Source organism: Pseudovibrio japonicus, assembly GCF_014651595.1.
In the GTDB taxonomy this organism is placed as follows: domain Bacteria; phylum Pseudomonadota; class Alphaproteobacteria; order Rhizobiales; family Stappiaceae; genus Pseudovibrio; species Pseudovibrio japonicus.
The window spans coordinates 1-115,343 of the sequence record NZ_BMXE01000001.1 but is presented as its reverse complement, the minus strand read 5'-3'; the positions used below and the strand labels follow the sequence as shown (position 1 = coordinate 115,343).

The following is a 115,343-nucleotide window of genomic DNA, read 5'->3' as shown; positions in this document are numbered from 1 at the left end:
ACCACCATGCTCAATCCGTTTGTGAAGATTTCAAATGACGGAACAGTCACCGCCATTATCAAGCACTTTGAAAGCGGGCAGGGTCCGGCAACCGGCCTGACCACACTGATCGCAGAAGAGCTTGGCATCAGTATGGATGCCATTGACTACGAGTTCGCGCCGGTCAACCCGCAGCTGTACGCCAATACCGCGTTTGGCGGTATGACACAGGGTACGGGTGGCTCCAGTTCCATGTACGACAGCTACCCCCAGTATCGTCTAGCCGGAGCTGCCGCCCGTGAGGTTCTGCTTCAGGCCGCCTCTCAGGAATGGGGAGTACCAGTTACGCAGCTCACAATTGAAGATGGTACCATTTCAGGCGGTGGAAACTCAGCCTCATTGGGTGAGTTTGTCGAGGCGGCCAGTCAGCTACAGGCCCCTCAGGACCCGCAGTTGAAAGACCCCTCCCAGTTCAAGCTGATTGGCAATGCCAGCGTGCACCGCAAGGACACACCGCCAAAGGTCAATGGCACCGCCCAATACGCCATGGACATTCATCACGACAATCAGATGGTTGTCGCTATCAAGCGCACGCCCCGCCTCGGCGGGACTGTCGCTTCATTTGACGACAGCGGCGCAAGCGACATCAACGGTTTTATCAGGGCCGCTGTACTTCCCAACAAAGCGGGTGTGGCGGTTTACGCCGATGATACATGGGCAGCCTTTCAGGCTCGCGATGCGCTGGATGTGACCTGGGACAATTCTGCAGCTGAAAGCCGCAGTTCTGATCAGGTCTTTGATGAACTTATGGCCGCCGTCAACGAAGCTCCAAAATACAACGTGTCCGAGACCGATCAAAGTGAGGTTGCCACTGCCATTGATCAGGCAAATCATGTGGTGGAAGAAACCTTCTACTTCCCGCTTCTGGCCCATGCCCCCATGGAGCCGCTCACCTGTACCTTGGAAGCTACCGATGACGGCGGAGTGGTGCTCTATGATGGCTGTCAGACACCAACCGGCCCACAGGGAGCCATCGCGCAGATTTTGGATCTGCCGTCAGAAAAGGTCCAGATCGAGACCATGTTCGCAGGCGGCTCCTTTGGCCGCCGCTCAACGTCAAACTCCGATTATCAGTCAGAGGCAGCATATGCCTTCGGCATGACAGATCGCTCGCGACCCGTAAAACTGGTGTGGTCCCGAGAAGATGACATCACCGGCGGCTTCTACCGTCCAGCATTTGCCCACAAAGTCCGTGTTGGTCTGGATGCCAATGGCAACATTATCGGTTGGGACCATCGCATCGCCGGTCAGTCCATTGCCAAGGGCATTGACGTCAACGATGCAGCGGCTCCAAATGGAATCGATCATGCCTCTGTAGAAGGGGTGTTTCCAACGCCCTATACCATCCCGGGCATGTTCGTCGGCCTCACCGATATCAAACCGGCCACAACCGTGTCGTGGTGGCGCTCCGTTGGCAACACCCATACAGGGTATGTCATGGAAAGCATGATGGACCTTGCTGCAAAAGCAGCTGGCCGTGACCCGGTTGCGTTCCGTCTGGATCACCTTACTGAAGACACGCTGGAGCAACAGCGCATGGCCGCCGCGCTCCAGATGGTTGCGGAAAAAGGCAACTGGGGGAATGCCCCGGAAGGTCACGCTCAGGGCATCGCTGTCCATATGTCTTTCCGCAGCTACGTGGCTGAAGTTGTCGAGATCTCAGGTGACGTGGATAACGGCATCAAGATCGAAAAAGTCACCTGCGCTGTGGACTGCGGCCTCGCTGTCAATCCGGATGTGGTCAAGGCGCAAATGCAAAGTGGAATCGGCTACGGCATCGGTCATGCCATGCGTGATGAAATCACACTGGAGGACGGCGTCGTACAGCAGAGCAACTTCTCTGACTACGAACCGCTCCGCATCACGGATATTGGTGCAATCGAAGTCCACATTATTCCCTCCACTGAAGTCCCGACTGGAGTCGGCGAACCGGGCACACCGCCATCTGCTCCCGCACTTGCAAATGCTATCGCGGTAAGCGGCCCACGGGTGACCAGACTACCAATGAACAAAGCTGGCGTGACCTTCGCTTAAAGCCTAAGCCAAAGCGCAAGAGGCAGGTTGACCAAGTGTCAGCCTGCCTTTTGTTGTTTCAACAAAAAAACGTTGGTTTTGCGTAATCAACGCAAACCAACGCACAAAACAACGATGATTTTTCATTTCACACATCCTGCCGTATGATTTGCGCATCTAAGTCTCTGAAAAAACGAATTAATTCAACGGTTGTGAAATTTGTGAAGAACAAATACTCCGTCTACATGAAACCTTTTCAACTCATTTTGTGAACCGTTAATTGTCGCAAATTGAAGCGACAGCACCCCCTATGTTCCCCTTAAAAGCGCGGAGCATTGCTCCCGAATTCTGTCTTTATCCCCCTTGATGGAATTGGCTTCCGGGAGCTGAGCAATGTACTTTGAACAACAAATCTGCAAAAGCCTCTATCTGGCGCCAAACTCTGGCGACAATGCCGGCGGTTTTGCATTTGTTGTCAGCAAGATAGCCGCAAGAAAAGCCAAACTTCCGCAGCAAATCTCACTCAAAGAAGCACTCACCAACAAAACCTTATCCGGCTCATTCATCTACTGCCCGGACCCGCTGGACTGTGGCAACAAGGAAGACGCCCAGGAAAATCTCGTTTCCGGCCTCCACGCCTACCTTGAAAATATGAGTGTCCTGCGCGGGTTCATGTGGTTGCCCAATGACTTAACGCCTCTTCCCGTGCCCCGTGACTATGACGGGCAACGACCGGCCTTCTTCTCCATCAACGCCGCTGGTACGGAGACAACCAGCAGTCTGTCCTACCTGTTGGCGCCAGAACTCACCATCGAATTCTATTCAAGCGCCTACATCAATGTCACGGAGGATGAAGAGAACCTCCAGCTCACGGAATCTGCCATTCAGCTGGGGGGATATTTGAGCCCGGACACCGGCTCGGTCAGTAAGGCAGACATCCGCTGTTCTGGCCCGGATAGGGGCGCGATCGTCTTTGATGCAGGCTTTGATCGGGCCGCCCTCCATGATCAATGGGATCTGGGGTTTCAATGGGTTACAACAGATCAGGATGCCAGAACAGGCGTCAACGGACAGCGCTTTGCCTTGGGAACAGGAGATGACGGAACCCGTAATCCTTTGCCCATGCAGCTGGTGGTGGACGTCACCGATGTGTTTAACAACTACCCGACGCACAACCGAAGCGATCCCAACCGTTGCGCCTTTTACTTTCGCTCAGAAGGAGAAAACGGGCAGGGCCCAAGCGTAAACAGCTTCTACCGCACCACCTACGGAGCCCCCTTTGCGCTGACAGCAATTACCGCGGAGACCTCGCTCACGGACGCCCAGCCAGCTGGAATTATCCTCACTCCCAGCTACGAGGATGCCTCGTCTCTTCATAGCTTTATCGCAAGCCCGATTGGAGATTTCCTCGTCAGCGCTCCGGCAGGAAAGGGGGAGGCAAGAGCCCGCTTCATGTGCGGCATAGGCGGCACAGAGTTTCTGGAGGTCCCCAGTGTTTCAAAGCATGAGATTCAGCAGGGCGCACGACTGCGGTTTGTGCCGGACCAGCCAGCCTATGCACCTGTCTTCCCCTTGCCGTTGTCCTCTCCCGTTGGTCCGCCGGCACCCAAGGGGAACCCACTTAAGAGCAACTACAAGACCTCCTACGTAAAGGTGTTTCCGCCTGAGAGCAGAGGTAAAAGTTCGCCCGATCCCATCACCTATGTCGCCCAGCCGCACGGCAGCGCTCTGCATGGATATGATGATGAAATCTGGAAGGAAAACAAAAGCCTATTGGGAACAGTCAGCCCGGCCTATACGCTGCCTTTGATGGAGGACAGCGCCTTTCCCATGTTTCCTTACAGCGGCACGGATGAAGGTGATCCCGCCTATTCGCAAAGCCAGATAGCACTGTTTGAAAAGAGCATCATTGCCCCAACACGCCGAAAGGTGATCGCAGCACTTACCAACACCCAATCCAACACAAGCGCCGATGAATCCCAGAGCGAGGCAGAAGACGCGACCCTGACAACACCACTGGGCGTCATCGCCACGCTGCAATCTCCCACTGACGCAAGCCATTGGAAGGAAGTGAAGCTCGCGCAGATCAAAGTACCAACAAGTTCGGAGTTTGCCTTCAAAAACTTATTCCCCCAACTCATCGAGGCCTTCCAGACCAACCAGCTGTTTCTGATCGCCGCAAACAACACAGAACTGGGAGAAGCAGGCACAAATTTCCTCAACACACTGAACATCGAGGACTGGCAGATTGAAGCTGATGTCGGTAACTCGCCGGACTTCGGTGACTATGCCAACATATTGATAATAAAAGGAATTCGAGGTCCACTTTATGACCCGAAGGGGGAGGAGGATGACAACCTGATCTCCAATCCGCAAAAATGGACCCAGAAGGAAAACTTCGCAGCCCCCACCACACAGCACGAATCGACCCCTGACCAATCCCAGCTGGTCAACCTCTCTTCGTGGCTTCAGGACTACTTCAAAGCAGCGCAGGATAATCCCGCAACCGAGTATTTCGACAACTTCAACCAAATCGCCGCTGATCCCAACTGGACCGGTGTGCTTATGCTACGTGCGCGTATCAAATCACCTCCCGAGCAGTTGGCAGGTATTGTTGCTGGGGTGCGCGACCCTGCAAAGTTTTATGCCCATCACCTTGCCGTCCGCATCAATCAGATCAAGGCGGGAGCGAGCGGCGAGAAGATTGCAATTAGAAAACAAAGCTCGGTCTATGGACTGATTTACTATGAAGACGACGAGCTTGTGGTGCCCAAGGGAGCGACAAGTCCTGAACCCGTTGTCCCCTCTGCAACGCGCACATACGACTTCATTCTCCTATCCCTAAAGGTGCTTTTTGAGAACTCCGCGATCAAGAAGTTCTCCTCCTTCGCACAGCTGTCTCTCAGCAAAGTGTTTGAAAGCGATGCGATCAGCTCGCAGCCCATTATCCCCGCAGGCCAACCCCAACCCAAGGGCAGCCAGTACAAATCCCTGATCATGAAAGCCAGCTATCAGGACAACAACAACCACCCCTCCTACACCATGGCCGCCCCGCAACCATACCTGTTCAAGATCGACAACAACATCCTGCAACAAACCGAGTTCATCTCCGCGCAGATGAATACGATCACCAACGATCAACCCCAGTCCGAAAGCCAAAGTGAACCTCTGATCCGCTTCGCTTTTACGGGTTTCCTAGACTTTTCCATCCTCAGTGAAGGCAAAAACGAACCAGTTGATCTGTTCTCCTACGGAAGTGAACCAGGCCAGCAGATGAGCCAAAGCGGTCTGGGCTTTGCAAACCTTGGCCTGCAAATGACCTTCTCAGCCGATGATCCTTATGGAAGCCAGAGTATAGTCTGGGACAGCAATCAATTAACGTTCGACACCAAAAACAGCACGCCCCGCACAGACAGCCTGATCGCAACCATGCCGTTGCAATTGAAAGGCTTTCTAAGCTCAGGCGGCACGCAGAAAACTCCGTCCTCTATGGGGTATCTGGATGTTATCACCAGCGTCACCCAGCAGGGCTTGTCACAGGATTGGAACGCTCTGCAGTTTGAACTCAACCTGGGTACAGCAGGCGACCTTGCCGGTAAACTGGGCCTCACAGCCGAGGTGCTCCTGGCATGGTCGCCAGATTCCAAAGGTGAGACCTACAAGTCCCAAACGGCGATCCACATGCCTGGATCGTCCAACGGCGCTTCGCTCATCAGCTTGCAAAACGTCCTGTCCATGTCCTACGGCCCGATCCAACTGCTCTACACGGGTACCCCCAATAGCACGAATGGGGGCAATCAATACATGTTTGTTCTCAATGAGATCGCGATCAAATTCCTGGGGCTGGCGAAGATCCCGCCAACCGGAGCCACGTCCTTCTACCTATTCTCCGACCCCGAGACAGACAGCGGAAATCCTGGTGAGACCACAGGCCTTGCTTGGTACGCGGTCTACAACAACGAGCCCTCCCAAACGCAATAGACCAGCCCTTCAATCAGCCCCGGTGCAGCAAGATGAACGAGCACAGTCCAATTGAACCATTTGAACGTGTCGCTACACCGGAAGAGGAGAACCTGTCTTCTGAGCTCTCTAATCTTGTGCAACTGTTTGCATCTGCAGCGCAGGACCTGAATGGAGCGCTCTCCAGCGGGATCATCGGACGGCTTACTGATTTCCTGCGTGGCAAGAAGCTGCGCTATTTTGCCTACGATGTGCAAGGCTCGGGAAGTCTTGCCAACACGGTCAACCTCATTCGGCGCATGATTTCCCTTGGGTTCCAACTGGATGTGGAGCTGATTTACAACAGCTCCCAAAAAACACTGCTGCAGAACCTTGCACAGCTCTTACCCGGTTTTGATCCAGCTAAGCGAGCTCCTTACAAACTAAACGGCGTAACAATAACCTTCTTCGCCTATGAGGAAACCACGGTAGGTGGAACAACCCACCGCTCGGTGCAAGGCCTGTCAGGTCAAATGCCGCTCTGCCTGTGCGGTGGCGGGGATATTCCCAACAGCGGCAACACCAGCATGGCAACCGCAGTGAAGTGCGATTACTTCGTCTTGCTGCAACCTTATCTCTGGACGGCAGAAAAATGCACTCCGGATAAAAAGACCTGTCCTGCTAACTCGTTAGTTATCCTGCCCGGCCTCAATAAGACAATAAACCTTGATGATCAGCTGGCGTTGCAAGGAGATCAATTTGCCTACCGCAGTTTCAAACAGGATCTGCCGGAGAAGTTCAATTGGACGGATCTGAGAAAGATACCTAATGTAAACACAAAAGCCATCAGCGCCGCGCAAAACATCAGCCAAGCCCTTGGCAAAACAACGAAACCGGGCATCGAGTTCTTTCCGGTCGCAAACCTGCCCAGCTCGTCTACCGACAAGACAGCTCTGACCGGAAGTGCAGATGGAATCGCGTTTGAACTGATTGCGGCAGCGGCCCTGCTGCAAAAGCAAAAGGGATTCACCAAAAAGCCCGTTGTCATTGCACTTCTTGGAGACCTTTCCAGTTCCACATGGCAAACATTGGAACGCTACTTTCCGGCAAACAACGAAGAACAACAGGTTGCACAAAGCGGCCTTGATGCACTGACCAAAAATGTTCAGGCGTATTGTAAAAGCAAGCAGCTGTTCCGCAACACGACGGGATCGGGCACTGGCATCTATCTGAACAAGGACCTCTCAGGAACTGCGGGAGCAGCCTTTTTGAGCAAGCTCAAGCCCGGTGCGACGGTTGTCACCACCATCTCGGGCCTGCCACCCGCAGCCGCTGATTATTTGTATGATGCAGCCACGTTGCCGGGAGTTCTGGAGGGAACCGAAAGTGCAAATTTGGCCGTCAATCTGGGCAAGCCCTTCTTCAAGCTTGGGAATTTTGCCACCAACCCCTATCCCAGCACGTTCGCAAACGGGAGAGGCAAGGCCGCAGGCAGCACCACGCCAACAACAGCGGCGCTGCTCAATACCTCCAAGAACCAGATCGCACTTGGAATCTCTGCGTTTCAGGAGGGTTACAAATCCTCCATGCCGCCCAACGAGCTTGCGCAGATCATGGCAGAAATCACCATGCAGTTTCGCGAAGGCAAGGGCGAGTACTTTGATTACTACAGCGGCCTCAAAACTTATTACACCGCCCCGCAAAACGACAAGCTCCTACAGGCACTCGGCTTTCTGGCGGCCAGATTTGCACTGGTGTCTGTTGCAAACGGGGTGGCGGGCAGTATCTTCTCCGATCTGCAAACGCTGCTGACCACGCTGGAAGACAACGTCAGCAATGGAGCACTCCAGTTCCTGCCAAACGTGCTGAAGGAAGGCCCTCTATACACATTCCTGCAGACCGTTCTGGGGGCAGGAGGGCTTACCATTGGCTCGGCAAAAGACCCGGTCACCATTAAACCGGTTGATACCGCAAAGAGGCTTACCAAGGTCATTGTGACCGGCAAGACCTCAGATTTACTCGGCACGGAGCTTGATGTAACGCTGAGTGTATCAGGTGTTGGTCGAGCCACGAAAAAGGCAGGCAAGAACTATCAGGTCCGCTTTGCAGTGGACTTGAAAAAGCTTTCCTTGCCAGGCGTTGAGTGGTTTGCGTTGGAAAACACCAGCCTGTTTGCGCAGTTCTCAAGTGCGGGAGCGCGGCTCACGGGAGGCCTGCAAACCTCCATTGAGGTCGGCGATACGCTGCTTCCGTTCCAGATGAATTTTCCAAGTTCTGCCAGCAACAAGATGGTGGTTGAGGGAGACTTTGCAGCAGAAGCAACACCCTCGCTGAACTCGGTGTTTGCCCTCATTGGAGGCATGAACTTTGCTAACACCATCCCCACGGAATTTGCGGGGCTGAACGAACTCAGCGTTGATGGTCTCCGCTTCAATTATAACTCGGCAACCAAATCCATCGAGAGCTTCCAGGTTTCGCTGAAAGACAGCAAACAGTGGAACCTGTTTGGTGGTCTGAGCGTGAAGGACCTCAGCTTCGAGATCACAGCCTCTGAGCCAACCGGTAACCGCCAGATAAGCTGGGTGGCGTCAACACAGGCGCTGATCGGCGAGGGTGATAACCCGGCACGCCTCGATATCTCGGTGACCTACCCGCAAACCACACTCACCGCAACCCTCAACCCGGACGGACCAAGTCTGCCGCTCTCTGATCTGGTGGAGGCGTTGCTCCCGAAAGGATATCACCTCAATATCGGGGCGGATATCGCCAACCTACAGCTTGAATATTCTCCGGCCAAAAGCAGGAGTGTGCAGGCCTACTCTGTTGAAGCTGGAGTGGATTTAGAAAACTGGCAGATCACGCTACCACCGGCAAAGTTCGAGCTTAATGACATCTACTTTGACGTAAAAGGCGAGGGGACCAATTCCTCCGGCTCCATCAGGGCCGCCACAACGCTGTTTGATAATTTGTCAGGTGTAGAGCCCGTACCTGTCAATGTAAGTGCCACATACAACACCAAAGATAAGCTCTGGGCGTTCCGCGGAGAGCAGGGCGCAGCGCCCATTAAAGTAAGCCAGATCATAAAAGCCTATATCGGAAGTGATTGGGCAACAGGTGGTCTCGACGTCGATGTGTCCGATCTGAATGTCACCTTCTCAACGGGGAATGGAAAGTCCGTCGCCAGCTATGAGTTTGGCGGATCTGTCAGCCTGAAAGGCCAAGCCCCAAGCTGGCTCCCGGCCCAGGCCACCTTCACTGCGAAAATCGGTAACACCGGTGGAAGCGAACTGTTGCTGCCTGGCGGCAACGCACGTATCCCCATACTTGATCATCGCGACGAAATCGTTTTGATCGAACCAGCTAAATCGCTGGTGCGTTATGAAACCACGAAAAATGATGGCAAATACGCACTGCTGACAGCCGATATCCGCTGGAATAACATCGAGCTACAGGCGTTCTATGAATACGCCAAAAGCCACTCACATTTCGGCATCATGTGGGGCCCGTTCTCAGCCGAGGTTGATGAGAACCAGACGGCAACAATCAAATTTACCGATACGACCACGCTCGGCGCTATGGTTGAGACCTTTGTGGAATGGATGACAGGTGCACGGTTCGGACTTGCCGCACCGTTTGACGTACTCAACCACGTCAATCTCTCTGACTTTGAACTCACCTGGAACTTCAAGGAGGATACGGTCAGCTTTACCGTTGAAATAGGCCCCATCGATATTCTTATCGCCAAGGTGACCGGTATCACGCTGACCTACCACAAAAGCGCTGGTGTCTATGTAAAGCTTGACGGCAGCTTCTTCTGGCTTTCCGGAGCTTCGGAAGCCGAGGGCCTGCCGCCATGGCGCGCCGATCAACCTTCCTCAACACCAAGCCCGGGCGGGTTGGGCAACAAGTATCTGGACTTACGCCTGCTGGCAGGCGGTCAGCATGTGGACGTCAAAGGTCTTCAGGATGTCACCGAGGTACAACAGGCCGTCGACATTCTGGCCAGGCTCCCAAAACCCACAGTTGGCAAGGTGCCGGATATTGGCTTTGATGGTAATATTAACTGGCTGTTCGCCACCGATTTTGGCGTTCTACGCATCGATGCAAGCAAGGAACTTGGGCAGGAACATCAAGGTGAGCTGGCAAAGGGCGGCGCGCAATACGCCTTCACTTTGCAGGTTGTCCTCACCGATCCATCGCTCTACGCGCTGCGTATAGCCTGTCAGGGCAAGGCTGCCAAAGTCTTCTCGGGGCTGGACTTCCAGGTCATCTACAAGAAGGTCTCTCCGGGCCTTGGCAAGTTTTCAGCCTCCATCCAACTGCCGGAAGTCATGCGCCGTATCGACGTTGGCGCTGTCTCCATCACGCTGCCCACATTTGGCGTTGAGGTCTACACCAACGGAGATTTCCAGTTTGACATCGGTTTCCCCTGGAATAACAACTTCTCCCATTCCTTTTCCATCGAGGCCATCGTGCCGCCGGGTATTCCGCTCAAAGGCGGCGGTGGGTTCTATTTCGGCAAGTTGCCCGCAGCGTCAGTAAAAGGGCTGCCCACGTCCACGCTCGGGTTCTTCAATCCAAACCTTGTGTTCGGGGTTGGACTGCAACTGGGGCTCGGCAAATCCATCCAAAAGGGCATTCTGAAAGCAGGCTTCAGCCTGACCGCCTTCGGTATTCTGCAAGGCATTCTCGCCAAATGGAACGCCTACGATGATGCGCACACAGACAGCGGCAATGCGCTGGCGTTACAAGGCGAATACTTCTTCTCGCTCACCGGCACCATTGGCATCATCGGAAAGCTTTATGGCTCCATCGATTTTGCCATCATCAAGGCTGCGTTCAAAGTCAGGATCGAAGTCAGCGCCCAGATTAAGCTTGCCTCCTACGAACCAATCCCGCTGACCATCTCCGCAAAGGTGGATGTCAGTGCAACTGCGAAGATCGACCTTGGCCTGTTCACCATCAAGGTAAGTTTCAGCTTCTCCGCACACGTCCACACCACCTTCACGCTCGGCGCACTCCAGAACCCCAATGATGCCCCATGGCTGGAGCACTCAGAAGCTGAGGAAGGGTTGCTCGCCGTGCCAATGGCGCAGCGCCTTGCTCTTTACAGCCGGCTCCCCATGCTGATGGAAGCCCTTGAGAGCGCACCCATCACCTTTAACTGGAGGAACCTAACACCTGCCGCTGATCCCTCCCAGAACCCCTTGGAGATCCATCTGGGCTATGGCCTGACGCTGGCAAAGCAGGAAGACTGGCCGGACTCGAATGAAGGACGGCCACCACAGGTTCCGTGTTATGTGGCAAACCTGTTCATCGCAGCCCCGCCGCCAGCAACGCAGGGTGATAATGAGCTCTTCGAAAAAGCAGCTGGCGAGCAGGACGATACCGGCTTTGAAGCGCTGGCCAAGATGGTAACCCGGTGGGCCATCGCCGCCACCATGGGCACCGGTCCTCAAAGTGCAGAACAAGTCGACAGTCACGTGATCAGCGCAGTAGACATCAACGCACTGCTGGATGGGCTGAACACGCTGGAAAGCTCACCGGACGCTCTGACACAAGATGACATCTCCACATTTCTGCAGCAGCAGTTCCAGCTCGATATCGCTGTCCCGGCACGGCAGGGCGACGCGCAGGCGACCTATTTCCCCATGGTGCCCGCGCTGAGTCTGGCGCTGGAGCAGGACAGCAAATCCGCACTCTCTTACACCTTTGAGGCCTATAATAAAATCAGCGATAACTACCGGGAGAACCTCACAAAATACTTTAACCAGCTCAGCGTGATGGTGGAGAACGAAGATAAGAAAAATCCCTCTGAAGCCGAAATTGCGAATAGTAAAAATTCAATAGCATCATATATTTACGAAAATTACTTCATGCTTATCATGAAGCAGATGATCGAAAACCTCTTAAACGGTCTTCGCGATTTCAACTACGCGCTTTCAGATGGTGATACGCCAAGCGGCATCGTCAGTTGGGTCAATGAAAAAGGCGCCTTAAGCGCTCCGAAGTTCACCCTCACAGATCTCTTCAAATCCAACGATACCCATCGGCTGACGGCGGGCGCCGCACTCACCATCCCTACAGCCCCGCTTGTGATCCCCGCCGACAGCTCCTTCGAGGGACTGGCCACCGATAACTTGTATAAAGCAGCTGTCGCCCCAGGCGATCTTGTCTGCAGCAACAGTCAGGTTTCCGGCCTGCTTTGTACTGGTGCTACGATCTCCCATACTCAGACAGATGGGAAGGTGACCAAATACACGATTTCTGGTGAGGAGACCGTCAGCGCAGTGGCCACAGCTCTAGGCGTCACGCTGGAGGAGCTGATCAACGTCAGCACGCTTCTAACCGAGACTGACCTACTGGTTGTCGGCGCCACATTGCAGCTGCCAAAATTCACCTATCAGACCAAAGCGACCGATACCCTTACATCAATCGCACAGCAGTTCGAGATCAATTTTTCAGCGCTTGCCACCACGGAGAACAGTGAGATCGCAAACCTGTTCGCCAGTACCTCTGGCAACAAGACGGGCCCCAATACAGACAGTCTCAGCATTGTTCATCTACCACAGTTTCAGGTTGGTGAACTGATCAGAGAGGTCCAGCGCACTGGTGGCATCACCCACCTGTCCGGCATGGCATCGCGCTACTACTTCCACGGCATGCGCCTGCCAACAGATGGCATCACGCCACTTGAGCAAGGCATGTGGACGCAAAAGGATGAGGCGGGCCAACTGACACTGCCTAAGCAAGCCGGTCTCTTCGCCTTGTCCGGTCAGCAAATCCCCATCCCGACCCCGCTCACCAGCAGTTTCACAATGCAACTTGGTAAGCCAAAAGATGCGGACTGGATTATTCTGGGCAACGACCAAAACCCATTGAAGTACACGGTTGAGGTTCCAGCAAAAGACGCAACGCCAAGCAAGGACTATCAGCGCATCCAATCCATAACCAACTATGGAACGGCGGGGTATCTGCCAGCCGGACCCGATGAACTGTCATTGCTGGCACAGGTAGAACAGCAACCAAGCACCTTCCCAGTTTCGCACTTCGTCAAATGGCAAAGCGCCGAACCGATCAATGTGCCCACGAGCGACGAAGACAAGCCCTCGCAACTCCCATATCTGCGGCTGTGGACTCTTTCTGGTGCGTTGACAGCGCTGGGGGCGAGCACCGCGGAAAGCACCGATATGATGCCGCCGCAGCTAATTGTGGAACAGGTCTCCATGGATGCGGCAACTGGTACGCTGACCAAAACCCCGCTAGTGAATTTTGGCTGGACCTCCACAATCGAATTTTCCATCAAGAAACTGCCACCACAAAAGTCCGGTGCAAGCGGGGCAACCGATGCCGCCCTGAAAACCACCTATGAGCTGAATGGCATCAACGCCGCAGGTGTGGTGATCCTGGAACGCTTGCTGCAAGCGCTACCAGAAGATCACAGCTTCCCGTCACTCACCCTCGGTTACACCACAGGGTCACAAAGCAGCGGCACATTTTTTGTCGGAGAAGGCGGCAGCAACGTCACCTTTGGCATATCGCAGACGAACCTTTCCACCGTAACCAACCCCGGCGCAGAGCTGTTCTTTGAGCAAAGCCAGAGTGCACAAGGCAATGGTCCCACACTGCTCAACACCCCCATGGCCCTCATCAAACTGCTCTGGGAAGCGGGAATAACTAATTCGGGCGGGTTTTACCTCTATTACACCGCAGATGACGGAGTGACGGGCTTCCCTGCTGGTATCTTCAACGAAAAGGGCGAGGCGACCTTGTCTCTCGTGATCATTCACGAAGATCAGGCTTACATGCACCCGTATGTCAACGGGCTGGCAACTGCCCAACCACTCGCAAGCTCCGGCGCCTCCCTGTCTGCTGCTGCCAAGGGAGAACTGGTTGAACACACGTCAGGCCAAAGTGACACGCTGCAGCGTGTCGCCACGCGCTACCACTCCAATTTAAATTCACTCATCACCCAAACACTGACGCCCGATGCAGCCGATATCATGCTCACACCGGGGAAGACCATCACCATCGAGCAGGGCACCTATCTGGTCCCCTTTGGGACTAGTGCGCCGGGAGCATCCTTCGCCAGCATCGCGCTGCGTTTTGGCACCAGCACGGATGCCCTGAAGAAAACGAACCCACGCCTGACAGGCGAAATAGTGCCCGCAGGCACCCCGCTGCGTTTGCCCGTGATTGATCTGGTCATAGGCTCCAAAGCCCTCAGCAACGACCTGACAAACCGCACTGGCCTAAAACAGATCGCCGATTACTTTGGAACCGAACCCATTGTCCTGGCCGTGGCCAATGCAAAGACCGACCGACTACTCGTACCCGGCCAGACGCTTACGCTGCGCGCTGGTCCGCTCTCTGTCCAACCCGGAGAACACCCCGGCGTTCAGTCCCTCAACGCAAAGCGCGCGCAGCCGCCACAAATACCCAGCGGTGGAACCGGTCAGGACTACGCAGAAGATCTGCTCCTTCATAACTACAGCCTGCTGGCCTATACAATCACCGAAAATCAGGATTTTAACGCCAGCAATATGGGCCTGCCCATCGGTGCTTCTGGACAATCAACCTCACTGAATGAGAGCAAGATCCGCTATGTGCTGGAGGCGGCCACGGGTGACATGGAGGACTATCAGGGGTCGATCTCCTATCTCGGCCTGATGAAACCGGAAAAAACAGCGGAATCCGCCAAGATCAACCCCTACAGCGCAAATGGACTGCTTCTACAAACCCAGCTCGGCTGGAATGATTATTATGGCAATACGATCCTTTCCACGCTGGATGAACGTACCGATCCAGCCGGGAAGCTGAGCAATAAACCAGCATTACAAGGCTATACCGATCAGATCATCCCGCTCTCCCAATGGCCATCCACCTCGGCGAATTGGACAGTGGCGACAGGGCAGACAAACGCTTCGGAAGGAGAAGCTGCACCGGAAAGCTTCACACTTGAAATCACCTTCAGCTTCGACAGCGGCCCCTTCATCCCGCAAAAGGGGCAGGACCCGACCACCGCGCAGCAAAGAGCAGCTGCCGCGCTGCTGGTTGTTGAAGAGATGCTGGCCCAGTTCAACGATCCCAATGGCTTTGAGATCGATGTGAGTTCAACGCTGTCGTTGGAGACCTACCAGCTCACCCAAACGGAGTTCCAAGGCCTTATCAGCTGGTGGCAGGAGATCGAGGCGTTCCTGCACAAGCAAAGCAAAGCCGCAGAAGCTGGAGCTGCACAAACTATCCCAGCACTCCCGGTCCATGTGACCGTTCCGATGACCAGCCTCACGCAAGAGCCTCTGTTTGAGCTTGTCACACAGCTCATCTTCAAACGACCCAACGGCATCGCTGTGGGAGGTTATGCGGCAGACCCGCTGACAAGATCTGTTGCCAACACGGTGACCATCCAAACCTCAGTTACAGGCGCGTCGAAACAGTCAGGCACAGATAAGCCCACAAAACCCACTTCAGACCTGCTGGCCGGGTTTGCGCAGCGTGTCGCACAAGCGATCTATGGCGATGATTTCCGGTTGATGGTGGCCTCTGGTGTCAACCGGTACGCACCGTCTGCAGGAATGTCCTCCAACGCCACGTGGGCCGTCAGGGTCGGGGTCAATCAGGGTGATCCGATTTCCTTCCACATCACCGACGAGAGTGCGCCGGAGGTCTTCGCACCACTCCCGGTCAGCAACATGCTGATTTCCCGCAGCGCCTCCGTCTACCCTTATGAAACTCTGGATGATTTTGATCCGCAAACCGGAAAGTTTACAAGTACACCAGTGCCCAGCACCTTCTCCAATGTAGAGATGGATGTCTGGCTCAAGCAGTACTTCCAATTCTTTGATGCACTGCTGTCGCCGAAATACTCCTCTTCAATCCTGTTCGTCGATAAACTCGCCGCAGACAAGCCAGACCATATCGCCTGCAGTGAAGGCGAACCCAAACCTGTGAGCGGGTACATGGAGGCATTGGCAGAACAAAAGAAAAGCCTCGCGCAGATCACCACGCGCATGCTTGCACCTATCTATCAGGACGGGTCCCACACTCGCCTCAGCTCTGCACAGGAAACCTTCAGGCAAACACTGCTTGAGGAGCTCTCCAACCTGTACACCACACAGGCGGTCATTTCATTTGGTGCCCAAGTTGCTGCCGATATTCCCTTAAAAGCTGGAGAGGAAACGCCTCAGCTTTTCGGCAACATTAACCTGAACAGCGTGGCGGACTGCCCGCCGGAAACCGGAGAAAAAGACCAGCCGCCAACAAGCGCCAAATCCCTTTCAAGTCTGTTCTCCTTAACCTCGCCAAAACTTCTGCTGCAGCAAGGCGAGGAACAACCGCTCACTTTCCTGCTGCAGGCCTCGGAACAGCTCGGCGAAACCTCCGAATGTCTCAAGCTGGACCTCAGCCACAAAGTCAGCGCGCTGGAACACCAGATCAGTCCCGTTGAAGGCATCAAGGACTACAAAGCCTCCAGCTGGCTCTCCCCGATTGAAGCGGAAGGCACGCCGGTTCTGGAGAAGCCATTGGGTTCTTTCAACGTGCCTATCCTGCTGCGCAGCTTCCCCGAAACTCCGCGCATGGTGGAGCAGGCAGGTCCTGCGTTTGACAAAAAGGCGCAAAAACTCTCAAAGATCACCAAATGGGATTATGAGTACACCTACGGCCTCAACTTCCACTACCTTCAGGATGAAGCCCACGGCGAGATCCAGTTTAACCTGAAGGATAAACCCGCTGCAGAGTTTACTGGCTTTCTGGACGCCTTTGCAGAGCTGGCCCAGTTCATCTCGGTTCAGGAGAACCTCTCCAAGATCCTCGACCAGTATGTTCCGGTCATCAACGCAGCCAACCAAACACCAGAAGCCATCAAGAACGCGTCAAAGATTTTGGCCGCCATCATCAAAATCAACGAGGACATCATCTGCAAGGCCCAAAGCAGCGGAAGCCTTGCCATGTTTGCCGCAGCTCCGCAAAAGGACGCCGGTGAAACCTATCAATTCAGCATTTTGGAAGAAAACCAGATCTACCGCACCAACGGTGAGGCAACGCAGTCCCGTTGGGTCGTCAAACTCATCCTTGAGGACTGTGTGCCGCTGGCAGGCCTGACTGGAGACCCGTCCATCGAGATACCGAAGTGGACCAGCCATCTGGCGTCCAGTGCGTGCGAGGATGGAAAGCAGACCTACACGTACTACTACACGCAAAAAACCAAAGGTAAGCTGGCCTACCTGATGCAGGACACGGCCCAGACGCTCAGCGAACGGCAGGTCATCTTGCCGGGGATGCAAGTGCTTGCGCGTCAGGACGCAATCGCTTCTATGTATATGATCCGTAACAGCTATATCCACGGCAAGATCACTGATGGGTTTGTGTTCAGAACGCCAACAGCGACATTCAAGAACCCGTTCCACCCGACTCTGTCCAGCAACGCAAAGCTCAACATCGCCTTCCTGGATAATCCGACAAAAAAGCCACTTCAACAAAGCTTGGAAGATCATCTAAGCCATCTGTTTTCCGCGTTATTTGACGGAGAATATGCGGGCGATATTACCCTCCAGCTCAACATCGGCTACACCTACCACTTGTCAGAAGGCCTCACACAGGAACCGATCGACTTGCCCATAGCTCTTCTGCCGCCGACACCCATCACCATTGAGGAGGATGGCAAACCAGCAGGTGATTTCCTGAAAAAACTTGCCAATTCCATCATCGCATGGGCGCAAGAGCATAAGCCATCCTGCATTGAAGCTGAGCTTCATTTTGCTATGAACATCATGTCCAACCTGACAGAAAACCCCATGCCGCTCCTCAACCTGCAAAACCTCTACCTGTGCACCGCAGATATCGTCCCTCCGCTTCCGTCCTATCAGGGGGAAAAGGAAGATCAGTAATCTGCGTGAAGAGTACGTGTAGACTGGTCGATCAGACTGAGAAATAATCCCCAATAAAATATGAATGTGACCCTCCAGTTAGTGCTCCAGCAAGGAAGAGGCTGAAAAAGCCCCTTAGTCTGGCACCAAACACAAAAATCGGCTGGAAGGGTGTAATGGACGAGCTTTACCAGAATCAAGAAGAAGGGGCGCAGCGGGTCTACCAAGAGCCTGTCTCTCCCTGGGCATTAGAAAACTTACCCGGCGATCCCATGATGTGGATTCTGATCGTCAGTGAAATCCTCGTGTTCGGCGGAGCGCTATGGGCCTTTGCGGGCAACGAACTGCTGAACGTAGAGATCTATCGCGAGGCACGCACGCATCTGAATGTCCCGCTCGCCACCATCAACACCATCATCTTGCTCACCTCCGGCTTGTTTGCCGCCTTCGCAGTGCGCTTTGGCAAGTTCAAACAAACTGGCAAGGCGCGTCTCTCCTTGTTGGGTGCTGGCATTTTGGGCGTGGCTTTCATGGCGCTCAAGATTTACGAGTACAAAGAGAAGCTTGCTCTGGGTCTCGATGTGGAGACCAACACGTTCTACACCCTCTATTATCTCGTCACGGGCTTCCATCTCGCCCATGTGATTTTCGGGCTCATCATACTGGGCATCATTGCCCTGTGGCCCACGGAGGACAATCTGGAATCGGGTACTGCCTTTTGGCACATGGTCGATCTCATATGGGTGATTATCTTCCCCATCTTCTATCTCATGGGGCAGGGGCTGTAATCATGGAATACAACAGAACAGAACCACGCCGCATCCCACTGAACGACCTGCTCAAAGCTTGGGTGTTTCTGGTTGTGCTGACGGTGCTGGGCTACGTCCTTAGCATGATCCACAGCCCCGCGCTCGTCTATGTGGGACCACTGATCATCGCAGCACTGATCCTCTTCAAGGCTCGTATCATTCTGAAGAGTTATCTCGGTTTGACCCGCTGTCCCGCATGGCTGTCCATGCTTACCAGCATGATCATTGCCATAACCGCAATCTGCGCAGGCCTGCTTACATACGTCGCCGCTGGATTCCTCTAGGAACAGCACACAAAGCAATAGAGAGTGCGCTGTGATGGGCACCAGCGTTGCCCCTCGTAATAACCTACAGGTCTTCACGAAATCACCCGCTCAGTTTCTTGAGCGGGTGATTTTTGATCGTTTGTACTAGGCTTGAATAGATGCCCGGTTCACACCTTCTCTCCGTGCTCAGGATCAGCACGCATAACCATTCCAAAAAGATCACGAGGATCATCCGGGTCCGCCAGCATATCAAGGTCCTGATAGAGCCCTGTCCCTTTCAGGTGATCACGAACATAGCGAAGCGCGGAAAAGTCTTCTGTTGCAAACCCGACACCATCAAACAGGGTAATCTGGCGCTCGCTGGTGCGACCCTCTGCCTTGCCAGTGATCACTTTCCAGATCTCGGTGACCGGGAAGTCCTCCGGCAACTGCTGGATTTCACCTTCAATACGGGTTTGTGGGGGATATTCAACAAACACATCCGAGCGCTTGAGGATCCCGCTGGCAAGTTCCGTCTTGCCCGGGCAATCACCGCCGATGGCGTTAATGTGCACACCGGTGCCAACCATATTATCAGAAAGAACAGTCGCGTTCTGCTTGTCTGCGGTGCAGGTGGTGATGATCTGCGCGCCCAGCGCGGCTTCCTCCGCACTCTTGCAAGGCTGCAGCGTCAGACCGCGACCTTCAAGATTGCGCATGATCTTCGCAGTTGCCTTCGGATCAGTGTCATAAAGCCGAAGCGTCTTGATCCCGCAAATCTCTTTCATCGCCAGAGCCTGAAACTCCGACTGCGCGCCATTGCCGATCATCGCCATGGTGTGGCTACCTTTAGGTGCAAGATACTTTGCCACCACAGCAGAAGTTGCAGCAGTACGCAGAGCGGTCAGCACCGTCATCTCGGTCAAAAGCACTGGATAGCCCGTATAAACTTCCGCCAGAAGGCCAAAGGCTGTCACGGTCTGCAGGCCTTCCTTGGTGTTCTTCGGATGACCATTCACGTACTTGAAACCGTAGGTCTCGCCATCAGACGTTGGCATCAGCTCAATAACACCTTCTTTGGAGTGCGACGCCACTCGCGGCGTCTTATCAAACAGCTCCCACCGACGGAAATCTTCTTCAACGTATTCGGCAATGCCAGAAAGCATGGTCTCGACGCCAATGTGATGAACAAGGTTCATCATGTTGTCGACACTGACAAAGGGAACATACGCGCGTTCTGACGGAATGGGGGATGCCATAAGCTTTCCTCAATTGATTACTGCATGCTTAGTATTAACTGTACAAATTGTGATATACATATCAATCCTGACGAGTATCGGAGATTGTTTTTGACAGTTTGCTAAGTGGTTTTTATAAATTTGCTAAATCTTTGGGTTGTGGGGGACCATGAAGCAAATCCAGACTGCGAAGCACATTTACGATGATCTCGACAAGCAATTGATCAGTTTGCTGCGCGAAGATGGCCGCGCTCCGGTATCAAAACTCTCCCAAATCCTAGGGGTGTCCCGCGCAACGGTTCAGGCACGTATGGACCGCCTGCTGGAATCGGGTGCATTGCTCGGATTTACTGCCCGAGTGCGCGAAGATTATGACAGTGGGGAGATTAGGGCGGTCATGATGATTGAGGTCATGGGAAGGAACACCTCACACGTCATACGTCGGCTACGTGGTCTGCCGGAACTACAAGTCCTGCACACCACAAGCGGCAAGTGGGACCTGATCACAGATATCCGCGTTGAGAACCTGTCTGAGTTCGACCGCGTCCTGCGCGAAGTCCGCTTGATTGAGGGTGTCATGAACAGCGAAACTAGCATTCTGCTGTCGAGTGTCTGACACGCCGTTCGAACCGGCGAGGAGCACTGGAGGATCTTGAAGCCGCAAGAACTTATGTATCCTGCGGCTGCTCACAATAAGATCAGTCAGCTCTGACCGAGAGATTGCTTGAACCCATTCACTCGCACTGCAAATTCTCTTGCATTTGCTGAATGGTTGACCAGTTTGGAAAGAAGCACAGTGCAAGCTTCACAGCGAGCACGCAATGCCTTGTCTTCGTCGCTCAGCTCATAGCCATCAAGTTTTTCGTTTTCTTCCAGCGTGGAAACCGCATGCTGTGTGCGGGCAATTGCTTGCGCCAAAACCTTGTCCAACACCACTTGCGCGCGGCCTTCAAACTCATCTCTCTCTGTCAGATTGGAGAGGTGAGGGCGCATGAACGTGATGTCTTCAGCAATGGCGCTCTTCATGGAAAAGGAAACCCGCTTGAGTGCCTTGGACACGACCGGAGGCATCCGGCCAAGGGAAATATCATAGCCAGCCGTCAGCAGGGAATTAGGTAGGTTCTCCAAGTACTGCATCAGCGCAAGGTAAAAGAAACCGGAGCACTGAAACAGATCAATAGCTGCACCTTGTACCGCTTCGCTCTTCTCTTCTTCAGCGTTGAGCAACGCTGTCAGCCCGCAAAGCGCATTAAAACGCTCTTCGATGAGTTTTTGCGCTTCTTCCAGCCCATTGGCAAACGCCCTTGGCGACCCACTGGCCGTCGGAAAGAGTGGTCCGGAAGTGTCAAACAGATCAGCCAGTTCCCTAGCCGCTGTCTCAATGTGTTCAGACAAGGTGCATCCCCTGATCAAAATTAGCCAAGCGTTCCGCTTCCTATATCACCAACAAGCAAAGGCGCAATGCTATGAACTCAATCTGAGGGGGACATTATGAATTATCGCGATCAACCTCGCCGTTTTGGGATGCATCCTTGCTCATGATGAGACCCTAGAAGGAACAGGGAGCTTCAACTGCGCGGCTTCAGGTTTTCCGGGTCATACAGCGGCGCGTACCCCACGCCTGCAACCTCAACCGGATAGGCCTCGTCAAAGTATGAGACCTCCAGCTTGCGCCCTGCCTCACAATACTCACGGGGCAGGTAGGCCAGCGCGATGTTTTTGCCGATGCTGGGGCCATAGGCGATGGAGGTGGTGTAAGACCTGCGCCCCAGATCATCCACCAGTGTCTCCCCCGTTTCCGGATGCATGATAGGCAGGTTCCCGACCGGATAGCGGGCGACACCCTCCTTGTCCGTATTGTCCGTCATCACAAGCGTGCACAACATGGCAGGCTGTTGTTCGCGGGCACGATACTCAACATGCTTTTCCTTGCCACGAAAATCTGCCGCCTTCACCTTTGGCCGCGCCAGATCCGCTTCAAACAGATTGTACTGCGTGTGCAGATCTGCGTTTTGCAGTCGCAGTGATTTCTCCAGTCGCCGCGAATTGGCATAGGTCTCCACGCCTACCGCGATGATGCCAATGGCACGCAGCGCATCCCAGACAGCCAACCCGTCTTCGTAACGCATATGTAGCTCCCAGCCTTGCTCCCCCACGTAGGAGATGCGGAAAGCAGAAACCGTTTTTCCTGCAATAGTAATCTCTCGAATGGCTGCAAACGGGAAGTTTTCAGGTGTGAGATCCTCTGGGTCGTCAACCACCTTGCCTAGGTTTGCCCGCGCATTTGGCCCCCAGATGCCGATGGTCGTGTAGTCCTCGCTCACATCCGCGATGGAGACGTCCCAACCGTTGTCATCAGCAACACGCTGCATATAAACAAGATCGCGAGGTCCGGCATCGGCCCCGTTCACTAAGCGGCACCGGTCCTCCATGCGAAACACGGTAAAGTCAGCACGCACATGGCCGTCATCATCCAGCATGTGCGTGTAAATGCCTTTGCCTACGTTGGTGTCACCGCCGATTTTTGCCGCGCACAGCCACTCCATCAGCGCAACATGATCTGGCCCGGAAATATCCGTCATGTGGAAGTGCGATAGATTGATGATGCCGCAATCCTCGCTCATCTCTAGATGCTCAGCATTGGAGACCCGCCAGAAGTGCCGGTTGTCCCACTCGTTCTCACGCTCAGGCACCCTGTTGCCATGTTTGTTCAGCAAATGCTCATTGGCGGCATAGCCATGGGCGCGCTCCCAGCCGCCAAGCTCCATAAAGTAGCCGCCTAGCTCAACCTCCCGCTCATAAAACGGCGAGCGCCGGATACCACGTCCCTTGGAAAAGGGCTCACGCGGGTGGACGGGCGGATTGTAGATCTTCTTGGCAGTCTCCCAGCAGCGGTCGTGAATGTATTGCTCTTTGAGCTGGAAATCATTGAAGCGGGCATAATCCACCGAGTTATGGTCCACAGGCGTTTTGCCATAGGTCATCCAGTCCGCGATCAGCTTGCCCATGCCCGGACCATCTTTGATCCAGATCCCGACCGCATACCAAAGCCCGCGCAGCTTCCGGCTTTCGCCCATGGATGGCCCGCCGTCGATGGAGGTCTGCAACAGCCCGTTGAAGGAGTGGCTTTCATTGAACCCGAGCTCAGACAAAACCGGCGTCAGCTCCATCGCACGCCCCAACGGCTCAATCACATCCTCAAGCACCAGATCACGTTGCGACGGCGAAAGCCTAGCCTGCTCTTTTTCTAAGATATCGCGCGGATGAACGAGCCGAGGGTTCTCCTCATAGTAATAGCCCCATTCAATCTGACCACCTTCAGTGCTTTTCGGATCACCCGTATCGCGCATATAGGCAGAGTTGCCCTGATCGCGCAGCAGCGGCAGACCAATCTCCGCGCCCGTGCCTTCAAATGCGGTGTAAGGACCGAAGAAGGTGAGGGGGTGATCCACCGGCATGACCGGCAAATCCTCACCCGCCATCCCCGCAATGAGCCTCCCCCAAAGACCTGCACACACAACCACATGCTCCGCATGGATCGTCCCGCGTTCCGTCTTCACCCCTTTGATGCGGCCATCTTCTGTAATCAGCTCAAGCGCCGATGTATTGGCAAAGATCTGAAACTTGCCACTCTCAACACCCTGATCAATCAGCTTGCCTGCAACGGTTTGCGAGCGCGGCACCACGAGCCCCGCATCCGGGTCCCACATAGCGCCCTGAATCTGATCCTCTTCCAACAGAGGGAATTTCTCTTTTGCCTCCGCCGCGCTGATCATCTTCGCATTGGTGCCAAAGGCCTTGCCGGAATCCACACGGCGCTTGAGTTCCGCCATGCGCTCATCATCGCCCACACGCGCAACTTCCAGCCCGCCAACGCGAGCGTAATGGCCCATTCTCTCGTAAAAATCCATGGAGTACATGGTGGTCCAGCACATCAGAAGATCGTGGCTGGTGGCATAACAGAAATCTGAGGCGTGGGCGGTGGATCCAATGTCTGTAGGAATGCCGGACTTATCAATGCCGACAATGTCTTCCCAGCCATTTTCGATGAGATGGTGAATGACCGAGGCTCCAACAATACCGCCAGCGCCAACAATCACTACTTTTGCTTTGCTTGGAAATGCGGACATGTTTTCAATCCTTTAGCTCAATAAACTCTCAATGTCATCGGCAACTCATCAGGGCAGTCCAGGGCAGTTGCTAGACCGATAGGCTCACGAACACGCACAGCACAAGTAAAGTGAAGCATAAAGGAGGTATCACTCACTGAAACGGCGCTCTCCATGCCAGTTGGCCAAATGAAACAGGGCGCTTTGCTGCACACAATATCTTTTCATCTGAGTAATCTGCAGAGGTTTTGCTCGCAAAAATAGGAGATATGCGTCAGATCAAAATTATGCCTACGACATTTCAGTCAGCACCCCTAATTCTCACAGCATTGGTCAATTTCTGCGTGTGCTCCGATGGGATACATAGTCAAGCTAATCAAAAATAAGTATATATACTGAATGGTGTTTGCGTGCGCGGCAAAGCCGATGAGCCGTTTTGCAGTTTGTGCAATCAGATTTGTAAAAGAGCATCTTGTATGACACAGGTGACATCACATCAGACAAATGCCCCGCGGACCCCGGTTTCCATGCGGGAAAAGCCGAGGCTTTCTGTTGGCTTCATTCTGGCAAAGCGCTTTACGCTTTGCGCGTTCGCCAACTTTGTCGATGTTCTGCGCCTCGCTGCTGATGAGGGTGATCGTAGTCGCCCGATCCTGTGTAACTGGACGGTCTTGTCAGACACTATGGATCCCATAGCCTCAAGTAGCGGCATCTCTGTGCACCCCAAAGAGCGGCTGGGAGACCCAAGGGCGTACAACTATATCGTTGTTGTCGGCGGTTTGATTGAAGAAAGCGAAGATTTCAGCCCGGCCTACCAGAGCTTCCTGAAGGAAGCCGCCGCCGCCGGAGTGCCTCTTGTCGGCGTGTGTACTGGCGCTTTCCTGCTGCACCGCGCCGGATTGCTGGATGGTTATCGTAGCTGCGTCAGCTGGTTCTGCCACGACGCGTTCAAAGAGCAGTTCGACGGGCTTGACCCGGTCACAGATCAGATCTTTGTGGTTGATCGGGACCGGCTTACTTGTGCAGGCGGCGTAAGTTCCGCGCACCTTGCTGCCTATCTTGTCGATAAGCACGTTGGCCGCGCACAGGCCAATAAAAGCCTGCACATCATGATCATTGATGACGCCCAGAACGCTGAAAAACCCCAGCCCGGTATTCCGCTTGAGCTGAAAACACAAAACCCTTTGGTTCAACGCGCCTTGCATATCATGCAGCAAAACATAGATACCCCGATTTCCATTCAGGAAATTGCGCAGCGCATGGGCAAAAGCAAGCGCCAGCTGGAACGATACTTCCGTTTATCTCTGGAAACCTCACCGCAAGTCGCATTCCTCAACATCCGGCTCGATTTTGCACGCCACCTGATCGAGAGAAACCAGAAATCAATCGCTCAAATCGCAGTGGATTGTGGTTTCTGCGACTCCTCCCATCTCAGCCGAATGTTCAGACGCCGATACGGCTGCACACCACAAGCCCTGCGCCGCATGCCAGACACAGAAGAGCATGTTGCCTGATGAAATACCCGCCCAAGTCATCGGAAAATCATTGGTAAAAGTGTGCATTATCAGTTGAGTATAGAGATTTACTAAAGCTCAACTTCAATATCCGACATGGGTGTTGTGCAGCAAATCAGGATCTTGCCCTGATCAATCTCCCGCTTGCGAATGCCGCCACCGTGCTGCATGTCAGTTACTCCTGAAACGAGCTGGGACTTGCATGTTCCGCAAATACCGCGTTGACACGATGCCAGAGGCAGGATGCCAGCTTCCCGAGCTGCCGACAGGATGGTCATGCCCGGACCACACTCAACCACATGCCCGGTTTTTGTAAAGCTGATGCGGTAGGTCTGGTTACTGATTTCAGGCGCTGCAATCGTATCTTCAAAGGAACCAGCGGTCTCAGCCCCAAAGTCAAAGCTCTCTTCATGGTACATTTCCATGGGAAAGCCGACCCCCTGCAACATGGTGCGCACCCCCTCCATAAAGCGGGCGGGCCCACAGCACAGGATCTTGCGCTGTTTGAAGTCCGGCGACATGAGCGAGAGCATCTGAAGGGTCAGTCGGCCCTCATATCCCATCCAGCTGTTGTGCGCAGATGTTGTGCTGCACGTAAACGCAAGCTTGAGTGCAGGGTTCTGCGCAGCAAGCAGCTCCAACTCATTGCGGAAAATAATATCTGCTGGCGTGCGGGCCGCATGGATGAAATGCAGATCCGTCGGCCCGGCAAGATCACAGGCTGTACGCACCATGGACATCATCGGCGTAATGCCGCTGCCAGCGGAGATGAACAACAGTTTCTCGTCCTGCGTAGCGTCGGTGGTATATTCACCGGTTGGACCTGAAACACTCACCTCCTTGCCCGGCATCATGTTGTCCAACATCCAGTTGGAACCCGGACCTCCCGGCACACGCTTGACTGTAATCTCGATCCGGTATGGCCGAGCGGCGGAGGAGGAGATTGTATAGCTGCGCGTGATCATGCCTTCAACGGGCAGCTCAAACGTCATGTGTTGTCCCGGATAAAACCGGAAAACACGCGGCTCTCGGGCTGAGAACAGGAAGGTTTTTACATCGTGGGTTTCTTGCCTCACCTGCCGGCATACCAGAACATCATCAACCTCCGGATCCCACATGGGGATCCGCGTTGCCTCAGTAAAATGCTCTTCTTCGTAGGAAGGACCTGCTTTCAGCCCATCTGGCGTCGCATTCTGTTTCATGTCGCTGCCAACTTTGGTTCATCGTTAGCGATATGCGCTTTCTGGCGCTCAATGTACCAATCGCAAAACGCTTCCACGTGAGGTTCCGTATGCTCGGAATAGGGGCCTGGCTCATAGGCCGTATCTTCGCTACCCAGCTGAGCAAGACGCACCAGATCCGCATCCTGCTGGTTGGTCATCATCCAGACCTGCTTCATGTTGTCGACGTTATAGTCCTCACCCTCAATCGCATCCTTATGCACGAGCCACGTTGTGCGCACCAATGTCCGGTTGGGCGACAAAGGCATGGCTGCAAAGGTCACAATATGATCACTCATAAAATGGTGCCAGGAGTTGGGATTATGCCAGAAGCTCAAGCTGCCGAGCTTTGCATCGCTGAACTTTCCAAGTAGTTTTTTGCAGGCAACTTTTGTGTCCAGCGTATGGGACTCACCTTCACCCATCAAAGGGAGTCGGATACAGCGAAAGCTTGTGGTGCTTGCCAGCCTGTCCATTTCGGCAGAAGACAAACCTGCGGCCTCCCAGCGTTGGTGCTCACGCTCAAGCAATTCCAGATACTTGTTCACATCATCGGTTCGCCGCTCATCCATTTCATCGGGCGAAAAGCCAAAACCAAATTCCGAAAGAGGCACAGAGAGCTGAGGGTGGCTGCCTTCACAATGATAACACTCACGATTGTTTTCAACCGTAAGCTTCCAGTTGCCTTCTTCAATCAGATCGGAAGTGAAGGCAACCTTGCAGTTCGCCAGGTCATGCGGTGCAAGATAAGGCTCCATAATCTGGGCCATCTCGTCGAAATCTTCCGGCGGATTTTCCGCAAGGCAAATAAAAATCAGCCCGGCGACGGACCGCACATGAATGGTCTTCAAACCGTGACAGCTCTTATCAAAGTCAGCCCCCATGTGCTCGGCAAGGATCAGCTCCCCATCTTCATTGTAAGTCCAGCCATGGTAGCGGCACACAATGTTACCGATGGTCGCTTCTGCCTCGTCAACCAACCGTGCACCGCGGTGACGGCAGATATTGTGAAATCCGCGGATGTACATGTCATCTCCGCGCAGCAGGAGTACCGAGGTCTTACCAATCTCCAGCGTGATGCAATCTCCCGGTTCCGGAAGCTGAGGTTCGGCAGCTACGTAAATCCAGTGCTTGCGGAAGAAGACCTCCATATCAAGTTCAAGGATTTCGGGATCACTATAAAAGAGCGCATGAAGGCTTTTGCCTTTTTCGCGATGAGCTATGAGATCTTTAATGTAAGACGGAGCGCTCATGTTCAGATACCTCGGCTAAAATGCTGCCTGATGTCATGTTGGTTGAGGTTGAATTATTGAAGCCACAAAGCGGCTTAGTAACTGAAGTTAAAGAGAGATATGAGAGAAAGTCGACTGCACCATTCGGCTTAGTCAAGTGACAACAAACATCACGGGAACACACAGGCGTAGGTGCATAACGACGACCCGCAGGCACCGCGCGGCTGCAAGAAGGCTTTAGCTTTGAACAAGCACTGGAAAATGCAATACCGTGCACTTCAAGCCTCCCTCTCCAAGTGTGGCAGGTGTTTACAAATCGCGCGCACAACTCAAGTGCACCCTGCCTGCGCAAATCCAGAGTAATCAGGAAATCTAGTGCATATTATTAATTGGGTGGCAGAAAGTTTGAGCCACTTTACCAGTAAAAATGCGACAGCCCTGCGTTGTAGATGCCTGAAATCGAAGCAATTCAACTGTGCAGTGCCTTGTAACCACTGGACCCAAAAGGTGGCGCGCAGGCATAAATAAAGCAAATTCAACCATTTATATCGCCAAAAGTGCCAGTTTAATACTTTGGGTTATGATCAGAAGACCTGCAATAAATGACGTGAAAGCACGGCCTCACAGGCCGCTTTCAAACTCGGCACAAGCAACAGCGAGCAAACCCAGCACATGGGGCGCAAACGAGCGCCACACATCAAGCCGAAACTGCCTGTCACCTTCCCGCATCAGGACCACCTGAACACTATCAAATATAGTCCGCACCCCGCAGCCCGTGCTCAGCTTTGCCAGATTACGGGGACAAGAGGTCGAGAGCAGCTCTTCAGCCTGATCGCCAGAAACGCGAATGCTGATTTCGCGGCTGGAGATATCTGTCAAACTATGAACCGCCTCTGGATAGACGTCCGTTAAGGACTGCCTGATCGTCGCGCGCTCTTCCATCGGGCAGGTCAGTAGCCACTCATCCGGTCCCAGCTTGAGAGCTGATTGGGTGCCTGAACGCGCTGCCTCGCCAATGGAGGACGGCAGGTCAAATCCGAGTGATTTCGACAAAGCAACGGTGTTCTCGCGTTTACAACGCAAATTATAACGGCCCATGGTTGGCAGAGTTTCAACGGTTGTCGTGAAGGTCATTTGCTCCGCCCCTTACATATTTATCCGCTCGCCATCCGGATCGTAAAAAACGGTCCCGGTGACGGTGGCACGGTGGGTTTTTTCAGGCATTGGAATGTCAATGGACGTCCCATTTCGCTCAAAACCGCCTTCAAGCAATGCCATAGCGATAGAGCGGCCCAGCGTCTCACTCCAATAGGAGGAAGTCACATGACCCAGCATCTTTGCCGGAATTGCAGTATCTCCCGCCTCAACTATCTGTGCACCTTCCTCCAGCACCACATTCGGGTCTTCAGTAAGAAGACCAACCAACTGCTTGCGGGTTGGCAGCAACATGTCAGGACGCTTCAAAGAACGCTTGCCTACAAAGTCCGGCTTCTTCTTACCAATCGCCCAGGACAGTCCGGCATCAACTGGTGTTACGGTTCCATCCGTGTCCTGCCCAACAATGATGTATCCTTTCTCCGCACGTAAAACATGCATGGTTTCAGTACCATAGACACACATATCGTGCTTTTTGCCTTCTTCATAAAGTATCTCCCAAAGCGCCCGTCCATGTTCAGAAGGAACGTTCACTTCAAACCCAAGTTCTCCGGTAAAGCTGACGCGAAACAGCCGTGCTTCAAACCCGCCAACCGTGCATTCACGCAGGGCCATATGAGGAAACGCCTCTGCTGAAAGGTCAGCCCCTTCCATGAATGGTTCCAATATCTTGCGCGCATTCGGTCCGTTCAACGCAATCGTGGACCATTGCTCGGTGGTAGAGGTAAGCCAAACATCAAGATCCGACCATTCGGTTTGCAAAAAGTGTTCCATCATGGTCAAAACACGAGCTGCACCACCAGTCGTGGTGGTCACATGGAAACGGTCGTTACTAATGCGCCCGATCACCCCATCATCGCGGATGAACCCATCTTCGCCCAGCAGTAAACCATAGCGGCACCGCCCCGGCGCCAGCTTACTCCAGGGATTGGTATACATGCGGTTCAGGAACTCGGCAGCATCAGGCCCAACCACCTCGATCTTGCCAAGTGTAGAGGCATCAAACATCCCCACAGACGCCCGGGTTTGCCGGCATTCGCGCGCAACAGCGCCGTGCATGCCTTCGCCCGTCTTGGGAAAGTACCGCGCACGGCGCCACAAGGAGACCGGCTCAAAAACCGCACCGTTTTCCTCCGCCCAACTGTCTATGTTGGTCTTGCGTGTAACCTCAAACAACGCGTCCTTGTGATACCCGGCAAACGTCCCGAAGCTGGTTGGCGTATAAGGCGGACGGAATGTGGTCAGACCCACTTTCGGGGCAGGGCGTCCAAGTTCGTCAGCGGCGATTTTCAGACCATTCATGTTGGACATCTTGCCCTGATCCGTCGCCATGCCGTTGGTCGTAAACCGCTTTACATGCTCAATGGAGAGCATACCTTCGCGCACCGCAAGGCGTATGTCTTTTGCTGTCACATCATTTTGAAAATCAACAAAAGCCCGACGCGCAAACTTGTCATCGTTGCTCGGCAGTTCTTCCATAATGATGCCGGAGCCTGTGCGATCACCGTCAACATCAATCGAAAGAGCAGGGGCGCTCTGCCCACGAGAGGCCAAAGCTTGCTGGGCAGCATGCACACCATCATCAAAGGCCGCCTGCTGGCTCCATAGTCCTCGACCACCGCCAGCAATATGACAGCGTTCGGTTTTTTCGCCGGGCAGAAATACCTCGTTCTCGGCATCCCAATGCAAGCTACCCTTGGTGTGGGAAAAGAGATGCAAAGACGGTGTCCAGCCACCACACATCAAAAGAGTATCACAGGAAACAGTCCCGATACCGGAGACGTTTCCGTCCTCAGAAACCTTGCCAAGTTTCACGCGAGAAACCCGCTTCTTTCCGAGAACCGTCGTGACTGTATGCTCGAGTTTGATCGAAATATCTCGCTTACGTGCTTCTGCCTGTAGATGTTCACTCACACTGGCACGCACATCGACGATGGCGGCGATATTCACCCCTGCATCCGCCAGATCAAACGCCGCATACCAAGCTGAATCGTGAGAGGTCACCACCACGGCTGCATTGCCCACCTTTACGCCAAACCGGTTGAGATAGGTCTGCGCGGCACTGGCCATCATCACGCCGGGACGATCATTGCCGTCAAACACCAGCGGACGTTCCAAGGCACCCTGTGCAAGAATGACCTCCTGCGCACGAATGCGCCACATGCGTTCACGGGGTGCTGTAGCAGGCGGCTCCGCCAGATGGTCGGTCAGTTTCTCCGCAACGCCCACCATATTCTCATGGTAATACCCGATGGCCGTGGCACGCGTCATGACACGCAGGTTTGGATAAGCGTTAAGCTCGGCAACGGTCTCAGCAAGCCAACTCTCGGCACTCTTGCCATCAATCGCGGTAGGCGCCTCAGAAAGTAGGGAGCCACCCAGCTCGCGGTGCTCGTCAACAAGAACCACATCCACGCCGCTGCGAGCAGCAGTCAATGCCGCCGCAAGCCCTGAAGGACCCGCCCCAACAATCAGCAGATCGGTGTGTAGATAGCGTGAAGCGTAGGTATCTGCATCTGGCTCGGCTGGCGACACTCCCAAGCCAGCAGAGGCGCGGATGACGGGCTCGTAAACCTTGTCCCAGAAGCTCTTCGGCCACATGAAGGTCTTATAGTAAAATCCCGCTGCAAACAGTTTGTGAAGCTTATCGTTCACCGCGCCGACATCAAAATTGAGGCTCGGCCATTTGTTCTGGCTGACGGTCGTTAACCCCTCATAGATTTCCTGAACCGTAGCGCGTGTATTGGGCTCAAACCGGCCAGAACCGCCCCGAGACGTTCCAATCAGCGCATTTGGTTCTTCAGAGCCAGCGGTGACGGGGCCGCGCGGTCGATGATATTTGAATGAGCGCCCCATAAGGTGCACGCCATTTGCCAAAAGCGCAGAGGCAACCGTATCGCCCTCAAACCCTTCAAATGAAACACCATCAAAAGTGAAGCGAACACGCTTATCCCGATTGATGCGGCCTTTTCCGTCAACTCTCCAATTGTTCATCGCGCTCTTCACCTTCTTTAGTGACAGTTGGACGCGGCTGTCCGATCTCATAGGTGGCAATGAACTTGTCACTCACTGTGTTGCGCACGGCGTTGAAATAACGCCCGCATCCGTGCGTATGACGCCATTGCTCTGCGTGATCACCGCGCACATTGGAGCGAATGAACAGATAGTCCCGCCACTCGGCATCGCTTTGCTCGGCAGGGTGCTCAGGCCGCGCAATATGGGCTTGGCCTGCATACTCAAACTCCAACTCGGGCAGCTTTTCCTTGCAATAAGGACAGTCAATCAAAAGCATGTGTCTGTCTCCTTAGTGCGTATCTCCGAAAAGTTGCCGCCGGTTCTCGGAGTAAAATACGCGAAACAAAAAATAAAGCAGGGCAACGGCTTTAGTGCGCTACAGCAGCAGCTGCTGCTTCATCAATCAGGCGGCCGGTTTCAAACCGAGAGAGCGTGAACGGCGCATTGATGGGGTGGGGCTCATCCTTGGCAATGGTATGCGCAAAAACGTGAGCCGAGCCCGGCGTCGCCTTAAACCCGCCGGTGCCCCATCCGCAGTTCAGATAAAGTCCTTGTACCGGTGTCTTACCCAGTATCGGTGAGCGATCCGGTGTCACATCAACCACACCGCCCCACTTGCGCAGCATGCGCATGCGTCGGAAGATCGGAAAAACCTCACAAATGGAAGCGATTGTGTGCTCAATCAGCGGAAGTCCGCCGCGCTGCGAATATGAAACGTACTGATCCGTTCCGGAGCCAATCACCAGCTCCCCCTTGTCAGACTGGCTGATATAGGCATGCACAGTGTTAGACATCACCACCTGCGGGAAGATGGGTTTCACCGGCTCGGACACAAGTGCCTGTAATGGATAGCTCTCCAGCGGCAGACGAACCCCTGCCGTATCCATAACCACCGAGGTGCCACCTGCCGCCGAAACCGCGATCTTCTTTGCCTTTACAAATCCGCGTGGGGTTTGAAGGCCAGCCACGGCTCCATTTGGCCCGCGCTCAATGGAAAGCACGGGGCAGTTCTGGATGATATCCACCCCACGTGCCGCCGCAGCGCGCGCATAGCCCCACGCCACCGCATCATGACGCGCCGTGCCGGCGCGCTGTTGAAACGCCGCACCCATCACCGGATAGCGGGCAGTGGGAGAGATGTTGAGCGGAGGACACTTCTCCTTGGCCTGCTCAGGCGTCAGCCACACATTGTCAACGCCGTTCAGCCTGTTGGCATGGATATGCCGCTTGAAGCTTTGCACGTCATGAACGTTATGTGCCAGCATCATCACACCGCGCTGTGAGAACATGACGTTGTAGTTCAGCTCCTGACTAAGTCCATCCCACAAGTCCACCGCATGGTCGTAAAGCCGTGCACTTTCATCATAAAGATAGTTTGAGCGGATGATGGTGGTGTTGCGGCCCGTATTGCCGCCACCAAGCCAGCCCTTGTCAATCACTGCCACATTGGTGATGCCATGTTCTTTTGCCAGATAATAGGCAGCCCCGAGCCCGTGCCCACCAGCGCCCACGATGATCACATCATATTCGCTTTTTAGCTCGGCATCCGGCCATTGCGGCTCAACATTCTTATAGCCAGTGAGCGCCCCTTTCAGGAGCGTCAGTGCGGAAAATTTCGACAAGGCGACCTCCTTGGTATGCAAGTGAGTTTGCCTGCTGAGTGAAAATCTGTATGGTATCAGAGCGAAGCATATCAGGTACTATCGCGCAAAGGGCATAGATGGAAACCATGGCAAGTCCCAATCGTCAGACACGCCCGGCGCTCAATGTGGGCTTCATTCTGGCCAACCGCTTCACACTTTCTGCGTTTGCCAGCTTCATTGATATGCTGCGCCTGTCAGCTGACGAGGGTGACAATAGCCGCCCCATCCTGTGCAGCTGGAGCGTCATCTCACTGGACATGAAACCCATCAGCGCCAGTTGCGGAGTGCGCATTCATCCCGACACAAACCTGATCGATCCGGCGAGCTTCGATTATCTGGTGGTTGTCGGCGGCTTGATTGACCACATTGAGAGTCTGGACCGGCACTATGTGGACTACCTTCAGACCGCCGTTGCAAAGAATGTCCCTCTGATCGGACTGTGTACGGGAAGTTTTATCCTCCACCGTGCAGGCTTGATGAACGGCTATAAATGCTGCGTCAGCTGGTTCCACCGCACTGATTTTCTGGAACAGTTTGACGGTCTGGAACCTGTGTCCGACCGTATTTTTGTGGTGGATCGGGACAGGATCTCCTGCTCGGGCGGCACCAGCGCAGTGCATGTGGCAGCCCACTTGGTCAAGCGTCATGTGGGGCTTCGCCAGGCCCGGAAAAGTCTGCATATCCTCATGGTGGACGAAGCTTTGGACGACAGTAAAGCCCAGCCGTTCCTACCCACATCGCTCAAAGCAAAGGATAATCTGGTCCAGCGTGCCGTGCTGATGATGCAGCAGGAAACCGAAAACCTGCGCTCCATTGAACAGCTCTGCAAAATGTTGGGTGTCGGCAGACGAAGCCTCGAAATGAGGTTTAAGACGAACCTCAATAAATCCCCAGCAGAAGCGCTTAGTCACATTCGGGTGGAAGAGGCGCAGCGCCTTCTAGGCGAGACATCAGCAACTATCACGGAGGTCGCACATCGCGCCGGCTTCTTTGATGCCTCTCACTTTAACAAGGTATTTCGCAGGCATACCGGCCAGACAGCCAGCGCCTATCGTCAGTCCTTGTCAGGCTGAGTGGTCAATTTCTGTAACGCTGCACCGACAAGACCGAATAGGACTGCCCAGATCACTGCAGACACAAATGTCAAGAAACCACGCAGCAAGCCGGTCATTGCACCAAGCGGAAGCTCAAGCCACCAACTCGCCACGATAAAGGGGAACAGGAGCACATTCGCAAGCATCGACGAAACTTGCAGACCTATGAAAAAGCCCAAAGGAATAGCAATCAGCCCGAAAGCAGCGCCAAATATGATGAAAATATAGGTCATGTCTTCATTGATGCTTGCCCATAAAACTGTTGCCAAGATTTCTGTCAGGTTATCTGCGTGCTGTAAACAACAATTCCCACGACAACGTTAAGTACCTAGCAGATTGTTGCATTAAGCTTTGACCCGTGATCCTGTGGGATCATAAAGGGGTGCAAGATGTACCTCACAGGGCACCCGCTTCGTTGCAACTTCCAGCTCGTATTCCCCGCTAAGTACGTAGTCACGATCAACACCATCACTGTTGCGCACATACCCCAGACCAATTGATTTGCCGAGCGTATACCCGTAGCCACCAGACGACAGCCATCCCACACGAACACCGTTGCGGTAGATCGTTTCCCGGCCTGAGAGAACGACATCGCCATTTGCAACGAAGGTTGCGAGCGTCTTCTTAACCCCGTGACGTCGCTGATGTTCTATAGCCTCACGGCCTTTAAATGGCCTGTCGGTCTTCATCTTAACGGCCCACCCAAGACCAGCTTCCTCCGGTGTATGATCCGGCCCGATGTCGCTGCCCCAGGCTCTGTAACCTTTTTCCAGCCGAAGTGTTTCAATGGCCCTGTAGCCAGCATTGCGCAAACCAAGCACATTGCCTGCCTCGTGCAAAGCAGCGTAAACGCTAGTGGCATATTCCACTGGCACATGCAGCTCCCAGCCGAGCTCTCCTACATACGTCACCCGCAACGCATGGACGGGACACCCCGCAATTCCAACCCTGCGGGACTGCCCAAACGGGAAATGCGCGTTGTCGACGGGATCACGGGTAACGCACTGCAAAATCTTGCGGGATTTCGGCCCCATGAGAGAAAGAACAGCGTAAGCCGAGGTTACATCAACCAGCTGTGCATTCATGCCCTCCGGAATATTTCGTGAAATCCAATCAAAGTCATGCGTCGCAAAACCGGTGCCTGTAACAATGTAATACTCATCATAAGCGGAGCGTACGCAGGTCAGGTCACATTCAATCCCGCCATGATCATTCAGCATCTGCGTGTAGATCAACGTCCCGATTGGTTTATCGACATCATTAGCTGCAATCCAGCTAAGAGCGTTAACTGCATCAGGCCCTTTCAAAGTGAATTTAGCAAAGGAGGTCTGGTCAAATAGCACAGCGGACGAACGGGCAGCTGCATGCTCGCGACCAACAGGCTCATGCCAATTGGGCCGGATAAAACTGTAGATGTCTTTGGGCTCCTCACCATGTGCTGTATCTGCGTACCAATTAGGGCGCTCCCAGCCAAGTTTCTCTCCAAAAACCGCTCCGTCGGCCTTCAGATACTCATAGAGTGGAGACTTGCGGCACGGACGTCCACTCTCGTGCTCCTCATTCGGCCACGCCATCTTGTAATGCTTGGCATAAGCCTCCCGTGTTCGTGTCCGGATCCAGTCACTGTCAAAGTGTGGGCGCCCAAACCGGCGAATATCGACCGGCCACAGGTCAAAAGGTGGTTCGCCTTTCGCAATCCATTCTGCCAAAGCCATGCCAGCCCCGCCGCCAGCGGCAATGCCAAACGCATTAAAACCAGCGTTGACATAAAAATTCTTCAGTTCGGGAGCTTCCCCCATGATGAAGTTACCATCGGGCGTGAAACTTTCAGGGCCGTTGAGGAGTTCCTTGATCCCGGCGGTCTCCAACGCCGGGACGCGGCCTAGAGAAAGCTCCATAAGCGGTTCAAAATGCGCAAAGTCACTGTCGAGCAACGTATAGTGAAAGCCCTCTGGTATCCCGTCCTGTGCCCATGAACGCGGGTTAGCCTCATAGCCCCCCATCACCAGCCCGCTTACTTCCTCTTTGTAGTAGGTCAGACGATCAGGATCGCGCAGCGTAGGCAGATCCTTCGGAATGCCGGGAATAGGTTCTGTTACAAGGTACTGATGCTGCATGGAAACCAGCGGAACATTGACACCAACGCGGCGGGCAAACTCGCGGGTCCACTGACCGCAACAGGCAACCACCACCGCACACTCAATCCGGCCTCGAGTGGTCTCAACGCCTTTGATGACGCCTTTTTCAACATCAACACTGAGAACCTTAGTGTCCTCAAAAATTTGCGCCCCAGCCATACGGGCACCCTTTGCAAGGGACATAGTAATGTCAGAAGGATTAGCTTGCCCATCACTCGGTAAAAATGCTGCACCAACAACATCATCTACCCGCATCAAAGGCCAGAGACCTTGCGCCTCCTGTGGCGTCAACAATTGCATATCCAATCCAAAGGAATGCGCGGTGGTCGCTTGTCGTTGCACCTCCGTCCATCTCTCATGATTGCACGCAAGGCGCAGGCCACCATTCATCTTCCAGCCCGTGGCCTGTCCCGTTTCCTCTTCAAGGCGCTTATAAAGCTCAACGGAGTAACCAAGAAGCTGTGTGACGTTCGCATTGGAACGCAACTGCCCCACCAATCCAGCCGCGTGAAATGTTGTGCCGGACGTTAGCTTTTTGCGTTCCAGCAGAACAACATCCCACCCAAGTTTGGCAAGATGATAAGCCGTAGAGCAGCCCACAATGCCGCCACCAACGATCACAGCCTTCACAGCTTTTGGAAAGTCGCTCATCTCAACCTCACCGTAACGCAAGCTCAGCGTAGGCTTGTTCAAACTGGAGCAGGTTCTCTGCAGTATAACTGGCATAATCGAACTGAATTTGTGAGGTTTGCTCCGAAACCATGCTCCACATGCTCTCGCGGAGTAGGGAGGCACACTTCATGGCGTTGTATCTGGCCCATAGGTCATCGGAAACTGGCGCGTCATAGTAGACCTCCAGAAGAAACTTTTGCAGCTCCTCAGAAAGATTGGCGTTTGTTGCCAGCCCACCCAGATCAAACAGCGGGGAGTTCATCCCGGCATACTCCCAATCCACCAGCCATATGCGACCTTTCTCACTCAGGATATTCGCGGGCAGCAAATCGTTGTGACACAAAGCCAGTTCAACAGGACCAACAGCAGATTCCAACCTTTCTGCCCGCTGCATCAGGTCATTGAGCTTGCCAACATGGGCAGAATCCATCAGGCGCAATGTTTCGGCATAATCACGCAGGATGTGAAACACCCAAAACGCCAGAACCGGCCCGCGGATCAGCCGCGAGGCCTCGGTATGCACCTGGATCAAAACCTGTGCAATCGATGCAAGAGTATGCCTGTCCTGAATCTCACCTGCGCTCAGCGGCACGGCATCAATGTAATCCTGAACCAACGCGCCTTCTTCGTAGTAGCGTACAGCCGGACCTATCCCCGCCGCATGCGCAGCGCGGCAGGCCGAAAGCTCGTTGAACCGCATCACTCCGTGTTCCGTGATGTCGTGCCCAAGGCGAACTACATAAGTGTGGCCCTCATCAGTGACTTTCACATTGAAGTTAGTGATCCCGCCGACCAGAATTTCGGCGTCGCTGGGTGCTTTCCAAAACGACAGTTCCAGAGCTTTTGTGACTGCTAATTCCTTTGTCAATGTCTCGGTCATGGCACCAGTCCCGATCTTGCATGAGAGGATGTAGCGAGCGTCGACAAACTGTAGCGCAATAACAACCCTAGGCGCCATAGCGGGCATGCCATAACGATTTCACACCACTTAAATGGTGGGGCCTTAAATCCCTACGACCCAGCGCCAGATGTCACTTTTGGCCCGTCATTGCACCCATAATTTAACGGAGTTGGCAAGACCCCCCAAACAATTACTCTGGACCCTGACACCTAAACAAAAATAGGTCTAGCAACGATACCGGGGTTCCTTCAATGACAGACGCCAGAATTGCGCATGAGAACGACAGCAGCCCCATGAACGAGACCGTAAAGCGCAAACGCAGAACCAAGATACTGCTCAAGAAAATTTTCCCCTACAAACTCGTGAAACGTCCGCCCTCCAGAAAAGAGCGAGAAGCTGCGAAAGAGGCAAAGCGCCGGGCTCACCTACCTGATATTCCAGAGGAATTTGCTGAATTGCCTCGCGGGCAGTATGGCTTGCACAAGCTGATCAAGGACTATGATTTTAAGAGTGTTCTGGATGTTGGCTCCGGTTCAGGTGAACATGCGGCCCTTCTTCACAAGCACAACAAAGACGTGACCGCGTTGGATTTTGGAGTTTCGCTCTACGCGAACGAAGGCATTGATGAAAGCTCCTGGACCAAAATTACAGGTAATTTTTATGACTTTGAGTTCCCGGAAAAGTTCGACTGCATCTGGGCCTCTCATGTTTTGGAACACCAGCCAGACCCCGGTGTTTTTATACGAAGATGCCGCGAGTTGGTGAAAAAAGACGGCTACATCGCAATTACTGTTCCACCCCTGAAACATGTAATTGTTGGCGGGCATCTAACCCTATGGAATGCGGGGCTCTTGCTCTACCAGCTCGTTTTTAACGGCATCGACTGCAAGGATGCCGCTATTTTGACTTACGACTACAACATCACCATCATCGTTCAAAACAAAGCGCGCGCAGAGATGCATCTGGATTGGGATTACGGAGACATCAAACGCCTAAAACCATACTTTCCAGATTTCATAGACGAACCATTTGAGGGCCAAATAAACCGCTGGAACTGGTGAGCCATTTGTAAGGCCCCTGAGCTTTAATTTGGAAAAACTCGATATCTTGACCCTCCGGTTGAGTGACGCGAAAAAAGAGCCAAAGCTGATTTGTGCGGCCCCGAAACGTAATAAGCCAGACCGCGCCTGACAGACGTCATCGGTGGTCTTGCTTTTCTCATAGGGCCGATGAGGACAATGATCTGTAGTGGCACAAGCACAAGCTCCTCATTTCGGCATCAGTCGATTTCGTAACAGCGACGAAGGATCTGCTTGGTGCGCGAGTTACGTCCACGGTATGTAGAAACAGATTTGCCTCGGATCCGAGAAAAACTCGCCCCATCTTATCAAAGCGCACGTCTCTCCAGCTTTACTGCACCCCGGCCACAAACTTTTTTTTCAGCCAGAGCAGCTCATCGATTGCTTGCAGATGGTGGCAACGCTGGCCAGTTGATGGACTCAGATAAAGCATGTTTTGCAAGTAAAGTGCATAAACGAGTTCGTCTGCAGTAAGACGCCGATTTGTGGGTAGGTTTATGCAGCGATCATCACTCAGTCCATAGCCAGCGTAAACCGGATTTCCAAACACAACGGCTCGTTTCCCGCGAAGGATCGCCTCTAGCCCAACGGTGGATGAAAAGGTGTAAACTGTGCGTGATGCTGCAAGTAGCATCATGATATCCGTATCGTCTGCAAACAGAACCACCTTGTCCTTGTACTCATCTGGCACCGGGTACAGATAAGTCCTTCGGTGTTTAAACTCTGGATGAAGTTTGACTGCAATCTTGCTTCCCGGGTTTTCTTCGATGGCAGCCTCCAGCATATGGCGGAAGATGCCGTCCTCGCCGCCCTGCAAGTACACCGACAAGTCGTTATAAGCCTGATCAACAACAAGCACATAATCATCACCATCAGGCCGATCACCTTGAACAAAGTTGTACTTGCTGATGTTCTTCTCGATGAGAAGCAAACGGAGATCACGTCCCTTTACTCGTTGCTCCTCAGTAAATTCATGTTCCTTTAGAAAACGTCGGATACCAACGTTGGATCTGGGTAAAAAATGCGGACCAACACTATCCAGCCTATAGGAAATGTTGTTGGCATAGGTCCGTAGATCAGGGCTCCGCTGAGCATAGATCTCGGGCAAAACGCTTCGGACAAACCCTTCCTCGAAACAAATCGGAGAAGCTTGAAGGAAAAGGAGCCTCTGCAACATTTCCGTTCGCCCCTGAGCAAACCCCACGATCCCCTGAAAGTTCGCCAATGACCATCGCGGGTCCTTCAATCCGAAGACGGCGCGACCCTCAAATGCACAGGATAACCTCCTGAATATATCAGTGTCTTTTTCAAGCCCAAGGGAGATGGAGCCATCTGACTGTAGCATATGCTGAACTGTGGCTTCATTGGTATCCGCCGTAGAATCCATCAGTCGGAAAAAGATGTCCGAGTGTGCGTTAAAGGTAATCGGGTCATACTCAATAGACAGTTTCTCAGACCTATCTTGTCTTCGTTTCCTGCGTCTTTTCAGCAGTGATTTAAACATTAGTACCACCAAGCGTAATGAACCAACACACATTCTACATCGCTAAAGCTGACTGATCCTAGGCCTCACAATGATCCTCTTCTTCTCTGAATGATTGGGCTGCAGCGAGCTTATCGAAGGGACGGCTCTCCTTAGAATGGCTGTGACGCGGTAAAACCAACTCTGGTCCCAGCAAAGCAAGAGTGTCTTCCAAATTTGCAGTCCGTACCACGTGCCCATCAAAGAAGACTTTGGGCTCCCCTAAAATTGGCGCCTCACTAAAGTCTGCAAATAATCCCTTTTCCAATGCATCGCCGAGAAAGTCATGAGCCAGACCATGATATCGTCCCCAAATTCTCCGCTGCACACGCTCGCGTCTGAACTGTATACCAAGCCTTAACAGTAATCGCCGAACCGCAGTTTTCATGCGCTTTATATAACGCTGGCGGGGCCTGGTGGCAGGCTTTGGGAGCGTTATCTGCAATTGCTTAAAAAGCAAGGCAAAATAGCTGAGATAAACCTGCTGATAGGAATAAAAATCACCATTCCATGGCTTGAGGGGCGCCGTGAAGTGAACAACGACCGGCTTGAACTCATGTTCAAAGCCATAGTCAAATAGGGATGTCTGAAAGTTCCAGCGTGGGCTCAGTTCCGTCCAATCGTTTTTGAAGGTATAATTCAGAAAATCCTGATCAAACATGGTGACGCGATGACCAAACTGATCAAAGTACTTTGAAAGAAGACGCTGGATCTCAAGTTGGCTCCATCGCTCAGTATTTATCAGAAGAACACCTGAGTTAAAGTAACGGCACCCTTCCAGGCCGATGCCTCCCAACCACTCGTCTGTGGTGTATTCCACGCCAGGAAAAGGGACAATCGTCTCGCCCAAAATACCATAGTCGTGAACAGCGGCGATTGTGGTGGGTATGTCAATATCAAACAGCACAGTCGGATCGTCAGCAATCGCGATATCGGCGTCCAAATATACTAATCGTGAATAGTTCTTCAGAAGGTCAGGCACAAACAGGCGTAGGTAAACGATGCTCGGCCATTTCTGACTCTCCGGCAATCCCTCGGGTAGAAAACATTCCAACTTATCAAGGTGGTAGAAAATGCGCTCTGACTTGAGAATTTGGTCGGGGACCAGGTCTTCAAGACGAATGCCCTTGTTGTTGCGCTCCACGAAAACGTGAACATCAAACTTGTTAAAACCTGCCAGAATATAGGCCTGCGCCGCTGCCATCGGGAGGTAGTTCTCATCGACGACGAAGTAAAAGGCATTCTCCATTATTGCCTCATCGGTTGGGCATAAAGCCAGGTCATAGGGCCCTCGCGAAATTCGCAGGACAAAATGAGCCCCTCAATTGCAGGCTTCTGTAAGGTCTCAGGGTAATCCTTCGTATTGCGCGGCGCTTCTTCGATGAGCGTCACCTCATGTGTCTGACTTAAAAAATCAGATAGTCGCTTCTCGATTCCTGGGATCATGAACTCATGCAGTTCGATTAAGAATGTAGACTTGCCTAAGACCTCGGATGGGATGGTCTCGACACCAACCTCACAGCCTTCACAGTCAATGATGAACGCAAGGCTGTCATACGCCTCAAAGGCCGCCATCTCAGAAAAGCTAAAATCCTTCAGGTTCTCAACAGACACACCATTTGCATCGGCGCAGGCCTTCAAAACATCTCTGGAATTCTCGTCAATGTCATAAGCATACACACGCGTGTCCGGCAAGAGACGCTTCATACCAAGCGCGTAGAAACCATCAGACGCACCAATATTCAACATTGCAGACGGGTGCGCCTCAACGATCTTGATAATGTAGGGGTGAAGCTCCTGTTCATATGAACCGATGACCTTGGTCAGAACGTCTCCATCGTTCCACGCGCCGCTCGTCGCTAACTTTAGCCCTTCAAATGGGCCGCGCCTGACAATGGCTTCATGCTCGAGCAGGTGCGCCTCAATCAGGCGCTCCCTGTACTTTAAAATGTTGGCAATCATGAACCCTTTAGAGCCAACTTCCTCACTTCGAAAAGCTGTAAATCCAAGAGGTTTGATGAGGTAATTGAGAACTTTCTTTCGGGCCATACCACAACAACTTTCGACTTGCGCAGATCTCAAAGTCTTACTGTGAAATATGGCAAGGCTACCCAATTCGCAGTATGCCGGATATTCCAATATATTAGGGTGACAGACCAAGAAACGCTGCGTTCCAAAAAAGTTGCCAACGGGTTTGTAACGGGCGAATTAGCTGCAGTTCACTCCGTTCGTTGCCAAGCAAGCTAAACGGAACTGGCGAAAACCTCAGAGATATCATAGGAGTTTACGTTCAGATTGATTAGTTGGGGGAATAAGTAATGTGCATTGAAACTGCTAGTTTCATTGAGGAATGGGGCAACACAGATTGGGGCGGAACACAAGCACCTTGGAAAGCAACCCAAAATATCGAGACTTTGATAAATCGGTTCATCGAACGCTGTGGTAGCGGCTATTCTGTAGACTCTGGAATTGCCATCCACGAGGACGCAGTTGTCGAGGACGGTGCGATCCTGAAGGCGCCGGTTGTGCTGGAAAAGAACGTCTTTGTTGCCAGCAATTCCTATCTTCGCGGAGGAGTTTACCTAGGGGAGGATTGTATCGTCGGTCCTTCATGTGAGCTCAAGTCGACGTTTATGTTCTCCGGTTCGAAAGTGGCCCACTTGAGCTTTGTTGGGGACTCAATTCTTGGTTCAAAAGTGAATATTGAAGCAGGAGCAGTTGTTGCCAACTATCGAAACGAACTAGAAGACCCAACAATATCATTTCAGTACGAGCAAAAAAGAATAGAGACCGGGGTAGATAAGTTTGGCGCTCTGATCGGCGACGGCTCCAAAATCGGTGCAAACAGTGTTATCGCTCCGGGCGCTATCCTTCCAAAGAACACAATTGTAAAGCGCCTCAGCTTGGTGGACCAACGGTCATAGTGTTGTAACGCATAACTTGCAGCATTTGGTTTGGAGCGATCACGTCAAAGCAGCCCCAATTGGTTGGGCCGAGTTAAGCGAGCGGCGCGTCTCACGTGTCATCGCGGTATGTGAACTCACCATTGAGAATGGTGCAGACAACAACCGCATCGTCAATCATGTCCTCACCGCACGCCAGTCGGAGAAGGGCTCAGAGCCTTCAAAGGACGGCTCTGTAAGGGGCATGGCCTGCTGGAAAAGATATGCTGGATAGGCTCGTTGACTGGGCGCGGCAGGAGGGTCGCCTGCAAGGGAAAGTTTGTCATAAAGCTGCGCCAGCTCACTGTATTGACCATGCGTTTCACGAGCAAACTCAGGCTCCATAACCTTGAACAGCTCAACCCCTTTCCGGCTGCTTGTCCAGCTCATTGTAAAACATTGGCGTCGCATTGATCGGGATATTGTGTTGCACCACTCTGTTGTGGGTCTCGACATCCACTGCGGTGATATGGTCCATCCAATTTCGTGCATTGGGATAGTTTTTTGCGCTTCGATGAGTATGTCTGTCAGTCGCATGACGAACTGAGAACGGTCCGCATAAGTGATGACGTCCCGACCGTTCATATTGGTGGGATTGAGCACTTCAAATAACCTGTCAGGCGCCTCACTGTTACCTACTTAGATGATCCTGCCGTCGTGTATTGAAAACGCCTCGGCCTTCGGTTAGTCCGCCTTCTTTCCCATAGCAGATGATGCGGCTAGTAAAGCAACTGAGAGTGTAAGGGGAAAAATCGTTCTCATACTCAACTCTCCTGGGTCTCGCTAACTTGGAAACCTGAAGTATTGAAAATTGTGCGAACTAATATTTTCAAGTTAATAGGAGAGTAACTATCAACCAGATAATAGAAATCAGAATATATAGAGAGTGAAACCGTATGATGTGTTATTTGTACTAGGATTTGGCTAATTCTGCAAGCAAGGCGACCTTTTCGTAAGCACTGATACTCGCTGTATTCGTCCGCTATAAGCCGCTTTCTCACCAATGGGTTCGGTTCTGGAGCCAGCTGGGTTTTCGGTGTCGCATAGTGCTCGGTTTTCCCAGTTAACAGCGCATTTTATGGGTCTGTGCTGCTCAAAAGGCATAGTATTCAACTTTAGCGTCTGGTCGCCGTTTTCTTCAACACAGAGCTTATGGTATGGGCGCGCAACTGGGAAAGTCTACATCCGATGGGGAGCTAAATTCTCTCTTCTTATAAGTATTAAAAATTCTCTCAAAGTTAAAATATCCATAGTGCCAATGTTATTGACGCGATTATTGACACGTAAATAAATCATCACTATGGCTTTCCTTTGGAACCAACAAGAATAAAGGAAAGTTCCAATGACTAAGTTGCATCTTCTAAAGACAATCCCAGTTTTCGTGCTGCTGATTTTGGCTGGTTGCTCGTCAAGTAACTGGGAAAATGACCTCGGGTCTGCCCAAGGTGAGCCAAATGAACCAGGCAACCAGTATGAAGTTCCAATTCATCCTGGGAATGCTCCAGTTAATCAGCCACCACCAGCAAATCAGCCATAATTAGATGAGCAAAGAACAGGCCTGACGACCTATCCCCATTGGTCAAAGGGAGGCCCCTGTTCTCTTCGTTTTCTTTTAGCTGGTTATACTTTGGCTGAGTGTGGTGAGGGTTCTCCGATAAGAACCCGAACCAGCACCACCTGTGCCAGTATAACTGGGGAATGACTGTGAAGCTCCAATCTACTGGAGCTTATACGATTAAAGGAAAGTCCCGATGACGAAGCACATGTCAATGATAGTTCCTGTATTCCTCCTGTTGTTTTTGGCGGGTTGTATGTCAGAAAGCAATGACGTCGACCAAGGAGGGTCAAACGAACCAGGTAATCAAACTGAAGCTCCAGCTCAACAGCCCCCAGGTACTCAGCCGGAAGTTCCAGTTCAACAGCCCCCAGGTAATCAGCCGGAAGGCGATTAAAGGACAGGCCCTATGACAACAAAACACATGCCAAAGATGGCTCCCGTTCTCTTCTTGCTGTTTTTGGCAGGGTGTATGACGGGTGGTCAGGATCAACTAAACGATCCTGCTCAGCTGGCTACAGCTGAAGAGTTGAATACACGTCAGGTCACAGCCACGACGGTCTCTGGTGCAACGTGCACTGGTATAAGCGGGACGCTGACGTGTTCTGACGGCTCTACTGGCACATACACGGCTGCGGCTGGTTCTGTCACCGGAGTTACATCAAGGGGTGAACCCTTCTCCGGGACGTATTGAGGCTGAACGTCACCTCAAAACGTAAAAGAGCTACCACTGTAATCGTGGCCTGCTCCGCAGTTAAAAAGGATCGATGCAAAGCGTTAGCGTGATTGCATCGGCCCTTATTTGAGTTGGTTTGGGCGGCAGATATAGCCCTGAGCATGGCAGCAATGCCTTACCTCAAAGCACAGGGTCACTAATCTGTGGTGGAGGGCAATAGTGTGTGTCGTTGAAATGCGGAGAAACTACGCTTTGTGTCTAAGTAGTGAAGATCTTATAGAACTTATTCGGAAATGGAAGCTTCAGTGATTAGATACGGAATTCTGAAGATATTCTCTGTTCTCTCCATGATAGTGCTGGCGGGATGCGTCGCAAATACTACGCATGGAGTGCCATCCGGTGATGTTTCTCAGTCATCTGATGATCTGTCCTCAAACGATGATTGGGTCAACACTCCGGTTACAGTGACAACATCCTCAGGTGCAATTTGCAATGGTGTCGGCGGTGCAGTGTCTTGTTCTGATGGTTCGACAGGAAGTTACATAGGCGGGTCCGGGGTCTTAACCGGGACAACAACAAACGGCGACACCTTATTCAGGACATATTAAGTTTTAGCCTGCCCATTCAACCAATGAGAGTTACAACGCAAGCTTCGTCTGGCTTTTGTTTGCCTTTGACCATGCTAACGCTCACACCCCAGGTCCTAACGTCTGCGGTACTGGCAGCCTTAGCCTGAACAGGCTCTTCGGACGCGCCCACAAACCAACACAATAATAAACAAGGGTATGTCCGTTTTCATCCCAGCCACGTTTTCATTGGCTCTGGGATCAAACAGATCCAGCATGTGGTCATGTCTTCGGAAACATCCCTGATCTCAACCAGTTGATATGTAGGGCAATAAACCTTGTTCAAACTGAGCAGATCTGGAGAAAGGCAAGTAACTTATGGCAGCCAGCATTATTATGAGCGTAACGGCTGGAGGGTCACGCAAGACCGCAGCAACTGACCCAAAAACGATCGCTGTGATCACCCCGTATTTTGCCCAGCCGGGAACCCAATTGTACATATCAGGGCTAAAGGAGGCCGCAACGCAATTGGGATGGCAGCTTGATATTGTTGATACCGCGGGGGATATTGACGCCATTAACGACGCTATAGAACGTGCTGTCGCCGACAAGGCTGACGCTGTAGTCATCAATGTGGATCCCGACCTGATCTCAAGAGGGATGGCAGCAGCAGCCAACGCAAACCTGCCGGTCGTTGGTATGGATAGCGGGGCTCACCCATTACTTGTCTCCAATGTCACATCAAATGGTTTCGCCATGGCGGCGGAAACCGCAGCCTATGTCGCCAATCGCATCAAGGGGGAGGGCAAGGTGATCATGCTTGTTTATGACCACTTTCCTCCAGTTCAGAAAAGAGCGGCCATCGCAGATGCAGTCTTCGCAAATTACCAGTCAATCGAAGTTATAGAGCGCATTACACCAGACATAACTGACGGTGGTGTTGCTGACACCAAAGCCCAAATCTCCAAAATCCTTGAGGCAAATCCGGAGCCGGGCAGTATCTCAGCAATCTGGGCCGGCTGGGACCAACCCGCACTCGGCGCTCTGCAGGCAATTGAAGCCGCTGGACGTACGGGGGAAGGTATCGTGATTGTGGGAATGGATGGCACAGCTGAAGCATTGCAGGCGATTCAGTCAGGCAGCAATCTGGAAGCGACCATCACGCAGGACTTTCAAGGCATCGGCCACACCACTGCGGCAGTTGTTGCGCGTGTTCTCTCCGGTAAAGAAGTTGTCGAAATCGAAATCTACCTCCCAACCCGGCTTTCAACCAGAGCCAGCCTCTCTGAAGACTAGACTGGCTTATGACCGCTTGCCTGCCGATCTTTGAGCTCTTGCACTTTCTGGGCGTGCGGCAAAACAAGATCAGCAACCGTTTGCTTAGTCAACTCAGCGCGAAAGAACGCGCTTGCATGGTCCAGAGCGCTATCGATCGCTTTGTTGGCCGACTGCTCAAGCAGGCAGGTGGATGTGACGTTTGACAGGCCCAGCGCAAACAATCCTGGAGACCCAAGTGCCTCATAAACATCCAAGAGGGTTATCTGCGTAAGCGGTTTGGCAAGACACCAGCCACCACCGTGTCCCTTCACTGACGTCACGATCCCAGCTTTCCTAAGTCCACCCATAGTCCGGCGCACCAGCGACGGGTTGGTCGCAAGCATTTGTCCAATTTGCTCAGATGTGATTGGGTCTTTGGCTTGCTCAAGGTGCAACAGCACATGGAGCATGCGCGCTAGGCGGCTGTCGGTTCTCAAAGTCACTCTCCGTTTCTTCCCAACCTATACACAAACGGCTTTCGTTACAAACGAACATACAAGATATTGACATTTCACATTTGTAACTTAAAAAGTTACGATATGATCAAGAAACCTCCACCTGTCACCCCATGACAGCTGAGGGGAGCGCGGCAACCGGCACTGCATTGGCGCCTCACAGGGAAATACAGCGCGATTGTATTCGCATACGTTACTTTAAAAGTATCAAATAGAGGAAGATTGATGACACCAAACAGTTTACACCTGAAGGGCAGGGCGCGTGGCAGACCTCTTGCTGTTGCTGCCCTGTTTCTGGCCGCTTTTATGAACCTGCTTGATGTGACCATCGTAAATCTCGCCCTACCGGTTATCCAAAGCGAATTGAGGGCCACCCCCACCCAGCTGGAATGGGTTCTGGTGATTTATGTTCTGGCTTTCGGGGCCGGTTTGCTGCCATTTGGCCGGTTTGGAGATGCCTTTGGCCGGATGAAGCTCTTCAGTTGGGGTATCATCTTCTTCATCTCAAGCTCTTTGATCTGCGGGCTTGCGCAAAACGTTGAAACTCTGATCGCAGCACGGGGCTTTCAGGGCGTGACGGCTGCAATGATGGTGCCGCAGGTGCTTGCTATCGTGCACGTGCTCTTTGAGCCGGAGGAACGCGGTAAAATCATCGGAATTTTCGCAACAGTAAATGGCTTTGGCGCAGTCGCGGGACCCATCCTCGGCGGAGCCATCGTTTCCGCCGATCTGGCTGACTTAAGTTGGCGGCCGATCTTTCTAATCAACCTGCCATTGGGCTTGCTCTCCTTACTTGGCGCACTGGTCTTCCTGCCCAAGATGCCCCCAGCACACAAACAGTCACCAGATTGGATCGGAGCCTGCACATTTGTCAGCATCATCCTCGGCATTACCTACCCGTTAGTGGAGGGACGGGCTTTGGGTTGGCCGGTCTGGTGCTTTGCCCTAATCGCAGTATCGGGGATTCTGGCAGTATTCTTCGTAGGCTCACAGTTAAAGCGCGCCCAGAAAAACCTGCTCCAACTCATCCCGGCAAGCTTGCTACGCGACAAAGCCTTCCTGAGCGGGCTTGTCGTGATCTCGCTGTTTTTCTCTGGAGTTTCCGGCGTTATGTTCATTCTGGCAATCTTCCTGCAGTGGGGTCATGGTTTCTCGCCGCTTGATGCAGGCTTGGCCTCTGCCTTTCATCCTGTGGGCGTCATGATTGCCTCTTCATTGACAGTCCGACTAGGCGCACGTTTTCTGGCTCCGCGACTTGCCGCCGGTGCTGGACTGCTGCTGATCGGTATGACATCCCTTCAGCTGGTGATCCTAATGTCCTCTGGTCCCTTCAGCGTGTTGGACTTCATTGCCCCACTATTGCTCATTGGGGTAGGAATGGGAACGGCGATCTCAGCCATGTTTCAAAGTGTCCTGTTGCGTGTCTCCGGGCCTGATGCGGGCGCAGGCTCAGGTATTTTGCAAACCTTTCAGCAACTCGGCATTGCCATAGGGATCACCATTGTTGGCCAGATCTTCTTCAGCGCTCTCGGTCAGGCAAGCGATCCCGAAACCTTTAACAGCGCCGCCAGCCATGCCCTGTTGTATTCAATCGGCGTCTACCTGCTCCTCACACTCATTCATTTAGCCAGTCTCCTGAAAAGCAAGAAAATGAGCACTGCCTGAAACGAACAGGGCTGATGTCCCGTCAAAGTGTCTCCCAACAAATAGATGGTCCCATGCAGTTGCTGGGGCCATTTCACAAGATGTGTTCAGGCTTGCTACAGGCCAGAATAAGCAGAAGCCTGTTCCAAATTTCCGATCCCGCTCTCTCTTGCCTCGCAAATGCTTGGGTAAGCCATGAGATAGACTTCTTCGTATCTAATGTTACGCCAAGAAGACGCTCCATAAACACACGCAAGTCTTCAAAATAGAATTCTGTCCATCTTCCTATGACGACGCATGGAGCAGGATTATTGTCAGAATTACTTGAGAGAGCAGGTAATTGGATGATGTTTTTACGTTTGGATATCTTCGCCCTGATGCTGGCGACATCAGTTCAATTTGCTCTACCAGCCGCCGCGGATGATGAGCTGCTGTGGCAACACGGATTGTCCATGTACGGCGAACCGGCACTTCCCGAAGATTTCACGCATCTTCCCTATGCGAACCCCGACGCGCCAAAAGGAGGGCGTCTAACGCTTGGTGTTCAAGGCACTTTCGATAGCCTCAACCAATTTGCACTAAAAGGGGCTTTTACTTCGACCCGCGGCATGCAGGAGCGGGTCATGGGAAGCAATATTTTTGAAAGTCTTCTACTGCAATCCAGTGACGAACCTTGGTCTGTTTATGCTCACCTCGCAGAAGCTGTTCGAATGCCCGAGGAACGGGACTGGATCGAGTTTCGCCTGAACCCGGCTGCAAAGTTTTCTGACGGAACACCGCTTACTATAGATGATGTGATATTTTCAATTGAGATCATTCGCGATAAGGGCCGCCTGCCTTACTCAGAATGGTACGGTAAGGTAACTCAGTTTGAGAAGACGGGCGAAAGATCGGTCAAGTTCCACTTTGCTGATGGAAGTGATCGCAAACTTCCCTTTCTCATTGCAACAGCTCCCATCTTTTCCAAAGCAGCCACAGATGTGGAGACATTTGGCCAAAGTACCTTGGTTCCTCCAGTTGCCTCGGGTCCCTATACTTTTTCGGTAATCGAACCTGGGCGCAGGGTTATCTACAAAAAGAACCCTGACTATTGGGGTGAAGATCTGCCGGTGAAAGTCGGCTTTAGCAATTTTGATGAAGTGGTAATTGACTATTACCGCGATCACAACGCGCTCGTCGAAGCGTTCAAGAAGGGGGATGTAGATGCGCTCGCATTTGACAACCCAACACAATGGGAAACCGGATTTGACTTCCCAGCCTTTAACGAAGGCAAAGTAGTAAAAGAGACTTTCGAAAAGAATACGCCTGTTTCTATGGTTGGAATTGCTTTTAATACGCGCCAGCCACAATTTCAGGACAAAAGAGTGCGCAAAGCCCTAGGCACACTACTCGATTTCAACTTCATAAATCGCAATATTTTTCGCGGCCAATACGTGAGAACCGCTGGATACTGGGATAACTCGGATTTGTCCTCCATCGGCAACCCGGCCTCCGAGAAAGAGCTGGAACTCCTAAAACCTTTTAGTGGCGTTGTTGAGGAAGATGTTCTCAATGGCACATGGCGCCCTGCAGAAACGGATGGTTCCGGGCGCAATCGTGACAACTTAGTTACGGCACTCCAACTCCTAAACGAAGCCGGATATGAGCTGGACGGGAATAAACTGATCAATCAGCAAACGGGCGAGCAATTGAGCTTTGAACTCATGGTTCGTAGCCAAAATGAAGAGCGTGTCGCCTTGGCTTTGCAACGGTCGATGAATTTGATTGGTATTGAAATGACTATTCGCATTGTGGATGCCGCCCAGTTTGAAGAACGGCGCTTTAATTTTGATTTCGACACGCTCTTTAACGGTTGGGGCGCTGGATTGACACCGGGAGCAGAACAGACCTCCCGCTGGTCTTCAGCAGCAGCTGATATCAAAGAATCGCGAAACATCGTTGGCGCCAAAGAACCTGCAATAGACTCCCTGATCGCAACGATAATCGCAGCACGCACGCGGGAAGATCTCATTACCGCAGTTCGCGCTTATGATCGCGTGCTGATATCAGGCTTTTATGTAATTCCGCTTTATCACGCACCAACTCAACAACTTGCATACTGGACACGAGTACGCCGTCCGGACGCAATCCCCCTGTTTGGATACCAGTTCGACAATTGGTGGGCGGTGGATTAGAGGCGTGACTACGACAACCTGCGCCTAACATAAGTTAGGGGCAGGCCGTTGTAACCTCGATCTTGTTCGTATGAGGGAAGCTTGCCGCTCCCACGCCAACTATCAAGCGATTTCGCGGTCGTGATTCTCCCAAAACTTCTCGCGAAGTTTGTTCTTCAAAACCTTGTTCATGGCAGAAAGAGGAAGCTCATCAACCAGAGAGATTGAGCGCGGGCATTTATAGCCAGCAATGCGCCCTTTCACATGACTTCGGATATCTTCGAATGTTGGCGCGGTTCCTTCACGCGGCACAATCACTGCATGAACGGCTTCACCGTAGGTTTCATCAGGAATGCCTATCACTGCCACCATAGCAACATCCGGGTGGAGCGAAATCGCGCTTTCCACTTCGGCTGTGTAAACATTCTCGCCCCCTGTAATGATCATGTCCTTCAAACGGTCTTTGAGGAACAGGACACCAAATTCATCCTTCAGACCCACATCACCGGTCCGGTAGCCACCGTTGCGGATTGCTGCTGCCGTTTGCTCAGGTGCGTTGTAATAGCGGCTCATAATGGATGGGGTGTAAAACACTAGTTCCCCAACACAATTGGGCGGTAATTCATTGCCTTCCTCATCCTCGACACGCACGTCAAGCAAGGGAGAACTGGCCTGCCCAGCTGCGCTGATGCGGGCATACTCACCTGAATGAAACTGAGGCCACAAGAACACACCTGCACCGGCCTCCGTCATGCCATAGGCCTGCGTCAGGCCAGTCTTCGGGAAGCTTTCTTGCACCAGTTTCAAGAGCGCTTCAGAAATAGGTGAGGCTCCATAGGAGATCTGAGTTACATCCTCGAAATCTTCAGAGTTAAACTCAGGTGCATTGATGAGCATCTGGAACATAACCGGCGCCATGAAGAATGACGTAACGTCGAAGGTTTTGACCGCTGCGACGATCAGGTCCGGCCGGAACATGGGCACGATCACGAGTGGCCTGTTTTGCAGCAAGCGGGATAAAATCGGTCCATAGCCTGAGAGGTGGAACAATGGCATGACAATCATAGCAGCACCCGGCAAAGTCGGGGTACCGTTGATAGCCAGAATATTGGCGCAGGACAACATGGACTGGTGGGTGTGAACTACGCCTTTTGGGAACCCAGTTGTTCCGCCGGTGTAACTCATGAAACACTCGGTATTCACATCCCGGCCAAGCTGAAGTTCGCACGGTTCCTCAAGCAAGCTCTCATAGCGCGAAACACCTTCATCTACATCGCTTTGCCCGATGTGAATGAAGTGTTTAAGCGATCCGGCCTGTTCTTTGATTGCATTCACCATAGGCGCGAAAGTATCGTCATAAACAATGGTGTTCATCTGCGAATGGTCGATAGCGTATAGCAACTCTTGGGCTGACCAACGAATATTAAGGGGAACGAAAATCATGTCGGCAAGAATTGCCCCGACCATAGCTTCTGCGTATTCAAAGGAGTTAAGGCTTAGCAACGCAACCCGACTTCCCTTTTCCACGCCTAGCGTTTCTAAGCCCTTTGCAAACTGCCGCGCACGCATGGCAAATTGCTTGCTGGTGAGCGTGCGGCCACTGAGGTCGTTCAATAACGGTCTGCCCATCTCAACGCTGCCAAGATAATTGACGAGCTTGTCAAAGTTCATTCCCCCGGACTGCGCCGAGTTTTGATTTACAACCATATTACCCTCCCAAATTATAGGTCGCTCAGCGCAGGCTATGCGCTGCTATAGTCAAATTCTAATTGCCTGCTCTCCCATTCGTGCCAATGATGGCATGCCTTTCATATCGAACGCCCCATGGACCTGTCGCGCTTCAGAAAACCGCCTGTATTTTCTTAGTGAAATGGTGCCTGCTTTACAGTCTCTCCAAGCAATGCAAGATCTGCCATGCCGGTGCTATTCTTAAAATTCACCAATTGAATACCGCCCTTATCGAAAATCGAAACCAATGTAACCAGAAGCTCGCGCTCTGCCTCTTTCCGCCGTTGCTCCTGCCTCTAACTTGCTCCCAAACCAGCTTACTATTGCGAAAAATCAGCTGGACATTCATTAGATATATCAGAAGGTGTAGATGACGTACACGTCACTTTTCCAAAATGCTGGATCGTTGAGCATACTTCGCGTCGTTAGCCCTAAGACTATGACTTTCATAGGAAATTGAAGCCTACAGCAAAACCACGGAAGCTCTAATAAGCGTTGCAATGATCGAGCATATGGTTCGAGGAACTACTCCAGATTGTAATTCTTGAACAGAATCTTAAGCGCTCCGAACTCGCTCCCTAAAAAAGAGCACTACCTAGAGTTTAGCTCATGCTCGTCTTGTAAAAATAACTTGTGCTCTTTAAACTTTGCCAAAGTATCCTGCACGGAAGTGCTTGAGGATGGGCGTAACCTGCTTTTCGATAGAGTAGCAGATACACGAGGGCCTTGGAGCCTGTCCGCTGTACTGGCTCCGTCAGGGCCAGCCGCTCGACTGTTTTAATGAGCGAACAAGCAGCTGCTCAACTGAGGCCTGTCGTCGACCGAACAGGAGCCCCCATGCCTGATCCTCAATCTCCGATGAAAGCATCTGATCGTTTTGTTGCTGCGCTAGAAGCAGAAGGCGTCGAACATGTCTTTGCTCTTACGGGTGAAGAGAACCTTGATCTATTAGAATCCCTGCGCACCTCCAGTATTGAGGTGGTGCAGAACCGGCACGAACAGGGATCCGGGTTCATGGCTGCCACCTATGGGCGTCTGACCGGCAAGGCAGGCGTTTGCATAGCAACGCTGGGGCCGGGGGCCACCAACCTCACCACACCAGCGGCATTTGCTTTTCTTGGCGGGATGCCCCTGGTCATGATCACCGGTCAAAAACCGATCAAGAAATCCAGACAAGGGCAGTTTCAGATTGTCGATATCGTTGGCCTGTTTGAGCCAATCTGTAAGATGTCCAAACAAATTGTCCATGGCGACACCATTCCGGCAATTGTGCAAGAGGCCTTCCGCCTGGCACAAGAAGAACGCCCGGGTTCTGTCCTGCTGGAGCTTCCTGAAGATATTGCGCCTGAAGATACATATGAACCTGTTTTAAAGCCTCATCCGCGCTATTACGCGGTTGCAGGTGATACGGTGCTGAATGAAGCGGCAAATATGATCCGCAGTGCGAAAATGCCGTTGTTGCTCCTAGGCGCGGGTGCAAATCGAAAGGACGTGCACTCCGTTGCCAGCGGATTTGCAGAGTTGACGCAGATACCGTTCTTCAACACGCAGATGGGTAAGGGCGTTATTGATGAACGTTCAGACCTGTTTCTTGGTACCGCTGCCCTTTCCGAAGGGGACTATGTGCACTGTGCCATTGACCGAGCTGATCTCATCATCAATGTGGGTCACGATGTGGTAGAAAAACCGCCGTTCCTAATGGAGCACGGCGGCACCAAAGTCATCCATATGAATTACAAGGCGGCGAAGGTCGATCAGGTCTACTTCCCTCAGGTGGAAGTGGTTGGCGATCTTGCATGTTCGCTGATGCGCCTTGGTGATGTCCTAGGTGGTCCGCTGGATTTTGATCGCAGCTATTACAAACGCGTAAAGAAAGAGATCGACGAGCATATCTCTGAAGGAAGCGATGAGCCGCGTTTTCCGGTTATCCCGCAGCGGCTGGTTGCCGACACCCGCAAGGTGATGGGGGATTCTGATATCATCGCGCTCGATAACGGCATGTACAAGATCTGGTACGCCCGCAATTACAAGGCGCATAAACCTAATACGGTCCTGCTGGACAACGCATTGGCAACAATGGGAGCTGGCCTGCCATCCGCCATGATGGCAGCAAAACTCTATCCGGACCGTAGGGTAATGGCCATTTGTGGTGATGGCGGCTTCATGATGAACAGTCAGGAGCTGGAAACTGCCATTCGCATGAAGCTCAATCTGGTAGTAACGGTGTTGAATGACAGCGCCTACGGCATGATCCGCTGGAAGCAGGCCCTTGCTGGATTTGAGGATTGGGGCCTGCAGTTTGGTAACCCGGATTTTGTTGAATACGCAAAGAGTTTTGGAGCGACTGGCCACAGGATCACCCGTACAGAAGACCTGGTGCCAACGTTCGAGGCTGCCTTTGCTGCCGGCGGGGTCCATGTTGTCGATGTGCCGATTGATTACAGCGAAAACCAGCGTGTTCTGATCGATGAGCTTGCAGCGAGGGTGTGCCTGATATGAGTAAGACACTGGATGTTGTAAACCCGTTTTCTCTGGAAGTGATCGGCAGTGTTCAGACCAGCGACTGGGATCAGATTGATGCCATGATGGAGAAGGCGTATCGCCTCTTTAATAACCGTGATGCGTGGCTTCCCGCCTATCAGCGCATGGATATCCTGAAGAAGACCTCAAGGTTGATGGAGACGCGCTTTGATGAGCTGGCCTTCCAGATCGCCAACGAAGGCGGCAAGCCTCTGGTTGATGCCAGGGTTGAGGTTGCCCGCGCTATTGACGGTGTAGAGCTTTGCGTGCGCGAGATTTCTCAGATGACGGGCCGGGAGATCCCGATGGATCTGACGGAGGCCGGAGCAGGGCGCATTGCCTTTACCCATCGCGAGCCAATCGGCGTAGTGATCGCGGCCAGTGCCTTCAACCACCCGCTGAACCTGATTGTGCACCAGGTGGGTCCAGCGGTGGCCACGGGGTGCCCAGTGATCATCAAGCCAGCCCCGGATACACCACTGTCGTGTATGTCTTTTGTTGAGATGCTCTATGAGGCCGGGCTGCCAAAGGATTGGTGCCAACCGGTTGTTTGTTCCAACGATGTTGCCGAGCAGATGATTACCGACCCGCGGGTGGCCTTCCTGTCCTTCATAGGCTCTGCCCGGATCGGCTGGATGTTGCGCTCAAAGCTGGCCCCCGGTGCACGCTGTGCTCTGGAACATGGTGGAGCTGCACCTGTGATCGTCAGCGAAGATGCCGATATCGACAAAATGATCCCACTACTGACCAAAGGTGGTTATTACCATTCTGGACAGGTGTGTGTCTCAGTCCAGCGGGTCTTCGCGCCGCCCACTAAGGCTGAGGAGATTGCAAAAAAGTTGGCAGCAGCTGCCGCTGCGCTGAAAGTTGGTAATGCGACGGACCCAACAACGGATTGCGGCCCGCTGATCCGCCCACCTGAGGTGGACCGCGTTGAGGAGTGGGTCAGAGAGGCAGTTGATGGAGGTGCCAAGCTGATGACGGGTGGTAAGCGTTTAGGGGAAACGACCTATGCGCCAACGGTTCTACTGGACCCACCGGCAGACGCCCGCGTTTCCAGTCAGGAAATCTTTGGCCCAGTGATCTGTGTCTATAGCTCCAAGACAACGGCTGAGGCGATCCAGGCAGCCAACGGTCTGCCCTTTGCATTCCAGGCCTCGGTCTTCACAAAAAGTCTGGAGACAGCACTGCAAACGGTTTCAAGGCTTGATGCCAACGCGGTGATGGTCAACGATCACACTGCCTTTCGAGTAGATTGGATGCCCTTCGCAGGCCGCCGCCAGTCCGGCTACAACATCGGCGGCATCGGCTACACCATGCATGACATGACCCAGGACAAAATGGCAGTGATACGGCTGTAGCCTCTGTAAAGCCAGGTGGGCACAAACACCAGCTCACCTGCCGAGAATGCTGCAATCCTATGCCTGCCAAAGGCCTGCTCCGAAGCGCCGAGAATGTTGATCGTCGCACTTTTTGGTGGTGCGGCTGTAATTTCAAAAGAAACTGGTGGCTCAAAGAAGTAGATCGGGGATGCAATGTCGACACGCGAAACTGTGGGTGTCGATGATCTAGTGTTATCTAAGTAATTCCTAATTAACGATAATGAGTTGCGAGCTGAGTTGACAAAAGTTGGGCGTAGAAGGACCGAGAAATATTTTGATATCAAATATAGAGCGTGTGACGGAATAAACTTATGCCTCATTTGATACCCAATATGTGAAATCAATGAGTGGAACCGTAGAATATGCAGTTTGACAAAGATAGTGCACAGCGTTTCGTCATAGACATCGTACTTGTTAGTTATAATAGCCAAGATGTATTGGCAGGTGCCCTGACGGGCCTTCCTAAGTGGGCCAATAAAATTGTCGTCGACAATGCCAGCAGTGATGCAAGCACCGAAATAGCAAAGGAAAACGGTGCTGAAGTCATTATTTTAGAGAAGAATCTAGGTTTTGGAACTGCCTGCAATATTGGCGCACATTCTGGAAAAAGCCCATTTATATTGTTTCTCAACCCTGATGCAACAATAGCTCCTGCAGCTCTTAAGGCGCTTTTAGATCGGCTAGAGGAGTTTCCTCAGTGCGGAGCAATTTCGCCAAGGATTGATGATCCGAACGGCGAAGAATATTTTCACTCCCAACCACAGCTAGTGCCGTCCACGATCTCGACTAAACCACCAGAGTGCGCGGGTCCTGTTGCGGTCCTCTCCGGTGCCGTATTACTATGCCGCCGGGAAGCATTTGAAGCTGTAAATGGTTTCGATCAAGAGATTTTTCTATTCTATGAGGACGATGATTTATCGTTGAGGATTAAGCAAGCTGGGTGGACTCTTATGGTAGATCGCTCAGTACGGGCAATCCACTTAAAGGGAGGCTCGACAAAAGCATCCTGGCGCCTAAATGCCTTTAAAGCTTACCACAACGAGATTTCGAGTTTTTATGTCTCTCGAAAGTATGGAGTTCAACGCTCATTAAAGAAAGAAGCTGCCAGATCTCTTCGCCGCTTGCTACTGGCTTTATTGCTGTTCGATTACGAAAGATCTGCCCGGAATTGGGGACGCCTGAATGGACATTTCAAACTATGGAAAAATAACAACTATTGAGAAAAGAATGGACATTAGAAGACTATCGATTCCTGAGTTGATTGTTCTAACGCCAGACAGGTTTGGCGATGAGCGGGGATTCTTTTCAGAAACTTATTCAAAAAAGAAATTCGACGAGTTGATAGGTAAGCCAATCAACTTCGTGCAAGACAACCATTCATACTCCAGAGATCGAGGTGTACTTCGAGGCCTTCACTTCCAACGGGCACCTTTCGAGCAGAGCAAGTTGGTCAGGGTGTCACGCGGGCGGGTGTTTGATGTTGCGGTCGATATCAGAAGGTCATCTCCAACATATGGAAAATGGGCTGGGGTAGAACTCTCTGCTGAGGAAGGAAACCAGCTATTCATCCCAAAAGGTTTTCTCCATGGATTTTTGACTTTGGAAGCTAACACAGAATTCCAATACAAAGTCGACAATCCCTATTCTCCAGAACACGATGCTGGCGTTCAATGGAACGATCCTGATGTTAATATTGACTGGCCAATAGGCGCAGCTGATCCGATACTCTCTGAAAAGGATAGGAAGCTGCCGAGATTAAGTGCAGTGGACAACCTAATCTGAATTTGAGCTCATATATCGGGCAATGTATACGTTTTTCTCTTTCTAATGCCAATGAAAAAGTGCTTTTCCAGCCCATCTGGGAAAAGATGTACTGAATGGAAGTGCAAAAGGAGCTGAAAAATTAAGTTTTCTAATTCTTCTCTTGGGATATTCCCAGAGATATATTGTCCAGATTTAATTTTTAGGTATTCCGCAATTGGAGGAGGCGTGTTCAGTATGCTGCAAAGCTCAACCAACTCATTATCTACCAACCCGTTAAGGTAATCCGAATACTCACTCCTATTAACCAAGGTCTCTAAGGTGATATTATTCTTGATAATTGCTTGAGTTAAGCCTACTTCACCCTTCGAAATCGCATAGATACGATCTGATTTAGGAATAAAATCATCCCAAAATTTTACAAAAACCGGATCATGTAATAATCGCCTTTTGATTAATAGTAGATATGAACAAATGTGCCGGTTGGACTGATCAATGTTCTTTCCCTCCATTAATTTTCGAAAGTAATCTTCCGACCCACTGAAGTGAATATCAACATGTGAATATTCCTCAATTCCGACAAAATCACAGTTGGAGTTTTCCATACGTGGTATGAAAGATGTTTGGTTTGTTGTTGGAAATTCAATGGAGTCGTTAATTAGTAGTAGATACTCGGGATCAGATTTATTCTTTAAGAAGGATAGGGCGCTCTTATACCCGCCAAAATCATATCCATAATTAGGTCTTTGAATGACCACCCAGCCGTAAGATAGTAGTTTTTGCACTTCCCCTTCCGAGTGCCTACCATTTATCACGATTACCGGAGCATAACCAAGAGATATAAGGTGACGAAGTGAATGATAAGAATGGGAGCGGATACCATCGGGCTGGTGAACTAAATAAACTGCGACTTTTGCCGATGCGGCAATTTGACCATATTGCATCTTTGTAAGTCGATCTTCAAAATTTGAATAAAAAGAATCTGTAATTGTAATATTTAGTCTTTTATATACGCTTCGCGGCTGTCTAATGGCGATACGAAAAATCTCTCTTTTTACTTTAGATAATGCTGTTTTCTCTGTCATTTAACGCCACACTTCATAGTGAACCGTACTTACTGCTCGAAGCCAACGACGGACCTTTTTATCTTCTTCATTTCTTTTCTTAATTTGCTCAGAAAAGGGCGCGTCTTAACTTTGTTACATCGCGTATTTCTACTTAGATAATCTAGGTGCTTGGCAATTTTTGAACCTTGCTCATCATCACTAATTAATTGATGAGCTTTCAAGTATCCTGAATTTGGGATCTTCTGCCTAATTTGAGACGAAATTTCATACTGGATCATTGCATGGTTTTGAAAATGTTCCAGCTCAGACAATGAATTGCTATATCCATCAAGCACTTGAGCCCACAGACGTCTTGCAGAACGCTTGTTTCGCGTGCACTTGCCATTAAAATTGAAGTATTCAGCGCGCTCAAGATTTTGCTTACTCAACCAACCTGGCCCTCCAAAGTGGTCATAAACAAAAACTGGAACGCCTTCTGCCATGCAATACTGAACTGTTTTTCCAATTGAAATAACGACATCGTAAATTGACAAAAACTCTTGAGTTATCCGCTTGCGTTCATATTGGAGACCAAAGATATCAACGCTTGTTCCAAATCTCCTCGCCCTTTGCGCAAGTTTTCTTAACTCGTAAGGAACATGATTAGAAACTATCGCTATATTCGTTGGGTTACATTCATCATGACAAAATACACCCTTTCGCCCAGATGGCTCTCGGCATACATTAAAAAAGACGCATGTATCGATAGTGGAAGGAATTAGCTCCTTAACGTAATCCAGTGTCATTTTGCTATTACATAAAATTAGGAAACTCTCAAAATCGGGTGCCAAATCCTTCGGAATAGGGGGGGCTTCTAAAGGCTCTGTGACTGATAGTACACCATGCACGTGATGCCTTGCCTTAAGTTTTCTTTCTATATGGACGGCATGAAAGCAGCTAATATGATGCGTCCAAATTATGTCCCACTCATCACTTTCTGTCAGTTCAGAGATAAGCTTTGAGCTTAATTGCTTTGATCGCATTTCTGCGGCAATCTCGCCGCCGACCTCTAAAGATGCAAGCAACACCTCATGTCCCTGCTCTTGATAATAGATTGCTAGTTCAAGACAATGTAATTCCGAGCCAGCTAGGTTCACTAAACTACTATTACAGATTAATATTTTCATGACTGTATTTTAAAATCTCATAGTGTTGGCGAACTGCATCATCGTAAACTTCGGCGCAATTTCCAGACTCGATACTCAAGGAATCCGCACAGCCGAACAAACAGAAGTACCTCCCTTACTGTAAATGACTGTTGTCCGCCCGTTATTGAACGACCAACTACACCCTTTACGCGCTCTTTCGCGTTGTTCTGCATCTCATTCACACATTCGGAGATGTTCCGTGTTGAAATACCAAGAAACTTGAATATATTCTCAGCCGTGCCATGTTTATCGGCCATAAACCGTTCATAATCGACCAATAAAATTCTACTATCTTTAGGCAGTTTCACAATAATTTCTGTTGACTGTCGCCATTGTCGACATGATTTTTTAAAATTCGGCTCTTCTTCTAAAAAAGTTTCTTTTGCAACTTGAAGTGATTTTACAACGTCAACACCTGACCTAATTGGAATGATAATTTTGGAGTCTGGAAACACCTTCAAAATACGATTGATATGGAAGATATTGTCTGGTGTTTTCTCTAATAGATAAGGCGGAATACAATCAATTTTTTCGAAGCGATCGACGATCGCTTCATCGTTTGTGATGCGCCCAAATATTCCACTTTCCCATGTCTCTTTGGAATCAATATTAGTCCCTAACTCTCTGGCTGTTACATGATGAACGTCATAGCTCGCAGCGATGAGTCTTGTCAGTGCCGTGGTACCTGATCGAGGACTTCCTGCTATGAAAATTAGCTTCTTCATGACTTTGTTCTTCATTTGGTTTAACAGAGTTTGCTTTTCGAACTCTATATGCAAGTGCCGTCGGCAACTGGAGTAAATTTCACACCCTAAGCCACGTCAATTATCGAAAGTATTAAATTCATTTTCTACTTCCGCAATTTCATACATCCCCTTATTGGGGAATTCGAACGGTGTGCCAAAATTCCAATTATCGATATTTTTCCGCAAACTATCGAGAAACTTATTATCGGTAGTTGATGTATTTCTAAATTTACTATCAATATCTCGTCGCACTAGATTCATATGATACATAGCAACGCAATCAATAGAAAAGTGATGGTGTTTCTTAAGAAGAGTTTTTAGATTACGCGTGGGGTCAACCATCGGGATATAGTAGTTTTGTTTTGGCCGAAATTTCGACCACGGTTCAATCTTAGTTATTAACGATACGTTCGTACTATCAGGTAACTTTGAACGATAGCGAGGTGATTTTAGGTGAAAGAACGAAGCTGCGCTCGTACTATTGTATCCGTGTTCTGCAATTAGTCTTCTTGCAGAAATTAATTCAGTCTCTCTATAAAACTCATCTACATCCATCGTCATAAAATGAGTTGATTTACGTAATTTAGCAATTTTTAGACCCCAGTTTCTCTTATTTCGTTCATTCACGGATCTTGGTAAAGTTAGGTCGGGTTCGTATAAGCTTACATCATTGACCAATTTTTCTCCGATTGCATCTGATAGTGCGTCCAACGCTTCTTCGGAAATAGGCTCACCAGAATTAGAGGTTGCTTGGTATACGATTGAAACATGCTCAACCGAATTTGCGATAGACCTTAGTGACGCTAATAAATGTTCTTCGCCATTAAAATAATTGTATGATGCACTAAGAAGCATTGGACTAGACCTTTTGTTATTAATATAATTGTTCTTATTTGAGATTCATAAGATCTGAGATCTCATCCAAATCACCTATTTGAACACCCTGCCTAGCCTGTAGTGTCTGCACAAAGCTTGATGCTTGAAGAAGAGATTCAGGTGTCCCAGTATCTAGCCATGCATAGCCACGCCCCATTTTCTCCACCCTAAGCTTGCCGCGCTTGAGATATTCCAGATTTACGTCGGTAATCTCTAGTTCGCCTCTCGCTGATGGCTCTATCTCTGAGGCAACTTTGACCACATCACTGTCATAGAAATATAATCCGGTAACCGCGTAGTTAGACTTGGGCACCAGTGGTTTTTCTTCGATGTTGAGCGCCATTCCTTCATTATCAAAGGATACGACGCCATATCTTTCAGGATTAGCAACTTGATAGGCAAAAACAGTCGCGCCAGACTTCAATGTGGCTGCCAATTTCAATTGCTTAGTCAAACCGTGTCCATAAAAAATGTTGTCGCCAAGTATCAATGCAACGGGTTCACCGCCGATAAAGTCTTTACCGATAATGAATGCTTGGGCGATACCGTCAGGAGAAGGTTGTTCAGCGTAAGAAATTGAGATTCCCCATTGTGAACCGTCTCCCAAAAGACGTTTGAATCCTGGTAAATCAACAGGTGTCGAAATAATCAGGACCTCTTGAATGCCAGCCAGCATTAACACCGAAAGCGGGTAATAGATCATCGGTTTGTCGTAGACAGGCAACAATTGTTTTGACACTGCAAGTGTCACCGGATGAAGGCGTGTTCCTGACCCGCCAGCAAGAATTATTCCCTTCATTGCGCTTCTCTTTTTCTTTTGGCTATTGTCGCAATTGTTCTTTGAGCACCAAGCTTCCATCCCGGCAAAGACAATCCCTTTTCGGCCAGTAGACTACAGGCCAGACGAGTGTCCTTTGCTCTATCTGCAGGGGTTGGAAATTCTGAGCTTGGTATTGGCTCCAGCTCAGGGACGCGTTTCAATAGATTATATTGGAGCGCAAGAGAAAATATACTCTCAGCGAAACCGCTCCAGCTGGTGCCGCCAACAGAAGAGGCGTGATAAAGGCCACTTAGTTCCGGGCCATTAAGCGGCGACACAGCTGCCTTAATGGTATCGGCTAAATCTAAAGCACAGGTAGGATTGCCAAACTGATCAGAAACAATGCGGAGGCTATCTCGCTTTGTTGCAAGATCAAGCATCGTGGTCAAAAAGTTCTTCCCGTAAGGGCTATGTAACCAAGAAGTCCTAAAAATGAGACTGTTACCGCTCACATCAAGCACAGCCTTCTCGCCATCTCGCTTTGTTTGTCCGTAATGGTTTAACGGCTTAGCACAATGAAGCTCTGTATAAGGACGTCCTAGGTCACCATCGAATACATAGTCCGTTGATATATGGACGAATTTGCAATCATTACGCGCGGACCAAAGTGCCATTCCCGCTGGCGCTTTCGTATTTACAAAAAAGGCAGCTTCACGATCTCGTTCTGCTAGGTCTACTGCTGTATAGGCTGTTGCGTTTATAAGTATTGTAGGTTGAAGTTCATCGAGTAACATTGGAATAGCATCGAGATGTCTGACGTCTAACTGTTCACGGCCTACAAATACTGGACTATCTGAAACGCTAGCATAGCTATCATTTAAAGAGCGTGCCAATTGTCCAGTTGCTCCAACAACAACAATACTCATGCTATATCACCTCACCGGGAATATTTTCCGCAAGGCCGAGACGTTTGCCTTTGGGCTTTTTTTGCCACCAACTCTGGTTATTTAAGTACCAAAGGGCGGTCTTCTCCAGGCCACTTTCAAACGTTTCTTTCGGAGACCAGCCGAGTTCTCGCTCAATTTTATCGGTATTTACGCCATAACGAAGATCGTGTCCGGGCCGATCAGAGACAAAAGAGACATGACGTTCATGAGGCGCACCGTTTGGATGGTGCTTATCAAGAATACTGCAGATTTGCCTTACGACTTCGATATTTGTTTTTTCCGACTTTCCGCCAACGTTGTAGGTCTCTCCAACAACACCTTTTGCCAGAATATTGAGTAAAGCGTCAGCATGATCTTCAACGAATAGCCAATCTCGAATGTTTTCGCCCGTACCATACACGGGAATAGTAGCACCCTGTATCGCCTTGATAATAGTCAGCGGAATAAGCTTTTCTGGAAACTGCCAATGACCATAGTTGTTAGAACAATTCGAAATCAAGGCCGGAAGGCCGTAGGTCTCGAACCAAGCACGTACAAGATGGTCAGAACTTGCTTTGCTAGCCGAATACGGTGAATTTGGCGTATAGGCAGTTGTTTCGGTAAATGTCGGGTCGTCTATTTTTAGAGTTCCGTAGACTTCGTCAGTTGATATGTGATGGAACCTAAACGATTTCCTGTTTCGAGGAGCCAGTGACTTCCAATGACGAAGTGACGCCTGAAGAAGGTTAAATGTGCCAATGATATTAGTCTCGATAAAGGTAGCGGGGCTATCGATTGATCGGTCAACATGACTTTCCGCAGCCAAATGCATTACTGCATCTGGAGAATAACGTGCAAACACTTCTTCGAGAGCAATAGCATCACGAATATCAATCTGTCTAAAACTATACTTCTTAGAGCTACCACAACCTTCCAAGGCTTCGGGCATTGCCGCGTAAGTAAGAGCGTCAATATTGAGAACTTCGTGTTCGGTTTCATGCAAAATATGTCGGATAAGGGCTGATCCAATGAAACCAGCGCCTCCCGTAACCAAGATCTTCATGTTCTTATATTGACCTATAGCTTATCTTCATATGGGAGTTCTTACAGGGGGGTGTCTATAATTATTCCTAATCTCAAGTGCGGAACAGAATTTCCCTGAACTAAACTATTTCCCTCACAAAGACTTATTATATTCTCTCCTAAGGGACGATCCTCGCTAGTACATAATTATGGGCATTAAATGACAACCCCAGTTTCAATAGAGCGCTCTTCGTTTTTGGACCTCCGGGCTTGAGATTTTTCCAGGGTGCCCAACTGAGAGTATTGTCTGCTGAGCATTTTCGAGTGCTACAGTATTTTGCTTCTTGGTTCTAAATAACAAACAACCTCTGACCAAGGTCCTCTGCCATATGAGCAAAAGCTACCAGGCCTGGAAGGATGCCAAAGGCAATGACATGCCGGTCGAAACCTAGGATATGGCAACTGTTCTGTTCGAGCTTGCAAATGGCGGAATGGCACAATTCAGCTCAGCCGCTCCGCATGGGGCCTTAAACGCCGCATTACCCTGCAGATCTTCGGCTCCAAAGGCTCCATCGTATATGATCAGGAGCGCATGAACGAACTGTACATCTATAGGGCCTAGGGTCGTCCTGCAGCTCGAGGCTACAAGACCATTCTGGCTGGCCGCGCGCACCCGCCCTATGACCGCTTCATCCCAGCGCCGGGCTAGAGCCTTGGCTTTAATAACCTGAAGGTTATCGAGGTGAGCGAAATCCTAAAAAGGCTGCAGAGCGAAGAAGCCAACCTGATTGACTTCGAAAAAGGCATTCTCATAGATGGCATCGTTCAATCCATGACAAAGTCCCACGAGCAAGCCTGCGGGATTACCGTTTAAGCCAGTATCCGGCCCGCAAAGTAACCAAAGCCGCCCTGAGAACATCATTTTTTGCAATTAAGGGCAACCGTACGAATGGTACACTCCACACTGTTGCTGGCCAGTTCAATTCGGCCATCTTCGAGGAACAGGGTGAGGCAGCTCGAGTATTTGGTGATGCATTTGGGTGCGCCGCCAAGTGGAGAATTACTTGACATTCTGGCCGGTGCCCAGCGAGCCGGTCGTCAAACTCATCGATGTGTGACTTGCTCAGCTCCTCATGTCGCGCAAGACTGAAAAAGTTTGCGATACAACCGCCTTGTTAGGGCTTAATCGGGGTTTGACAGAGCCAATTGAGTTTGTATGGTCTGTTTTCCAGCGGAGGCCGGTCTTTTTTATGAATAACCGCAGCCAGTTTTTGAGCTGCGCGTAATCAGGTAAGGACACAAAGTGAAGCCTATTTTTCTCAGCAGGTACGAAGAAACCGCTTGCGCTAGTGCCATCATATTTATTCGCCTAGCAGTTGGCCTGACGGTTTTCTTTCCAGAAGGGCTCCAGAAGCTGCTGTTCGCCGACATTCTCGGGGCCGGACGTTTTGCCGGAATCGGTATTCCTTTTCCGGAGTTTTTCGGCCCCTTTGTGGGAGTAGTTGAAATCCTGTGCGGTTTGATGATCATCTTCGGGGTCTTCACACGCTTGGCGACCATCCCACTGATTATCACCATGTGCGTTGCACTGCTGTCCACCAAGCTACCAATCCTGCTAGGGCACGATTGGTGGCTTTTTAACGTACCCGAAATGAACCGCTATGGTTTTTGGAGCGCGCAGCACGAGGCCAGAGCGGACATGACGATGTTGCTGAGTCTTATCTTTCTCTTTATCGCCGGCAGCGGACGCTGGTCATTCGATCACTGGCTGAGGGCCCGCCAAGCAGATCACTAGGGGCAATGCTAAGTTGTTTGATGCCAGATTTTAACTTATTAAATCCCTAGGAAAATACCGAGCTCTTTTGCCAGTCTGAAGGGGTATCGTCTTCCCCATGAAGTCATTGGGCTCTGTTGCATCTTTTGAGTTAAGGCACAAATAACCCTTCTCGAGGCGCAATTCAGGCGTGAATTCCATAGAGCCGGTTTGGATCCGGGCTGTCCAATTTGATAAGGTGAGCTCGATGCTGAAATGTCATCATCATCGCATCGACGACATCAGCCACACCAAGGCCGCCCACGAGTTCTCTAAGGCCCATTGATTACTTCCTTTTGTATGGAAATGGCGCCTACGTCTGGCGCCGCTGTACTTATCAATCAGGCAAATTGGCGCGCATGTGCTGGATCGCGAGTTTCATAGCCTCAGCCTTCACCTTATTCTGCATCATCATCTTTGCATTGTGCTCAGCGATATTGATCGGGTAAGGGTTGTCCCGCAGAAGCTTTGCGGCGAAAAGCAAGTTGATGGCTGTCAGTTCCGCATTTCGGCGTACGTAGGGGGAAAGCTCGCCGCCTGCTTCGATATAGCTCGCACCCGGCCCGGCATCGCCAACCCAATAGAGATCAGTATTAGGCGGCACCGTTACACCGAAATGAAGGAGGTTCGCAAAGGTGTTGGCAATGCAGTCGTGACTTCCGTCTTCATTGCCGGTGACGACGCAGCCAGCGACCGAACCATAAAGTGGAAACTGTCCGGTCTTTTCACACATGACCGTCTTGGTGGTGCCGTCGAGCCGTTCGATCACGCGTTGTATAACGGAAGAGCGAACGCCCATCCAGATTGGCATCGCTGGTACTATAATATTGCAACGCTTAATCTTTTCGAGGATCTGTGGCCACTCGTCACCTTCACCTTCGTCATTGGCGACGCCCGGTTTGACGTTGTAATCGACAACACGAACGGTCTCAGTCTCAATGCTCGGTTCGTGTGCTTTCAGTCTTTCAATTAGAAGATTGCAAAGCGCTTCTGTGTTCGATACTTCGGGTCCATTCTTCAACGTACAATTTAGAAAGAGTGCGTTAAGCGGTCCCTGTTTCTTCATTTCGTGAAACACTGAAAATACCATCTGCTAGTCCATTTATTATTTATTATTTTTTCGGCCTTCAGCCTTAAGATGCACTGTCGTAGAATAAAATGACAATATTTTGAAGTATTACTCCACTTTTAGCTATAATGACTTGACTTCCCTTTGCGTCAATACTTTGGCGGCGTTGTGTAGGCCGTCTCTCTCAACTTGAACCCAAGCATTTGGTTTAAAGACGCGTATGAGCTTGCCGTGATCGGCTTCGATCACATTGTTGACATACTTGATCTGTCGGTGAATGGTGTCTGGCGGGCATTTGCCCTCGCGTTTCAACTCACCAATAACAACACCATATGTGGCAGCCTTGTCAGTTTTGGTGATACGAGGCTTTTCCCACTCTTTAAAACCATTTAGCGTTTCGGCAAGAACTCGTTTAACCGCGAGGAATTACGGGTTGGCGACAGAAAAATCGATGGTTCTGCCCTAGTCATCCGCCGCGCGATATTGATAGAACCACTTTCCCTTGATCTTTAGAAAGGTCAACTTTGACGCCACGCTCATTCAGCATTTCCTCAAGATCACGGTAGCTGATGCCATATTTGCAATACCACCTCACAGCCCAATGAATGATCTCTCCCTGGAACTGACGCTACTTGAATTCTGACATCGCAATTCCCCCGCAACGTAAGGATCATGCAGGCAGTGCTTCAAACTTGCAACAGAGCCCGAAAGGAAGCTGGCGAAAACTACTCGGCTCTGCCGATCTTGGCAAAGTCATCACAGGGATCAATTTCAAAGACGGTATCGAACAACCTGAATCCGAGAATAAAGCTGCTTAAGAAAACGCTGATACACCAGAATTGACAATATCGCGTTTTACGCTTGGCCTACGTCAGGAGGACCGTGTCTAATCTGTTCTCGAGACTGTGTATGGCCTTTTAGTGTTATTTCGGCGACACTATCCTCTGATTATCTGCGAGGTCCCATGAGTTATTTAGTGCTGATTTGTGAAGGTATGACCAATAGTGGCTGGTAAGTTTCTTCAGGGAATACGTTCGAAAAGAGCAAGGTACTTAAGTCTACTTTTGCGCTGGGGAGTGCTGATCGGGGTAGTTGTTTTGATCAACTATTTTGTTTCCAGCCTGCTTGATGTCTATGTGGAGCAGCCGACCCTGCAGGCGGGGATGGTGTTCGGCTCAACTATTCTTCTGCTTCTGGTCTTATACGCAGTATTGCTGGCGATACCTTTTTTTCCAGGTGCAGAAGTAGGCATACTCATTTTAACGACACAAGGTAGTTCGGCGGCACCGTTTGTGTACCTTGCAACTATTCTGGGCCTGCTAACGAGCTATTTCGTTGGTTTGGCGTTTTCCTCTCGACTAAAATATACCTTGCTGAAGTCTCTTGGACTGCAACGAACCGCAGAATTCGTTAAATCGATGCAGGGTTTAGCGCCGCAAGAACGTCTGCTCTTATTGCAGGAGAGTGCGCCGAGCTGGATAGGAAACTGGGTGCTAAGCAGACGGTATATCTTAATAGCTTTACTGTTGAACCTTCCAGGAAATAGTGTGATAGGAGGAGGAGGAGGGATACTTTTCCTATCAGGATTAAGCCGCTTGTTTTCTAACTTTTATATTGTGCTTACAATTACGCTTGCAGTATTGCCGGTTCCAGCATTGGTGTATTTCTTCGGGGTGGATTTGATCAAATAATGTCGCCATCAAAGACGGCGATTGGACAACACGGCAAAACTACAGACAAGTAAAAAACAAGGACCTTTGCCCGTCTATGCGCGGCATTCCTTGCTCAATCAGGACTTCAACCTCACGTAATTTTCTGGTTTGGGTCGCTTGTTTCCCATGTCTGATTCTGCGTTTTCCTAATCATAAACGCGGACCAGTTCATTGGGGGCGGCTTATACAGGCCTGCATCACCTCAGCCAGGTAGTTGCCCACCCCTTTGGCTTTAGACGTGCGGTAAGAGATATAACCATCTGGACGGATCAGATAGAGACCGCCATCCAGCATGCCGTACCGTTGGGTGAATTGTGCTTGCGGGTCGTACAGCAGCCTGAAATCCTTTGGCAGGTTCCTCCGGCCTTTACCGATGGAAACCAGATACTTTTCAATCCAAGGTAATCTCTTCGTCCACTTCGATAGAAGCGCCGTAGTGTCGCCGTCCCCTAACTCTCCGGCGAATAAAAATAATGCGTGATTTGGCCCTCCTAGCAGTGAGAAGAGATCGCAGGTCTGGCCTTCGTATGTCAATCCTTCCACATTGCGTGCTTCTGAACCGGGCTTAACCTGACGGGAAAGGCCTGAGCTGTCATCCCGGCTGAGCGGGCTGGCACTATAATCGAGATCCAGTTCTTCAAAGTTGCGATAGAAGCTCATTAAATCGTCAGGGTTCATCTGAAAGCCCTTAATAAGGGTTTCTTTCTGAGCCTTTGTCATGAAGCGATAAGAGTCATTGGGCTCGGTCAAATCGCGTGTGCCTGCGATCATCTTTTCGGCAACTGGCCGTCTCTCGGCTTCATAACTATCGAGGAGGGCGTCTGAGACCAACCCTTTACTGGCGAGCGCCAGTTTCCAGGCTAAGTTGCAGGCATCTTGTATGCCTGTGTTCATGCCGTGGCCACCGACAAGGGAGTTGATATGGGCCGCATCACCGGCAAGAAAAACACGTCCCTGTCGAAAACGGTCTGCAAGGCGATACCCAATGCGAAAGTAATTGAGCCACCGGGCATCGCGCAAACGATAGTTGCCTCCAGACCGCCTGTCTACCAGCGCCTGCACTTCAGCCAAACTCGGGGTTCCATCTGCCGAGTATGCTTGCGGCAAACTTGCTACGACCTGGCGACGCCCAGCATCCAAGATGAAAAAATAGAGGGGTCCGTCCCGATGCAAGAAAGAAAAATATGCATGCGCGGGATCGTCGTTTTCAATTATGACGTCGGCAAGAATGTAGGGATAACGGCTTTGCCACCCTGGAAACTCAATACCAAGAAGATGTCGAGTGGTACTGTGCGCACCATCGCACCCGACCAACCAGGAGGCTTCGGCTCGGCATTCACTACCATCTGGATCTCTGAGACGCACCCGAACGGAGGTGGCGTCCTGCTCTAAGGCAAACAGGTTTGTGCTGCGTTCAACGTTGACACCCAAATCTCTTAGCTTTTTCTCAAGCAAGTGCTCAATCCGCTTTTGGGAATATGCAGTTGCAAAGGGAAATGGTGAGTCGACAGGCGGATTTGCGGTCTCCAGAACAAGTTGACCTTCCTCAAACAATCGCATTCCGCGAAGCTGCTGACCATTGGTGACGATCTCTTTTGAGATGCCCAAATTTTCCATGAGCTCTAACGAGCGCGAATGTAACACCGTCGCACGTGAATGTGGATCGATGCCGGGAGAACTGTCTATAATCCGTACCGAGAGCCCCTGACGCCGCAAGCGGATTGCCAGCATCAATCCGGTGGTGCGGCCACCGGCTACCAAGACATCGCAGCGTTTGAAGTTGTCTGACACCATCATCAAGCACTTTCTTGTTGTCTTCTATGCAGCGCCGCCGTGTCGTTTGCTTCTACCTACTAATTTCCTGAATGGATTCTAACGCATTATGAACGCAAGGTAAGTACTTTCAGCCGCAGCTTAGAAAGTGTAAATGGGGCCTCCTCAAAACGTATCGAATCCGCCGCCACGTGCAAAAATTCGTTTGGTGCCCGAAGAAGATGCTAACGAGCGCTGAGGGCATCCCTGACATTCTGCAATGTGAAGGTACACGGGAATAGGAATGCCCCGAATGGGCTCATTAGAGCTTGTTTCTCGCGTATCGCTGTATCTTCTCTTTCAATTTTCGGGATCTAAAGAAACTAGTCCGACCTTTGCGCAGCAATGTTTCTCGAAGTGTTTCAGAGCCATTATGTGGGGTACTTAGGGTCAAGAATCCGCCAAGAAGTTCACCCTCAGGGGGTAATCAACAACCGACTGTAAAAAGACCCGTTCAGTACACTTGGGACTATCTAACTACCTGCAATTACAAGGTATCTGAAAGTGTTTTGCACCTCCGGATTATGTTGGTACCCCCATATAACGGCCCAAACCTCCCCTGATCTTGGCTCTTGTTCAGGCGGGAACACGCGTTAATGAGGTGGCGCGAAACCTTCTTGGCATTTCAGGAAGATGCCCTATGGGTGCCAATATTCAATGTGCAACATTTCACCAATCGCTCAGTAAAACTGGAGGGTCTTGACGGCAAATCTGGAGACCCTGTCTACTACGATTACGTCTATCTCAACGAAGCTAATTAAAGGCGGCCAATATGTGTAATGCTCCAAATTATACCATCCACCGACACCAACATCATTTTGGGTGGGACAATTCAATTGCACCTGTTGAGAGAGTTGCTCCAGGAAGTTCTCTTGAGTTTATTTGTATGGACTGTTCTGCAGGGCAGGTAACCAGAGATAGCACCGCCGCGGATATTCCTCAGTTAAACTTTGAACGCATCAACCCAGTTACTGGCCCTATCTTCATTGATGGGGCCGAACCGGGAGACATCGTCAAAGTAACCATTCAGCACTTCAAGCCTTCGGGTTTCGGATGGACTGCTAATATTCCCGGTTTTGGACTGCTTGCCGACCAGTTCAAAGACCCGGCTCTCACCCTATGGAGTTACGATCCGCATACCATGACGCCGGCAGCATTTGGGGCGCAAGGGGCAGTGCCTCTCAAACCATTTGCGGGAACGATCGGACTTGCTCTTGCTGAGCCGGGCTTACATTCTGTGGTGCCGCCTCGTGCCGTGGGGGGGAACTTAGATATTCGGGATCTATCCGTTGGTTCAGAGTTATATCTTCCGGTTCAGGTCGCGGGCGGGTTGTTCTCTATAGGAGACACGCACGCGGCACAAGGCGACGGAGAGGTATGCGGCACGGCCATTGAAAGTCAGATGGATGTTACGGTTAAACTGGACCTGATCAAGCAAACACCTTTGACGATGCCTCGCTTTACCACTCAGGGTCCGGTGACACGTCACCTCGATTCAAAAGGGTATGATGTAACGACCGGCATTGGAGAAGACCTGATGGCTGGGGCGAAAGCAGCGGTCTCGAATATGATCGACTTGTTGAGTAGCAGGCATAACCTAAATCCAGTTGACGCTTACATGCTCTGCTCGACCTGCGGTGATCTCCGTATTTCAGAAATTGTCGATATGCCTAACTGGGTGGTGTCGTTCTACTTTCCGCGCATCGTTTTTGATTGAAGCTTCGTCCTCGTCACCCAACCTTTGACAGGCATTGTTAAGTTGATTGATTTTGGTGACGTCGCTCCGAAAAAGGCCCCGAACTCATTTGTCCGCCTTAAAGGCTTTTCTTTCCCCGCGAAGTCATAGAGTATGCAGTTTGGGCTGGCCAATGAACTTGGGATCTTCATGAATGCTGCGTAGCAACTAAGAAATAAGTTGGTGTGCGCCGTCATTGAATGAACTTCACAAAGCTGGCTTTTGAATTGTGGAGTGTTTGGCCTTTACAATTATTGACAGATGCCTCGGTCAGTGTTTGTTTTTCAAATGGAGCCAAACGCTGCAAATTCAGTCAAATAAGGTGCGGCGCTCACAAAGGGGAGATATTTGATGAACCGCATCCACGAAATGCTGCAGGTAAGCTCTCAAATAACTCCCCAAAGCCTTGCGCTGATCGACCCTAATGGGCGCCCTCTGACCTATCATGAGCTCATGCAGGCGGTCGATCAGGCTCAAGCCGCGCTTGTTCGCTTTGATGTGAGGGCAGGGGACCGAGTGATGATAATCGGCGAAAACTCGGTAGAGATGATCGCCTTTCTGTTTGCCTGTAGTCGCCTTGATGCTTGGGCAATCCCTTCAAACGCCAGAATGTCAGCCCTGGAACTTGATCGAATTGCCAAACATGCCGCCGTGCGGACGATTGTGACAACAGACGGTGTCTCCCTCAACGCTGTGCAACACGCGGCACGTCTTGGAGCAAATCCGGCGACAGGAGGTTTCGGCTCCGTATCTATTAGTGACGCTCGGCCTTGCGAAGTGGAGCCTACCAGTCCATCGGCGGCAGAGCAGGTAGCTGTGCTCATGTATACAACCGGTACGACAGGGGACCCCAAGGGGGTGATGATCACCCACGCAAACTTGCTCTTCGCGGCAAATGCTTCAGCTACGGTGAGATCATTAAAGGTGGAAGACCTGGTTTATTGCGCGCTGCCCTTTTCGCACATTTTCGGGCTTGCCTCAGCGCTGCTTGCCTCATTATCGGTTGGGGCAGGCTTACAATTACAAACCCGCTTTACGGCAGAAAGCCTCTATGAAGCACTCAAGAGCGGCGTAACAGTTTTGCCCGCGGTTCCGCAGATGCATGCGCTTTTGATGGAGTTTGTGCGGGAAAAGGGTCTCGATAAGCTCAAAGCGCCTCAGCTGCGTTATGTCTCGTCAGGTGCCGCACCGCTGGATCCTGCTTGGAAGCGTCGTGCCGAGGCGTTTTATGGCGTAGCCGTGCAGAACGGCTATGGTATGACCGAGACGACTGCAGGCATTTCGACGACCAGTTTTGAGATCGGCAACCCGAACATCAGCACCGGTAAACCGCTTGATGGGACAGAGGCAAAAGTCGTCTCTGCTCCTGACCAGGACGATTTGCAAGAGGGAGTTGGCGAAATTCTTGTCCGCGGACCTCACGTGATGAAGGGGTACTACAAAAACCCAGCGGAGACTGCAAAAGTGCACAGGGCAGATGGTTTCTTGCATACAGGCGATTTGGGACGGTTTGACGAAGACGGTAATCTGGAAGTTGTGGGACGATGCAAGGAGCTCATCATCTCTGGTGGCTTTAACATTTACCCGCCAGAGGTTGAGGCGGCGCTCAATGACCATCCGGCAATCATACAGGCTGCCGTTGTGGGCAGAAAGCTCGAAGGCGGAAACGAAGAAGTTCTTGCCTTCGCACAGGTGGCCGACCTTGAGAGCATCAGCAAGTTCGCCTTGAAGGAACATCTGATGTCCCGCCTAGCCCCCTATAAACATCCTGCGCAAATTGTTTTCACCATGGCTTTGCCAGCAGCTTCAACCGGAAAAATATTGAAACACAAGCTGATTGAGACTTTTCAGGATGATTTGGAAAGCGAGTGCACCAAGCAGCCTGTCTAAGCAAACGGCCTAGCGTATGAGGATATGTTGAACCGGGGCAAAAAAGGTGCTGTAAGAAGCACCCTCCAGTTTTCCCTACCGCAGTTTTTGGTAATCAGGCTTGCGCTGTGCCAGAAGGCTGAACTGGTTCGGGAAAGCAAAAATACGTTCCAACAGGTGAGGCCTATGCCAAGCACGAATGTCTGGTTTGGTCATACTGCAATACGCAGCACCTGCGAATGCCTATGCGCCGCTATATGGCAGCTAAAGGCTTATTTGAGCTTGTTTCGCGCCTATCGTTGTATCTTCTCTCTCAATTTTGGGGATCTAAAGAAACTAGTCCGACCTTTGCGCAATAATGTTTCTTAAAATGCAATTTAAAAAGTCAAAGACCTCCACCAGAGATGGAAATTTATTAATACTGGACTTCGCTATGGAATTCGCTGCCGACGTGACAGGTTGAGAAAAAGAGAAAACGAGACATTTTGGTTTTGCGAACTGAACGATAATGCGAAGAAGAGGATGTCAGCTTAAGGCGACTTACGACTTGCTGCACACGCGAAGGTTCCTGCACTTATAAATGTCTGCAATAGGCTCGATTTCAGGCTAATCGTGACCAGTCTAATATAGCTCTTCTTCGACCTGATTAAGACGATCTTTGCCGAAGAACATCTCGTCACCAATATAAAACGTGGGCACGCCAAAGGCGCCGCGATCAACTGCGGCTTCGGTGTTCGAGACCAGTTTGGCCTTCACTTCCGGGTTTTGGCTCTGTTCCAGCAAGTGTGCCCCATCCAACCCGGCATCGGTCATTGCTGTGACAAAGACGTTTGGGTCGTCCATCTTTAACCCATCCTCCCACATATGTTTCATACCGGCCTCGACATATTCTGCCAGACGGCCATCCATTTCTGCCGCTATTGCTCCCCGCATCAGGAGGAGGGTGTTCACTGGGAAATTCGGGTTGAATTTGAACTCTGAAAGCCCATGTTTTTTGATGAAACGTCCCATCTCAACACGCTCATAATCCAGTTTTCCTTTGACCCCGCCGAACGCTATCATGGGAGATCTGTTGCCCGTGGCCTTGAATATGCCGCCCAAAAGGCAGGGAATGATGTTCAGGTTTGTGCTGGTGCGTTCAAGGATCGCCGGAAGGACCTTGTATGAAAAATAGGCATTAGGGCTGGCGAAGTCAAAAATGAAATCTATGGTCTTCTTCATCTAATCTATTTCCTACCAAGTCTCTTTCCAAGGGCGCAGGTCAAGTTCATGCGTCCAGGCCGTACGCGGCTGCTTGTGTAGCATGACGTAGTTTTGGGCGATGTGATCGGGGTTGAGGATTGCATCATCCTCGCGAAACGCTTCCACGTTAGGTACATTTTCACGAATGAAGTTTGAATCGATTGCACCATCGATAATGGTGTGTGCTACATGAATGTTCTTTGGACCAAGCTCACGCGCCATAGATTGAGCAAGAGCACGTAGGCTATGCTTTGCGCCAGCGAAGGCGGCACTTGACTCGCGCCCGCGAACACTCGCTGTTGCACCTGTAAAGATGATAGTTCCATGACCACGCTTAAGCATGACCTTCGCCACTTCGCGCCCCATTAGGAAACCGGCAAAGCAGCCCATCTCCCAAACCTTCCGATAGACGCGGCTCGTTGTCTGGGTTATTGGAAACCGGACGTTTGCGCCAATGTTAAACACTGCTACTTCAATCGGAGCGATCTCTGTTTCGATCTTCTCGACGAGTGCCGTCATATCATTTTCTTCGCGCGCATCAGCGGGGAGGGCAACAGCTTGGTAGCCTTCATCCCGGATTGATTTGGCCAGAGCTTCGAGTGCGCCAGCGTGTCGAGGCCTCCGAACCAGACACGAAACCATGTGTTCGCGCGCAAAGGCCCGTCCAATCGCTGCACCCGTATCATCGCCTGCACCGATGACAAGACATGCTTTCTTATCCGCTTGCATGCACCCCCCTTTTATGTCGGATGACCCTTCTGCACCTTGCTCGCCATTTTTCGCGGCGGGTAACACAATGGTACAAGAAGACAACCATTAGGCGATGTTACACAAACTAGGTCAAGCGATTATATGGCTTTATCAGGTTCGCCGGACGCACACAGCTAAACAATGTTTCTTGAAATGAAAATATTAAAACAATAATGGCTCTGAAATGCTTCAGAGCCATCATTTGGGGTATCTAGGGTCAAAAATCCCCCTAAAAGCGCACCCCTAGGGGGTAATCAACAACCGACTTAGCGCATTAACTGCAGCCGCTGGTGGAGCCGCAGGTGTCGCACTTCAGGCAGGTGCCGTTGCGCACCATGGTGAAGTTACCGCACTCTGCGCAGCTTTCGCCTTCATAACCCTTCATGCGTGCCTGAGCGACCTGACTGGCAACAGATGGCTGAGCTGCAGGTGTTGCAGTGCCAACAGCAGCTGTTGCCGTTGCTTCACCACCGCGCTGGAAGGCTGTTGCAATCGCATCAGACTGCGCTGAGATCGCACCTGCCAGCTGAACAGCCGGGTCACCACCTGGAACCAGACGGAACTTCTCGGTCTGACCACGTACAAGGCCGTGAGACACGATAGCAGGACCACCGTCCTCACCCTGACCTTCAGTAGAAGAGCGGGAGGTCGAAGTCGCACTGTCCAGTGCTTCCGGTGGAACATGTGCCAGATCGTTGCGACCTAGATAAGACACAGCCAACTCACGGAAAATGTAGTCAAGAATGGAAGTTGCATTCTTGATTGCATCATTGCCCATCACCATGCCAGCAGGCTCGAAACGGGTGAAGGTGAATGCGTCAACATATTCTTCCAAAGGCACGCCGTACTGTAGGCCAAGAGAAATCGCGATTGCGAAGTTATTCATCAACGAGCGGAAGGCAGCGCCTTCTTTGTGCATGTCGATGAAGATTTCGCCGATACGGCCATCCTCGTATTCACCAGTGGTCAGGTACACTTTGTGGCCACCAACGGAGGCCTTTTGTGTGTAACCCTTACGGCGGTTTGGCAGCTTCTCACGGTTGCGAACAGCCCGTTCAATAACACGCTCAACAATACGCTCAGCAACGGCTTCAGCGCGCGCAGCCTGCGGCTGTGCGATGATGTCATCAACGGTGTCTTCTGCCTCGTCGTCTTCATCTTCCAGAAGCTGTGCATTGAGCGGCTGAGACAGCTTGGAACCATCACGGTAAAGCGCGTTTGCCTTCAGGCCCAGCTTCCAGGAAAGCATGTAAGCGTCTTTACAGTCTTCAACACTGGCAGAGTTTGCCATGTTGATGGTCTTGGAGATCGCACCAGAGATGAACGGCTGAGCCGCTGCCATCATCTGGATGTGGCTGTTAACAGACAGGAAGCGCTTACCAATGCGGCCACATGGGTTCGCACAGTCAAATACAGGGTAATGCTCTTCCTTCAGGTGCGGGGCACCTTCCAGCGTCATGGCACCACAAACGTGGGTGTTTGCCGCTTCAATATCTGCCTTGCTGAAGCCCATATGGGTCAGAAGGTCAAACTCCATGTCTTCCAGCTGCTCAGTAGAAACGCCCAGTTTACCGGTCAATAGCTCGTCACCAAGGGTCCAGCGGTTGAACACAAACTTGATGTCGAAGGCTGAGCCAAGCGCACCGGAAAGCTTTTCAAACGCTGCATCATCAAAGCCTTTGGCCCGCAGGCTGGCTTCATTGATTGCAGGGGCCTGAGAGATGGAGCCATGACCAACGGCATAAGCTTCAATCTCGCCGATTTCTGCTTCAGAGTAACCCAGAGCACGCAGTGCTTCAGGAACCGCGCGGTTGATGATCTTGAAGTAACCGCCGCCAGCAAGCTTCTTGAACTTCACAAGCGCAAAGTCAGGCTCAATACCGGTGGTGTCACAGTCCATCACCAGACCAATGGTTCCGGTTGGTGCAATCACAGTGGTCTGCGCGTTGCGGTAACCGTGCTTCTCGCCAAGCTCCAGCGCCTTGTCCCATGCCAGACGGGCACGTTCAACAAGCACGTCCTGCGGACAGTTGGTAGCATCCAGTGGAACGGGCAAGGTGCTGAGCTTCTCGTAACCCTTTGTCTCACTGTGAGCTGCACGGCGGTGGTTGCGGATGACCCGCAGCATGTCCTTGGCGTTTTCCTCATAGCGAGGGAAGGAGCCCAGTTCACCAGCCATTTCAGCAGATGTGGCATAACACACACCGGTCATGATCGCTGTGATGGCACCACAAAGCGCACGGCCTTCGTCACTGTCATAAGCAATACCGGAGGTCATCAGCAGGCCGCCGATGTTGGCGTAGCCCAGACCTGTGGTGCGGTATTCGTAAGATAGCTGTGCAATCTGCTTGGATGGGAACTGCGCCATCATGACGGAGATCTCAAGCACAATCTGCCAGAGGCGGGTTGCATGCTCAAACTTGTCAAAATCGAACTGGCGGTCGTCCTTGCGGAACTGCAAGAGGTTCAGGGATGCAAGGTTACACGCGGTGTCATCCAGGAACATGTATTCAGAACATGGGTTGGATGCGCGGATCTCGCCGCCCTGCGGGCAGGTGTGCCACTCATTGATTGTGGTGTGGTACTGAAGGCCCGGATCAGCAGACGCCCATGCAGCGTAACCAATCTGTTCCCAAAGCTCGGCAGCTTTAATGGTCTTCTTGGTTTCACCGTCAATACGGCCAGTCAGATCCCAGTCACCGTCTGCGGTCACAGCTTTCAGGAAGCCATCGGTCACACGAACGGAGTTGTTGGAGTTCTGGCCGGAAACGGTCAAATACGCTTCAGAATCCCAGTCTGTATTATAAGTTGGGAATTCAATGGTCTTGTAACCCTGACGCGCGAACTGAACCACACGCTGGATGTAGTTGTCAGGAACCATGGCCTTCTTGGCAGCGCGCATTTCGCGCTTCAGGGCAGGGTTCTTTTTCGGGTCAAAGCAATCGTCGCCGCTGCCTTCGCAGTTGACGCAAGCCTTCATCACCGCCTGCAGGTGCTTCTGACAGATCTTGGAACCGGTTACGATCGCCGCAACTTTCTGTTCCTCATGCACCTTCCAGGTCACGAATTCTTCAATATCTGGATGGTCGATGTCGACCACAACCATCTTCGCCGCACGGCGTGTGGTACCACCGGACTTGATCGCGCCCGCTGCACGGTCGCCGATCTTCAGGAAGCTCATCAGGCCGGAGGACTTGCCGCCGCCCGCCAGACGCTCACCGCTTGCACGCAAGGAGGAGAAGTTGGTGCCGGTGCCGGAGCCGTATTTGAACAGACGTGCTTCACGAACCCACAGGTCCATGATGCCGTTCTCATTCACCAGATCATCATCAACGGACTGAATGAAGCAGGCATGTGGCTGCGGATGCTCGTAGGCAGTCGCAGAACGGGTCAGTTCGCCGGTTTCAAAGTCAACGTAATGGTGACCCTGGCTTGGGCCATCAATGCCATACGCCCAGTGCAGGCCGGTGTTGAACCACTGAGGGGAGTTTGGTGCAACCTTCTGGGTGGCAAGCATATAGCGCAGTTCGTCATAAAACGCCTGTGCGTCTGCTTCACTGTCGAAGTAGCCGCCTTTCCAGCCCCAATAGGTCCATGTACCCGCCAGACGGTCGAAGACCTGACGACTGTCGATCTCGGAACCGAAGCGCTTGTCCTTCGCCATCTTGGCAAGGGCTTTGTCATCCGGTGCCTTGCGCCACAGCCAGGAAGGAACAGTGTTCTCTTCAACAGCCTTCAGCTTCGCAGGCACGCCTGCCTTACGAAAGTACTTTTGCGCAAGAATGTCTGAGGCAACCTGAGAGAACTGTTTTGGAACCTGAATGTTCTCGAGGCGAAACACAACGGAGCCATCCGGGTTACGGATTTCGCTCGTTGCATTACAGAATTCAATATCTGCGTAGGGGGATTTTCCTTCCGCAGTATATCGCCGTTCAATTCTCATATTTAGCCCCTTATCGCACCCGGTTTAGACCACCGCGGTGCATCTCGGTTTTAAGAGATCAGATAGCTAAGATTGTAACCAAAATTCCGCCGCCGGTTCTGATTATTCCGCTATCTGGTATTTGTCCTTGTTAACGCAGGTAAAGTGGCGCGCTTTTGATGCTGTTACAATATCTAGTGTGCCGATAATATATTAACACAATATTTAGGCTGCAATTGGCAAAAAAAAGCGACCGCTTGAAGTGAAAATAAATCCAACTCCTAGCACTCGAAGCTACTAATATTTTGGTGAACTCCCGGCCGAGGCCGCACTATCCTGAACACGTCTTGATTTCGACCTCAAACTAGATTGAATCGGAAACCATCGTCAAGCGCGTTCTGTCCACTGCTTGTGTGCATAAGAGGGATCAGAACACCAAATATTGTAATCTGTGTGGATTGTGGGGACCTTCAGATCTGCCAAAAAAGGGGCTCAGGCAGCAGAACCCCGCCATTTCCGCAAAGCCAAGCGAAAAAGCAAACTCAACCTCATTTTTTTTGGGGAGTATTTTTCCGAAAAATTATTCAGTGGATCACAAAAAATCGCAGGTAAAAAAGTCTGTGCACCCCACGCAAATTTACACAGTAGTTATATCAATAGATCCTATATAGTTTCCCAAAGGCCTTAAGCATCTGGTTAGGTTAAAATAGCGAGCAGATATGCATCACACCTCCTTCGGCAAGGACATTTCTCAGCTAGATGTGGTTCTTGTGGAACAGTCAAAACCCACCCAAGCAATCTTGCGGGGCATTTTGGGTACCCTGAAGCTGGGCCGTGTCCGCGTCTACGATAGTCCCAAAGAAGCCTTGCCGATGCTCATCTCGGACCCACCAGATATGGTGCTCTCCGGATGGGAGATGAAGCCTGTCAGTGGCTTCCAGCTCTTAAAGCTCATGCGCTCCGGCCGGGTTCCTGAGCTGATCAATGTCCCGCTCGTCTTCATCACCGCTTACGGCACCCGTGCGTTGGTCACCCGTGCAATGGAAGCAGGCGCCCACCACCTGCTTGTGACGCCCATTTCCTCTGCCTCCTTGAAGAAGTCCATAGAATCGATCTGTAAGGATCGCCGCCAGTTCGTTCGCAATCGCGACGGTGGTTTTGTCATTGATGGCACAGCAAAGCGGCTAGAGCAGAACGAGGCCAAGTTTGCAACGCTGAACAAAGCGCGCGAATACCAGAAGCGTGAAAGCGCCATACCGCGCCCCGATTCTTCCGCACGGCCAAAACCCGTCAAAACCTCTAGACCGGCGCACGAAACGGACGAAAACGAGCCGCTTTCCCTCAAAGATCTGGAAATTGGCAATGTTTCGCCAGCAGACCAGTTCAGTCAAAACCCGTATTTGCCCCGCCGCGAAACCAAATGACGCGCCAAATGCGAGGCAGAATTGTCAAAATAATAACTGACCCTAGGATATTTTGGGCGAGTTCCGGTGAATAGTTGAAACTACGGGTCTCTAAGACTGGACAGGCCCCCAAACACTCGTCATATTCCGAGAAAATTTACAAGCCAGCGATCTGGAAAGGCCAGACATATGAAACACCTTCTGCTGACGTTCTTCACATGGTGGAACAGCGACACGTGGGGCACTCGCTTCTTCACATGGAGAAAGGGTGAGTTCGTCGGGACCGATGAGTTTGGCAACAAGTACTATAAAGAGCGTGGCGGCAAGCGCCGCTGGGTGATCTATAAAAACCTTGCAGAAGCCTCCCAGATCCCTGCCGGCTGGCACGGCTGGATGCATTACCGCACCAACACGCCGCCAACCGAGAGCGGCTATGTTGCCCACGACTGGGAAATTGCTCATTCGCCGAACCTGACAGGCACACCAAACGCCTACCGTCCAAAAGGCTCTATCCTGACCCCGGAAAAACGTCCGGCAGTGACAGGAGACTACAACGCCTGGACACCCGGCGAATAAGGCACCAGCCAGCTTATAAAATTCAGATACAAAAAAGCCCGGTCAATCGACCGGGCTTTTTCTTATGCAAAGAAGTCTTTGTCACTTTGACGATTAGACTGCATCTTCTCCGATCAAGCCGAGACGGCGATCCAGATAGCCGGCGCAGTTATCAATCAGACCATCCACATGATTTTCGAAGAAGTGGTTCGCACCAGGCATTTCCTGATGGTCGATGATGATACCCTTCTGGGTCTTCAGCTTATCAACCAGTGCCTGCACATCTTTTTGTGGAACAACCTTGTCTTCCTCACCGTGAATAATCAGCCCTGAAGACGGGCAGGGGGCAAGGAACGAAAAGTCATGAAGGTTTGCTGGCGGCGCAACAGAGATAAAGCCTTCCACTTCCGGACGGCGCATCAAAAGTTGCATGCCGATCCACGCACCAAACGAGAAACCTGCAATCCAGCACGCACGCGCATCAGGGTGTACAGTCTGTACCCAATCCAGCGCCGCCGCTGCGTCAGACAGCTCGCCTTGTCCGTGATCGAACTGGCCTTGTGAACGACCGACACCGCGGAAGTTGAAGCGCAGAACGGCAAAACCACGTTTCGCAAACATGTAATACATCTGGTAGATGATCTGATTGTTCATCGTACCGCCAAACTGCGGGTGCAGATGCAAAACCAATGCGATTGGAGCGTTGCGTTTTTTAGCTGGATGGAAACGGCCTTCTAGCCGCCCTGCAGGGCCATTGAAGATCACCTCAGGCATATACTGCAAAATCCTCTTGTTTTGGTTGGCAGCAAATGGCCGCCGGTTTTTTTCTAGTACACTGGATTGTTATCGATTAAACTTGACTGTAAGATGCAAGTTTATTAGAACCAGTTTAGAATTATTCTACGATGAATCTCAAGGGCTACACCGAAAATCGACTTCTATCGGAGAAAGGTATATCCAACTCGGCGCACTCACGTTATAGACCTCAACGAACTCAAAGGGAACTCTCTATCCCTTATCGTAAGCACCGTGGAAAATATCAAGGTTTCCATTTCCGTGAAGACCCAATTAGGGCATTAAAGAACCCCATTTTCTGTGTTAAACTATGACAACAAACCGCGAACTGACATATTTAGACTATAACGCCAGCGCTCCACTGAGGGAAGAATCTCTTTTAGCGCTGCAGGAAGCCTATAAGGCAGCCGGTAATGCGTCCTCTATTCATGCCAGTGGACGCCGAGCCCGATCCATCATCGAAGATGCAAGGCACAAAATTGCAGAACTGGTTGATGGAATTCCGGCAAATGTCATTTTTACAAGCGGCGCGTCGGAAGCAAATGTGACAGCTTTGTCGCCCACTTGGCTGAAAAACGGCGAGCCCTACATTCTTACACAGGTTTTTGTGAGCGCGATCGAGCACCCTTCCGTGATTGGCGGTGGTCGATTTGCACCCCAGAACGTACAAAGCATTCCCGTTGATGAAGCGGGCCGCGTCATGGTCGATGAGCTACGCGTGATGCTTGAGCAGCTGGGTAAAGACGAAACAGTTTTGGTATCCGTCATGGCTGCCAACAGTGAGACCGGCGTTTTGCAGCCTCTGCGCGAAATCGGCGTACTCACAGAGGAGTTGGGCCATATCTTCCATGTGGACGCTGTCCAGATGGCAGGTAAAGAACCAATTTCCATGGCCATGATTGGCTGTAACTCCATGTCGATCTCCTCCCACAAAATCGGAGGTCCTCAAGGAGTTGGCGCTCTTATCCTCGGTAAAGGCGATTTTCGCCCCATTCCGCTGCTTACAGGTGGCGGACAAGAATCGTGGAGAAGGGCTGGAACAGAAAATACAGCAGGCATTGCAGGGTTTGCGGTTGCGGCAGCGCAATCAACCGATCCTGCTGAACATGCTAGGATTTCGCGCCTGCGAGACCATATGGAGGAGAGACTGAAACAGATCTCTCCCGAGGCGATCATCTTCGGTGAAGATGTTCCGCGTCTTGGCAACACGACGTGTTTCGCAGTTGAAGGGATTTCAGCTGAAACCGCGCTCATCAACTTTGATTTGTTTGATGTCGCCGTTTCATCCGGATCCGCTTGTTCTTCCGGCAAAGTAGGCGCGTCCCATGTGCTTCTTGCAATGGGGGTGCCTGAGTCATTGGCGCGTGGCGCAATCCGGATCAGTCTGGGTTGGGCTACCAACAATGATGACGTCGAGCGCTTTTTAAGTGCTTGGACGAAAATTTATAAACGAATGAAGCCCACACAGAAGGGGTGAACGCCGTTTAGAAAATAAACGAGGACAACAACCTCGTATAAATAAGGATGCACTGTGTTGCGACGGCGCATCTGTTAAGTAGGGCAAAAGGGTCCAATAAGTGTACCCAATGCGGCTTTGAACCGCGTATGGAGACAAAGCATGGCGGCAGTCCAGGAAACAATTGACAAGGTCAAGGCGATTGACGTTGATCAGTATAAATATGGCTTCGTAACCGATATCGAAAGTGAGCTCGCTCCCAAAGGGCTCAGTGAAGAGATCGTTGCATACATTTCGGCGAAAAAAGAAGAACCGGAATGGATGCTCAACTGGCGTTTGGAAGCGTACCGTCGTTGGAAAACGATGGATGAGCCCACATGGGCCCGAGTTGAATATCCGAAGATTGATTTTGAAGACCTTCACTATTACGCAGCACCTAAGAAGCGCGAGGGACTCAAGTCTCTTGACGAGGTGGATCCGGAAATTCTGGAGACCTACAAGAAGCTGGGCATTCCATTGTCCGAGCAGGAAATCTTGGCAGGTGTCGCACCGGAACACCGCGTCGCTGTTGATGCTGTTTTCGATAGTGTGTCGGTAGCAACAACCTTTAAGGAAGAACTGGCCAAGGCAGGCGTTATTTTCTGCCCGATCTCCGAAGCAATTCGTGAGCATCCAGAGCTGGTTCAAAAATACCTTGGGTCCGTTGTTCCAGTCTCCGATAACTTCTACGCAACATTGAACTCTGCTGTGTTCTCTGATGGGTCGTTTGTGTACATTCCACCAGGCGTTCGTTGCCCAATGGAACTGTCCACCTACTTCCGTATCAACGAGCAGAATACCGGCCAGTTCGAGCGTACACTCATCATTGCAGATAAAGGCTCTTACGTGTCTTATCTGGAAGGCTGTACAGCACCTCAGCGCGACGAAAACCAGCTGCACGCAGCCGTTGTTGAACTCGTTGCACTTGAAGATGCACAGATCAAATACTCCACCGTTCAGAACTGGTACCCAGGCGACTCTGAAGGCAAAGGCGGTATTTACAACTTCGTGACCAAGCGTGGCGATTGCCGCGAAAAGAACTCCAAGATCTCCTGGACACAGGTTGAAACCGGATCTGCAATCACGTGGAAATACCCAAGCTGCATTCTGCGCGGAGACAACTCACAAGGTGAGTTCTACTCCATCGCCATCTCCAATGGTCACCAGCAGATCGACAGTGGAACGAAGATGATCCATCTGGGCAAGAATACGGCCAGCCGGATTATCTCCAAGGGTATCTCAGCAGGTGTTTCGCAAAACACCTATCGCGGGCAGGTTTCCGCGCATCGCAAGGCATCTAACGCACGTAACTTCACCCAGTGTGACTCGCTTCTCATTGGCGATAAGTGCGGTGCCCACACCGTCCCATACATCGAAAGCAAGAACTCCACTGCGGTGTTCGAGCACGAGGCAACAACCTCCAAGATCTCCGATGATCAGATGTTCTACTGTCAGGCCCGTGGCCTGAACGAAGAAGAAGCTGTCGCGTTGATCGTGAACGGTTTTGTCCGGGACGTAATCCAGCAACTGCCAATGGAATTTGCAGTTGAGGCACAAAAACTGATTTCGATCAGCCTTGAAGGAAGTGTGGGCTAAAACGCGGATAAACGCGTTTGCCTCGTACCTATTGAAAAATTGAAAAGACGAGAACGATAGATGCTTGAGATTAAAAACCTGCACGCCGAAGTTGATGGCAACAAAATCCTTCGCGGTATTGATCTGACCGTACGCCCAGGCGAGATCCATGCAATCATGGGTCCAAACGGATCTGGTAAATCCACCCTGTCATATGTTCTGGCAGGCAAGGAAGACTACGAGATCACCGAGGGCTCCATCACCTATAACGGTGTCGACTGGGAAGAGCTTGGCGCAGACGAACGCGCAGCAGCTGGCATGTTCCTGGCATTCCAGTACCCGATCGAAATTCCGGGTGTTGCAACCATGACCTTCCTGAAGACCGCTTTGAACGCACAGCGCAAAGCACGCGGTGAAGAAGAAATCTCCACCCCTGACTTCATGAAGCTTGTTCGCGAGAAGGCCAAGGAACTGAAAGTGACGCCGGACATGCTGAAGCGTCCGCTCAACGTTGGTTTCTCCGGCGGTGAAAAGAAGCGCGCTGAAATCCTGCAGATGTCTCTGCTCGAGCCAAGCCTGTGCGTTCTGGATGAAACAGATTCCGGTCTGGACATCGATGCACTGCGCATCGTTTCGGAAGGCGTCAACCAGTTGCGTTCTCCGGATCGCTCCATGATCGTGATCACCCACTACCAGCGCCTGCTTGATCACATCGTACCGGACGTGGTCCACGTTCTGTCCAAAGGCAAGATCGTTAAAACCGGTGGCAAAGAGCTTGCTCTTGAACTGGAGAAAAACGGTTACGCTGATTACGTCGATGAAGAAGCGGCTTGAGCTGGAGGGTGACCGATGAATGCTCCGGCAAAGATTCAAGAGACTAACGCAGAGCAGAGCCTGAACGCTCAGTTCGACGCAATTTTCGCGCAAACAACGCAAAATAACGCAAATCAACGCAAACAGGCGTGGGAGGCTTTCAAAGCGAAAGGCATCCCGCATCGCCGCGTTGAAGAGTGGCACTATACTGACTTGCGCTCCAAGATGAACGATGCATTTGCATTGGCTTCTAAAACCACTCCAAAAGCCGAGGCTTTGACTGGGGCAGGTGACCTGAAGACCTACCGTATCGCCATCGTAAATGGTCGCTACGTGCCAGAATTGTCTTCCAATCAGGAAGTTACAGGTCTGTCGGTAGCAGAGACCAGTGGCGTACTGGAAGCTCAGCTTGGCACGGACGATGCGATGGCATCGCTCAACCAGGCTCTGGTTCAGGGTGGCGTCAGCATTAAGATCGATGCAAATGCAAAGATCCAGCTGCCAATCGAGATCGTGCGTTACACCGATGGTTCCGACGTCAGCTCCTATGCAGGCACTTCTGTTGAGATCGGCTCAGGCGCAAAAGCGCTCATCATCGAAAGCTTCGAAGGTGCGGCAAATGCCGCTTACCAATCCAACGCCCTCACAGAAGTCAAAGTTGGCGATAACGCGGATGTGCACTGGCTGAAACTTCAGGTGGAAAGCCAAAAAGCACAGCATATCGAGACCCTTAGCATTGAGCTGGGTGCGGAAACCAATTTCCAGCACTTCATCTACAATGAAGGCTCGGCCCTGTCCCGTGCACAGCTCTTCCTTGAGTTCAAGGGCGAGGGCACCCACGCCGGCCTGCGCGGAACATCTCTGCTCAAAGACAGCCAACATGCTGATATCACACTGTTTGTGAACCACGCCGTTCCAGAATGTGAAAGCCGTGAATACTACCGCGCCGTCGTCGACGACAAAGCCCGCGCAGTCTTCCAAGGCAAGATCATCGTGGAGCAGGGCGCTCAGAAGACCGATGGTCAGATGATGATCAAAACGCTTCTTCTGAGCGATACCGCTGAAATCAATGCCAAACCTGAGCTGGAGATCTTTGCAGACGACGTTCAGTGCGCCCACGGTTCCACCACCGGCGACATTGACGAAGACCTGCTGTTCTACCTCATGGCACGCGGTATTCCTGAAGCACAGGCACGCAAAATCCTCGTTCTCGCATTCCTTTCTGAAGCTATTGAGGAATTTGAAGAGGAACAGTGTGTAGACTTGCTGGAAGCAATGACCCGCAAGTGGCTTCATGCAGATGATTTGGTGAGCGAATGACCAAGGTCGATAACACGGCTTTTACAGCTCCATACGACGTTGAGAAGGTTCGGAAAGATTTTCCGATCCTTTCCACCAAGGTCTATGGCAAGCCGTTGGTTTATCTGGATAATGGCGCGTCGGCCCAAAAGCCGACGGCAATGATTGATGCAATCACCAAGGCCTATACCCAGGAATACGCCAATGTGCACCGTGGCTTACACTACCTGTCAAACACAGCCACCGAAAACTTCGAGGCGGCCCGCGAAATCACGCGCCGCTTCCTGAATGCACCAAGCGTTGACGAAGTGGTCTTCACCAAGTCAACCACGGAGGCAATCAACCTAGTAGCCTATGGTCTGGAAGAAGAAATTCAGGAAGGGGATGAAATCGTCATCTCCATTCTGGAGCACCATTCCAACATTGTGCCTTGGAACTTCCTTCGGGAACGCAAAGGCGCGGTCATCAAATGGGCCCCGATTGCAGATGATGGAACGTTCCTGCTGGATGAGTTCGAAAAACTCCTGACGGATCGCACCAAAATCGTTGCAATCACACACATGTCCAACGTCACAGGAACCGTGGTTCCAGTGAAGGAAGTCACGCGTCTTGCACACGAACGTGGTGCAAAGGTTCTGATCGACGGCTCGCAAGGTGCAGTGCACATGCCTGTCGATGTTCAGGATATCGACTGTGATTTCTACGCGATCACCGGGCATAAGCTCTACGGTCCAAGCGGCATTGGCGCGCTCTACGGCAAGAAAGATCTTCTCAACAAACTGCGCCCATTCCAGGGTGGCGGTGAGATGATCTTGGACGTCACTGAAACACTCGTAACCTATGCCGAAGCTCCCCATCGCTTTGAAGCCGGCACCCCACCAATCGTTCAGGCTATTGGATTGGGCGCCTCGCTTAACTATATGGAGAGTCTAGGGCGCGAAAATATAGCATTGCATGAAGCGTCCCTACGTGATTATGCAGCGCAACGCTTAAGTGAAGTCAATTCCCTGAAGGTCTTTGGAAATGCCAAAGACAAGGGAGCGATTTTTTCCTTTGAGATTGAAGGGGTTCATGCCCACGATATCTCAATGGTGATTGACAGAGAGGGTGTTGCAGTTCGGGCAGGAACGCATTGTGCACAACCTTTGCTGGCGCGCTATGGGGTGACCAGTACATGCCGTGCAAGTTTTGGCCTGTACAACACTCACGAAGAAGTTGATCGCCTAGTAGAAGCCTTGCGTAAAGCGCAGATGATGTTTGGTTAGGACCTATGACAGACAACACACAAACAAGCGAGTTCTCTGACGGACCTTTGATAACGACGGAAATCAAGCAAAGCTCCGCAATTCCCGCTGAAGAGCTGGAGCGTTTGACCGGTGACATCATTGCTGCGATGAAAACCGTGTTTGACCCGGAAATTCCGGTCGATATCTACGAGCTCGGCTTGATCTACAAGGTTGATATTGAAGACGATCGCACTGTCAAAATCGATATGACCTTGACTGCTCCAGGTTGCCCGGTTGCTGGCGAAATGCCGATCTGGGTAGAAAACGCAGTGAGTGCCGTTCCAGGTGTTGGTGCGGTTCAGGTCGACATGACCTTCGATCCCCCATGGGATCCTAGCCGAATGTCTGACGAAGCTCGCGTTGCCTTGAACTTCTTCTAAGGTTCGCATAGCGCTGACAATGTATGGCACCTCGACTGTATTGAGGTGCCCATGGAGGGTGCAAAATGGCCTCAGGTTTTCAAGTACTTACGCTGACGGACGAAGCGGCTGATTACATCCGCACACTGCTTGATGCAAGCGATGCAGACCCAATTGGACTGCGCGTCGCCATCAAGACGGGCGGCTGCGCAGGCATGGAATACGAACTGAATCTGGTGACCGAAGCAAAAGCTGGCGATGATGTCGTTGAAGATAAGGGCGTAAAGGTCTTCGTCGATCCGGCAGCAACTCTTTACCTGCTCGGAACCGAGATGGGCTTTGAAAGCACAAAGTTCCGCTCTGGTTTCACTTTCAAAAATCCAAATGAAGTGTCTGCATGTGGCTGCGGTGAATCCGTTGAGCTACTGCCAGCCGATCTTTCAAAGTTCGCTCAGAAAAACTAGAGCTGGCCATTTTTGAGTGGCTTAGAAGTTGATAGGTGGGGGCTATGTCTCTTTTTGAATCATTGAAAAACGATAATATCGAGATATGGCACTCCTACACCAAACATGAGTTTGTTCAGGGACTTGGCGACGGAACACTGCCAATTGCAGCGTTCAAAAAGTATCTGGTCCAGGATTATCTCTTCCTGATTGAGTTTGCCCGTGCATACGCGCTCGGCATGTATAAATCCACTGATCTCGAACAGATGCGAAAATGCCTTTCCTCGGCAAAGGGCATTTTGGAAATGGAAATGAACTTGCATATTCGTTTATGCGAGAGCTGGGGCCTGACCGAAGCTGAGATCGTGGCTACGCCGGAAGAACCGGCTAACCTTGCCTACACCCGGTATGTTCTTGATACTGCGATGAAAGGTGACATGCTTGATCTGAAAGTTGCGCTCGCACCATGTGCAATTGGTTACGGTGAGATCGGTGCCGAATTGGCACAACAGCAAGCCGCACTTGAGCCAAGCAATCCATATGCGGAATGGATCAAAGAATACTCAAGCGATGAGTATCAGGAGCTTGCAACGAGCGCGGTCAAAGAAATCGATGATCTGGGAGCGCTTTATGCCACCGAGGCCCGCTACGACAGACTATCGAAAATATTCAGAGAAGCTACTAGACTTGAGGCCAATTTCTGGCAGATGGGTCTCGACGTATAATCATTCCAAAGGCCGCTTCACATTTCTGTGAGTGGACGAAGTGAGCAAAATTCTTGCTGGTCTTCAGCGGAGTGGTGCAAGCTTTTGCATATTTATATGTTTTGGTGATTATTTATGTCTTTATCCGTTTTTTTTCATCCCGAAAAGCGCCCGAAATTTCTGGAGAAAGTCCGCTGCCGTCCCATGTTTGGTGGCCACGGCTACTATGCCAACGGCAAGATGTTTGCGCTGGTTCGCGAAAAGTCTCTCTATCTCAAAGCTGGGTCTGGGAATGTTGCGGACTTCTTGCTGAGCGGGCAAATGCCGTACATCCATCAGTGTTTTGGGGAATATTTCCCGACAAACTTTTATTCAGTTCCGATGGATGTGGTTGAGGATGAAACACTGCTTGCGCAATGGGTTGCAAAGGCTATCCGGCAGTTAGGTCAGACTGATCAAAACGAAAAAGCATCTTCCGCATTGGATAGTCGACGGACAAGGACGCCAACAACCACTTCTGCCGTCCTGAACTCTCACTTTTTCTAAGGTCAGTCGCGAAAATTAGGCAACCTGCGTCACGCTGGGGACTTTTCTTTCTTCCTCGGACTTCACCAGATTGCGGCCTGCTTTCTTGGCAGCGTAAAGCGCAAGATCAGCGCGCGAAACCAGGCTTTCCGCACTGTCGCCCGGCCGAAATGTAGAAATCCCGATCGAGATCGTGATACGTCCCAGATTTTCACCGGTGGAGCGTTTCACCAACTCCTTTGCAACCACGTTCTTACGGATTTTCTCCGCAATTACCTCGGCATCTTCGATAGTCGTTCTTGGCAGAATAATGCCAAATTCTTCGCCGCCATAACGACACGCAACATCGCTGTTCTTGACGTTTTGCTGAACTGCCAGCGCCACAAGTCGAAGAACCTGATCCCCAGTTTGGTGACCGTAGTTGTCATTGAACTGTTTGAAGTGATCAATGTCGGAAATCAGCAAGGAGAGGGAGTCTTTACTCTCTTCTGCCTCATTGACTGCCCGAATAAGACTTTGATCAAAATGCTTGCGGTTATTTAGGGTCGTCAGCTCGTCTGTCAAAGACTCGTAACGGATCGCTTCCAGACCTTCCTGTAAAACGCCAATCTGTTGGCGGGAATCAACCAGCTGCTCGCGAAGTTCCTGATTGCTCTCGGCAGTCTCAGTAGTGAGTTTTGCAAGATGGACGACGAGTTTAGAAAGTTGAACCGGATCGGTAATCTTCTCAAGAGCGCCCAGAGTGCGGGTCAACTCATCAGCATATTCTGTGGTTTGCAGCGCGCCTTTATCCAGCGCGGAAATCAGGTCCCGAACTTCCCTCGAGATCTTATCGCCAACCTCATCGATTCTTTCCCCCAAACGGTTAGGGGACAAAAAGCGATTGTAGATCTTTTGTGTCTCGATGGGGGAAATCTTGCCATCACGGGCAAGAATTTTATTGATGGTCCGGTTCAAAGAACGGTTAAATCCAGAGGCGTACGAATACCACAACTCATAGTTGCGTGGAAACGCTGGTAGACTATTTGTTTTGATGTAACCGAGCGCACTGTCTGCATAAACTATGGTACGCTTGAACTCGTCTTCTTGACTCATGATTGCATCACCGCGCCGCAGATAGGGCTATCCCATCCATAGTAAGCTAATTTAACTTAAGCTTATTTAATGGGATATACCTAACCAGTGGTTAACCTTAGCAAATTGGCTATCGGCTTTGAGCCTTAGACCGTGTTGCCCGCAACAGGAAGGCCGGGATGTGGCTTGCATTACGGAAAATCGCTTCGTCTTTAGGTGCGTTAGCACGACGAGTGCCGCGAGTGCGTGGCTGTGGACGACGTTCTGCGAGAGCCGGAACTTCAGGCTGCTCTTCAAGACCAGCCGGCACAGTTTCGGCTTCCGCTGGAGCTGCTGCTTCCTGAGCTTCTGCCTTAGGTTTGCGTGAGCGACCTTTGTCTTTGGACGTGCGCGAGGAACGGCGGCGAGATTTTTTCTCTTCAGCAGCCACGGAAAAATCAAGCGGTTCTCCGGCCCACTCCAGTTCCTTACCAATCGTCTCGTTGATCGCTTGCAATGCTTTTTCGTCCTTACCTGTCACAATGGAAATGGCAGTGCCGTCGCGACCGGCACGTCCCGTACGTCCAATCCGGTGCACATAATCTTCCGCGTGAATTGGAAGGTCAAAGTTAAATACGTGACTTACACTTGGAATATCCAGACCGCGCGCTGCAACATCACTGGCAACCAGAACCTTGATGTTGCCTTTTTTGAAGTTGTCCAGCATGGTCATACGAGAGCGTTGATCCATGTCTCCGTGCAGAGCGCCTACAGAGAACTCGTGGCGCACAAGTGAGCGGAACAACGTCGCCACATCACGTTTGCGGTTACAGAACACAATCGCATTCTGAAGGTCGTCGGAGCCTTCGATCAGCTCGCGCAGTTTAGCGCGCTTCTCATAATCTTCTGAGTCCGCAGCCACGATACGCTGTGTCACAGTGTCAGCAGTCGTAGATGCCTTCGCCACTTCCACTCTTGCCGGATTCTGCAAAAAGGTATCGGTCAACCGCTGAATTTCGCTCGGCATTGTTGCAGAGAAGAATAGTGTCTGACGGGTGAAGGGGATTAGCTTGCAGATGCGTTCAATATCAGGGATGAAGCCCATGTCCAGCATGCGGTCAGCTTCATCGATAACCAGAATATCAACGCCCTGTAGCAGCAACTTGCCACGCTCGAAATGGTCGAGCAGGCGGCCAGGCGTTGCAATCAGAACATCGGCACCACGTTCAAGCTTACGGTCCTGATCGGCAAACGATACACCACCGATCAGCAGAGCAACATTCAATTTATGATTAACGCCATAGCGATTGAAGTTGTCCTCAACCTGCGCAGCCAGCTCACGGGTTGGCTCAAGAATAAGCGTTCTTGGCATCCGGGCGCGCGCACGGCCTTTTTCCAGAAGAGTGATCATCGGCAGCGTAAAGCTGGCCGTTTTCCCGGTCCCAGTTTGAGCAATTCCGAGGACATCTCTACGCTCGAGAACGTAAGGGATGGCGCCTGCCTGAATGGCAGTCGGTTCTGTATAGCCAGAGGCTTCTACAGCGGCGAGAACTTTCTCACTAAGTCCGAGAGTGGAAAACGACATATTGCATGTTCTTTACGATAATTGAGGAGAGAAGCTGGAATCCGTATGAACTACAGGGTTCTCCAACCAGTTTGGCGGAACACTACATTTCTAAGCAGCGTTGTCAATGAATTCTGCGGTATAACCGATATATTCCTTCAAGTTATGCCGAGGTTGCTGGGTTCTAACCAACGCAGAAATCAGCAACTATTCACAGTTAAGGCTCTTTTAGATATCCAGATCAGTGGCGAACTCCGCGCGCTCCTGAATGAAGTTGAAACGAGCTTCTGGTTTATTACCCATCAACTGTTCAACTGCATTACGTGTCTCAATTACGTCATCATCACTAATAACCACCTGAAGCAGCGTACGGCGCTTTGGGTCCATCGTGGTCTCTTTCAGCTGTGCAGGAAGCATCTCACCGAGTCCCTTGAAGCGGCCAATTTCGATCTTTCCGTTCTTCTTGAAGCTGGTTCTTAGGAGTTCCTCACGGTGCTCATCATCACGGGCATAAAGCGTCTTTCCACCCTGGCTGATCCGGTAAAGCGGCGGAACAGCAAGGTAAAGGTGTCCGTTATTGATCAGATCCGGCATCTCTTTATAGAAGAAGGTGATGAGCAGTGCTGCAATGTGTGCGCCATCCACGTCAGCATCCGTCATGATGACAATGCGTTCGTAGCGTAGCTCCTTATCACTGTAATTGGAGCGCGTACCACACCCCAGCGCCTGGATGAGATCAGAAAGCAGCTGGTTCGCGACCAACTTATCTCGGCCCGCATTGGCCACGTTCAGGATCTTACCGCGCAGCGGCAGAACAGCCTGTGTGGAGCGGTTTCGCGCCTGCTTGGCAGAGCCGCCCGCAGAATCGCCCTCCACGATAAACAATTCAGTGCCATCGGATTTACTGGTAGAACAATCCGCAAGTTTGCCCGGCAGTCGCAGGCGGCGCACCGCAGTCTTGCGCGCAACGTCTTTTTCCTGACGCCGTTTAAGGCGCTCTTCAGCACGGTCGATTACCCAATCTAGTAGCTTGTTGGCTTGGTTAGGTGAGGCTGTCAGCCAGTGGTCAAACGCATCACGAACCGCATTCTCAGCAATCCGTGTCGCTTCGTTGGTCGCCAGCTTGTCTTTGGTCTGGCCAACAAATTCCGGCTCGCGAACGAATACGGACAGCATGCCGGCAGCAGACGTCAACACATCATCACCAGTAATAATGGAAGCCTTCTTATTGCCAATCAGCTCTCCATAGGCCTTCAGCCCCCGCAGTAACGCGTAACGAAGGCCTGTTTCATGCGTACCGCCTTCAGGTGTTGGAACGGTGTTACAGTAAGAATTGACAAAGCCGTCACCAGCAAACCAGGCAACCGCCCATTCTACAGATCCGTGTTTGCCAGTCGCTTGCGTGCGTCCAGCAAAAACCTCTTCCGTCACACGGCGCTCTTTGCCAAGCGCCTCTTCCAGATAATCCTTCAGGCCACCAGGGAAGTGGAAAGTTGCACTTTCAGGAATACCATTTGCTTCATCAGCAAGAGCTTTGGCGCAACGCCAACGTATCTCAACGCCGCCGAACAAATAAGCCTTTGACCGTGCCATTCTCATTAACCGGGCAGGCTTGAACTTCAGCGACTTGCCAAAGATCTCAGCGTCCGGCTTGAAACGCACCATGGTGCCCCGGCGGTTATGAATATCTCCAACCAGCTCAAGGCCGCCATCTGCAAGACCGCGGCGGAAGGTCTGGCGATATAGCTTGCGATTTCGCGCAACTTCAACCACCAGTTCTTCAGAAAGCGCGTTCACAACAGAAATACCCACGCCGTGCAGACCGCCGGAGGTCTCATAGACCTTGCTGTCAAACTTACCACCAGCGTGCAGGGTGGTCATAATGACTTCCAGCGCGGACTTGTCTTTATATTTTGGGTGCGGATCAATCGGGATACCGCGTCCGTTATCTGTGATCGTCAGGAAGCCATCTTCACTGAGTGAGACATCAATCCAGCTGGCGTGACCAGCAACGGCCTCATCCATGGAGTTGTCGATCACTTCAGCAAACAGATGGTGCAGCGCCTTCTCATCCGTACCACCAATATACATGCCAGGACGGCGACGGACTGGCTCCAGACCTTCCAGCACCTCAATATCAGCTGCGGTATATTCTGCATCACCGCCCACAGGAGCATTGCGCCCTGCGGAAGAGGCCTTTTCTGGTGAGGTTGGCGCACTTGCTGCTGGTGCTCGTTTCTTCCCAGTGCCTCCAGAAGAGGATGTCAGCTCATCCATGCTTTTAGAAGCATCTGCAAACAGATCATCAGGCGTGCTCATCATACCTCTTTGGTCTTGCGCTCAAATAGTCTCGAATCAACCGGCAGTTTTGCAGGACTGAGTGAAAAGGGCAAAAATCTGCCAGCGTTCTACTCTTGTTCCTTGTGGGTAAGCGCCAAACATACGCTTTTTCGCTTACCGGAATCTGCCACATCCCACTAAAAGTGGGTATCTGAAGCCATATGCGCCATTCGCGGCGAAAATACAAATGGCATTTCTGATTACCTCAGAGCCTGTGATGAAAACTTTACACCGGGCATGCACATACCAGTAGCGTCATGTGCTGCAGATTGTTGCGAGCGTGCAACAACAATCCGTGCTGACTAGGATTGTGGAAACTGACACTGGCTCGGCTCTGGGAAATTGGATAGTTTGCCTTGTCTATATTTGAAACCGGCCGAACTGTGTACGTTTTTTGTTGGCCTAACAAAAAGATAGGCATTTGTAAGATCATTTGTGACAATTTGAAGAAACATCTTCTTTGGAAACAAAATTGACATTTTTCTCTTTCATAGCCTGAAACCATAGCGTCGGCATGAATTGATTAAGAAGTCAGAACCGTTCGTCCTTCGACAACGGTCAAGTGAGGCACTTTGAAAAATGCTTTGTTTATGGATGGTATTGTAACGCACAGCGGTGCGTTCGCGCGTCTCATTGCAAGTCTGGGCTGTGCCTCGGTTCTTACCTTTTTTGCTGTCGGGAACGCACAAGCGCTTGACGCCAACAAAGGCACGAACGCAATGGCTGCCGTCAATCAGATGGCAAAGGTCACGCCTCAACAAGCATTGAAAGAAGGTGCACGCGCCTACTATTCCGGCGAGAAGGACAAAGCACTTTCACCATTACGCTACGCCGCACAAAACGGACAGGCCATGGCCGCCTGGAAGTTGGGCAGAATGTACTCTCAAGGTGATGGGGTGCCAGAAGACGATCTTCAGGCGTTTCGATATTTCTCGCAGGTTGTCCGTGAATACTCTTCCGATGGCCCAAAATCCCATTCTGCACCGTTTGTTGCAAGTGCGCTTGTTGAAATCGGACGCTACTTCCTCACAGGGATCGACGACACTCCGGTAAAGAAGAACCCTCATAAAGCGCACGAAGTCTTTACATATGCGGCCTCGTATTTTGGTGACGCAGATGCGCAGTACAATCTGGGCCTTATGTATCTGGACAACAGGCTGCCCGATTTTGATCGCCGCCTTGCAGCCCGCTGGCTGAAACTGGCTGCTGTCAAAGGGCATGTGGGGGCACAGGCCAAATTTGGTGAACTGCTCTTTTTCTCTAAGGAGATGACAGCAGCACGTATGACGGGCTTGAAATGGATGACACTGGCACGTCGTCAGGTTGCAGGTAGTGAGAGCAACGCATGGATTGTTGCCCTGCATGAGAAAGCATTCTCTCTTGCCTCCGAAAAAGAGCGTCGTAAGTCTGCTAATTGGGCCGATGAATGGTTATCCAAGCGCGGCCTCGTCGTTGCCTCCAGCAATTAACTCAGTCCTTTCACACCTCCCTCAAGTGATACCTTAATCTCCCGCCAGTTCGCCACAGGACTACGTCACTTGAATAGTCATGTTTTATGCCCGACGACAATAGACCCCGCTGGACGCTTTGCTGCTAGTTGGGGTGAGGGTGGGTTACATCCCGTTTAATGGCCGCATCGCCCGGAAAACCTAAAATTTTCTCTATTCTTATGTGGTCTCTTTAAGTCCCTGAAATCTCAGAGTTTTCAACAGTGCGAAACAGTTTTCGAGTTTTTCTCTTATGATTTGGGAAAAACTATAAAACGTGCTTGCCAAGCTTTAAAACTCTGCCTATATACCTGCCTCAACAAGACGCCGCAGGGCGTCACGTTGATGAGATCGGAGCATAGCGCAGCCTGGTAGCGCATCTGGTTTGGGACCAGAGGGTCGCAGGTTCGAATCCTGCTGCTCCGACCATTCATCAACCCGTAGATAGATCGGAGCATAGCGCAGCCTGGTAGCGCATCTGGTTTGGGACCAGAGGGTCGCAGGTTCGAATCCTGCTGCTCCGACCATCTATCAACCCGAAGATTAGTTCGGAGCATAGCGCAGCCTGGTAGCGCATCTGGTTTGGGACCAGAGGGTCGCAGGTTCGAATCCTGCTGCTCCGACCATCTTCACTTTCCCATATAAATTCACAATGCATCAAAATAGTCGTTATTATTGGCGCGATTTTGCGTTTCTCTATGTCGTTGCAGTGGCCTCCTGAGAAACCCTTCAGAAGAGAGCGCTAGCACGCAGCAGCTTCCTCCGTCTGAATCAGCAGATGTTTGCATGGCTGTCTTTTGACAAATTCGTCTTCAATCCATCGCAAAATCCGCCGCTGACCTCCAAAGGCAACCATTTCTATAGCGTCATCAAAGCTGACCCAGCGATATTCGCTGTGTTCGTGATTTAGCGATACCGTGTCGGTTGAATTGATCACTGCCGCAAACACGGGAGCTACGGTAATCGCATCACGACCAGCTTCATAGAACTGCTCGTTTATATCAGCAGAAAACAGAGAAGTCGGCGTCAATTTTGTCTCTTCGTTTAGCTCACGTAGTGCGGCTTGCCACGCAGTTTCTTCAGCTTCTATTTTCCCTGCGACCTGGCACCATTCGCCTACTAAGGTCTGAGTCCTTTTGAGGAGTAAAACCTCATGTCCCAATTCCGATTGACGAATGGCAACAACTGAGATGAGGAAAGCTCGAATGGGAATTGAATGCATCAGGTCTTCTTTCGATAGATAAGTATGTGAGCAGAATAATATAAACCACAGCAAATAAGCGATAGGTTTTAAAGGGCAGATGGGAAGGGCTTTGTTAGCATTATAGCTGTGCCGAAAGCAGGCTCATGCAGTCTTGCTGCGTGGCTCGCAAATGGCCGGGGTTCCAAGCGGGATAGCCAGAGCCGACGCCATGCGGTCACGCCTCCCAGCGACCCTGCGAATAGAAAAAGCCCGAAGGTGATAACCTCCGGGCTTTTAAAGTCTTGTTGTGGTGATGCGTGCTTACATCACGAAGAATTCCAGTACATAATACAGAGCAGCTGACAAAAGTGCAGCAGCTGGTACCGTAATGACCCAGGCAGCGATAATGGTCATGAAGTGCGAGCGACGAACCAGTCTACGACGCTTCTCGTCTTCTTTCACCCGGTTCTGCTTGTAGTTCTCCATGCCGGTGCTTTCTTTCACGAAAGCGATGCGGCGCTTGGATTTCATGGTGTACCACTCACGGAAGAAGCCAACGCCAAAGATCGCGCCAACAGCGATATGGGTGGAGCTCACCGGAAGACCCAGCCAACTTGCAAAGATCACGGTGATCGCAGCGGATAGGGATACGCAGTAGGCGCGCATCGGGTTCAGTTTGGTGATCTTTTCGCCCACCATACGGATCAGCTTTGGGCCGAACAGCATCAGGCCGAAGGAAATACCAAACGCACCAATCAGCATAACCCAGAGCGGAATAGTTACCGCACTTGCAATGCCGCCTTCCTGCACGGTGTGGACGATCGCAGCGAGAGGGCCAATTGCGTTAGCAACGTCGTTTGCACCATGCGCAAATGAAAGTAGCGCTGCAGAGAAAATCAAAGGCCAGCGGAACAATGTACGAAGGGACTGGTTCCGGTTTTCCATACCTTCTGACTGCTTGCGGATCAGTGGGCGGCAAATAGCCAGCGCAGCAACGAACGCAATAGCGCCAAGAAGGAGCGCCATTTCGATCTCGATCTTCACGAGCTTCTTCAGACCCTTCATTGCCAGATACGTGGCAAAGGCACCTGCCATAATCGCAATAAGAATTGGCACCCAGCGACGGGCAGCGGCAATTTTATCTTGCTGGTAGATGATGAAGGATTTGATGAAGGCGAGGAAGAGCGCTGCAATAATACCGCCAAGCAATGGGGATATAACCCAGCTAGCAGCAATGCCGGACATTGTGCCCCAGCTTACAGAGTTAAAGCCAGCAGCGGCAATGCCACCGCCCATAACACCACCGACAACTGAGTGTGTGGTCGAAACAGGCGCCCCAATCCAGGTCGCAAGGTTCAGCCAGACCGCAGCGGAAATCAGGGCTGCAAGCATCAGCTGTACGAAGTCGGTGTAATCAGCAACCTGTGTTGCGTCGATGATACCCTTGGAAACCGTCGAGACAACGTCACCACCGGCAATCAAAGCACCAGCACTCTCGAATACGGCTGCAAGCAGCAAAGCGCCGCCAATTGTAAGAGCTTTTGAGCCAACAGAGGGGCCCACATTGTTAGCCACATCATTTGCGCCGATATTGATCGCCAGATAGGCGCCAATACCCGCTGCAGCAACAATGATAATAGCGTTAGGATGGTCGGAAACGTAAAAACCCGCCATCGCCATAGCGAACATTAGAAAAACAAATGCGACCGCAGGAGCAACCAATGGACGTGCCATCGTGTTGCCGGCCAGCTCTAGCCTGGAAAACTTATCTAAGTCTTTGTCTAGAGTTGGCTTTTTTCTAAGGTTAGACATGCTGTATACTTTTTTCGCCGCGTCTTCTTCGCGTAGATTTTCATGCACTCGGCAGCAGGTATAGCACCTGACTGAAGTCCCGAACCTCCCGTTATCATCAGAATCGGGGAGCTGAGTGCACAGTTAAATTTGGCAGTGTTGCCGTCAATTAAGCAGACCTCGGCAGAAAACGCGAGGAACTTCGTGATATGAAGCTATCCTCAAACGATAATGTTACCGATGACCGCCCTGTTCGCCGGCAAACTAGTTTTGTCTCTCGTATATTTCAAGTTAAAAATGTCTAGAAACTTTGGAGAATTAACTAGATGCAGAAATATCATGCAATCTTCGCGGTTTCTCCATTTAAATCATCTGCATGGCTCCACCAGTAATACTGGTAGTAGAGCCGCAAATATTGCACTTATGAGCGCAAATATTGCACTTAGTGCCGCAATCAGTGCATCTATAGTTACTTGCTAAGAGAAATCGGTATAGCTTTACCAAACGCATTGACACCAATGGCATAATTGGAGATGAAAAAAGAAAACTGGTATATAGCATTGGAAAACGCGTTTCAGTAATCTGATGCGAAAAGAGAGGTTACATGGTCGCTCGCATTTACAATCCAGCCAAAACTGCAATGCAGTCCGGAACCCGCAATACAAAAAACTGGGTGCTGGAATTTGATCCGCAGTCTCCCAAATCAATCGACCCTCTGATGGGCTACACCTCTTCCGGTGACATGACGCAGCAGGTGCGGCTAAAGTTCTCCACCAAAGAAGAAGCAGTAGCCTACGCAAAGCGCAATAACATGCAGTTCCGTGTCGACGAAGAGAGCAAGCGCAAGTACCACCGCGCATCGTATTCAGATAATTTCCGTTTTGATAGATTATCTCCGTGGACACATTAAGTTTCGGCATTGAGATTATTCTCTAACCGCCTTATGAAACATCCCACGCAAGGGGCGAGCACTCGCCCCGAGCCAAAGCGGTCCCTTAGCTCAGCTGGATAGAGCACCGGCCTTCTAAGCCGACGGTCGCAGGTTCGAATCCTGCAGGGATCGCCACTCTTCCCCAGAATATATTTTAAACGCACAGAACGCTTCCCGTGGAAGAGCGATGCATATCTCTCTGTTGGGTCTGCACATCACGAATTGATCCGCAATATGGGTGAGGCATTCTAAGCTGCATACCATCGAAGCATCCTGATGCTTGTAGGCAAGGCCGTCTCACATTCCGGCACCCCCGGAGGGAGGCAGCGTGCGCAATTCGGCTAATTTTGGCGTTTCTCCTAATCGAACATTGTGTACGCCACATTTTTGCTGTATTTCACGGCAAAACACGCCTTAGGGGAAATTAACGAGTTGAACTGCGTGCAAAATTCATCTGACATCCGTACAAACTGGACGCGTGAAGAAGCCGAGGCTCTTTACAACCTGCCGTTTAATGATCTGCTGTTTAAAGCTCACTGCGTTCATCGCGAGCATTTTGACCCCAATGAGGTCCAGCAGAGTCAGCTCTTAAGCATCAAGACAGGCGGTTGCCCGGAAGATTGTGCTTATTGCAGCCAGTCTGCTCGCAATAATGCAGATCTTCCTGCTTCAAAGCTTCTGGAAGTACAGCGCGTTCTTGCTGAAGCCAAAAAAGCAAAGGAAGGTGGCGCAACGCGTTATTGTATGGGCGCAGCTTGGCGCTCTCCAAAAGATCGCGACATGCGTGCCATTGAGATGATGGTGGAAGGCGTCAAGGAGCTCGGCATGGAGAGCTGCATGACACTCGGTATGCTGACTCCAGAACAAATCCTGCGCCTGAAAGATGCTGGGTTGGACTACTATAACCACAACATCGACACCTCCGAGCGTTACTACAGTGAAGTCATCACGACCCGGAAATTCTCCGACCGTATTGAGACACTCAATTTGGTAAAAGAATCCGGTATCAAGGTCTGCTCCGGTGGCATTGTCGGCATGGGCGAACAGGACATGGATCGCCTGGACATGCTGGTGTCTCTTGCCACCTTGGAAGCGCATCCAGACAGCGTGCCAATCAACATGCTCATTCCAATCGAAGGAACACCGCTCGAAGATGCAGCTCCGGTTGATCCGATCGACTTCGTACGCCTGATCTCCGTTGCACGTATCATGATGCCAAAGTCTCATGTACGCCTGTCTGCTGGCCGAACTGAAATGTCCGATGAAACGCAGGCAATGTGTTTCTTTGCTGGGGCAAACTCCATCTTTAAAGGTGAAACCTTGCTCACAGCAGATAACCCGGAAGACACAAAGGACGCTGCTCTGTTCAAACGACTTGGCATCCGTCCAATGGGATTGAAGAACTGTACGGCTGAAAATGAGCCTGCTGAGTAAGCATCACGGAGCCCTCGAGCGTCTGGCGGAACGGGGCAGGGCTCGTTCCTTGCTTAAAGCCCGTGGCTGCGACTTTTCATCCAACGATTATCTGGCGCTCACCACAGCGCCAGAATTGCGTTTAGCAGCTGAAAATGCGTTGGCCCGAGGCGTCGGTCTTGGGGCAGGTGGTTCCCGTTTGCTGCGTGGAAATAATCCGGAGCATGAAGCGCTTGAAGTTGAAGCCGCAAAGTTATTCAACACAGAACGATCTCTGTTCTTTGGGGGTGGCTACAACGCCAATATGGCTCTGTTTTCCACACTGCCCCAGCAAGGTGATCTTGTGCTTCATGATGCCCTGATTCACGCCAGTGCACATGATGGCATGAAGCTGGGTGCCGCCCAAACCATGGCCTTCAAACACAATCAGGTGCAAGATGCAAAGGACCGCATCGCTCAGTGGCGTCAAACGGGCGGTACAGGCCGCATTTGGCTCGCCTGTGAAAGCCTCTACAGCATGGATGGTGATTTGGCACCTCTCAAGGATCTGGTGGAACTTGCCGACCAAAATGATGCGTTCTTGCTGGTGGATGAGGCTCATGCCACCGGCGTATTAGGTAAGGGTGGCAAAGGTCTGGCTGCTGAGTTTGAAGGCCGCGAGAATATCATCTCACTTCACACCTGCGGCAAGGCACTGGGAGCTTCCGGTGCTCTTGTCTGCGGCCAAGCCGTGCTTATTGACTATCTCATCAACCGCGCCCGTGGGTTTATCTACGCCACCGCTCCATCTCCGCTCGTTGCTGCTATCGTGCGCGCTTCTCTCAAGCTGGTGCAGGACCAGCCGGAGCGCAGAAAGAGACTTGCTGATTTGGTTGACCACGCAAATGCGGAAATGGAGCGCCTTTGCGGCCAAAAGGGCAGCGGCACACATATCCTGCCGTTCCTCGTTGGTGACGACAAGAAAACCATGCAGATTGCCAGTGCACTGCAGGATAACGGCTTTGATATCCGCGGCATTCGCCCGCCAACCGTACCGCGCGGAACGTCCCGGCTGCGCATTGCTCTGACCTTGCATGCCAGCAAACACGATGTTTCCACCATGTTTAAGGTGCTTAAAGAAGAAATGGGGCTGGGTCGCTCATGACCAAACCAATCGTAGTAACCGGCACAGATACCGGTATCGGCAAGACAATCTTTTCAGCTGCGCTGACACAGGCACTTTCCGCAACCTATTGGAAGCCGGTTCAGTCCGGGCTTGATGAAGAAACCGACACTGAGGCCGTAACCCGCCTGACAGGTTGCAAAGCGCTTCCAGAACGATACCGCCTGCAGATCCCCGCATCACCACACTTTTCGGCAGAAGAAGAGGGTGTCCTCATCGACACCGGAAACTTGGCTTTGCCTCTGATTGACGGTTCGCTGGTGGTCGAAGGGGCAGGTGGCCTCATGGTGCCACTCACGCGCGAAACGCTTTTCATTGACATATTCAGGAAATGGCAAGCGCCGATTGTGCTCTGCGCGCGCACTGGTCTGGGGACCATCAACCACACCCTGCTTTCCATCGAAGCACTTCGTGCTCGTGGCTGCGATCTGCTCGGCATCGTCTTCATCGGTGACGAGGTTGCCGATTCTGAGAGTACCATCGTGGAGTATGCAGGGGCGAAAAAGCTTGGACGCTTGCCAGTGCTGCGCGACATCACTCCAAAAACAATAAGAACAGCGTTCGCAGAAAACTTCCAGCTGGAGGATTTCGGCGTACAACATGAGGAGAACGCCTGATGGCGACCCGCTCACCGATCTGGCACCCATTTACTCAGCACGCGGTAATGCCGGAGATGACCAAAATAACGGAAAGCTCTGGCGCATACCTGACAAAGCCTGATGGTGAGAAGCTGCTGGATGCGATCGCTTCATGGTGGGTTGTAACTCACGGCCATTGCCACCCGCATGTGATTGGCGGAATCAAGGATCAGGCTGAAAAGCTCGATCAGGTGATCTTTGCAGGCCATACTCATGAACCAGCCGAACGACTGGCACAGCAACTGCTTAAGTGCACGCCCGATGGTCTGGACTACGTGTTCTTTTCAGACAGCGGCTCCACCAGTGTGGAAGTGGCGCTCAAAATGGCACTGGGTTACTGGCATCATCTGAAAGAAGATCGCAAACGCATCGTGGTTATGGAAAACAGCTATCACGGCGACACAATCGGCACCATGTCCGTTGGTGAGCGCGGTGTTTTCAACCAGCCTTACAATCCGCTCCTGTTTGATGTTGCCAAAGTGCCATTCCCATCTGCGGGCAAGGAGCAAGATGCGCTCGACGCATTGGAAAAACTCTGCTCAAAAGGCGATGTGGCAGCTTTCATTGTTGAGCCACTTGTTCTCGGTGCAGGTGGCATGCTCATGTACTCCGCTGAAACACTGCGAGCCCTCTATGAGATCTGCAAAAAGCATAACGCGCTGTTCATTGCAGATGAAGTCATGACCGGCTGGGGCCGTACCGGTAAAATGTTTGCCTGCGAACACGCGCAAATCACACCGGATATTGCCTGCTACTCAAAAGGCCTGACCGGCGGCTCGCTCCCACTTGCAGTCACAATGTGTTCTGCAGCTATCTATGACGAGCATTACTCCACGGACAGAAGTAAGACCTTCTTCCACTCAAGCTCCTACACCGCTAACCCCATTGCGTGTGCTGCGGCCGTCGCAAATTTGGAGATCTGGGAGAATGAGCCCGTCTATCAGCGCATCGCGAAACTCATGGAAATGCAGACAGTTGGCCTTGCGCGGTTCAAGCATGATGACCGCTTCACCAACATCCGTCAAACTGGTACCATCGCCGCCATGGACATCAACGTGAAGGATCACGGCTACCTGTCAGATATCGGCCCGCGCCTTTACGCATTTTTCCAAAAGAAGAACCTGCTGCTGCGTCCACTTGGCAACACCCTCTATTCCATGCCGCCATATTGTGTCACGCAAGAGGATATCAACCGGATCTACGATGCCATCGCTGAGGCCGCTGATGAGCTCCTTTAATGATCGGGGCGGCCTAGTCGGTTTTGGGCATTATGCACCAAAACGTCGTGTATTAAATGCGGAGATTGAGCAGGATCTGGGGCTGGAAGAGGGCTGGATTGAACGCCGAACTGGCATTCGCGAGCGACGCTACGTGTCCTCGGACCAGGCCCTGACGGATATTGCGCTGCCTGCCGCTCAAATGGCAATTGAAGACGCCGATATTGATCCGGCAACGATCGGACTGACGCTGCTTGCCACCAGTACACCGGACCACCTGTTGCCACCCTCTGCGCCGCTGCTCGTGCACAAACTCGGGCTGCCAAACTCCGGCGGCATCGACATGGCCGGAGCTTGCGCAGGCTTCCTATACGCGCTGGCAATGGCAGATGCCTACGCAAAGGCTCAAGGCATTGCCGTCCTTGTGGTCGCAGCCAACATCTTAAGCCGTCGCATCAATCCACAAGAGCGTGCCAGCCGCGTCCTGTTTGCAGATGCAGCTGGCGCTGTGGTTGTTATGCCGCCTACCCATAAAGGGCAGGGGATCCTTGCTGCCGATTTGACATCTGACGGCGCCCATTATGATCTGATCAAGATACCCGGCGGCGGCAGCCGCAATCCCTACAGGCCTGATATGGATCCCAACGAGTATCTGATGAGCCTGAAAGGTGGTCAGACCGTATTTGCCAGGGCAGTGACAACACTCACAAACTCCGGCACAAAAATCCTTGATCAGGCTGGTCTGTCACCCTCCGACGTCGACCACTGGGCCCCACATCAGGCAAACTCGCGGATTATTCAGGCTGTTGGAACTAATTTATCAATAGATCCTGATAAGGCACTGATGACATTGGCTAAATACGGGAATAGTTCGGCGGCAACAATTCCGTTCAGCTTATCCAAATGCCGCGAAAACCGCAGTTACCGGACAGGTGATAAACTTCTCTTATCCGCTATCGGCGCCGGATTTGTCAGCGGGTCACTGCTCATAGGTATGTAAACGGCGCGCCCCCTCGCAATAGAAAAGCGAGCGGGCGCACTTTCTCATCTGGAAATGACAATCTCATACGTACCTTGGGATGCTCTAGGGGCAGCTGCTACGGTCCGGGTGGCATCACGACTTCAATAAATTTTCTTAAGAGAGTGAGGAGCAGGGCCCAGCCCAATGCGCCGACACGAAGCGCAACAGCAAAAAGCTCCCTGATAGGAGCTTTTGCGAAACCTCGATTTACACCATGAGGTTAAATGGTGAGCCCGCACGGGTTCGAACCGTGGACCTACTGATTAAAAGTCAGTTGCTCTACCAGCTGAGCTACGGGCTCTTCGGCGTGACCGCTAGGTCGCTGCCTGTGAGGGGTCTTCTAAGGATTGCAGGGGCTTAGCGCAAGCGCTTTTTTTCATTTTCCACACAGTGCGCCAAATTTAGATTTGCCACATATCAAGTTCGCTTTCCCAATTCAGGCAGCAGACAATTTCACGCCAAACACGAACCCAAAATATTTGTCGTGATACGACTCTCTCATTTTGCTCGTTGCTGCTCAAACTCCATTCAATGAGCCGATCTGGTCGTTCAATCAGGTCAACGGTCAAACACATTTTCAGTCTAGGTCAATTTGTCTCAACTCCTAGGTAAAACCACAACCCAACGCCAGATTTTCTACGTATTGTCACGGGTATGCTTGTATTCTACAGCGGAACTGGAAAATCTAAAATAGTTATTTAATACAGATGCTTAAAGAGTTTTCAGGCTTTTGAAAACAAGGGATTTTCACTCAAATTCAATCATGGATTGTGAGATATCTAAATGCTGTGGAGATACACACTTTCGCCACGGAGTGGGCTCCGCTTTTTGATCTTGCGCAAAGCAATCACCGACAAATAAGCGCACCTACCTAATGTATATTCCTCATGCGAGTTAAGGTGTCTCGGAATGCGAGCTATCAGGTTGCGCACTGTCTTCCTTCTTATTTTTACGTTCTTTCTCAGTGCGTCGAGCTACGCCATAGCTGCGTCGGAATCCCCAAACCGTGTTCTTGACTTTGCAGAAAAGGTTGAGGTTACGAAGTTTTTTCCTAAAGCCGATAGATACGGTGAACTGCGTGAGGACATCCCGGTTCTACCTGCTTTGGCAGGAGAAGAGGTGCTGGGCTGGGTCTTCCTAACCACTGACCTTGTGTCCACAACGGGATACTCCGGCAAACCAATTGATACGCTGGTTGGCATCGACACGGATGGCATACTGACAAGTGTTCAGCTGGTAAAACACGCTGAACCGATTGTTCTGGTTGGTATTCCAGAGAGTGAGATCAAGCAGGTTACAGAGAACTACGCTGGCCTTGATATCAAAAAGGAAGCCGAGCAGGGCGGGTCTGCCCATGAGCTTGACATTATTTCTGGCGCCACAGTCACCATAATGGTGATCGACGATTCTGTTGTCAGAGCGAGCCTGAAAGTGGCGCGCACCCTCGGAATCGGCAATCTGAAAGACGCCTCCGCTGACACCGGACCAAAATTCGCGATTGATACAGCCAAGACTGAAGTCTCCGATTGGATGACACTGGTGGGCGACGGCTCAATTCGCCGCCTCACACTCGATGTAGGCCAGATCAACGCTGCATTTATTGAACAGGGCGACCCGAAAGCCATCAAGCGCCCTGAAAAAGGCCCGGATACAGACGCCTACGTCGATATGTACATGGCGCTGGTTGACGTTCCCTCTATTGGCCGCACCATCATGGGCGATGCTGAGTACGACAACCTGCAAGATCGCATGGAAGACGGTGACCATGCCATTGCTGTGCTCGGTCGTGGCCGGTATTCCTTCAAAGGCACAGGTTACGTGCGCGGCGGTATCTTTGATCGCATACAACTGATCCAGAACGATGTTTCCGTCCGCTTCAGAGATCGTCAGCACAAGCGACTGCGTGTTGTTGCAGCAGATGATGCACCAACCTTCAAAGAACTGGACATCTTCACAATCCCGGCAGACTCCGGCTTTGATCCAAGTAAACCATTCCGCTTACAGGTTCTGGTGCACCGCGCAATCGGTGCAATTGATAAGACATTTCTGACTTTTGACTTGGGCTATCAGCTACCGCAGCAATACCTGAAGAAGGTTGATGTAGTACCTGTTGTCGCAACAGAGGCCGGAAGCAACCAAAGTGCAACTGCAGCACCTCTCGACGAAGGTCGTCCCGAACTATGGCGCCGCATCTGGAATGACCGTCAGGCTGATATCGTTGTTCTGGGCATCGCGCTCACAGTTCTGACAGGCGTGTTCTTCTTCCAGATGCAGGTTGCCAAATCAGAGAAGTTTACCTTCTGGTTCCGCATTGGCTTCCTGACCTTCGTTCTGGTTTGGCTCGGCTGGATGGAAAACGCACAGCTGTCTGTTGTAAACGTCCTAGCATTGTTCTCCGCGTTGACAACGGAGTTCAGCTGGAGCGCCTTCTTGATGGACCCACTGGTGTTCCTTCTTTGGTTTGCTGTTGCAGCTGCCCTCATCTTCTGGGGCCGTGGCGCTTACTGTGGCTGGCTCTGCCCATTCGGCGCTTTGCAGGAGCTGACAAACCGGATCGCCAAGTTCTTCAAGGTGCCGCAGATAACCCTGCCATGGGGCTTGCATGAGCGCCTCTGGGCTGTGAAGTACATGATCTTCTTAGGGCTGTTCGGGTTGTCACTCTACTCTCTGTCTGTGGCCGAACACTACGCTGAAATCGAACCATTTAAGACCGCTATCATCATGAAGTTCCAGCGCGGGTGGCCATTTGTGCTCTTTGCAGTGGCACTGCTGACAGCTGGTCTGTTTATCGAGCGGTTCTATTGCCGTTACCTCTGTCCATTGGGGGCTGCTCTCGCCATTCCAGCGCGCCTGCGCATGTTCGACTGGCTCAAGCGCTACAAGGAATGCGGAAACCCATGCGCACGCTGCGAAAAAGAATGCATGGTCGGTGCAATCCATCCTGAAGGTCACATCAATCCAAACGAATGCCTGAACTGCCTGCACTGTCAGGTGCTGTATCAGAGCGACGACAAATGTCCGGTCTGCATCAAGAAGCTTGCCAAGCGCAAGAAGTTCGAAGCGCAGACGGGTATTTCAAAGACGGAAAAGGGCACTTCCGTCAAACAACCGGCTTAGGCCGTTCCATACGAGAAAGTTACAAGGGAGACTTTCATGTCTGATAAAAGAGAAACAGGTCTGTCACGCCGCGCATTGCTAAGCGGTACAGCTAAAACAGCTGCTGTTGCAGGTCTGGGTGCTGTAGCAGTGGCGAACGCCAATGGCGGCATCTCTGCTGCACAAGCTGCGGAAGGCAGTTCTGCAAATGTTGCTCCAGGTGAACTGGATGAATACTACGGCTTCTGGTCTTCCGGTCAGAGCGGGGAAGTGCGCATTCTCGGCATTCCTTCCATGCGTGAACTTATGCGTATTCCAGTGTTCAACCGTTGTTCTGCAACTGGTTGGGGCCAGACCAATGAATCTAAAAAGATCCTGACAGAAAACCTTCTGCCGGAAACAAAAGAATTCCTGGCAGCCCACGGCATGGATCACTACGACAACGGTGACCTCCATCACCCACATATGTCCTTTACTGACGGCACATATGACGGTCGCTATCTGTTCGTAAACGACAAAGCCAACACGCGCGTTGCTCGTATCAACATCAAGACCATGAAGACCGATAAGATCATCGAAGTGCCAAACGCACACGATATCCACGGTCTGCGTCCTCAGAAGTATCCACGTACTGGCTACATCTTCGCCAACGGTGAGCACGAAGCTCCGCTCATCAACGACGGCAAGATCCTCGACAAGCCAGAAGAATACAGCTGCATCTTCTCCGCAATTGACGGCGACACCATGGAAGTGGCATGGCAGGTCATCGTATCCGGGAACCTGGACAACTGTGACGCTGACTATCAGGGCAAATATGCATTCTCTACCAGCTACAACTCAGAAATGGGTACAAACCTGGCAGAAATGACAGCTTCAGAAATGGATCACTGCGTTGTCTTCAACATCGAGCGCATTGAACAGGGCGTAAAAGACGGCGACTACCAGATGCTGAACGGTGTGCCAGTTCTTGATGGCCGTAAGGGCTCCAAGTACACCGCCTACATTCCTGTGCCGAACAGCCCACATGGCTGTAACACTTGCCCAGACAAAAAACACCTGATGATCGCTGGCAAGCTGTCTCCAACAGTGACTGTGATCGACGTGGACAAGCTGGAAGCAGTCTTCAACGGTGCAGAGCCACGCTCCGCAGTTGTTGCAGAACCAGAGTTGGGTCTTGGCCCTCTCCACACTGCATTCGACAACCGCGGCTTCGCCTACACCACACTGTTCCTCGACAGCCAGATGGTGAAGTGGGACATCGACAAAGCAATTCGTCAGTACGCTGGCGAAGAAGTCGATCCAATCCACTCCAAAATCGATGTGGCATACCAGCCAGGTCACAACCACACCTCAATGGGTGAAACCGCAGAAGCAGACGGCAAGTGGCTTATCTCTCTGAATAAGTTCTCCAAAGACCGCTTCTTGAACGTTGGTCCTCTGAAGCCAGAAAACGAGCAGCTGATCGACATTTCAGGCGACGAAATGAAGATCGTTCATGATGGCCCGACATTTGCTGAGCCACACGACTGTATTATGGTTCATCGTTCAAAAGTGAACCCTGAGAACATATGGGACCGCAACGATCCAACTTTTGCTGATGCTGTTGAACAGGCAAAAGCAGACGGTGTTGATCTGGAAGAAGCAGAACACGTTATCCGGGACGGTAACAAGGTTCGTGTGTACATGCACTCTGCCGCACCAATGTTCTCTCTTGAGAAGTTCACTGTGAAGCAGGGCGACGAGGTCACCGTTTATGTCACCAATATTGATGACATTGACGACCTGACACACGGCTTCTGTATCTCCAACTACGGTGTGGCGATGGAAGTTGCACCTCAGGCAACAGCTTCCGTCACCTTCATTGCTGAGCGTCCAGGCGTTCACTGGTTCTACTGCCAGTGGTTCTGTCACGCCCTGCACATGGAAATGCGCGGCCGTATGTTCGTAGAGCCACGCGACGCATAAGGAGCAGCGGGTATGACAAGGTTAATCTGGCAAATAGTGCTGGGAGCAACGGCTTTGGTGAGCGTGAGCATGTCAGCTCACGCCGCCGAGCTTAAAGTTCCTGCGCAGCCCGATGCCTTGGCCCGCGCCTTGGAAGAGGCGCAGGACGGAGACGTTTTGCGCCTTTCTGCTGGAACTCATCAAGGACCGGTCGTCATCGACCGGTCTTTGGTGCTTAAAGGAGAGCCAGGCGCAGAGCTGAAGGGCAACGGCAAAGGCTCGGTCATTACTGTCGAGGCACCAGATGTGGTCGTCGATGGACTGGTCATCACCGGTTCCGGTCTTTCTAATGAAACAATTGATTCAGGCGTGAAGCTGACCAAAGACGCAGACCGTGCCCGAATTACCGGCAACAAGTTCCTCAACAATCTGGTGGGTGTGGATGCTCACGGACCAGATGATGCCTATATTGCCGATAATCTGATTGAAGGGCGTCAGGATCTGCGCCCCAATGAGCGCGGCAACGGCATCTACATCTGGAATGCGCCGCGCCTTCTGGTGGAGTACAACACCATCCGATATGGCCGGGACGGGATTTT

84 protein-coding genes, 5 tRNA genes and 2 pseudogenes (1 of these 91 running past the window's edge) are annotated in these 115,343 nt (G+C 51.4%); 50 read left to right on the top strand and 41 right to left on the bottom strand.

The annotated features are described in order from the left end of the window. Positions 1 to 2,073, top strand: partial view of a xanthine dehydrogenase family protein molybdopterin-binding subunit gene (locus tag IE076_RS00445; RefSeq protein WP_189434341.1) — the 3' portion only. 117 nt of this gene lie to the left of the window's left edge; the window shows 2,073 of its 2,190 coding nt (coding positions 118-2,190); the start codon falls outside the window, past its left edge; the stop codon is at positions 2,071 to 2,073. Between the two features lie 3 nt (positions 2,074 to 2,076). Here IE076_RS00445 and IE076_RS22955 read toward each other — a convergent pair whose 3' ends face one another. After that, positions 2,077 to 2,199, bottom strand: coding sequence for a hypothetical protein (locus IE076_RS22955; RefSeq protein WP_280514281.1), 123 nt, complete (start codon positions 2,197 to 2,199; stop codon positions 2,077 to 2,079). 246 nt (positions 2,200 to 2,445) lie between these two features. On the opposite strand from IE076_RS22955, the gene IE076_RS00440 reads away from it, so the two are divergent. The 4 genes from IE076_RS00440 (at position 2,446) to IE076_RS00425 (ending at position 18,951) form a co-directional block, all read left to right on the top strand. Continuing rightward, on the top strand, positions 2,446 to 6,033 hold the full coding sequence (locus IE076_RS00440; protein ID WP_189434339.1) for a hypothetical protein: 3,588 nt from the start codon (positions 2,446 to 2,448) through the stop codon (positions 6,031 to 6,033). A 32-nt stretch (positions 6,034 to 6,065) separates the two neighbouring features. Next, entirely contained in the window at positions 6,066 to 17,879 is an 11,814-nt protein-coding gene (locus IE076_RS00435) for a LysM peptidoglycan-binding domain-containing protein (RefSeq protein WP_189434337.1), read from the top strand. 155 nt (positions 17,880 to 18,034) lie between these two features. Beyond that, a complete protein-coding gene (locus IE076_RS00430) occupies positions 18,035 to 18,646 on the top strand; it encodes a cytochrome c oxidase subunit 3 (RefSeq protein ID WP_189434335.1) in 612 nt (203 codons plus the stop codon). 2 nt (positions 18,647 to 18,648) lie between these two features. Continuing rightward, on the top strand, positions 18,649 to 18,951 hold the full coding sequence (locus IE076_RS00425; RefSeq protein ID WP_189434333.1) for a hypothetical protein: 303 nt from the start codon (positions 18,649 to 18,651) through the stop codon (positions 18,949 to 18,951). A gap of 149 nt (positions 18,952 to 19,100) precedes the next feature. Here IE076_RS00425 and ocd read toward each other — a convergent pair whose 3' ends face one another. Further along, positions 19,101 to 20,171 (bottom strand): ornithine cyclodeaminase, encoded by a 1,071-nt coding sequence (gene ocd, locus IE076_RS00420; RefSeq protein ID WP_189434332.1) that lies wholly within the window; start codon positions 20,169 to 20,171, stop codon positions 19,101 to 19,103. Positions 20,172 to 20,319: 148 nt separating this feature from the next. On the opposite strand from ocd, the gene IE076_RS00415 reads away from it, so the two are divergent. Continuing rightward, positions 20,320 to 20,766, top strand: a complete 447-nt coding sequence (locus tag IE076_RS00415; protein ID WP_189434330.1) for an Lrp/AsnC family transcriptional regulator — start codon at positions 20,320 to 20,322, stop codon at positions 20,764 to 20,766. Between the two features lie 86 nt (positions 20,767 to 20,852). On the opposite strand, the gene IE076_RS00410 is transcribed toward IE076_RS00415, so the two are convergent. Together IE076_RS00410 and IE076_RS00405 are read right to left on the bottom strand one after the other, a co-directional pair. Continuing rightward, positions 20,853 to 21,545 carry a hypothetical protein gene (locus IE076_RS00410; protein WP_209008736.1) on the bottom strand — a complete coding sequence of 231 codons (693 nt, stop codon included), beginning with the start codon at positions 21,543 to 21,545 and terminating at the stop codon, positions 20,853 to 20,855. A 173-nt stretch (positions 21,546 to 21,718) separates the two neighbouring features. Then, entirely contained in the window at positions 21,719 to 24,280 is a 2,562-nt protein-coding gene (locus tag IE076_RS00405; RefSeq protein ID WP_189434326.1) for a GcvT family protein, read from the bottom strand. 455 nt (positions 24,281 to 24,735) lie between these two features. On the opposite strand from IE076_RS00405, the gene IE076_RS00400 reads away from it, so the two are divergent. Then, positions 24,736 to 25,773, top strand: a complete 1,038-nt coding sequence (locus IE076_RS00400; RefSeq protein ID WP_189434323.1) for a GlxA family transcriptional regulator — start codon at positions 24,736 to 24,738, stop codon at positions 25,771 to 25,773. Positions 25,774 to 25,844: 71 nt separating this feature from the next. Here the strand turns inward: IE076_RS00400 and IE076_RS00395 are convergent, their stop codons facing one another. The 6 genes from IE076_RS00395 to IE076_RS00370 all read right to left on the bottom strand — a co-directional run bounded on the left by IE076_RS00395 (position 25,845) and on the right by IE076_RS00370 (position 34,017). Next, positions 25,845 to 26,975 (bottom strand): FAD-binding oxidoreductase, encoded by a 1,131-nt coding sequence (locus IE076_RS00395; RefSeq protein ID WP_189434322.1) that lies wholly within the window; start codon positions 26,973 to 26,975, stop codon positions 25,845 to 25,847. Continuing rightward, positions 26,972 to 28,246, bottom strand: a complete 1,275-nt coding sequence (locus IE076_RS00390; protein WP_189434319.1) for an aromatic ring-hydroxylating oxygenase subunit alpha — start codon at positions 28,244 to 28,246, stop codon at positions 26,972 to 26,974. Before IE076_RS00390 ends, IE076_RS00395 begins: the two co-directional genes overlap by 4 nt. A gap of 600 nt (positions 28,247 to 28,846) precedes the next feature. Then, entirely contained in the window at positions 28,847 to 29,359 is a 513-nt protein-coding gene (locus IE076_RS00385; protein ID WP_189434317.1) for a sarcosine oxidase subunit gamma, read from the bottom strand. 12 nt (positions 29,360 to 29,371) lie between these two features. Then, positions 29,372 to 32,374, bottom strand: a complete 3,003-nt coding sequence (locus tag IE076_RS00380) for a sarcosine oxidase subunit alpha (protein WP_189434315.1) — start codon at positions 32,372 to 32,374, stop codon at positions 29,372 to 29,374. Then, positions 32,355 to 32,672: a sarcosine oxidase subunit delta gene (locus IE076_RS00375; protein WP_189434314.1), complete on the bottom strand. Its 318-nt coding sequence runs from the start codon at positions 32,670 to 32,672 to the stop codon at positions 32,355 to 32,357. Before IE076_RS00375 ends, IE076_RS00380 begins: the two co-directional genes overlap by 20 nt. Positions 32,673 to 32,763: 91 nt before the next feature. After that, on the bottom strand, positions 32,764 to 34,017 hold the full coding sequence (locus tag IE076_RS00370; RefSeq protein WP_189434312.1) for a sarcosine oxidase subunit beta family protein: 1,254 nt from the start codon (positions 34,015 to 34,017) through the stop codon (positions 32,764 to 32,766). 107 nt (positions 34,018 to 34,124) lie between these two features. Here IE076_RS00370 and IE076_RS00365 point away from each other — a divergent pair, with 107 nt between their 5' ends. After that, positions 34,125 to 35,111 carry a GlxA family transcriptional regulator gene (locus tag IE076_RS00365; protein WP_209008735.1) on the top strand — a complete coding sequence of 329 codons (987 nt, stop codon included), beginning with the start codon at positions 34,125 to 34,127 and terminating at the stop codon, positions 35,109 to 35,111. Here IE076_RS00365 and IE076_RS00360 read toward each other — a convergent pair. The 3 genes from IE076_RS00360 to IE076_RS00350 form a co-directional block, all read right to left on the bottom strand. Next, on the bottom strand, positions 35,093 to 35,401 hold the full coding sequence (locus IE076_RS00360; RefSeq protein WP_189434307.1) for a hypothetical protein: 309 nt from the start codon (positions 35,399 to 35,401) through the stop codon (positions 35,093 to 35,095). The two genes, IE076_RS00365 and IE076_RS00360, sit on opposite strands and share 19 nt — an antisense overlap. 75 nt (positions 35,402 to 35,476) lie before the next feature. Then, the gene (locus IE076_RS00355) at positions 35,477 to 37,921 is read right to left on the bottom strand and encodes a GcvT family protein (RefSeq protein ID WP_189434305.1); all 2,445 of its coding nucleotides are present in this window, start codon (positions 37,919 to 37,921) and stop codon (positions 35,477 to 35,479) included. Between the two features lie 7 nt (positions 37,922 to 37,928). Next, positions 37,929 to 38,822 carry a phosphotransferase gene (locus IE076_RS00350; RefSeq protein ID WP_189435561.1) on the bottom strand — a complete coding sequence of 298 codons (894 nt, stop codon included), beginning with the start codon at positions 38,820 to 38,822 and terminating at the stop codon, positions 37,929 to 37,931. Between the two features lie 272 nt (positions 38,823 to 39,094). Between IE076_RS00350 and IE076_RS00345 the strand changes: the two genes are divergently transcribed. Continuing rightward, complete coding sequence (locus tag IE076_RS00345; RefSeq protein ID WP_189434303.1) at positions 39,095 to 39,904, top strand: class I SAM-dependent methyltransferase; 810 nt, start codon at positions 39,095 to 39,097, stop codon at positions 39,902 to 39,904. A 349-nt stretch (positions 39,905 to 40,253) separates the two neighbouring features. On the opposite strand, the gene IE076_RS00340 is transcribed toward IE076_RS00345, so the two are convergent. From IE076_RS00340 to IE076_RS00330, 3 genes are all read right to left on the bottom strand, one after another. Then, a complete protein-coding gene (locus tag IE076_RS00340) occupies positions 40,254 to 40,853 on the bottom strand; it encodes a capsular polysaccharide export protein, LipB/KpsS family (RefSeq protein WP_189434301.1) in 600 nt (199 codons plus the stop codon). A gap of 631 nt (positions 40,854 to 41,484) precedes the next feature. Then, positions 41,485 to 42,693 carry a glycosyltransferase family 8 protein gene (locus IE076_RS00335; RefSeq protein ID WP_371871459.1) on the bottom strand — a complete coding sequence of 403 codons (1,209 nt, stop codon included), beginning with the start codon at positions 42,691 to 42,693 and terminating at the stop codon, positions 41,485 to 41,487. Further along, positions 42,693 to 43,493 (bottom strand): hypothetical protein, encoded by an 801-nt coding sequence (locus IE076_RS00330; RefSeq protein WP_189434298.1) that lies wholly within the window; start codon positions 43,491 to 43,493, stop codon positions 42,693 to 42,695. Before IE076_RS00330 ends, IE076_RS00335 begins: the two co-directional genes overlap by 1 nt. Before the next feature lie 269 nt (positions 43,494 to 43,762). On the opposite strand from IE076_RS00330, the gene IE076_RS00325 reads away from it, so the two are divergent. Then, positions 43,763 to 44,368, top strand: a complete 606-nt coding sequence (locus IE076_RS00325) for a DapH/DapD/GlmU-related protein (protein WP_189434296.1) — start codon at positions 43,763 to 43,765, stop codon at positions 44,366 to 44,368. A gap of 156 nt (positions 44,369 to 44,524) precedes the next feature. Here the strand turns inward: IE076_RS00325 and IE076_RS00320 are convergent, their stop codons facing one another. Then, the gene (locus IE076_RS00320) at positions 44,525 to 44,776 is read right to left on the bottom strand and encodes a hypothetical protein (RefSeq protein ID WP_189434294.1); all 252 of its coding nucleotides are present in this window, start codon (positions 44,774 to 44,776) and stop codon (positions 44,525 to 44,527) included. 1,574 nt (positions 44,777 to 46,350) lie between these two features. On the opposite strand from IE076_RS00320, the gene IE076_RS00315 reads away from it, so the two are divergent. Continuing rightward, positions 46,351 to 46,635: a hypothetical protein gene (locus IE076_RS00315; protein ID WP_189434292.1), complete on the top strand. Its 285-nt coding sequence runs from the start codon at positions 46,351 to 46,353 to the stop codon at positions 46,633 to 46,635. A 926-nt stretch (positions 46,636 to 47,561) separates the two neighbouring features. Next, the gene (locus IE076_RS00310; protein WP_189434291.1) at positions 47,562 to 48,479 is read left to right on the top strand and encodes a substrate-binding domain-containing protein; all 918 of its coding nucleotides are present in this window, start codon (positions 47,562 to 47,564) and stop codon (positions 48,477 to 48,479) included. Here the strand turns inward: IE076_RS00310 and IE076_RS00305 are convergent. Then, entirely contained in the window at positions 48,476 to 48,943 is a 468-nt protein-coding gene (locus IE076_RS00305; protein ID WP_244649574.1) for an Rrf2 family transcriptional regulator, read from the bottom strand. The genes IE076_RS00310 and IE076_RS00305 overlap by 4 nt on opposite strands. Positions 48,944 to 49,180: 237 nt before the next feature. On the opposite strand from IE076_RS00305, the gene IE076_RS00300 reads away from it, so the two are divergent. Together IE076_RS00300 and IE076_RS00295 are read left to right on the top strand one after the other, a co-directional pair. Next, on the top strand, positions 49,181 to 50,620 hold the full coding sequence (locus IE076_RS00300) for an MFS transporter (RefSeq protein ID WP_189434289.1): 1,440 nt from the start codon (positions 49,181 to 49,183) through the stop codon (positions 50,618 to 50,620). A 323-nt stretch (positions 50,621 to 50,943) separates the two neighbouring features. Continuing rightward, positions 50,944 to 52,773, top strand: a complete 1,830-nt coding sequence (locus tag IE076_RS00295; protein ID WP_189435559.1) for an extracellular solute-binding protein — start codon at positions 50,944 to 50,946, stop codon at positions 52,771 to 52,773. Positions 52,774 to 52,875: 102 nt separating this feature from the next. Here IE076_RS00295 and IE076_RS00290 read toward each other — a convergent pair whose 3' ends face one another. Continuing rightward, on the bottom strand, positions 52,876 to 54,459 hold the full coding sequence (locus tag IE076_RS00290; protein WP_189434287.1) for an AMP-binding protein: 1,584 nt from the start codon (positions 54,457 to 54,459) through the stop codon (positions 52,876 to 52,878). An 858-nt stretch (positions 54,460 to 55,317) separates the two neighbouring features. On the opposite strand from IE076_RS00290, the gene IE076_RS00285 reads away from it, so the two are divergent. From IE076_RS00285 to rfbC, 4 genes are all read left to right on the top strand, one after another. Next, positions 55,318 to 56,979 (top strand): acetolactate synthase large subunit, encoded by a 1,662-nt coding sequence (locus IE076_RS00285; protein ID WP_189434285.1) that lies wholly within the window; start codon positions 55,318 to 55,320, stop codon positions 56,977 to 56,979. Continuing rightward, positions 56,976 to 58,361: an aldehyde dehydrogenase family protein gene (locus IE076_RS00280; RefSeq protein ID WP_189434282.1), complete on the top strand. Its 1,386-nt coding sequence runs from the start codon at positions 56,976 to 56,978 to the stop codon at positions 58,359 to 58,361. Before IE076_RS00285 ends, IE076_RS00280 begins: the two co-directional genes overlap by 4 nt. 383 nt (positions 58,362 to 58,744) lie before the next feature. Further along, positions 58,745 to 59,602 carry a glycosyltransferase family 2 protein gene (locus IE076_RS00275; RefSeq protein WP_189434281.1) on the top strand — a complete coding sequence of 286 codons (858 nt, stop codon included), beginning with the start codon at positions 58,745 to 58,747 and terminating at the stop codon, positions 59,600 to 59,602. After that, a complete protein-coding gene (gene rfbC / locus IE076_RS00270) occupies positions 59,565 to 60,164 on the top strand; it encodes a dTDP-4-dehydrorhamnose 3,5-epimerase (RefSeq protein WP_308936429.1) in 600 nt (199 codons plus the stop codon). Before IE076_RS00275 ends, rfbC begins: the two co-directional genes overlap by 38 nt. A gap of 8 nt (positions 60,165 to 60,172) precedes the next feature. On the opposite strand, the gene IE076_RS00265 is transcribed toward rfbC, so the two are convergent. The 7 genes from IE076_RS00265 to rfbB form a co-directional block, all read right to left on the bottom strand. Beyond that, on the bottom strand, positions 60,173 to 61,228 hold the full coding sequence (locus IE076_RS00265; protein WP_189434279.1) for a rhamnan synthesis F family protein: 1,056 nt from the start codon (positions 61,226 to 61,228) through the stop codon (positions 60,173 to 60,175). A gap of 29 nt (positions 61,229 to 61,257) precedes the next feature. After that, entirely contained in the window at positions 61,258 to 62,376 is a 1,119-nt protein-coding gene (locus IE076_RS00260) for a glycosyltransferase family 4 protein (RefSeq protein WP_189434278.1), read from the bottom strand. A 38-nt stretch (positions 62,377 to 62,414) separates the two neighbouring features. Next, positions 62,415 to 63,122, bottom strand: a complete 708-nt coding sequence (locus tag IE076_RS00255; protein ID WP_189434277.1) for a sulfotransferase family protein — start codon at positions 63,120 to 63,122, stop codon at positions 62,415 to 62,417. A gap of 96 nt (positions 63,123 to 63,218) precedes the next feature. Next, complete coding sequence (locus IE076_RS00250) at positions 63,219 to 63,998, bottom strand: hypothetical protein (RefSeq protein WP_189434276.1); 780 nt, start codon at positions 63,996 to 63,998, stop codon at positions 63,219 to 63,221. Between the two features lie 34 nt (positions 63,999 to 64,032). Next, complete coding sequence (gene rfbA, locus IE076_RS00245) at positions 64,033 to 64,818, bottom strand: glucose-1-phosphate thymidylyltransferase RfbA (RefSeq protein WP_189434275.1); 786 nt, start codon at positions 64,816 to 64,818, stop codon at positions 64,033 to 64,035. Continuing rightward, complete coding sequence (gene rfbD / locus IE076_RS00240; RefSeq protein WP_189434274.1) at positions 64,815 to 65,705, bottom strand: dTDP-4-dehydrorhamnose reductase; 891 nt, start codon at positions 65,703 to 65,705, stop codon at positions 64,815 to 64,817. Before rfbD ends, rfbA begins: the two co-directional genes overlap by 4 nt. Position 65,706: 1 nt before the next feature. Further along, a complete protein-coding gene (gene rfbB, locus IE076_RS00235) occupies positions 65,707 to 66,768 on the bottom strand; it encodes a dTDP-glucose 4,6-dehydratase (protein ID WP_189434272.1) in 1,062 nt (353 codons plus the stop codon). Between the two features lie 702 nt (positions 66,769 to 67,470). Between rfbB and IE076_RS22950 the strand changes: the two genes are divergently transcribed. After that, positions 67,471 to 67,602 (top strand): hypothetical protein, encoded by a 132-nt coding sequence (locus IE076_RS22950; protein ID WP_280514280.1) that lies wholly within the window; start codon positions 67,471 to 67,473, stop codon positions 67,600 to 67,602. Positions 67,603 to 67,646: 44 nt separating this feature from the next. Here the strand turns inward: IE076_RS22950 and IE076_RS23050 are convergent, their stop codons facing one another. Continuing rightward, complete coding sequence (locus tag IE076_RS23050; protein WP_189434270.1) at positions 67,647 to 67,799, bottom strand: IS66 family transposase; 153 nt, start codon at positions 67,797 to 67,799, stop codon at positions 67,647 to 67,649. Between the two features lie 232 nt (positions 67,800 to 68,031). Between IE076_RS23050 and IE076_RS00225 the strand changes: the two genes are divergently transcribed. Further along, positions 68,032 to 68,523 (top strand): DoxX family protein, encoded by a 492-nt coding sequence (locus IE076_RS00225; protein WP_189434268.1) that lies wholly within the window; start codon positions 68,032 to 68,034, stop codon positions 68,521 to 68,523. A gap of 163 nt (positions 68,524 to 68,686) precedes the next feature. Here IE076_RS00225 and IE076_RS00220 read toward each other — a convergent pair whose 3' ends face one another. The 3 genes and pseudogenes from IE076_RS00220 to IE076_RS00210 all read right to left on the bottom strand — a co-directional run. Further along, positions 68,687 to 68,824, bottom strand: coding sequence for a hypothetical protein (locus IE076_RS00220; RefSeq protein ID WP_209008734.1), 138 nt, complete (start codon positions 68,822 to 68,824; stop codon positions 68,687 to 68,689). Positions 68,825 to 68,878: 54 nt separating this feature from the next. Next, positions 68,879 to 69,631: a flavodoxin family protein gene (locus IE076_RS00215; protein ID WP_189434266.1), complete on the bottom strand. Its 753-nt coding sequence runs from the start codon at positions 69,629 to 69,631 to the stop codon at positions 68,879 to 68,881. Positions 69,632 to 69,774: 143 nt separating this feature from the next. Further along, a pseudogene (locus IE076_RS00210) lies at positions 69,775 to 70,220 on the bottom strand (DDE-type integrase/transposase/recombinase); the annotation flags it as partial. A 22-nt stretch (positions 70,221 to 70,242) separates the two neighbouring features. Between IE076_RS00210 and IE076_RS00205 the strand changes: the two are divergent. Beyond that, positions 70,243 to 70,428, top strand: a complete 186-nt coding sequence (locus tag IE076_RS00205) for a hypothetical protein (protein WP_189435642.1) — start codon at positions 70,243 to 70,245, stop codon at positions 70,426 to 70,428. Between the two features lie 186 nt (positions 70,429 to 70,614). Continuing rightward, entirely contained in the window at positions 70,615 to 71,301 is a 687-nt protein-coding gene (locus IE076_RS00200) for a hypothetical protein (RefSeq protein ID WP_189434264.1), read from the top strand. Positions 71,302 to 71,490: 189 nt separating this feature from the next. Here IE076_RS00200 and IE076_RS00195 read toward each other — a convergent pair whose 3' ends face one another. Then, positions 71,491 to 73,119, bottom strand: a complete 1,629-nt coding sequence (locus IE076_RS00195; protein WP_189434262.1) for an FAD-dependent monooxygenase — start codon at positions 73,117 to 73,119, stop codon at positions 71,491 to 71,493. Positions 73,120 to 73,730: 611 nt separating this feature from the next. Between IE076_RS00195 and IE076_RS00190 the strand changes: the two genes are divergently transcribed. The 3 genes from IE076_RS00190 to IE076_RS00180 all read left to right on the top strand — a co-directional run bounded on the left by IE076_RS00190 (position 73,731) and on the right by IE076_RS00180 (position 76,759). After that, the gene (locus IE076_RS00190) at positions 73,731 to 73,895 is read left to right on the top strand and encodes a hypothetical protein (RefSeq protein ID WP_189434260.1); all 165 of its coding nucleotides are present in this window, start codon (positions 73,731 to 73,733) and stop codon (positions 73,893 to 73,895) included. An 11-nt stretch (positions 73,896 to 73,906) separates the two neighbouring features. Beyond that, positions 73,907 to 74,851: an acetamidase/formamidase family protein gene (locus tag IE076_RS00185; protein WP_189434258.1), complete on the top strand. Its 945-nt coding sequence runs from the start codon at positions 73,907 to 73,909 to the stop codon at positions 74,849 to 74,851. 369 nt (positions 74,852 to 75,220) lie between these two features. Further along, the gene (locus tag IE076_RS00180; protein ID WP_189434256.1) at positions 75,221 to 76,759 is read left to right on the top strand and encodes a class I adenylate-forming enzyme family protein; all 1,539 of its coding nucleotides are present in this window, start codon (positions 75,221 to 75,223) and stop codon (positions 76,757 to 76,759) included. A gap of 600 nt (positions 76,760 to 77,359) precedes the next feature. Here IE076_RS00180 and IE076_RS00175 read toward each other — a convergent pair. The 3 genes from IE076_RS00175 to IE076_RS00165 form a co-directional block, all read right to left on the bottom strand. Then, positions 77,360 to 77,959 carry a 2-hydroxychromene-2-carboxylate isomerase gene (locus IE076_RS00175; RefSeq protein WP_189434254.1) on the bottom strand — a complete coding sequence of 200 codons (600 nt, stop codon included), beginning with the start codon at positions 77,957 to 77,959 and terminating at the stop codon, positions 77,360 to 77,362. A gap of 12 nt (positions 77,960 to 77,971) precedes the next feature. After that, positions 77,972 to 78,709, bottom strand: coding sequence for an SDR family oxidoreductase (locus tag IE076_RS00170; RefSeq protein ID WP_189434253.1), 738 nt, complete (start codon positions 78,707 to 78,709; stop codon positions 77,972 to 77,974). A gap of 295 nt (positions 78,710 to 79,004) precedes the next feature. Then, positions 79,005 to 82,673 (bottom strand): vitamin B12-dependent ribonucleotide reductase, encoded by a 3,669-nt coding sequence (locus IE076_RS00165; RefSeq protein ID WP_189434251.1) that lies wholly within the window; start codon positions 82,671 to 82,673, stop codon positions 79,005 to 79,007. Positions 82,674 to 83,371: 698 nt separating this feature from the next. On the opposite strand from IE076_RS00165, the gene IE076_RS00160 reads away from it, so the two are divergent. Then, the gene (locus IE076_RS00160) at positions 83,372 to 84,076 is read left to right on the top strand and encodes a response regulator (protein WP_189434249.1); all 705 of its coding nucleotides are present in this window, start codon (positions 83,372 to 83,374) and stop codon (positions 84,074 to 84,076) included. 168 nt (positions 84,077 to 84,244) lie between these two features. Beyond that, entirely contained in the window at positions 84,245 to 84,631 is a 387-nt protein-coding gene (locus IE076_RS00155) for an NADH:ubiquinone oxidoreductase subunit NDUFA12 (protein ID WP_189434247.1), read from the top strand. A 93-nt stretch (positions 84,632 to 84,724) separates the two neighbouring features. Here the strand turns inward: IE076_RS00155 and IE076_RS00150 are convergent, their stop codons facing one another. Then, positions 84,725 to 85,384, bottom strand: coding sequence for an alpha/beta hydrolase (locus IE076_RS00150; protein ID WP_189434245.1), 660 nt, complete (start codon positions 85,382 to 85,384; stop codon positions 84,725 to 84,727). A gap of 331 nt (positions 85,385 to 85,715) precedes the next feature. Here IE076_RS00150 and IE076_RS00145 point away from each other — a divergent pair, with 331 nt between their 5' ends. The 9 genes from IE076_RS00145 (at position 85,716) to IE076_RS00105 (ending at position 93,925) form a co-directional block, all read left to right on the top strand. Next, positions 85,716 to 86,882, top strand: a complete 1,167-nt coding sequence (locus IE076_RS00145) for a cysteine desulfurase family protein (protein WP_189434243.1) — start codon at positions 85,716 to 85,718, stop codon at positions 86,880 to 86,882. Positions 86,883 to 87,023: 141 nt separating this feature from the next. Further along, positions 87,024 to 88,496: a Fe-S cluster assembly protein SufB gene (gene sufB, locus IE076_RS00140; protein ID WP_189434241.1), complete on the top strand. Its 1,473-nt coding sequence runs from the start codon at positions 87,024 to 87,026 to the stop codon at positions 88,494 to 88,496. A gap of 60 nt (positions 88,497 to 88,556) precedes the next feature. Further along, positions 88,557 to 89,309 (top strand): Fe-S cluster assembly ATPase SufC, encoded by a 753-nt coding sequence (gene sufC / locus IE076_RS00135; protein WP_189434239.1) that lies wholly within the window; start codon positions 88,557 to 88,559, stop codon positions 89,307 to 89,309. Between the two features lie 15 nt (positions 89,310 to 89,324). Beyond that, entirely contained in the window at positions 89,325 to 90,608 is a 1,284-nt protein-coding gene (gene sufD, locus IE076_RS00130) for a Fe-S cluster assembly protein SufD (protein WP_189434237.1), read from the top strand. Further along, complete coding sequence (locus tag IE076_RS00125) at positions 90,605 to 91,852, top strand: cysteine desulfurase (RefSeq protein WP_189434235.1); 1,248 nt, start codon at positions 90,605 to 90,607, stop codon at positions 91,850 to 91,852. The genes sufD and IE076_RS00125 overlap by 4 nt, the downstream gene beginning before the upstream one ends. 5 nt (positions 91,853 to 91,857) lie before the next feature. Continuing rightward, on the top strand, positions 91,858 to 92,253 hold the full coding sequence (locus IE076_RS00120) for an SUF system Fe-S cluster assembly protein (protein ID WP_189434233.1): 396 nt from the start codon (positions 91,858 to 91,860) through the stop codon (positions 92,251 to 92,253). 65 nt (positions 92,254 to 92,318) lie between these two features. Further along, positions 92,319 to 92,696, top strand: a complete 378-nt coding sequence (locus tag IE076_RS00115) for a HesB/IscA family protein (RefSeq protein WP_189434232.1) — start codon at positions 92,319 to 92,321, stop codon at positions 92,694 to 92,696. Positions 92,697 to 92,740: 44 nt separating this feature from the next. Beyond that, positions 92,741 to 93,400 (top strand): thiaminase II, encoded by a 660-nt coding sequence (gene tenA, locus IE076_RS00110; RefSeq protein ID WP_189434230.1) that lies wholly within the window; start codon positions 92,741 to 92,743, stop codon positions 93,398 to 93,400. 114 nt (positions 93,401 to 93,514) lie between these two features. Continuing rightward, positions 93,515 to 93,925 carry a TfoX/Sxy family protein gene (locus IE076_RS00105; RefSeq protein WP_189434221.1) on the top strand — a complete coding sequence of 137 codons (411 nt, stop codon included), beginning with the start codon at positions 93,515 to 93,517 and terminating at the stop codon, positions 93,923 to 93,925. A 15-nt stretch (positions 93,926 to 93,940) separates the two neighbouring features. Here IE076_RS00105 and IE076_RS00100 read toward each other — a convergent pair whose 3' ends face one another. The 3 genes from IE076_RS00100 to parE all read right to left on the bottom strand — a co-directional run bounded on the left by IE076_RS00100 (position 93,941) and on the right by parE (position 98,798). Beyond that, on the bottom strand, positions 93,941 to 94,999 hold the full coding sequence (locus IE076_RS00100; RefSeq protein ID WP_189434219.1) for a GGDEF domain-containing protein: 1,059 nt from the start codon (positions 94,997 to 94,999) through the stop codon (positions 93,941 to 93,943). A gap of 109 nt (positions 95,000 to 95,108) precedes the next feature. Further along, the gene (locus IE076_RS00095; protein WP_189434217.1) at positions 95,109 to 96,542 is read right to left on the bottom strand and encodes a DEAD/DEAH box helicase; all 1,434 of its coding nucleotides are present in this window, start codon (positions 96,540 to 96,542) and stop codon (positions 95,109 to 95,111) included. A gap of 207 nt (positions 96,543 to 96,749) precedes the next feature. After that, entirely contained in the window at positions 96,750 to 98,798 is a 2,049-nt protein-coding gene (gene parE / locus IE076_RS00090; protein WP_209008820.1) for a DNA topoisomerase IV subunit B, read from the bottom strand. Between the two features lie 635 nt (positions 98,799 to 99,433). On the opposite strand from parE, the gene IE076_RS00085 reads away from it, so the two are divergent. The 4 genes from IE076_RS00085 to IE076_RS00070 all read left to right on the top strand — a co-directional run bounded on the left by IE076_RS00085 (position 99,434) and on the right by IE076_RS00070 (position 100,974). Beyond that, positions 99,434 to 100,330 (top strand): tetratricopeptide repeat protein, encoded by an 897-nt coding sequence (locus tag IE076_RS00085; protein WP_209008733.1) that lies wholly within the window; start codon positions 99,434 to 99,436, stop codon positions 100,328 to 100,330. 370 nt (positions 100,331 to 100,700) lie between these two features. After that, positions 100,701 to 100,777, top strand: a tRNA-Pro gene (locus IE076_RS00080). A 21-nt stretch (positions 100,778 to 100,798) separates the two neighbouring features. Beyond that, positions 100,799 to 100,875 (top strand) — tRNA-Pro (locus IE076_RS00075). A gap of 22 nt (positions 100,876 to 100,897) precedes the next feature. Next, positions 100,898 to 100,974, top strand: a tRNA-Pro gene (locus IE076_RS00070). 116 nt (positions 100,975 to 101,090) lie between these two features. Here IE076_RS00070 and IE076_RS00065 read toward each other — a convergent pair. Both IE076_RS00065 and IE076_RS00060 read right to left on the bottom strand, forming a co-directional pair. Then, positions 101,091 to 101,570: an NUDIX hydrolase gene (locus IE076_RS00065; protein WP_189434213.1), complete on the bottom strand. Its 480-nt coding sequence runs from the start codon at positions 101,568 to 101,570 to the stop codon at positions 101,091 to 101,093. 282 nt (positions 101,571 to 101,852) lie between these two features. Beyond that, entirely contained in the window at positions 101,853 to 103,343 is a 1,491-nt protein-coding gene (locus IE076_RS00060) for an inorganic phosphate transporter (protein ID WP_189434211.1), read from the bottom strand. 583 nt (positions 103,344 to 103,926) lie between these two features. Between IE076_RS00060 and IE076_RS00055 the strand changes: the two genes are divergently transcribed. The 7 genes from IE076_RS00055 to IE076_RS00025 all read left to right on the top strand — a co-directional run bounded on the left by IE076_RS00055 (position 103,927) and on the right by IE076_RS00025 (position 109,683). Beyond that, positions 103,927 to 104,232, top strand: coding sequence for an ETC complex I subunit (locus IE076_RS00055; protein ID WP_189434209.1), 306 nt, complete (start codon positions 103,927 to 103,929; stop codon positions 104,230 to 104,232). A gap of 79 nt (positions 104,233 to 104,311) precedes the next feature. Further along, a tRNA-Arg gene (locus IE076_RS00050) sits at positions 104,312 to 104,388 on the top strand. A gap of 297 nt (positions 104,389 to 104,685) precedes the next feature. Continuing rightward, complete coding sequence (bioB, locus tag IE076_RS00045) at positions 104,686 to 105,687, top strand: biotin synthase BioB (protein ID WP_244649572.1); 1,002 nt, start codon at positions 104,686 to 104,688, stop codon at positions 105,685 to 105,687. Further along, positions 105,671 to 106,810, top strand: coding sequence for an 8-amino-7-oxononanoate synthase (locus IE076_RS00040; protein ID WP_189434205.1), 1,140 nt, complete (start codon positions 105,671 to 105,673; stop codon positions 106,808 to 106,810). Before bioB ends, IE076_RS00040 begins: the two co-directional genes overlap by 17 nt. Further along, a complete protein-coding gene (gene bioD, locus IE076_RS00035) occupies positions 106,807 to 107,445 on the top strand; it encodes a dethiobiotin synthase (protein WP_189434203.1) in 639 nt (212 codons plus the stop codon). Before IE076_RS00040 ends, bioD begins: the two co-directional genes overlap by 4 nt. After that, positions 107,445 to 108,704 carry an adenosylmethionine--8-amino-7-oxononanoate transaminase gene (locus tag IE076_RS00030; protein WP_189434201.1) on the top strand — a complete coding sequence of 420 codons (1,260 nt, stop codon included), beginning with the start codon at positions 107,445 to 107,447 and terminating at the stop codon, positions 108,702 to 108,704. The genes bioD and IE076_RS00030 overlap by 1 nt, the downstream gene beginning before the upstream one ends. Further along, positions 108,691 to 109,683, top strand: a complete 993-nt coding sequence (locus tag IE076_RS00025; RefSeq protein ID WP_189434199.1) for a beta-ketoacyl-ACP synthase III — start codon at positions 108,691 to 108,693, stop codon at positions 109,681 to 109,683. The genes IE076_RS00030 and IE076_RS00025 overlap by 14 nt, the downstream gene beginning before the upstream one ends. 246 nt (positions 109,684 to 109,929) lie before the next feature. Here IE076_RS00025 and IE076_RS00020 read toward each other — a convergent pair. Then, positions 109,930 to 110,005 (bottom strand) — tRNA-Lys (locus tag IE076_RS00020). A 608-nt stretch (positions 110,006 to 110,613) separates the two neighbouring features. Here IE076_RS00020 and IE076_RS00015 point away from each other — a divergent pair. From IE076_RS00015 to IE076_RS00005, 3 genes and pseudogenes are all read left to right on the top strand, one after another. After that, entirely contained in the window at positions 110,614 to 112,821 is a 2,208-nt protein-coding gene (locus IE076_RS00015; RefSeq protein ID WP_189434197.1) for a NosR/NirI family protein, read from the top strand. A gap of 36 nt (positions 112,822 to 112,857) precedes the next feature. Next, positions 112,858 to 114,765, top strand: a complete 1,908-nt coding sequence (gene nosZ, locus IE076_RS00010) for a TAT-dependent nitrous-oxide reductase (RefSeq protein ID WP_189434195.1) — start codon at positions 112,858 to 112,860, stop codon at positions 114,763 to 114,765. A gap of 12 nt (positions 114,766 to 114,777) precedes the next feature. After that, a pseudogene (locus IE076_RS00005) lies at positions 114,778 to 115,343 on the top strand (right-handed parallel beta-helix repeat-containing protein); the annotation flags it as partial.

Excerpts from the sequence above, each read along its gene's own strand:
- IE076_RS22955 (WP_280514281.1), bottom strand. The coding sequence starts at position 2,199 with ATGAAAAATCATCGTTGTTTTGTGCGTTGGTTTGCGTTGATTACGCAA.
- IE076_RS00440 (WP_189434339.1), top strand. The coding sequence starts at position 2,446 with ATGTACTTTGAACAACAAATCTGCAAAAGCCTCTATCTGGCGCCAAAC.
- IE076_RS00435 (WP_189434337.1), top strand. The coding sequence starts at position 6,066 with ATGAACGAGCACAGTCCAATTGAACCATTTGAACGTGTCGCTACACCG.
- IE076_RS00430 (WP_189434335.1), top strand. The coding sequence starts at position 18,035 with ATGGACGAGCTTTACCAGAATCAAGAAGAAGGGGCGCAGCGGGTCTAC.
- IE076_RS00425 (WP_189434333.1), top strand. The coding sequence starts at position 18,649 with ATGGAATACAACAGAACAGAACCACGCCGCATCCCACTGAACGACCTG.
- ocd (WP_189434332.1), bottom strand. The coding sequence starts at position 20,171 with ATGGCATCCCCCATTCCGTCAGAACGCGCGTATGTTCCCTTTGTCAGT.
- IE076_RS00415 (WP_189434330.1), top strand. The coding sequence starts at position 20,320 with ATGAAGCAAATCCAGACTGCGAAGCACATTTACGATGATCTCGACAAG.
- IE076_RS00405 (WP_189434326.1), bottom strand. The coding sequence starts at position 24,280 with ATGTCCGCATTTCCAAGCAAAGCAAAAGTAGTGATTGTTGGCGCTGGC.
- IE076_RS00400 (WP_189434323.1), top strand. The coding sequence starts at position 24,736 with ATGACACAGGTGACATCACATCAGACAAATGCCCCGCGGACCCCGGTT.
- IE076_RS00395 (WP_189434322.1), bottom strand. The coding sequence starts at position 26,975 with ATGAAACAGAATGCGACGCCAGATGGGCTGAAAGCAGGTCCTTCCTAC.
- IE076_RS00390 (WP_189434319.1), bottom strand. The coding sequence starts at position 28,246 with ATGAGCGCTCCGTCTTACATTAAAGATCTCATAGCTCATCGCGAAAAA.
- IE076_RS00385 (WP_189434317.1), bottom strand. The coding sequence starts at position 29,359 with ATGACCTTCACGACAACCGTTGAAACTCTGCCAACCATGGGCCGTTAT.
- IE076_RS00380 (WP_189434315.1), bottom strand. The coding sequence starts at position 32,374 with ATGAACAATTGGAGAGTTGACGGAAAAGGCCGCATCAATCGGGATAAG.
- IE076_RS00375 (WP_189434314.1), bottom strand. The coding sequence starts at position 32,672 with ATGCTTTTGATTGACTGTCCTTATTGCAAGGAAAAGCTGCCCGAGTTG.
- IE076_RS00365 (WP_209008735.1), top strand. The coding sequence starts at position 34,125 with ATGGCAAGTCCCAATCGTCAGACACGCCCGGCGCTCAATGTGGGCTTC.
- IE076_RS00355 (WP_189434305.1), bottom strand. The coding sequence starts at position 37,921 with ATGAGCGACTTTCCAAAAGCTGTGAAGGCTGTGATCGTTGGTGGCGGC.
- IE076_RS00350 (WP_189435561.1), bottom strand. The coding sequence starts at position 38,822 with ATGACCGAGACATTGACAAAGGAATTAGCAGTCACAAAAGCTCTGGAA.
- IE076_RS00345 (WP_189434303.1), top strand. The coding sequence starts at position 39,095 with ATGACAGACGCCAGAATTGCGCATGAGAACGACAGCAGCCCCATGAAC.
- IE076_RS00335 (WP_371871459.1), bottom strand. The coding sequence starts at position 42,693 with ATGGAGAATGCCTTTTACTTCGTCGTCGATGAGAACTACCTCCCGATG.
- IE076_RS00330 (WP_189434298.1), bottom strand. The coding sequence starts at position 43,493 with ATGGCCCGAAAGAAAGTTCTCAATTACCTCATCAAACCTCTTGGATTT.
- IE076_RS00325 (WP_189434296.1), top strand. The coding sequence starts at position 43,763 with ATGTGCATTGAAACTGCTAGTTTCATTGAGGAATGGGGCAACACAGAT.
- IE076_RS00320 (WP_189434294.1), bottom strand. The coding sequence starts at position 44,776 with ATGAGCTGGACAAGCAGCCGGAAAGGGGTTGAGCTGTTCAAGGTTATG.
- IE076_RS00315 (WP_189434292.1), top strand. The coding sequence starts at position 46,351 with ATGACAACAAAACACATGCCAAAGATGGCTCCCGTTCTCTTCTTGCTG.
- IE076_RS00310 (WP_189434291.1), top strand. The coding sequence starts at position 47,562 with ATGGCAGCCAGCATTATTATGAGCGTAACGGCTGGAGGGTCACGCAAG.
- IE076_RS00300 (WP_189434289.1), top strand. The coding sequence starts at position 49,181 with ATGACACCAAACAGTTTACACCTGAAGGGCAGGGCGCGTGGCAGACCT.
- IE076_RS00295 (WP_189435559.1), top strand. The coding sequence starts at position 50,944 with ATGATGTTTTTACGTTTGGATATCTTCGCCCTGATGCTGGCGACATCA.
- IE076_RS00290 (WP_189434287.1), bottom strand. The coding sequence starts at position 54,459 with ATGGTTGTAAATCAAAACTCGGCGCAGTCCGGGGGAATGAACTTTGAC.
- IE076_RS00285 (WP_189434285.1), top strand. The coding sequence starts at position 55,318 with ATGCCTGATCCTCAATCTCCGATGAAAGCATCTGATCGTTTTGTTGCT.
- IE076_RS00280 (WP_189434282.1), top strand. The coding sequence starts at position 56,976 with ATGAGTAAGACACTGGATGTTGTAAACCCGTTTTCTCTGGAAGTGATC.
- IE076_RS00275 (WP_189434281.1), top strand. The coding sequence starts at position 58,745 with ATGCAGTTTGACAAAGATAGTGCACAGCGTTTCGTCATAGACATCGTA.
- rfbC (WP_308936429.1), top strand. The coding sequence starts at position 59,565 with ATGGACATTTCAAACTATGGAAAAATAACAACTATTGAGAAAAGAATG.
- IE076_RS00265 (WP_189434279.1), bottom strand. The coding sequence starts at position 61,228 with ATGACAGAGAAAACAGCATTATCTAAAGTAAAAAGAGAGATTTTTCGT.
- IE076_RS00260 (WP_189434278.1), bottom strand. The coding sequence starts at position 62,376 with ATGAAAATATTAATCTGTAATAGTAGTTTAGTGAACCTAGCTGGCTCG.
- IE076_RS00255 (WP_189434277.1), bottom strand. The coding sequence starts at position 63,122 with ATGAAGAAGCTAATTTTCATAGCAGGAAGTCCTCGATCAGGTACCACG.
- IE076_RS00250 (WP_189434276.1), bottom strand. The coding sequence starts at position 63,998 with ATGCTTCTTAGTGCATCATACAATTATTTTAATGGCGAAGAACATTTA.
- rfbA (WP_189434275.1), bottom strand. The coding sequence starts at position 64,818 with ATGAAGGGAATAATTCTTGCTGGCGGGTCAGGAACACGCCTTCATCCG.
- rfbD (WP_189434274.1), bottom strand. The coding sequence starts at position 65,705 with ATGAGTATTGTTGTTGTTGGAGCAACTGGACAATTGGCACGCTCTTTA.
- rfbB (WP_189434272.1), bottom strand. The coding sequence starts at position 66,768 with ATGAAGATCTTGGTTACGGGAGGCGCTGGTTTCATTGGATCAGCCCTT.
- IE076_RS23050 (WP_189434270.1), bottom strand. The coding sequence starts at position 67,799 with ATGTCAAGTAATTCTCCACTTGGCGGCGCACCCAAATGCATCACCAAA.
- IE076_RS00220 (WP_209008734.1), bottom strand. The coding sequence starts at position 68,824 with ATGGGCCTTAGAGAACTCGTGGGCGGCCTTGGTGTGGCTGATGTCGTC.
- IE076_RS00215 (WP_189434266.1), bottom strand. The coding sequence starts at position 69,631 with ATGGTATTTTCAGTGTTTCACGAAATGAAGAAACAGGGACCGCTTAAC.
- IE076_RS00195 (WP_189434262.1), bottom strand. The coding sequence starts at position 73,119 with ATGATGGTGTCAGACAACTTCAAACGCTGCGATGTCTTGGTAGCCGGT.
- IE076_RS00190 (WP_189434260.1), top strand. The coding sequence starts at position 73,731 with ATGAGGTGGCGCGAAACCTTCTTGGCATTTCAGGAAGATGCCCTATGG.
- IE076_RS00185 (WP_189434258.1), top strand. The coding sequence starts at position 73,907 with ATGTGTAATGCTCCAAATTATACCATCCACCGACACCAACATCATTTT.
- IE076_RS00180 (WP_189434256.1), top strand. The coding sequence starts at position 75,221 with ATGAACCGCATCCACGAAATGCTGCAGGTAAGCTCTCAAATAACTCCC.
- IE076_RS00175 (WP_189434254.1), bottom strand. The coding sequence starts at position 77,959 with ATGAAGAAGACCATAGATTTCATTTTTGACTTCGCCAGCCCTAATGCC.
- IE076_RS00170 (WP_189434253.1), bottom strand. The coding sequence starts at position 78,709 with ATGCAAGCGGATAAGAAAGCATGTCTTGTCATCGGTGCAGGCGATGAT.
- IE076_RS00165 (WP_189434251.1), bottom strand. The coding sequence starts at position 82,673 with ATGAGAATTGAACGGCGATATACTGCGGAAGGAAAATCCCCCTACGCA.
- IE076_RS00160 (WP_189434249.1), top strand. The coding sequence starts at position 83,372 with ATGCATCACACCTCCTTCGGCAAGGACATTTCTCAGCTAGATGTGGTT.
- IE076_RS00155 (WP_189434247.1), top strand. The coding sequence starts at position 84,245 with ATGAAACACCTTCTGCTGACGTTCTTCACATGGTGGAACAGCGACACG.
- IE076_RS00150 (WP_189434245.1), bottom strand. The coding sequence starts at position 85,384 with ATGCCTGAGGTGATCTTCAATGGCCCTGCAGGGCGGCTAGAAGGCCGT.
- IE076_RS00145 (WP_189434243.1), top strand. The coding sequence starts at position 85,716 with ATGACAACAAACCGCGAACTGACATATTTAGACTATAACGCCAGCGCT.
- sufB (WP_189434241.1), top strand. The coding sequence starts at position 87,024 with ATGGCGGCAGTCCAGGAAACAATTGACAAGGTCAAGGCGATTGACGTT.
- sufC (WP_189434239.1), top strand. The coding sequence starts at position 88,557 with ATGCTTGAGATTAAAAACCTGCACGCCGAAGTTGATGGCAACAAAATC.
- sufD (WP_189434237.1), top strand. The coding sequence starts at position 89,325 with ATGAATGCTCCGGCAAAGATTCAAGAGACTAACGCAGAGCAGAGCCTG.
- IE076_RS00125 (WP_189434235.1), top strand. The coding sequence starts at position 90,605 with ATGACCAAGGTCGATAACACGGCTTTTACAGCTCCATACGACGTTGAG.
- IE076_RS00120 (WP_189434233.1), top strand. The coding sequence starts at position 91,858 with ATGACAGACAACACACAAACAAGCGAGTTCTCTGACGGACCTTTGATA.
- IE076_RS00115 (WP_189434232.1), top strand. The coding sequence starts at position 92,319 with ATGGCCTCAGGTTTTCAAGTACTTACGCTGACGGACGAAGCGGCTGAT.
- tenA (WP_189434230.1), top strand. The coding sequence starts at position 92,741 with ATGTCTCTTTTTGAATCATTGAAAAACGATAATATCGAGATATGGCAC.
- IE076_RS00105 (WP_189434221.1), top strand. The coding sequence starts at position 93,515 with ATGTCTTTATCCGTTTTTTTTCATCCCGAAAAGCGCCCGAAATTTCTG.
- IE076_RS00100 (WP_189434219.1), bottom strand. The coding sequence starts at position 94,999 with ATGAGTCAAGAAGACGAGTTCAAGCGTACCATAGTTTATGCAGACAGT.
- IE076_RS00095 (WP_189434217.1), bottom strand. The coding sequence starts at position 96,542 with ATGTCGTTTTCCACTCTCGGACTTAGTGAGAAAGTTCTCGCCGCTGTA.
- parE (WP_209008820.1), bottom strand. The coding sequence starts at position 98,798 with ATGGATGAGCTGACATCCTCTTCTGGAGGCACTGGGAAGAAACGAGCA.
- IE076_RS00065 (WP_189434213.1), bottom strand. The coding sequence starts at position 101,570 with ATGCATTCAATTCCCATTCGAGCTTTCCTCATCTCAGTTGTTGCCATT.
- IE076_RS00060 (WP_189434211.1), bottom strand. The coding sequence starts at position 103,343 with ATGTCTAACCTTAGAAAAAAGCCAACTCTAGACAAAGACTTAGATAAG.
- IE076_RS00055 (WP_189434209.1), top strand. The coding sequence starts at position 103,927 with ATGGTCGCTCGCATTTACAATCCAGCCAAAACTGCAATGCAGTCCGGA.
- IE076_RS00040 (WP_189434205.1), top strand. The coding sequence starts at position 105,671 with ATGAGCCTGCTGAGTAAGCATCACGGAGCCCTCGAGCGTCTGGCGGAA.
- bioD (WP_189434203.1), top strand. The coding sequence starts at position 106,807 with ATGACCAAACCAATCGTAGTAACCGGCACAGATACCGGTATCGGCAAG.
- IE076_RS00030 (WP_189434201.1), top strand. The coding sequence starts at position 107,445 with ATGGCGACCCGCTCACCGATCTGGCACCCATTTACTCAGCACGCGGTA.
- IE076_RS00025 (WP_189434199.1), top strand. The coding sequence starts at position 108,691 with ATGAGCTCCTTTAATGATCGGGGCGGCCTAGTCGGTTTTGGGCATTAT.
- IE076_RS00015 (WP_189434197.1), top strand. The coding sequence starts at position 110,614 with ATGCGAGCTATCAGGTTGCGCACTGTCTTCCTTCTTATTTTTACGTTC.
- nosZ (WP_189434195.1), top strand. The coding sequence starts at position 112,858 with ATGTCTGATAAAAGAGAAACAGGTCTGTCACGCCGCGCATTGCTAAGC.